At 68.6% G+C, this 93437-nt stretch carries 94 protein-coding genes and 2 pseudogenes (1 of these 96 only partly in view); 61 read left to right on the top strand and 35 right to left on the bottom strand.

Annotated features, from left to right (window positions below; translation table 11 throughout):
• From terL to B7Z76_RS06265, 29 genes are all read left to right on the top strand, one after another.
• Positions 1–1207, top strand: partial view of a phage terminase large subunit gene (terL, locus tag B7Z76_RS06125; protein WP_236656347.1) — the 3' portion only. The gene continues 119 nt to the left of window position 1, outside the view; only the last 1207 of its 1326 coding nucleotides appear in the window; its start codon lies beyond the left edge, outside the window; its stop codon occupies positions 1205–1207.
• A 4-nt stretch (positions 1208–1211) separates the two neighbouring features.
• On the top strand, positions 1212–2624 hold the full coding sequence (locus B7Z76_RS06130; RefSeq protein WP_174503587.1) for a phage portal protein: 1413 nt from the start codon (positions 1212–1214) through the stop codon (positions 2622–2624).
• A complete protein-coding gene (locus tag B7Z76_RS06135; protein WP_291342781.1) occupies positions 2621–3046 on the top strand; it encodes a hypothetical protein in 426 nt (141 codons plus the stop codon). Before B7Z76_RS06130 ends, B7Z76_RS06135 begins: the two co-directional genes overlap by 4 nt.
• Positions 3047–3211: 165 nt before the next feature.
• Positions 3212–4534: a DUF4043 domain-containing protein gene (locus tag B7Z76_RS06140; RefSeq protein WP_291342783.1), complete on the top strand. Its 1323-nt coding sequence runs from the start codon at positions 3212–3214 to the stop codon at positions 4532–4534.
• A gap of 13 nt (positions 4535–4547) precedes the next feature.
• Positions 4548–4856, top strand: coding sequence for a hypothetical protein (locus tag B7Z76_RS06145; protein WP_174503590.1), 309 nt, complete (start codon positions 4548–4550; stop codon positions 4854–4856).
• A 1-nt stretch (position 4857) separates the two neighbouring features.
• Positions 4858–5265 (top strand): hypothetical protein, encoded by a 408-nt coding sequence (locus B7Z76_RS06150; protein ID WP_174503591.1) that lies wholly within the window; start codon positions 4858–4860, stop codon positions 5263–5265.
• Positions 5266–5272: 7 nt separating this feature from the next.
• The gene (locus B7Z76_RS06155; RefSeq protein ID WP_291342787.1) at positions 5273–5917 is read left to right on the top strand and encodes a hypothetical protein; all 645 of its coding nucleotides are present in this window, start codon (positions 5273–5275) and stop codon (positions 5915–5917) included.
• Positions 5917–6762: a hypothetical protein gene (locus B7Z76_RS06160; RefSeq protein WP_174503593.1), complete on the top strand. Its 846-nt coding sequence runs from the start codon at positions 5917–5919 to the stop codon at positions 6760–6762. The genes B7Z76_RS06155 and B7Z76_RS06160 overlap by 1 nt, the downstream gene beginning before the upstream one ends.
• Positions 6763–6772: 10 nt before the next feature.
• Complete coding sequence (locus B7Z76_RS06165; RefSeq protein WP_174503594.1) at positions 6773–6910, top strand: hypothetical protein; 138 nt, start codon at positions 6773–6775, stop codon at positions 6908–6910.
• A 3-nt stretch (positions 6911–6913) separates the two neighbouring features.
• The gene (locus B7Z76_RS06170) at positions 6914–8470 is read left to right on the top strand and encodes a phage tail protein (RefSeq protein WP_174503595.1); all 1557 of its coding nucleotides are present in this window, start codon (positions 6914–6916) and stop codon (positions 8468–8470) included.
• An 8-nt stretch (positions 8471–8478) separates the two neighbouring features.
• A complete protein-coding gene (locus tag B7Z76_RS06175; protein ID WP_174503596.1) occupies positions 8479–8907 on the top strand; it encodes a hypothetical protein in 429 nt (142 codons plus the stop codon).
• On the top strand, positions 8904–9209 hold the full coding sequence (locus B7Z76_RS06180; protein ID WP_174503597.1) for a hypothetical protein: 306 nt from the start codon (positions 8904–8906) through the stop codon (positions 9207–9209). Before B7Z76_RS06175 ends, B7Z76_RS06180 begins: the two co-directional genes overlap by 4 nt.
• A gap of 151 nt (positions 9210–9360) precedes the next feature.
• Positions 9361–10242 (top strand): hypothetical protein, encoded by an 882-nt coding sequence (locus B7Z76_RS06185; protein WP_291342791.1) that lies wholly within the window; start codon positions 9361–9363, stop codon positions 10240–10242.
• A gap of 16 nt (positions 10243–10258) precedes the next feature.
• The gene (locus B7Z76_RS06190) at positions 10259–10945 is read left to right on the top strand and encodes a hypothetical protein (protein WP_174503599.1); all 687 of its coding nucleotides are present in this window, start codon (positions 10259–10261) and stop codon (positions 10943–10945) included.
• Positions 10942–11142 (top strand): hypothetical protein, encoded by a 201-nt coding sequence (locus tag B7Z76_RS06195; RefSeq protein WP_174503600.1) that lies wholly within the window; start codon positions 10942–10944, stop codon positions 11140–11142. Before B7Z76_RS06190 ends, B7Z76_RS06195 begins: the two co-directional genes overlap by 4 nt.
• Entirely contained in the window at positions 11135–12115 is a 981-nt protein-coding gene (locus B7Z76_RS06200) for a hypothetical protein (protein WP_236656348.1), read from the top strand. The genes B7Z76_RS06195 and B7Z76_RS06200 overlap by 8 nt, the downstream gene beginning before the upstream one ends.
• The gene (locus tag B7Z76_RS06205; protein ID WP_174503601.1) at positions 12112–12660 is read left to right on the top strand and encodes a phage baseplate assembly protein V; all 549 of its coding nucleotides are present in this window, start codon (positions 12112–12114) and stop codon (positions 12658–12660) included. The genes B7Z76_RS06200 and B7Z76_RS06205 overlap by 4 nt, the downstream gene beginning before the upstream one ends.
• Positions 12660–13028, top strand: coding sequence for a hypothetical protein (locus B7Z76_RS06210; protein ID WP_174503602.1), 369 nt, complete (start codon positions 12660–12662; stop codon positions 13026–13028). Before B7Z76_RS06205 ends, B7Z76_RS06210 begins: the two co-directional genes overlap by 1 nt.
• 18 nt (positions 13029–13046) lie before the next feature.
• Positions 13047–14171, top strand: coding sequence for a baseplate J/gp47 family protein (locus B7Z76_RS06215; RefSeq protein WP_291342795.1), 1125 nt, complete (start codon positions 13047–13049; stop codon positions 14169–14171).
• A gap of 3 nt (positions 14172–14174) precedes the next feature.
• Positions 14175–14852 (top strand): hypothetical protein, encoded by a 678-nt coding sequence (locus B7Z76_RS06220; protein WP_291342797.1) that lies wholly within the window; start codon positions 14175–14177, stop codon positions 14850–14852.
• Positions 14853–14946: 94 nt separating this feature from the next.
• Positions 14947–16200, top strand: a complete 1254-nt coding sequence (locus tag B7Z76_RS06225) for a glycine-rich domain-containing protein (protein WP_174503605.1) — start codon at positions 14947–14949, stop codon at positions 16198–16200.
• A gap of 16 nt (positions 16201–16216) precedes the next feature.
• Positions 16217–16708, top strand: a complete 492-nt coding sequence (locus B7Z76_RS06230; protein ID WP_174503606.1) for a hypothetical protein — start codon at positions 16217–16219, stop codon at positions 16706–16708.
• Between the two features lie 9 nt (positions 16709–16717).
• A complete protein-coding gene (locus B7Z76_RS06235) occupies positions 16718–19261 on the top strand; it encodes a right-handed parallel beta-helix repeat-containing protein (RefSeq protein WP_291342800.1) in 2544 nt (847 codons plus the stop codon).
• A gap of 27 nt (positions 19262–19288) precedes the next feature.
• Positions 19289–21172, top strand: a complete 1884-nt coding sequence (locus tag B7Z76_RS06240; RefSeq protein WP_291342802.1) for a collagen-like protein — start codon at positions 19289–19291, stop codon at positions 21170–21172.
• A gap of 2 nt (positions 21173–21174) precedes the next feature.
• Positions 21175–23313: a hypothetical protein gene (locus tag B7Z76_RS06245; RefSeq protein ID WP_291342803.1), complete on the top strand. Its 2139-nt coding sequence runs from the start codon at positions 21175–21177 to the stop codon at positions 23311–23313.
• 5 nt (positions 23314–23318) lie between these two features.
• A complete protein-coding gene (locus tag B7Z76_RS06250; protein WP_174503610.1) occupies positions 23319–23672 on the top strand; it encodes a hypothetical protein in 354 nt (117 codons plus the stop codon).
• A gap of 12 nt (positions 23673–23684) precedes the next feature.
• The gene (locus B7Z76_RS06255; RefSeq protein WP_174503611.1) at positions 23685–23924 is read left to right on the top strand and encodes a hypothetical protein; all 240 of its coding nucleotides are present in this window, start codon (positions 23685–23687) and stop codon (positions 23922–23924) included.
• Positions 23912–24307, top strand: coding sequence for a hypothetical protein (locus B7Z76_RS06260; protein ID WP_291342805.1), 396 nt, complete (start codon positions 23912–23914; stop codon positions 24305–24307). The genes B7Z76_RS06255 and B7Z76_RS06260 overlap by 13 nt, the downstream gene beginning before the upstream one ends.
• A 26-nt stretch (positions 24308–24333) precedes the next feature.
• Positions 24334–24624, top strand: a complete 291-nt coding sequence (locus tag B7Z76_RS06265) for a hypothetical protein (RefSeq protein WP_236656514.1) — start codon at positions 24334–24336, stop codon at positions 24622–24624.
• Here the strand turns inward: B7Z76_RS06265 and B7Z76_RS06270 are convergent.
• Genes B7Z76_RS06270 through B7Z76_RS06280 form a run of 3 tightly spaced genes read right to left on the bottom strand, consistent with a single transcriptional unit; the run spans position 24594 to position 28647 of the window.
• Positions 24594–26777: an RNA degradosome polyphosphate kinase gene (locus B7Z76_RS06270; protein ID WP_174503614.1), complete on the bottom strand. Its 2184-nt coding sequence runs from the start codon at positions 26775–26777 to the stop codon at positions 24594–24596. The genes B7Z76_RS06265 and B7Z76_RS06270 overlap by 31 nt on opposite strands.
• Before the next feature lie 30 nt (positions 26778–26807).
• On the bottom strand, positions 26808–27560 hold the full coding sequence (locus tag B7Z76_RS06275; protein ID WP_236656351.1) for a DnaA ATPase domain-containing protein: 753 nt from the start codon (positions 27558–27560) through the stop codon (positions 26808–26810).
• On the bottom strand, positions 27553–28647 hold the full coding sequence (locus tag B7Z76_RS06280; protein ID WP_174503615.1) for an AI-2E family transporter: 1095 nt from the start codon (positions 28645–28647) through the stop codon (positions 27553–27555). The genes B7Z76_RS06275 and B7Z76_RS06280 overlap by 8 nt, the downstream gene beginning before the upstream one ends.
• A 154-nt stretch (positions 28648–28801) precedes the next feature.
• On the opposite strand from B7Z76_RS06280, the gene purM reads away from it, so the two are divergent.
• From purM to B7Z76_RS06300, 4 genes are all read left to right on the top strand, one after another.
• Positions 28802–29872: a phosphoribosylformylglycinamidine cyclo-ligase gene (gene purM / locus B7Z76_RS06285; RefSeq protein WP_291342806.1), complete on the top strand. Its 1071-nt coding sequence runs from the start codon at positions 28802–28804 to the stop codon at positions 29870–29872.
• Complete coding sequence (purN, locus tag B7Z76_RS06290) at positions 29869–30489, top strand: phosphoribosylglycinamide formyltransferase (protein ID WP_174503617.1); 621 nt, start codon at positions 29869–29871, stop codon at positions 30487–30489. Before purM ends, purN begins: the two co-directional genes overlap by 4 nt.
• Before the next feature lie 135 nt (positions 30490–30624).
• Positions 30625–30789: a hypothetical protein gene (locus B7Z76_RS06295; RefSeq protein ID WP_291342809.1), complete on the top strand. Its 165-nt coding sequence runs from the start codon at positions 30625–30627 to the stop codon at positions 30787–30789.
• Positions 30790–30940: 151 nt separating this feature from the next.
• Complete coding sequence (locus B7Z76_RS06300; protein WP_291342888.1) at positions 30941–31765, top strand: EamA family transporter; 825 nt, start codon at positions 30941–30943, stop codon at positions 31763–31765.
• Between the two features lie 37 nt (positions 31766–31802).
• On the opposite strand, the pseudogene argF reads toward B7Z76_RS06300, so the two are convergent.
• Together argF and B7Z76_RS06310 are read right to left on the bottom strand one after the other, a co-directional pair.
• Positions 31803–32731: pseudogene (gene argF / locus B7Z76_RS06305) on the bottom strand (ornithine carbamoyltransferase).
• Entirely contained in the window at positions 32728–33924 is a 1197-nt protein-coding gene (locus B7Z76_RS06310) for an aspartate aminotransferase family protein (RefSeq protein WP_174503621.1), read from the bottom strand. Before B7Z76_RS06310 ends, argF begins: the two are co-directional and overlap by 4 nt.
• Positions 33925–34105: 181 nt before the next feature.
• On the opposite strand from B7Z76_RS06310, the gene B7Z76_RS06315 reads away from it, so the two are divergent.
• Positions 34106–35614 carry a Ppx/GppA family phosphatase gene (locus tag B7Z76_RS06315; protein ID WP_236656353.1) on the top strand — a complete coding sequence of 503 codons (1509 nt, stop codon included), beginning with the start codon at positions 34106–34108 and terminating at the stop codon, positions 35612–35614.
• Between the two features lie 46 nt (positions 35615–35660).
• Here B7Z76_RS06315 and B7Z76_RS06320 read toward each other — a convergent pair whose 3' ends face one another.
• Positions 35661–36203 (bottom strand): DUF2147 domain-containing protein, encoded by a 543-nt coding sequence (locus B7Z76_RS06320; RefSeq protein WP_174503622.1) that lies wholly within the window; start codon positions 36201–36203, stop codon positions 35661–35663.
• A 202-nt stretch (positions 36204–36405) separates the two neighbouring features.
• Between B7Z76_RS06320 and B7Z76_RS06325 the strand changes: the two genes are divergently transcribed.
• The 3 genes from B7Z76_RS06325 (at position 36406) to clpA (ending at position 40378) form a co-directional block, all read left to right on the top strand.
• On the top strand, positions 36406–37401 hold the full coding sequence (locus B7Z76_RS06325; protein WP_174503623.1) for a lipid A deacylase LpxR family protein: 996 nt from the start codon (positions 36406–36408) through the stop codon (positions 37399–37401).
• 99 nt (positions 37402–37500) lie between these two features.
• Positions 37501–37830 carry an ATP-dependent Clp protease adapter ClpS gene (gene clpS, locus B7Z76_RS06330; protein ID WP_174504852.1) on the top strand — a complete coding sequence of 110 codons (330 nt, stop codon included), beginning with the start codon at positions 37501–37503 and terminating at the stop codon, positions 37828–37830.
• Between the two features lie 220 nt (positions 37831–38050).
• On the top strand, positions 38051–40378 hold the full coding sequence (clpA, locus tag B7Z76_RS06335) for an ATP-dependent Clp protease ATP-binding subunit ClpA (RefSeq protein WP_174503624.1): 2328 nt from the start codon (positions 38051–38053) through the stop codon (positions 40376–40378).
• A gap of 135 nt (positions 40379–40513) precedes the next feature.
• Here the strand turns inward: clpA and B7Z76_RS06340 are convergent, their stop codons facing one another.
• From B7Z76_RS06340 to ykgO, 5 genes are all read right to left on the bottom strand, one after another.
• Entirely contained in the window at positions 40514–42295 is a 1782-nt protein-coding gene (locus B7Z76_RS06340; RefSeq protein ID WP_291342813.1) for a hypothetical protein, read from the bottom strand.
• A gap of 60 nt (positions 42296–42355) precedes the next feature.
• On the bottom strand, positions 42356–43672 hold the full coding sequence (gene glcF, locus B7Z76_RS06345; RefSeq protein ID WP_291342815.1) for a glycolate oxidase subunit GlcF: 1317 nt from the start codon (positions 43670–43672) through the stop codon (positions 42356–42358).
• A 39-nt stretch (positions 43673–43711) separates the two neighbouring features.
• On the bottom strand, positions 43712–44890 hold the full coding sequence (locus B7Z76_RS06350; RefSeq protein WP_291342817.1) for an FAD-binding protein: 1179 nt from the start codon (positions 44888–44890) through the stop codon (positions 43712–43714).
• A complete protein-coding gene (locus tag B7Z76_RS06355; protein WP_291342819.1) occupies positions 44887–46341 on the bottom strand; it encodes an FAD-linked oxidase C-terminal domain-containing protein in 1455 nt (484 codons plus the stop codon). The genes B7Z76_RS06350 and B7Z76_RS06355 overlap by 4 nt, the downstream gene beginning before the upstream one ends.
• Before the next feature lie 166 nt (positions 46342–46507).
• Positions 46508–46633: a type B 50S ribosomal protein L36 gene (gene ykgO / locus B7Z76_RS06360; protein ID WP_048863340.1), complete on the bottom strand. Its 126-nt coding sequence runs from the start codon at positions 46631–46633 to the stop codon at positions 46508–46510.
• Positions 46634–46777: 144 nt separating this feature from the next.
• On the opposite strand from ykgO, the gene B7Z76_RS06365 reads away from it, so the two are divergent.
• The 12 genes from B7Z76_RS06365 (at position 46778) to B7Z76_RS06420 (ending at position 56804) form a co-directional block, all read left to right on the top strand.
• A complete protein-coding gene (locus tag B7Z76_RS06365; protein WP_174503628.1) occupies positions 46778–47218 on the top strand; it encodes a hypothetical protein in 441 nt (146 codons plus the stop codon).
• Complete coding sequence (locus B7Z76_RS06370; protein ID WP_291342823.1) at positions 47215–48108, top strand: D-amino-acid transaminase; 894 nt, start codon at positions 47215–47217, stop codon at positions 48106–48108. Before B7Z76_RS06365 ends, B7Z76_RS06370 begins: the two co-directional genes overlap by 4 nt.
• A 9-nt stretch (positions 48109–48117) precedes the next feature.
• Entirely contained in the window at positions 48118–48858 is a 741-nt protein-coding gene (gene pyrH, locus B7Z76_RS06375; protein ID WP_174503630.1) for a UMP kinase, read from the top strand.
• A gap of 9 nt (positions 48859–48867) precedes the next feature.
• Positions 48868–49434 carry a ribosome recycling factor gene (gene frr, locus B7Z76_RS06380; RefSeq protein WP_291342825.1) on the top strand — a complete coding sequence of 189 codons (567 nt, stop codon included), beginning with the start codon at positions 48868–48870 and terminating at the stop codon, positions 49432–49434.
• A gap of 8 nt (positions 49435–49442) precedes the next feature.
• Positions 49443–50234, top strand: a complete 792-nt coding sequence (uppS, locus tag B7Z76_RS06385; protein WP_174503632.1) for a polyprenyl diphosphate synthase — start codon at positions 49443–49445, stop codon at positions 50232–50234.
• Positions 50231–50926, top strand: a complete 696-nt coding sequence (locus B7Z76_RS06390; protein ID WP_291342827.1) for a phosphatidate cytidylyltransferase — start codon at positions 50231–50233, stop codon at positions 50924–50926. Before uppS ends, B7Z76_RS06390 begins: the two co-directional genes overlap by 4 nt.
• Entirely contained in the window at positions 50917–52092 is a 1176-nt protein-coding gene (gene dxr, locus B7Z76_RS06395; protein WP_291342829.1) for a 1-deoxy-D-xylulose-5-phosphate reductoisomerase, read from the top strand. Before B7Z76_RS06390 ends, dxr begins: the two co-directional genes overlap by 10 nt.
• Positions 52093–52162: 70 nt before the next feature.
• Positions 52163–53224: an RIP metalloprotease RseP gene (gene rseP / locus B7Z76_RS06400; protein WP_291342831.1), complete on the top strand. Its 1062-nt coding sequence runs from the start codon at positions 52163–52165 to the stop codon at positions 53222–53224.
• A gap of 233 nt (positions 53225–53457) precedes the next feature.
• Entirely contained in the window at positions 53458–54477 is a 1020-nt protein-coding gene (gene ilvC / locus B7Z76_RS06405; protein WP_174503636.1) for a ketol-acid reductoisomerase, read from the top strand.
• Positions 54478–54577: 100 nt separating this feature from the next.
• Positions 54578–55510, top strand: a complete 933-nt coding sequence (gene cysK, locus B7Z76_RS06410) for a cysteine synthase A (protein WP_174503637.1) — start codon at positions 54578–54580, stop codon at positions 55508–55510.
• Positions 55507–56136, top strand: a complete 630-nt coding sequence (locus tag B7Z76_RS06415; protein ID WP_291342834.1) for a DedA family protein — start codon at positions 55507–55509, stop codon at positions 56134–56136. Before cysK ends, B7Z76_RS06415 begins: the two co-directional genes overlap by 4 nt.
• Positions 56136–56804, top strand: a complete 669-nt coding sequence (locus tag B7Z76_RS06420; protein WP_291342836.1) for a class II aldolase/adducin family protein — start codon at positions 56136–56138, stop codon at positions 56802–56804. The genes B7Z76_RS06415 and B7Z76_RS06420 overlap by 1 nt, the downstream gene beginning before the upstream one ends.
• A 50-nt stretch (positions 56805–56854) precedes the next feature.
• Here the strand turns inward: B7Z76_RS06420 and B7Z76_RS06425 are convergent, their stop codons facing one another.
• On the bottom strand, positions 56855–57478 hold the full coding sequence (locus tag B7Z76_RS06425; RefSeq protein ID WP_174503640.1) for a trimeric intracellular cation channel family protein: 624 nt from the start codon (positions 57476–57478) through the stop codon (positions 56855–56857).
• 83 nt (positions 57479–57561) lie between these two features.
• On the bottom strand, positions 57562–58365 hold the full coding sequence (locus tag B7Z76_RS06430; protein ID WP_291342838.1) for an IclR family transcriptional regulator: 804 nt from the start codon (positions 58363–58365) through the stop codon (positions 57562–57564).
• Positions 58366–58545: 180 nt separating this feature from the next.
• Between B7Z76_RS06430 and B7Z76_RS06435 the strand changes: the two genes are divergently transcribed.
• Positions 58546–59421 carry a MaoC family dehydratase gene (locus tag B7Z76_RS06435; protein ID WP_291342840.1) on the top strand — a complete coding sequence of 292 codons (876 nt, stop codon included), beginning with the start codon at positions 58546–58548 and terminating at the stop codon, positions 59419–59421.
• Positions 59422–59458: 37 nt separating this feature from the next.
• Positions 59459–60388 (top strand): SDR family oxidoreductase, encoded by a 930-nt coding sequence (locus B7Z76_RS06440; RefSeq protein WP_291342842.1) that lies wholly within the window; start codon positions 59459–59461, stop codon positions 60386–60388.
• A gap of 91 nt (positions 60389–60479) precedes the next feature.
• Here the strand turns inward: B7Z76_RS06440 and B7Z76_RS16395 are convergent, their stop codons facing one another.
• Positions 60480–60917, bottom strand: coding sequence for a gamma-glutamylcyclotransferase (locus tag B7Z76_RS16395; protein WP_408736369.1), 438 nt, complete (start codon positions 60915–60917; stop codon positions 60480–60482).
• A gap of 126 nt (positions 60918–61043) precedes the next feature.
• Positions 61044–61262 (bottom strand): annotated as a pseudogene (locus B7Z76_RS16400) (gamma-glutamylcyclotransferase family protein); the annotation flags it as partial.
• Between the two features lie 265 nt (positions 61263–61527).
• Between B7Z76_RS16400 and B7Z76_RS06450 the strand changes: the two are divergent.
• Positions 61528–61749, top strand: a complete 222-nt coding sequence (locus B7Z76_RS06450) for a hypothetical protein (protein ID WP_291342846.1) — start codon at positions 61528–61530, stop codon at positions 61747–61749.
• 115 nt (positions 61750–61864) lie between these two features.
• Here the strand turns inward: B7Z76_RS06450 and B7Z76_RS06455 are convergent, their stop codons facing one another.
• The 7 genes from B7Z76_RS06455 to B7Z76_RS06485 all read right to left on the bottom strand — a co-directional run bounded on the left by B7Z76_RS06455 (position 61865) and on the right by B7Z76_RS06485 (position 67477).
• Positions 61865–62179 (bottom strand): hypothetical protein, encoded by a 315-nt coding sequence (locus B7Z76_RS06455; RefSeq protein ID WP_174503646.1) that lies wholly within the window; start codon positions 62177–62179, stop codon positions 61865–61867.
• Entirely contained in the window at positions 62157–62771 is a 615-nt protein-coding gene (locus tag B7Z76_RS06460; RefSeq protein ID WP_174503647.1) for a hypothetical protein, read from the bottom strand. Before B7Z76_RS06460 ends, B7Z76_RS06455 begins: the two co-directional genes overlap by 23 nt.
• A 228-nt stretch (positions 62772–62999) precedes the next feature.
• Complete coding sequence (locus B7Z76_RS06465) at positions 63000–63746, bottom strand: C39 family peptidase (protein WP_291342848.1); 747 nt, start codon at positions 63744–63746, stop codon at positions 63000–63002.
• Between the two features lie 56 nt (positions 63747–63802).
• Positions 63803–64210: a hypothetical protein gene (locus B7Z76_RS06470; protein ID WP_174503649.1), complete on the bottom strand. Its 408-nt coding sequence runs from the start codon at positions 64208–64210 to the stop codon at positions 63803–63805.
• A gap of 96 nt (positions 64211–64306) precedes the next feature.
• Positions 64307–64918: a hypothetical protein gene (locus B7Z76_RS06475; protein ID WP_174503650.1), complete on the bottom strand. Its 612-nt coding sequence runs from the start codon at positions 64916–64918 to the stop codon at positions 64307–64309.
• Between the two features lie 239 nt (positions 64919–65157).
• Positions 65158–66546 carry a hypothetical protein gene (locus B7Z76_RS06480; RefSeq protein WP_174503651.1) on the bottom strand — a complete coding sequence of 463 codons (1389 nt, stop codon included), beginning with the start codon at positions 66544–66546 and terminating at the stop codon, positions 65158–65160.
• Entirely contained in the window at positions 66536–67477 is a 942-nt protein-coding gene (locus B7Z76_RS06485) for a sigma-54-dependent Fis family transcriptional regulator (protein ID WP_174503652.1), read from the bottom strand. Before B7Z76_RS06485 ends, B7Z76_RS06480 begins: the two co-directional genes overlap by 11 nt.
• A 418-nt stretch (positions 67478–67895) precedes the next feature.
• Between B7Z76_RS06485 and B7Z76_RS06490 the strand changes: the two genes are divergently transcribed.
• Positions 67896–69845, top strand: a complete 1950-nt coding sequence (locus B7Z76_RS06490) for a methyl-accepting chemotaxis protein (RefSeq protein ID WP_174503653.1) — start codon at positions 67896–67898, stop codon at positions 69843–69845.
• A gap of 90 nt (positions 69846–69935) precedes the next feature.
• Here B7Z76_RS06490 and B7Z76_RS06495 read toward each other — a convergent pair whose 3' ends face one another.
• The 12 genes from B7Z76_RS06495 to B7Z76_RS06550 form a co-directional block, all read right to left on the bottom strand.
• Positions 69936–70883: an SMP-30/gluconolactonase/LRE family protein gene (locus B7Z76_RS06495; RefSeq protein WP_324482134.1), complete on the bottom strand. Its 948-nt coding sequence runs from the start codon at positions 70881–70883 to the stop codon at positions 69936–69938.
• A 2-nt stretch (positions 70884–70885) separates the two neighbouring features.
• Positions 70886–71830 carry an ABC transporter permease gene (locus B7Z76_RS06500; RefSeq protein ID WP_174503655.1) on the bottom strand — a complete coding sequence of 315 codons (945 nt, stop codon included), beginning with the start codon at positions 71828–71830 and terminating at the stop codon, positions 70886–70888.
• Positions 71827–72819: an ABC transporter permease gene (locus B7Z76_RS06505; protein WP_174503656.1), complete on the bottom strand. Its 993-nt coding sequence runs from the start codon at positions 72817–72819 to the stop codon at positions 71827–71829. Before B7Z76_RS06505 ends, B7Z76_RS06500 begins: the two co-directional genes overlap by 4 nt.
• Positions 72809–74290, bottom strand: coding sequence for a sugar ABC transporter ATP-binding protein (locus B7Z76_RS06510; RefSeq protein ID WP_174503657.1), 1482 nt, complete (start codon positions 74288–74290; stop codon positions 72809–72811). The genes B7Z76_RS06505 and B7Z76_RS06510 overlap by 11 nt, the downstream gene beginning before the upstream one ends.
• A gap of 7 nt (positions 74291–74297) precedes the next feature.
• Positions 74298–75413, bottom strand: coding sequence for a sugar ABC transporter substrate-binding protein (locus tag B7Z76_RS06515; RefSeq protein ID WP_291342856.1), 1116 nt, complete (start codon positions 75411–75413; stop codon positions 74298–74300).
• 86 nt (positions 75414–75499) lie between these two features.
• Positions 75500–76414 (bottom strand): SMP-30/gluconolactonase/LRE family protein, encoded by a 915-nt coding sequence (locus B7Z76_RS06520; RefSeq protein ID WP_174503659.1) that lies wholly within the window; start codon positions 76412–76414, stop codon positions 75500–75502.
• 101 nt (positions 76415–76515) lie between these two features.
• Entirely contained in the window at positions 76516–77136 is a 621-nt protein-coding gene (locus B7Z76_RS06525) for a 2-dehydro-3-deoxy-6-phosphogalactonate aldolase (protein ID WP_291342858.1), read from the bottom strand.
• On the bottom strand, positions 77124–78032 hold the full coding sequence (locus B7Z76_RS06530) for a 2-dehydro-3-deoxygalactonokinase (RefSeq protein WP_291342860.1): 909 nt from the start codon (positions 78030–78032) through the stop codon (positions 77124–77126). Before B7Z76_RS06530 ends, B7Z76_RS06525 begins: the two co-directional genes overlap by 13 nt.
• Positions 78033–78087: 55 nt before the next feature.
• On the bottom strand, positions 78088–78861 hold the full coding sequence (locus tag B7Z76_RS06535) for an SDR family NAD(P)-dependent oxidoreductase (RefSeq protein ID WP_174503662.1): 774 nt from the start codon (positions 78859–78861) through the stop codon (positions 78088–78090).
• Positions 78862–78906: 45 nt separating this feature from the next.
• Positions 78907–79680, bottom strand: coding sequence for an ATP-binding cassette domain-containing protein (locus B7Z76_RS06540; protein WP_174503663.1), 774 nt, complete (start codon positions 79678–79680; stop codon positions 78907–78909).
• A complete protein-coding gene (locus B7Z76_RS06545; protein ID WP_174503664.1) occupies positions 79677–80651 on the bottom strand; it encodes an ABC transporter permease in 975 nt (324 codons plus the stop codon). The genes B7Z76_RS06540 and B7Z76_RS06545 overlap by 4 nt, the downstream gene beginning before the upstream one ends.
• Before the next feature lie 122 nt (positions 80652–80773).
• Positions 80774–81865, bottom strand: a complete 1092-nt coding sequence (locus tag B7Z76_RS06550) for a sugar ABC transporter substrate-binding protein (RefSeq protein WP_174503665.1) — start codon at positions 81863–81865, stop codon at positions 80774–80776.
• 214 nt (positions 81866–82079) lie between these two features.
• On the opposite strand from B7Z76_RS06550, the gene B7Z76_RS06555 reads away from it, so the two are divergent.
• The 8 genes from B7Z76_RS06555 to dhaM all read left to right on the top strand — a co-directional run bounded on the left by B7Z76_RS06555 (position 82080) and on the right by dhaM (position 91848).
• The gene (locus B7Z76_RS06555; protein ID WP_291342862.1) at positions 82080–82943 is read left to right on the top strand and encodes an SDR family NAD(P)-dependent oxidoreductase; all 864 of its coding nucleotides are present in this window, start codon (positions 82080–82082) and stop codon (positions 82941–82943) included.
• A gap of 465 nt (positions 82944–83408) precedes the next feature.
• Positions 83409–84449, top strand: coding sequence for a substrate-binding domain-containing protein (locus B7Z76_RS06560; protein ID WP_174503667.1), 1041 nt, complete (start codon positions 83409–83411; stop codon positions 84447–84449).
• A 91-nt stretch (positions 84450–84540) separates the two neighbouring features.
• Positions 84541–85623 carry an ABC transporter permease gene (locus tag B7Z76_RS06565; RefSeq protein WP_291342867.1) on the top strand — a complete coding sequence of 361 codons (1083 nt, stop codon included), beginning with the start codon at positions 84541–84543 and terminating at the stop codon, positions 85621–85623.
• Positions 85623–86402, top strand: a complete 780-nt coding sequence (locus B7Z76_RS06570; protein WP_174503669.1) for an ATP-binding cassette domain-containing protein — start codon at positions 85623–85625, stop codon at positions 86400–86402. Before B7Z76_RS06565 ends, B7Z76_RS06570 begins: the two co-directional genes overlap by 1 nt.
• A gap of 183 nt (positions 86403–86585) precedes the next feature.
• Complete coding sequence (locus tag B7Z76_RS06575; RefSeq protein ID WP_291342869.1) at positions 86586–87752, top strand: TDT family transporter; 1167 nt, start codon at positions 86586–86588, stop codon at positions 87750–87752.
• 192 nt (positions 87753–87944) lie between these two features.
• Positions 87945–88946: a dihydroxyacetone kinase subunit DhaK gene (gene dhaK, locus B7Z76_RS06580; protein ID WP_291342871.1), complete on the top strand. Its 1002-nt coding sequence runs from the start codon at positions 87945–87947 to the stop codon at positions 88944–88946.
• A 20-nt stretch (positions 88947–88966) separates the two neighbouring features.
• Positions 88967–89584, top strand: a complete 618-nt coding sequence (gene dhaL, locus B7Z76_RS06585; RefSeq protein WP_291342873.1) for a dihydroxyacetone kinase subunit DhaL — start codon at positions 88967–88969, stop codon at positions 89582–89584.
• Between the two features lie 20 nt (positions 89585–89604).
• Complete coding sequence (gene dhaM / locus B7Z76_RS06590; RefSeq protein WP_291342874.1) at positions 89605–91848, top strand: dihydroxyacetone kinase phosphoryl donor subunit DhaM; 2244 nt, start codon at positions 89605–89607, stop codon at positions 91846–91848.
• Between the two features lie 79 nt (positions 91849–91927).
• On the opposite strand, the gene B7Z76_RS06595 is transcribed toward dhaM, so the two are convergent.
• The coding region (locus B7Z76_RS06595; RefSeq protein ID WP_291342875.1) for a Hint domain-containing protein at positions 91928–93437 on the bottom strand (1510 nt) is incomplete at its 5' end.

The following is a 93437-nucleotide window of genomic DNA, read 5'->3' on the forward strand; positions in this document are numbered from 1 at the left end:
GGCCGCGAAATCGACCTACGCTTCGGTATTGTTTCCAGCATTCTGGTTCACCCGCCATGCGGAGAGCGAGGTGATCGCGGCGTGCCACACGGCGTCGCTCGCCGGGCATTTCGGCCGCCGCCTGCGCATGCTGATCAGCGAGCAGGGCGACGGGTTCGACCTGCGTCTCGATCCGGCCAATCGGGCGGCGGGGCGGTTTTCGCTGCAAGGTGGCGCACAATATTTCGCAGCCGGGGTGCGCGGGCCGATCACCGGGCGGCGGGCGGATCTGATCCTGATCGACGATCCGGTGAAATCCTGGGCCGAGGCGGACAGCCGGGCGGCGCGGGATGCGCTGTATGACTGGTATCGCGCCGAATTGCTCTCGCGGCTGAAGCCGGGCGGGCGGGTCGTGCTGGTGATGACCCGCTGGCATGAGGACGATCTCGCCGGGCGGCTGATGGCCCGGGATGGCGGCTGGACGGTGCTGCGGCTGCCCGCGCTGGCGGAGGCCGACGATCCGCTCGGACGGATGCCGGGCGAGGCGCTCTGGCCTGACTGGGAGGATGAGCACGAGATCGCGCGCCGGCGGGCGACGGTGGGCGAGCGCGTGTTCGCGGCACTCTACCAGCAGCGGCCGATGCGCGATGGCGGGACGCTGTTCGAGCTTGAGCGGATCGGCTTCGCCGATGCGGCGCCGTCGGTCCTGCGCGCCGTGCGCGCCTGGGACCTGGCGGCCACGGCGGCATCTGCCGGCGGCAACCCGGACTGGACCGTGGGGCTGAAGCTCGGACTGGTCGCCGATGGCACGCATGTCGTGCTCGATGTGGTGCGGGTGCGGGCGGGGCCGGCCGCGGTCGAGACCTTGCTGCGGGCGACCGCCGAGGCGGACGGGCCGGGCACAACGATCGCGCTGCCGCAGGACCCGGGGCAGGCTGGTGTGGCGCAGGTGGCGCATCTGCGGCGGGTGCTGGACGGGTTCACGGTGATTGCCAGCCCGGAATCCGGATCGAAACAGACGCGGGCCTTGCCGGCGGCGGCGCGGATCGGCGCCGGCAAGACGCGGGTGCTGCGCGCCGACTGGACCGATGCCTTCGTGGCCGAGCTGCGGATTTTTCCCAGCGGCGAGAAGGACGACCAGGTGGATGCGCTGGCGCGGGCCGAGGCGACGCTCGGGCAGGCGCCGGCGGCGGCGCGGATGACGAAGATTTCTGTGATGGGGCGCTGAATTCATGTTCGAGACGATCTGCCAGACGATTCCGGCCGATCCGCACCTCGCGCCGCGGGCGCGGCGGCTGGAGATCTATCACCGGGTGCTGGAGGGGACGATCTATGACGCGCTGCCCTATGCGTTCCAGGAGGAGCGCAACGGGGCGGGCGAGTATGTGCCGCTGCGGGCACGCCGGCCCTCGGTGCGGTACGGGCTGTGCCGGATCGTGGTGGAGGATTCGGTTTCGCTGCTGTTCAGTGCGGGGCATTTTCCCGCCGTCGAATGCGCGGAGCCTGCGATCGAGGCGCTGCTGGCCGACCTTCTGGGCGAGTGCCGGCTGAACGAGGTGATGATCGACGCGGCGCTGCGCGGTTCGGTGGGCTCGGTGGCGATTTTGCTCCGGGTGCTGAAGGGGCGGTTCTTCTGTTCGGTGATGGCGACGCAGTATCTCACGCCGCGATGGCGGGAGGATGCGCCGGACACGCTGGAACAGGTGACCGAGCTCTACAAGGTGCGGGGCGCGGAGCTGATCGGCCAGGGCTATGAGGGGATCGATCCGGCCCAGACCTACTGGTTCCAGCGGCGCTGGGATTCGGAGGCGGAGACCTGGTTCGAGCCGGTGCCGGTGGGTGCCGGACTGCCGGCCGCGCCGGATCGGGCGCGGAGCGTGCGGCATGGACTAGGCTTCGTGCCGATCGTTTGGATCCGCAACCTGCCGGGCGGCGAGGGGGTGGATGGCGCCTGCACCTTCAGCGCGGCGATCGAGACGTCCATCGAGATCGACTACCAGCTGTCGCAGGTGGGGCGCGGGCTGAAATATGCCTCCGATCCGACGCTGCTGATCAAGGAGCCGGCGACGACCGACCGCGAGATGGTCAAGGGCGCGGGGAATGCGCTGATCGTATCGGAAAAGGGCGATGCCAAGCTGCTGGAGATCGGCGGCACGGCCTCGGCCGCGGTGATCGACTACGTGCGCACGCTGCGCGAGTTCGCGCTGGAGAGCGTGCATGGCAACCGCGCCAGTGCCGACCGGCTGACGGCGCCGCAATCGGGCCGGGCGCTGGAGCTGATGAACCAGGGGCTGATCTGGCTCGCCGACAATCTGCGGATTGCCTATGGCGAGGGCGGCTTGCTGCCGCTGCTGCGGATGGCGTTGCGGGCGGCGGTGCGGTTCGACGTGAAGGTGATGGGCCGGACGGTGCCGCGGGTCGACCCCGACCTGCGGCTGAGCCTGCGCTGGCCGCGCTGGTATGCCGCCTCGGCCGATGACCGGCTGAAGGAGGCGCAGGCGATCGCGACGCTGGTCAATGTCGGCCAGATGTCGCGCGAGACGGCGGTGAAGAGTCTCGCCGCCAGTCATGTGATCGGGGATGCGGCGGCGGAACTCGCGCGCATCGCCGATGAGGGGGACCAACAGGAACGGAACGAGGCATGAGCGACGAATTCGCGGAGCACGAGGGGCTGCCGGACGAGCCGCCGGCGGCGCCGGAGGACTGGCAGGCTAGGGCGATGATGGCCGAGCAGGCGATGGAGGCGCTGCGGCGCGAACACGCCGAGCGGCTCAGGCGGGCGGAACTCAGGATCGAGGCGGTGAAGGCGGGCATGATCGATCTTGACGGGTTGCGACTGATCGATCCGGCGGCAATGGCGCCGGCCGAGGAGGGTGTGGCGCCGGATGCCGCTGCACTGATGGTGCAGCTGAGGCGGGACAAGCCCTGGCTGTTTGGCGCGTCGTCATCGTCATCGACGGCATCGGTGCCGCGGGCGGACCCGCCGCGGGCGCGCCACGCGACCGAGCTGAGCGAAGCCGAATGGCGCACGGCACGCGCCGAATTGCTGCGCCGCGCCGGCGGCTAGAGCATCATCCGATCGGAACGTGCTCTGTAGCATCATCCGATCGGATGGAGTGATCTGATCGGCGCGTGCTCCAAGCCGGCCGCACTCAAGAACTAACTCGTTGTCAGAAAACCGTGCTCCGCGCGCCGGAGTGCGGCGAATTGCGTTATCTAGAAGGAACACGACATGGGTATTTCCAATTTTCCCGCCTCGTTGCAGCCGATCATCCAGCAGGGCTTCCTCGAGCGCGAATTCGAGCAGGCACTGCGCTCGCGGCTGGGCTACCGGATGGTGGCCGATCGCGAGAGCTTCGCCGTCGGCATCGGCGAGACGCTGACCAAGACCCGCGCCGGGCTGAAGCCCTCGGTCACCACGCCGCTGGCCGCCGCGACGAATACCAATCTCGACAACGGGCTGACGCCGCAGGGCTGGGGTGTCGAGCAATATACCGTGACGCTGAATTTCTATGCGGCGACGCAGGATCTGAACATGGTGACCAGCCGGGTCGGCATCGCCTCGCAATTCCTGCAGAATGCCGCGACGAATGGCGAGCAGGCGGCCCGCAGCCTTGACGAGCTGGCGCGTAACGCGCTGTTCGCGCCCTATTTCGGCGGCAATACGCGGGTGAGCATCACGCTGGCGAGTGCCGCGCCGAGCATCGAGGTGGATGATATCCGTGGCTTCACCACGGTGTATGTCAACGGCGTGCAGACGGCGGTTTCGGGCAGTTATCCGCTGATGGTGACGGTCGGGGCGAATACGTATCTGCTCATCGGCGTGACGCCGGATGTCAACAACGCATCGTCGGCACCGGGCGGCATTTCGGGAACCCTGACGTTTTCCAACGATATCAGCGTGAGCGACGGCACCGCCGGCAATGCGGTGCGCGCGGCGACGGCGAGTGCGATCGTCAGGCCGCAGGGGGCGGCGACGTCCAGCGCGCTGCAGGCGACCAACACGCTGACCATGTCCGCCCTGCTCGATGCAGTGGCGACGCTGCGGCAGAACGCGGTGCCGGAAATCGATGGTGTGTATAATTGCTATCTCGATCCGGTTTCGGCGCGGCAGCTCTTCGCCGACCCGGATTTCCGGCAGCTGTTCCAGGGGGCGACATCGAGCAATGCGGTGTTCCGCCAGGGCATGGTCAACGATTTCCTCGGGTTGCGGTTCATCACCACGACCGAGGCCTATGTGCAGTCGCACCCCACGCTGGCGGGGCTGTATATCCGCCGGCCGATCGTCTGCGGCAAGGGCGCGCTGATCGAGGCGGATTTTGCCGGCATCGGCGCGGAGGATGTCGCGCCGAAGGACGCGCTGGTGAACATCATCGACGGTGTCTCCATGGTCACGCGCGAGCCGATCGACCGGCTGCAGCAGATCATCGCGCAGTCCTGGTACTGGATCGGCGGGTTCTGCGCGCCGTCCGACACCACGACGACGCCGAATACCGTCCCGACCGCGACCAATTCCAACTTCAAGCGCGCGGTGATGATCGAGCATATCGGCTGAGGAGGGGGCGAACATGTCAATCGGATCCTCGCTTCCCTTCAGGCCATCGGGCACTGCGGCGGTTGCGGCCTCGACCAGCGCGGCCTCGACCGCGCTTGCCGGCGGCGGGTCGAGCCTGCTCGTCTATAACGCTGCCGCCGCGGTCGCGTTCGTGCGGCTCGGCACCGCGGGGATGAGCCTGGCGAGCACGGCCGATACGCCGCTGCCGCCGGGCGGGCGGTTGCTGATCGATGCCGGGCGGCTGGTGAGCGAGGCGAGCGCCGTGCTCGCCTCCGGCACCGGCACGGTCTATTTCACCCGCGGCGACGGCTCGGTCTACTGACATGTCGGGCAGTGTTTCGAGCGCGCCCGGCACGCTGAGCGAGGCGCAGAAGGTCGATGTGCGGCGGTTCTGCGGCTATCCGGCCTATGGCGCCGGGGCGGCGGGAGTCCAGTCCTGGCGGTTCTTCCAGGCCTACGGCACGCTCGAATACCGGATGAACAACCTGGCGCCGGCGGAGGTGGCGGTGGTCGTGAACCATCTCGCCACCCTTGCCGCGCTGGAAGAGGCGATTCCGGAGGCGAGCGGCAATCTCGATACCGAGGCGGCGGCGGGCTGGCAGCACAATGCCAACGAGGTGCGCGACCGCACCGCGCTGTTCGACCAGTGGCGGCGGCGGTTGTGCGGGTTTCTCGGCCTGCCGCCGGGGCCGGCGCTCGGCTCGTCGGATGGCATCACCCTGATCGTTTGAGGTTTTCATGGATGGAACGCGGCTGGCGGACCGGATCGCCTTTAGCGGCGGCATGGCCGCACGCAAGGCGGGCTTGATCTGCGATGCCTACCGGCCGCGCGACGGGGCGTGCCCGATTGTCGCAGCGAACCGGCTGGTGCGGCTGGGCGTATTGGTGCTGCCGGTTTCGGGCTCGGTGCGCGGGCCGGCACCGCTCGGCCTGCCTTACCGGCAACTCGTGCTCGACCAGGCCTATGTGCGCGGCGGCGACTATGTCGTTGGACCCGCCGGGACGTTTCTGGTGGTCGGCAACGAACCGCCGGCGCCGGCGCTGGCGGCGCGCTGCAACGAGACGCTGTCGATCTGGCGGCCGGCGGCCCCGGCGGTGCCGGGGATCAATCCCTATGGGGCGGTTCTCGGCGCCGGGGCGCAGGGGGTGCTGGCCGGATTTCCGGCGGCGCTGCTGTCGGCGCGGGGCGGCAGGCATGGCGAGGCCGGGCTGCCGGATGATACGCGCGCGCCGGGATATGTCGCCGCGGTTGCGGCGGTGGACGGGCTTTCGCCGGAGGTCGCGGATATCGTGCGCGATGCGCGCGGGCGGCAGTTCGTGATCGACCAGGCGGAGCTGTTCGGCGGCGTCTGGCGGCTGGTGCTTTCGGCGAGCATCGTCTGATGGCGGGGCAGCAGGATGTCGAGAACGCGATCGTCTCGCTGATCGCGACCGCTTCCTATCCAGGGGGAACGGCGGCGGCATCGGCGATCGCGGGGCCGGACGGGATGGTGACGTGCCGGGTCTATCGCGGCATGCCGAACGCGCCGGCGCTGGAGGCGGATCTGGCGCGCGGCGCGATGCACGCGACCGTGTTTGCCGAGCCCTCGGGTGTGCGCAACGTGACGCGCTATCCGCGCGAATGGATCGAGGTGGCGCCGGTGCCGGCGACGCTGTCGGTCAGCGTCGCGGCGGGGGCGGCGACCTTCGCGGGGCAGTGTGCGGCGGGGCAGCTCGCCGGCATCGCCGTCGATGGCGCGATATTTCCCTATGCGGTGCAGGCGCGCGACACCCCGGCGAGCGTGGCCAGCAACCTCGCCGCCCTGCTGCGCGCGGCGGGATGGCTGGTGACTTACGCGGGGACGACGCTGAGCGTGCCGGCCGCGCGCGGGATGATCGCCCGCGTCGTGGCCGGGGGCGTCGCGCTGCGGGAGATCAAGCGCCAGGTGCAGCCGTTCCGAATTTCGCTGTGGTGCCCGGACCCGCTGACGCGGGATGCGGCGGCGGCGGTGATCGATCCCGCGCTGGCGGCGCCGCAGTTCATCGGCCTCGCCGATGGCGCGGCGGCACGGCTGCGCTTTGTCGGCGCCGAGACCACGGACAAGTCGATCGATGCCGGGCTGTACCGGCGGGACCTCATTTACGACGCCGAATATCCGACCACCGAGGCGATGACGACGCCGGCCATGCTGTTCGGGGTCGGCGGGATCGCGGCGGACGGCGCGTTCATCGCCGGCATGACCGGCTGAAGGAGAGACGATGAAGATCAAACTGGTGGTGGTGAAGCCGTTCGAGGGCTTCCGGCGGGGCGACACGATTGCCGACGAGGCGAAGATCGCCGCAGTGCTGGCGTCCGCCCAGGCCGGGTCGGTCGTGCGGGTCGTGGCGGAGGGCTGAGGCATGCCGATTTCGCAGGCAGGCGCGCTGAACACGACGGCGCTGATCGTTCCCGACCTCTATGTGCAGATCGTGCCGCCGCAGACGCTGCTGCTCAACGGCGTGCCGACGGATGTGCTCGGCGTGGTCGGCTCGGCATCCTGGGGGGCTACAGGCGAGCCGATGATCGTCGGCTCGATGGGCGAGTATGCCGCATCCTTCGGGCCGGTGATGGCGCGGCAATACGACATGGGCACGGCAGTGGCGGTGGCGGTGCAGCAGGGGGCGTCGAATTTCCGCTGCGTGCGGGTGAGCGACGGCACCGACACCGCGGCCTCGGTGTCCATTCTCGGCGCGCTGACGCTGACGGCGCTGTATACCGGATCGCTCGGCAATGCGATCACGGTGACGGTTTCGGCGGGGGCGGCGGCGAATAGCTGGCGGCTGACGGTGGCGCTGCCGGGGCGCACGCCGGAGGTGTTCGACAATATCGCCGGCATCGGGGCGGCGTTCTGGCAGGCGGCGGCGAATGCGGTCAATGCCGGAACGGGGCCGCTGCGCGGCGCTTCGGAGCTGGTGGTCGCGAGTGCCGGCACGTCGGCGTTTCCGCCGGTCGCCGGGATCTATCCGTTCTCGGCCGGCACGCCGGGCAGCGACGGCGCCAGCGGGCTCACCGCGGCGTCGCTGGTGGGGCAGGACACGCTGCCGCGGAGCGGGATGTATGCGCTGCGCGGGCAGGGCTGCGGGATCGCGGTGCTGGCCGATCTCGACGATACGACGCAGTGGAGCCCGACCGTTGCCTTCGGCCTCGAGGAAGGCTGCTACATGATCCTCGCCGGGCCACCGGGTGACACGATTGCCGGCGCCGTTGCGGCGAAACAGGCGGCGGGGATCGATTCCTATGCCGCCAAGGTGATGTTCGGCGACTGGATCTGGTGGTACGATCAGGCCAACGGATTGACTCGCCTGGTCTCGCCGCAGAGCTTTGCGGCCGGGCGGCTTGCCAATCTCTCGCCGGAGCAGAGCGCGCTGAACAAGCCGCTCTACGGCGTCGTCGGCAGCCAGAAATCGGGGCGCGCCGTAACGGGCACCACCAGCACCTATTCCTCGGCCGATCTTTCGGCGTTGATGTCGGCCGGGATCGACGTGATCGCCAATCCGCAGCCGGGCGGGGCGTTCTGGGGCGTGCGGGGCGGGTTCAACGCCTCGTCCGACAGTGCGACCAACGGCGATAACTATACCCGTATGACCAACTACATCGCCGCGACCCTGTCGGCGGGGATGGGCCAGTATGTCGGCCAGCTGGTGAACGAGACGCTGTTCCGCCGCATCCGCGGCACGCTGCTGGCCTTCCTGAACACCATGCTCGGCCAGGGCATGCTCGGGACCACCAACGGGGCCTTGCCCTTCGCCGTGGTGTGCGATGCGTCGAACAACCCGCCGGCCCGCACCGGGCTTGGCTATGTGCAGGCGGATGTGCAGGTGCAGTACCAGGCGATCAACGAGCGGTTCATCGTCAATGTCGAGGGCGGGCAGACCGTGCAGGTCAGCCAGCAGACCCTGCCCCAGGGCACGGTGTGAGGTAGCAGATGCCATATAACACGTTTACCGTTGGCAATGATTGCCAGATCGTCGTCATGGGTCCGTTCGGGCGGGTCGATCTTGCCCATGTGACCGGATTCGAGGTGAGCCAGGTGACGCAGAGCGTGCGCGTCGACCGGCTCGACGGGGTGCAGCTCGGCGCCGAACTGCCGAAGGGCTGGCAGGGAAGTTTCCTGCTCGATCGCGGCAGCTCGGCGACCGATGATTTCATGGCGCAGATCGAGCAGGCCTATCTGTCGGGGCAGGCGATTCCGCCGGGAACGCTCTATCAATATGTGAATGAAACTGACGGATCGACCTCGACCTACCAGTTCGACGGGGTCGTGTTCAAGCTCGGCTCGGCGGGCGTGTATCGCGGTGACATGCCGGTGGCGCAGAAGCTCGACTTCTTCGCCTCGACGCGCAGGCGCGTATGAGCGGGGCGGAGGTGGAGGACGCGCGCGGGCGGTTGCTCGCGCTGCGGCCGCTGACGATGCTCGATCGGCTGCGCCTGTTCAAGGCGCTCGGGCCGGAACTGTCGATGAACGAGGCGTATCTCGGCGTCGCCTCGCTGGCGGCGTCGGTCGGCGCGATCGATGGTGTGCCGCTGCCGTTTCCGGCGAGCGAGGCGGCGGTTGAAAACGCCGTGGAGCGGCTGGGCGAGGCGGGCATCGAGGCGGCGGCGGCGGCGTTGCAGCCGGAAGATGCCGGCACGGTGAGGGCGCTCGCGGGAAACTGAGCCGGCACCCCGCGCTGATCGACTGTCTCTACCTGGTCGGGCGCGGGGTGCCGTTCGAGGTGGCCTTCACGCTCGGCGAGGCGGAGCGGATCGCTTTCGTCGTCGCGTGCGGGGAGCTGGACGGGCTGACATTCGACTGGAAGGCGATGGCGTGGGTGCAGGAATGACATGGCGCGACGGTGCCGGGGCGCGGTTCGCCCGGCTTGGCCGGAGCGGGCTCGGGCGGATCGCGCCACGGCGGCTGCCGTCGGTGGCGCGGACGATGCGCCGCGCGGTGATGTCCGTGCTGCATGAGGCGCCGGGGGCGTTCCCGACAAATCGTCCTCGGGACGGTACGGCCGCGATGTTGCGGGGTGGGTGGCATCATGCCGCACGGCGTTCGACCGAACGGATGCGGCGCGCATGGCATGCGCGTCATCATTCCTCGCCGCGCGCCAGCCTGCGGGGCATGGCCCTGGCGGGGCAGCGTGTGGCGCATGGCTTGGGGCCGGAGATCCGGCCGGTGGGCGCGCGGCTGTCCACGCATCGGGTGTCGGCGGGATCGTCGGGGCGGCGGTTGATGCATGTCTTGGGGCCGGAGATCCGGCCGGCGGGTGTGCAACTGTCCGCGCATCGGGTTCCGGCGGGATGGTCGAGGCGGCCGGTGGCGCATGGTGTGCCGCTGGTCCGCAAGCCCCTGCGCGCAGGTAATCCAGGTATCGCGGCTGCGGCGGGCCGGAAGGTGGCGCCGCAAATGGTGCTGGGCCGTTCCGGGCTGAGCGCCTCGCATGGGGCGCGTGGGTCGGCCGCATCGTCGGCGCGGCCGGTAGCGCCGGTCGTGTCCGGGCGGGCGATCCGTTCCGAGGCGGCGGGGCTGGCTGCGGCTACGGCGCCGGCGCGGCCAGCGGCACGGTTCGCGGCGCCGGAGCGAATGGATCTCGGCCGCTGGCTCGGCGGGCTGTTCGGCGACGAGGCGCGGCGGCCGCCTTCGGGCGTGACCGGGTTCGACGCGCGCCTGTCGCCGGTGTTCCCGGGCCGCAAGCCGGGATTCTGAAAGCGGGAGGCGGAAGATGGCGGCTATCACGGTGACGCTGGGCGGCGTTGCCTTCCGGGATTTCGAGGTGCCGCAGACGATCGAGTTCGGCGGCAGCCAGCGGTTGGCGGTGCATGAACTGGTGGGCGGCGGCCGCGTGATCGACACGCTCGGGGCGGCGGCGGGGATCATCCGTTTCGCCGGCACCTTCTCCGGCCCCGATGCCGAGGCGCGGGCGCAGCTGCTCGATGTGGCGCGGCGGGCGGGGGCGACCCTGCCGCTGGCCTGGAGCGGCTTCGCCTTTGAGGTGGTGATCGCGGATTTTGTCGCGGTTTACGAAAAACCCTGGTGGATTCCGTTCTCGATCGAGCTGGTCGAGGCGCAGAACCTGGTGACGGCGGTGCCGGACGCGCTGGCGCAGGCGGGGCTCGACCTCGTCAGCGCCGGTGGCCTGGCCGGGCTGGCGGGGCTGTCGCTCGGCCCGGTCGCGGTGACGGCGCCCGGCAGCATCGCCACGGCGCAGGGGATTGTGGGCGGCGCGCTGCGTGCGGCGGAGACCGGTTTGGCGGCGGCTCAGGGCGGGTTCGGCGCGAGCGCAGGCGCCTCGGCGGCAACGCGGGCGTTGCAGGCGATGGGGACGGCGAGCCTGTCGCTCGCAGCGCTGGGCGGGGCAGCCGCCTATCTCGGCCGCGCCGCCGGCAACGCTTCATGGGGGGCGGCATGAGCGGGACAACGACGATCACGATCACGGTCGCGGGTGGCAATCTCTGTGAGATCGCGGCGCGGCATCTGGGCGATGCGACGCAGTGGATCCGCATCGCGCAGCTCAACGGGCTGTCCGACCCTGCGCTGGTCGGGCTGGTGACGCTGGTGCTGCCGCCGGTTGACCCGAATGCGGGTGGCGGGGTGCCGCGTGTCTGAGGCTGTGATGGTGCGGGCGATCGCCCCGTTCGCGACGCTCGACGGCGCACCGCTGCCGGGGCTGGAGCGGCTGGAAATTCGCCAGCCGGGCGCGTTCGAGGCGGCGTGTTTCTCCCTCGAATTCGCGCTCGGCGCGGTGCCGGGCGGCGCGGCCTGGTTCGCGGCGTTGCAGGGCGGGGTGGTGACCGCCGGCATCGGCAGCGGGACGGCGCTGGTCACCGGCCAGGTGGACAATGTCGCGATCCGGTTCGATCTCGGCGCCGCCATCCTGAGCGGCCGGGATCTGGCCGCGCGGCTGATCGATGCCGAGGTGGACCAGACCTTCTCGAACCTGACGGCCAGCGAGGTCGCGACGGCGTTTGCCGGCCAGGCGGGGCTTGCCGCGAACGTGGACGCGACGACGACGCGGATCGGCCAGTATTACGAGCTGGCGCACGCGCAGACCGGGCTCGGCCTGCATTCGCGGCACGCGACGCGGTGGGATCTGCTGGCCGCGCTGGCGGCGCGCGAACAGTTCGGCCTTTCGGTGACGGGGACGACGCTGAATTTCGCGCCGCCGCCGGCCGGCGCGCCGATGCTGCTGACCTATGGGCGGGACCTGCTGACGCTGGGTTGTGACAGCGCGCTGGCGCTGGCGAGCCCGAAAGTGACGGTGCGGAGCTGGAACCCGAAGAGCAAGGCGGCGTTCAATTCGAGCGCCGGCAGTTCCGGCGGGACGACGCTGATCCGTCCCAACCTGACCCAGGGCGAGGCAGAGCGGGTCGCGCAGGCGGCGCAGGCGGCGCTGGCCGCGCAGGCGGTGCGGTTGCAGGCGAGCATGCCGGGCGAGACGGCGATGATGCCGGGGACGGGGATCCTGCTGCAAGGGACGCAGACCGCGCTCGATGGCGCGTATGTGGTGCGGAGCGTGGAGCGGGTGATCGACGGGCGGATCGGGTTCTTGCAACATTTCGAGGCGATGCGGGCGGCATGATGGAGCATTTCTGGAACGCGGTGAAAGGCCGGGCGGCGGCGCTCGACGGGCTTTCGGCGCAGGCGCGGTTCGCGGTGGTCGCGAGCTTCGATCCGGCCGCCTACGCGGCGCGGGTGACGTTGCAGCCGGAGGGCGTGCTCTCGGGCTGGCTGCCGGTGCTGGCCGGATGGGTCGGCGCCGGCTGGGGTATGGCGGCGCCGCTGTCGCCGGGGGACCAGGTTCTGGTGCTCGGGCAGGAGGGCGATGCCGAACAGGCGGTGGTGCTCGGCCGGCTGTGGTCGGACCGCGATCCGGCGCCGCAGGCCGCGGTGGGCGAGCTGTGGCTCGTGCATCAGAGCGGCTCGTTCCTGCGGCTGCGCAATGACGGGACGATCGCGATGAAAGCCGGGACGGTTTCGATCGAGGGGGATCTGATGGTGAGCGGCGAGGTTTCGGACCGAAGCGGGACGCATGGCAGTCTCGACACGCTGCGGCAGGCTTATGACGGTCACACCCATCCCGATCCGCAGGGCGGGTCGACCGGCACGACTTCGGCGGTGGTGTGATGGCGGATCTCGCACTGACATTCGGCGGCGATCTCGCCTTTGGCAATGAAGGCGACCTCGCGCTGGCCGGGGCGGCGGCGCTGACCGAGCAGCGTGTGCTGCGGCGGCTGCTGACCAATCCCGGCGGGTATCTCTGGCAGCTTTCCTATGGCGCCGGGCTCGGCCAGTTCGTCGGCGCGGCGGGGCCGGCTGCTTCTGCCGGCGCGCTGGCGCGGGCGCAGCTGCGCCGCGAGGCGCGGGTGGCGAGCGCGCCGCCGCCGCAGATCACGGTCAGCCAGGGCAATCCGGGCGGGCTGACGATGACCATCGCCTATCAGGATGCCGCGACGGGACGGGCGCGCGTGCTGGCGCTGCCGGGTCCGGTCTGATCAGCACAGGGAATTCCGATGCAATTATCGCTGCAAAGCTTCACCGCCATGGTGGAGCAGATGGCTGCTGCCTTGCAGGGGGCGGCGAGCCAGGCGCTGGACCTGACCGTCGGGTCGGTCCTGCGGGCGCTGATCGAGGCGAATGCCTCCCTTGGCCTCTGGCTGCAATGGATGATCGTGCAGGTGCTGCTGACCACGCGGCTTTCCACCAGCACCGGGGCCGACTGCGACAGTTTCGGCGCGGATTTCGGCTTTGCCCGGCTGCCCGCGGTGGCAGGCGCCGGCAGTGTGACCTTCGCGCGGTTCGCACCCGTGCTATCGGCCTTCGTGCCGGTCGGCGCGACGGTGATGACGGCCGATGGCAGCCAGAGTTTCGCGGTGACGGCGGACCCGGCGAACCCGGGTTTTTCGGCGGCGCAAGGCGGATACACGCTGGCGGCGGGTGTCGCCTCCCTCGACCTGCCGGTGAGCGCGGTGCTGCCGGGGGCGGCCGGCAACGTCATGGCGGGGGCGATTTCGCTGCTGACCACGGCGATCGCCGGGATCGATACGGTGAGCAATGCGGCATCGATGGGCGGCGGTGTGGACGCGGAGACCGACGCCGCGTTCAAGGCGCGGTTCGACAATTATCTCTCCAGCCTCTCGCGCGCGACGTCCGGCGCCATCAAGGCGGCCGTGGCCGGGGTGCAGCAGGGGCTTTCGGTGACGATCAGTGAGAATGTCGACCAGACCGGGGCGGCCAGCATGGGCAATTTCATTGTCACGGTCGATGATGGAACCGGCCATCCGCCGGCATCCCTGCTGGCGACGCTGGGCCAGGCGGCGGATGCGGTGCGGCCGGTGGGCACGCGGTTCGCGGTGCAGGGGCCGAGAGTGGTGGCGGCGAACGTGTCGATGACGCTGGTGCTGGCGCCGGGGACGGTGCCGCAGACCGCGAGCGCTGCGGTGACGGACGCGATCGCGGCCTATATCGGCGGGCTCGCGGTGGGTGCCACGCTGCCTTACTCGAAACTGCTCCAGATTGCCTATGACGCGTCCGACGCGGTGGCGAACGTGACCGACGCCCTGCTGAACGGCGGCACGGCCGACCTGGTGCCGCCCGCGTTCGGTGTGGTGCGGGCCGGCACGATCGGCGTGAGCTGAGCCATGAGCGGTTCGGCAAATTCCCCCGGCAGCGCGGCCGACATGGCGGCGCGGCTGAAAATGGCGCTGCCGGCCGGCTGGTTCGCCGATGCGACGCCGGTGCTCGATCAGGTTCTCGGCGGGCTCGGCGCGCTCTGGGCGGCGCTGTATGCGCTGATCGGCACGGTGCGGCGGCAGACGCGGATCGCGACGGCCACCGGCCCGATGCTGGACATCGCCGCGCGTGACTATCTGGGCGGGCGCATCGTGCGGCGGGCGGGCGAGGCGGATGCCGCGTTCAGCGGGCGGATCCGCGCCAATCTGCTGACCCCGAAGGCGACGCGCGCGGCGCTCGCCGCCGCCATCACCGCCGAGACCGGGCGGGCGCCGGTGATTTTCGAGGCCGCCAACACCGGCGATACCGGCGGCTATGGCGCCGGCACGCTGGGGTATGGGGTGCGCGGCGGCTATGGCAGTCTCGCATTGCCCTACCAGTGTTTCGTGACGGCCTATCGGCCGTTCGTGGCCGGCAGCGGAGCCTCGGGCGGGTTCGGCTACGGGCCGGGCGGTTATTCGACCGCGCCGCTGGCCTGGAGCGATCTCGCCCAGGATGTGGGGCTGGCCACCGATGCCGACATCTATGCCGCCATCGCCCACGTGCTGCCCGTCAATGCCATCGCCTGGACGCGGTTGCTGAACTGACGGGCCAATATACCGCGCCTTTCCCTCCCTGCCGGCCGGACGCCGCCCTGATGCGGCGGGCGCCGTCGCGCGGCCTCATGACAAGGACATCTTCATGGACAGGACCATCGTCTATCCCGGGGCGATCCCGCTGGATACCGACATTCTGAACCTCAACCGCAACGTGATGGCCGCGATCGGCGCCCTTGGCGCGGCGGTGCTCGGCGGCGGCATGGTCGCCGACGGGCTGGCCTGCACGCCGAGCGTGCCGGCCTCGCTGACGGTGACGGTGGCGCCGGGGTCGATCACCCAGCTCGGGCCGGTCGATGCCAACAGCTATGGCAGCCTGCCGCAGGATATCGCCCAGCAGACGGTACGGATGGGGATCAATCTCGATCCGGTCACGTTCACGCTGGCCGCGCCGGCCAGTTCCGGCCAGTCGGTGAATTACCTGATCGAGGCGACGTTTTCGGAGATCGACGCCGATCCGGTGGTGCTGCCCTATGTGAACGCCGCCGATCCTTCGGTGCCGTATTCGGGGCCGGGCAATTCGGGCGGCGCACAGAACACGCAGCGGCTTCAGCGGGTGCAGCTCCAGGTCAAGCCGGGTGCGGCGGCGGCGGCGGGAACCCAGGCGACGCCGCCGGTCGATGCGGGATGGGTGGGGCTTTACGTCGTCACCGTCAATTACGGGCAGAGTGCCATTGCAGCGACGGATATCGTCACGCTGCCGCAGGCGCCGTTCCTGCCTTGCAAGCTGCCGCAACTGCGGCCGGGCTTCTCGCAGATGCAGGTGTTCGAGGGCTTGGGCAATTTCGTCGTGCCGCCGGGCGTGACGCAGGCGAAGGTCACGGTGGTCGGCGGTGGCGGCGGGGCGGGATATCACGCGACGATGCCGGGCGGCGGCGGCGGCGCGGGGGGCACGGCGATCGACATCGTCACCGGCCTCGTGCCCGGACAGGTGGTGCCGGTGACGGTGGGCGCGGGCGGTGCTGCGCCTAGCGCGCCGGCCAATGGCGGCACCGGCGGTGCATCGAGCTTCGGCAGCTACCTTTCGGCGACCGGCGGCGGCGGCGGCGAGGGGGGAACGGCCAGCCTGTTCGCCACCGCCGGGGGCGCTGGCGGCATCGGCCTGGGGGCGCGGATCGTGCAGGGCGGGGCGATGGGGGGTGACGGCATCGCCGTTGCCGGACGCGGCGGCGATGGCGGCGGGCCGGGAAGCGGCCGGGGCGCGAGCGGTCCGTTGCCGGGACTTCAGGCGACCGGCTTCGGCGGTGGCGGCGGCGGCGGCGGCGCCTCGGTCGGCGCAGCACCCACCAGCAGTCCGGGCGGCGCGGGCGCGCCCGGCATCGTCATTGTCGAATATTGAGCGGGGGTCCATCCTGATGAGCGCAAGCACGACACCGGCCAGCCGGATCTGGCAGGCGGCCTCGGCACGGCTGATCGAGATCGAGGGGTTCATTCCGACGCCGCGCGGGATCGCGCTGCTGCCGCCGCGGCCGCTGGCCTGGCCGGAAAAGGACCCTGGCGACATGCTGGATTACACGTTCGACGTGGCGCCCGCGCTGGCGGGCAGCCCCGGCGACGCGATCGCCACCGTCACGGCCACGGTGAACCCGGACAATCCGGGCGATCTCGCCCTCGCCTCGACCGCGATCGATGGCACGAGGGCGGTGCTTTGGCTCGCCGGAGGGCAGCCGGGCACGACCTATACGGTCACGGTTTCGATCACCACGCTGGCCGGTCGGAATCTGGCCCGGAGCATCGCGCTGCCGGTTGTGTCGCTGGCCTCGGTGCCGGCCCCGGCGAGCGCGATCACCACCCCGGACGGCGCGCCGATCACCAGCCCGTTCGGCCAGCCCATCACCGCGAACTGAGGAGGCGGCATGCCCACCATCGGACAATTGCCGGCGGCGAATTCGGTTTCGGACAGCGACGAACTGCCGCTCTACCAGGCCGGACAGACCGTGGCGGCAACGCGCGCGCAGTTCCTCGCCGGCATGCAGCAGCAGCTCGCCCTGCCACAGGGCACGCTGCTCGGCGGCATCGGGCCGGGAACGGCGGCGCCGGTGCCGATCACGATCGGCGCCAACCTGTCGCTCAGCGGCACCACCCTCGCGGCCACCGCCACACCGTTCGAGATCGCCGCACTGCCGGCGGGAGCGCCGCCGGGTAGCGGCGATTCCGTGCCGCTCGGCCAGGGCGGCGCGAATGTCGCGCTGAGTTATGGCGCCTTCATGGGCGGAATATCATCCGTGCAGGGCGTGCGGGCGGACGGGTTCGAGGCGGTCGCGGCGGGTGCGAGCGCGGTGCGCTCGATCGCCGCGCTGGCCGCCAACGCCGTCGCGATCGAGGATTTCGGTGCGAAGGGCGACGGGGCGACCGATGACGCGCCGGCGCTGCGCGCGGCACTTGCCGCGGGCAGCCCGGTGCGGTTCGGGCCGAAGACCTACCGGATCGACGGCGAATGCGACATCGGCGGCACTGCCGCGACACTGATCGGCGTGCCGGGGCAGACGGTGCTGACGCGCGGCGCGCAGAGTGTGGCCGGCACATCGAGCCAGGCGGCATGGATCAGCGTGAGTGCGGCGACCTTCATCGCCGATGGTATCATTTTCGACGCCAATGCCGCGATCACGGCGCAGAGCTGGGGCGTGGTGATCCAGGCCGGCTGCACGGCGTCGATCGTCACGCGCTCGCAGTTCCGCAATGCCAAGGCATCGATCTATGGCTGGGGCCTCGCGATCGCGCCCAGCGACCCGGCGGTGACGCAGCATCACGTGCATGACTGCGAATTCACCGCGAATGCCGTGGATGGGCTCTGGATCGCGGCGACCGACGCTGTCGCGGTGACGGGTTGCCGGGCGCACGACAACGCCCGCAACGGCATTTACGTCGACAGTCAGGACCCGACGCTGACGCTGAAGATCCGCGATGTGCAGGTGGTCGGCAACACGTGCTGGAACAACCAGACCGGCATCGTGGTCGGCAATTTCAACCAGACGAACCTTCAGCCGGGCACCTATGGCAATGCCAATCCGGACGTGCTCGGCGCGCTGGTCGCGCAGAATTGCGCGTTTGGCAACAGCAGCTACGGCATCTCGATTTCGGGGCGGAACATCCTGGTGAGCGGCAACCTGCTGGTCGATAACGGGCCGGCTGGCGGCGGGATGCTGGTGAATACCGGCTATTGCCGCGTCGCCGACAACATGATCACCAATGCGGGCGGCTTCGGGATCGATGCCGGCGGGTCGGTCTTTGTCGAGCTGTCCGGCAATTACTGCGACGGCCAGACGATCGGCATCGGCATCGGCGGTAGCCAGAACTGCACGGTGCGGGGCAATTTCATCCAGGATTGCACAACGGGAATCGAGGCGCTCAACGTCGAATCCGACGGGCGCGGGACCGATTTCGGCATCGCCTGCAACAATCTCGAGATTGCCGGGAACCGGATCAATTACGGTCCCGGCGGTTATGGCATCGTCCTGAAGGATGCGCCGCAGCTGGTGGTGGTGCGGGACAATATCGTCTCCTCCGGCACCGGGGGCGATCCGCTCAACGCGCTGCTGGCCTATACCGATTCGGTCGTGCTGCGGAACAACATCCTGAATTTCGCCGACAGTTTCGCGGTCAATCCGGTGGCATCGAACGGGCTGAACACGCTGGTCTATCCCGACCTGGTGGACCGGGTGACGGTGTCGCAAGGCACGGGGCAGGTGCAGTCGATCATCAGTGCCACGGCGCAGCGGAGCGCGGGGACGATCAGCTACATCAAGGTGACCAATGGCGGGTCGAACTACACGACCGCGACCGTCGCGATCAGCGGGACCGGCAGCGGGGCTGCGGCCGGCGCCTGGATCGCCAATGGCAGCGTCATCGGCGTCTATATCACCGCGGCCGGCAGCCTCTATGGCCCGGGTACGCAGGTGAGCATCAGCGGTGACGGCACGGGTGCGACGGCGAGCGTGCAGGTCGGGCTGCCGGTGCTCGAAGGCCGGCGGCTGGAGATCGAGTGTCTCGCGCCGGTGAGTTTCGCGTCTGCCGGCAGCGTGCCGGCGCAGGAAAACTGGACCGGCGCGAAGCTGACCGTGCCGGCGGGTGCGACGATCGAGTGGCGGGGGCATGCCGGGGCCTGGCAGGCGGCGCGGTTCATCCAGTCCGATTATCTGGCGCCGGCCGCCGATGGCAGCGTCACGCTCGGCAGCCAGGCCGGGGATGTGCGGCTCGAACCGGCGACGGGTGGCGCGGTCCGGCTGATCTCGCCGACCGAGCCGACCGGATGCGTGGCGCTGATCGGGCGGGGTTCGCCGCTCGGCGTGGTGAGCGCGCCGCCCGCATCGAGCTACCGCAACCTCGACGGCGGCGCCGGGGCAACCTTCTGGATCAAGCAAGCCGCGACCGACGCGACCGGCTGGATCGCGATCGCCTGAGGCAACGCGAGAGGACATTCCCGAACCATGACGACGATACCCCAACTGCCCACCGCAGCGAGCGTGGGGCCGACCGACCTGCTCGCTTTGTCGCAGAACAGCATGCTCTATGCCGCGAGCGTGCAGCAGGTGACCGCCGGGCTCCAGCACGAAATCAGCCTGCCGACCGGCGACCTGCTTGGGCGCAACAGCGCCGGGGCGGGAGCACCGGAGGCGGTGACGCCGGGGGCCGGGCTTGCGCTCGGTGCTGGCACGCTCGCGGCCACGGGCACCGATCATCTCGGCTTTGCGCTGCTCGGTGCGTTCTCGGCCACCGACGAGGTGGTGGTGAACGCCCAGGGCGCGCCGGGGCGGCTGCCGGTTACGGCCCTGCGCGGGCTGTTTGCCGCAGGGACCGGCCTTGCGATCGATGCCAATGGCACGCTGAGCGTCACGGCCAGCGCGATCGCGGGAGCGACCGGTCCGGCGGGGCCTGCCGGTGCTGCCGGTCCTGCGGGGCCGGCCGGTCCTGCCGGTTCGGGGTTGAATGCGCCGGGGGCGACGAATTCGGCCAGCACGATCGGCAGCGCCGATTTCGTCGCGATCTGGCAGAACGGCGCCAATGCCTGGCTCTCCTACGAGAAGCTGGTGGGCGGGCAGACGATCGATCAGCTGCCCGCGGCGGGGCCGGCGGCGGATTCCGACCTGCTGCTGGTCGCGCAGGGCGGCAACGCGCTGGCCAGCCAGAGCTTCGCGGCGATCTGGACCTATGCGGCGCAGAAGATCCCGACCATGCGCCGGCAGGTCGTCGAGCTGAACAGCAACACGGTGCTCGACGCGACGACGCATAACCAGAGGGTTCTGGTGGCGAGCCAGCCGATCACCCTGACCGCCAATTTCACCAACATGGGCAGCGGGTTCACCTGCCGGGTGATCAACCTCGCCGCGGGGCCGGTGACGATGGGCACCGGCATCACCTCCGGCACCGGGGTGGCCACGTTGCCGCCCGGCACCGCGGCGGAGCTGACGGCGCTGACCTATTCCGGCGGATCGCTGGTCTGGTGGGACGGGATCGCGTTGCCGACGCCGACCATCACGGTGAACGCGCCCGGCAGCCCGGCGGCCAATGCTCCCTTTACGGTCAGTGGCGGCCTGTTCGACGAAGCCCCGACCGCGCTCGACTATTCGACGGACGGGACGAACTGGACGGCGGTGGCATCGCCGATGATCGGCGCCGGGTCGTATTCCTTTCAGGTGCCTGGATTGCCGGCGGGCAGCTACACGATCGCGGTGCGCGACCATAATGCGACTGGCGTGGTCGGCCGGAGCGCGCCGTTTAGCGTGGCGACGGCGGCGGTCGCCCTCGCCGCGGTGCCGGCCAGCGCGAGTGCGGGCGGCACGATCGCGGTGAGCGGCACCGTGGCCCCGGCGGGGACGGCGGTGCAGGTCGGGCTTTCGGCGAGTGCTGCCACACCGCCTGCGAGCTTGGTCGCCGCGACGGTCAGTGGCGGCACCTGGTCGGCCACGCTGCCGGCGGGGAGTGCGGCGGGAACGGTCTATCTCTGGGCCGAGCAGACGGCGGACGCGGCGGTGACGGCGGTATCCGGCGCGATCACGGTGACGGCGGCGACGCCTGTCGTGACGTATACGATCAACCAGCCTGCGACCATCTCGGTTGCCGCCGGATCGGGCACGATGGCGCTGAACGGCGGCATCAGCCCGGCGCAGGCGATCGCGACCCAGGTGGCGTTCTCGACGTCCAATGCCGCGCCGCCATTGGGCGGCTGGCAGGCGGCCTCGCTCATCGACAATAACGGGCTCTGGGCGGTCTACGCGACGATCCCGGCAACGGCGGGGGCGTATTACGTCTGGGTCGAGACCGCGACGGGGCAGGCGGCTTCGGTGTCCGGCTTCACGATCACGGTGACCTGAGCATGAACCTGATTTCGGTACGCCCGGCCGCGCCGCTGCGCGAGGGAACGGGGCGGTTGTTCGCCCGCGCTCAAGGTGCGGGGTCGGTGCCGGCGGGAAGCGCCTTCGCCGGGCCGACGCCGGCCGCGATCGCCGGTCTGGCAGGTTGGTGGGATGCCGGCGCGCTCGGTGCCGTTCTCGATGCCAATGGCAATCCGCTCACCGCCTGGAACGCCCCTGCGGTGGCGCTGGCCGACAAGTCCGGTAACGGTGTGCCGCTGCTGCCCTTTCACATCGTGGCGGATACCGCGCCGGCGGCGATGCTGGCGGTGTCGCGGGTCAACGGGTTTCTCGGTGCGGTTGGCAGCCCGGACCCGGCGATCGCGCAATACGGGCCGACGCTCGATCCGGACTGGGGGCTTTCGCTCGCGCGGTTCGACCTCGGCAGCTTGTCGGCCTGGACGCTCTATCTCGTCTGGACCCGGCCGAACTGGCGGCAGGGCACGATCGAGGTCGACAATGCGCCGATCCCGCTGATCCATGCGATGGCGACGGGAATGACCATCATCGAGGCCGGCGGGCCGGGCGGCGGCGGGCTGACGCTGTTTCCCGGCACGGCGGCGAGTCGCGGCATCACCACGACGATCGAACGGCGGCACAGCCATGCGCTGATCCTGCGCCATACGCCGGGGACGGGCCTGGATGTGTGGCTCGACGGCACGCTGGTGGCGAGTGCTGCCGCAAATCCGCTGCCGGCGGCGGCGGCCGGCGATGTGCTGCTGTTCCACGACAATACGGTGCAGGGTTCGGCGCAGTGCTGGTTTCACGAGGCCGCCTGCTGGACCCGGGCGCTGGATGCAGCGGAGATCGCGACGCTGGTATCCGCCCAGGGGCGCTGGGTGCTGGGCGCGCGGCGGGGCGTCAACCTGCTGGTCATGGGCCAGTCGAACGCCGAGTGGTTCGTGCAGGCGGGCGGGGCGGAAGCGCTGGCGCGGGGTGTTGCGTGGTATCTCGGGGCGGCCGCGTGGGCGGCGACGTCGCTGCCGGCGGGGAATGTGGTCAGCCCGGCGCGGTATTCGATGATTGCGGGGCATCCGGTGTCCAACGCCTCGCCCCCGCTGTTCCCGCCCGGGACGGGGAATGGCACGTTCCTGACCAATCCCGGCGACGGGTCTTCGCCCGCGACCTGGGTGCTGGGGCCGGACGGGCAGGCGCTGTCGGCCTATCTGACCGGCGCGCAGGCGCTGGTCCCGGCGATGGACGAGGCGGATATCGCCTTCCTGCTCTGGCCGTGGAGCGAGCAGGACAGCACGATGCCTTACGCGAACAAGACGCTCTACAAGGAAAGTGTCAGCCGGCTCGCGGCGCTGACGCGGCAGATGCTGGGGCGGAGTGTTGCCTCGCTGCCGCTGCTGCTCTGGAGCGCCATTCCCTACGAGACCGACCAGGGTGTGCAGATGGTGCGCGAGAGCGTGCTCGACCTGTCGCTCGACCCGACACTGAACGCCGTGATCTTCGCGGCGCAGACGGCAGATTCCAACCCGCTGAACGCGGCGTGGAACCCGGCGACAGGGTTGTTCTCGGGTGGTGACCCGCAGCATCGGGACCAGCCGGACCTGTTGCGGTATGGGCGGATCGGGGCGCATGCGGCGGCGCGGGCAGCGCTGGCGATGGGGCTTTCGGATACGATTCCGGCATCCGCCGTGCCAGCAGGCGGGTTGCCGTTGGCGGGTGGCCCGTCGGTCGTGCATGCCTATCAGGCGGCGCCGGACCAGATCGTCCTGACCATCCGGCACGATGCCGGTACCGACATGAAGGTCGATCTGCAGGCGGTGAACGGCGCCGGATTCGCGGTGATGGATGGCGGCACCGTGGCAAACCCGGGGCCGATGATCCCGGCCATCGCGGCCGCGCGGGTCGATGCGACGCATGTGGCGGTGACGTTGCAGCGCGCGCCGGTGAACCCGGCTGCGTCGTGCCTGCTGTATTATCCGTATGGCAGTACGCAGATCGGCCGGGGCGATGCGGTCACGGACAATCTCGCCAGCCTTGCGCCGCCGGCCGGATGGTCGATGGCGGCGGATCTGGGGGGTGCCTTCGCCTTCGACATGCCGCTGCAGGCAACCGCCTACGGCGTTCCGCTTTCGACAACGCCGGGGTGAGCGTCATGGGTGAGGACACGATCGCGTTCCTGCGGGACGCGCTGGGGGATCTGCGCTCGGATGTCGGCATGCTTCAGGTCGAGATTGCCTCGGGACGGCGGGACATCGCCGCGATCGAGGCGCGGCATCTCGCGCTCGAGGCCTGGCGCAACCGCTTCGAGCTGCAGGTGACCGGCACGCAGGAGCGCTTCATCGACAGATCGGACGAGCTGGTGGAGGCCTTCGCGCAGTTTCGCTCGGAACTGGCGCGATTCCGCGGCGAACAGTCGGGCAGCCATCGGGTGATCATGGTGGTGATCGGCGTGATTTCGGCGGTGATCGGCAGTGTCGCCGATCACTGGCTGCGTTTCGGCGGCTGAAAGGACATTCGGATGCGACGTTTTCTGCTGGAGATCGTCTCAGATGCCGCGGGGCGGTCTGACGGGATGGCCCTGCTCTCGGTGCTGGGCGTGCTGAGCTACATTTTTCTTGGTGTGTTCGCCGTGGTGGTGCGGGGCCAGCGGTTCGAGCCCGATGCGTATGGCATGGGCCTCGGGTCGGCGATCGCCGCCGGTGCGTTCGGAATGGGGCTGAAGGCCAGGCTCGCCGGAGGTGCGCGATGCCAGCCGTGATGCTGTCGGCGCTCGGGCGGTTCGCGCCGTGGATTCTGGGCGGCCTGCTCCTCGCGGGGCTGCTGCTCTATGGCTGGCATCTCGAGGTCGCGCTGCGCGCGGCGCGGGTCGCGGTGCGCGACGGGCAGGGCACGATCGCGCGGCTGATGGCGACGAATGCGGAAAACCGCGTCGAACTCGCCCGGTTGCGCGCCGACGAGGCGGCCTGGCAGACCGCGCTGACGACGGCGGCGGCGGCGGATGCGCAAGGTGTTGCGCTTTCGCAGCAGATTTTGACGAGCGTGGCCGCCGCGCCGCCAAAACAGGATGGTCCTGTCGCCCCGGTGCTGGCGGGCGCGCTCTCGCAACTCGGGGCGGCGCAGGGTGCGGGGGCGAAGCCATGACAGGAGGTGGGTCACGGAGCGGGTTGATGCTCGCGGCCGCAGCACTGCTCGCCGGGTGTGCGGCCTCTCCGCCGCAGGTCGTCACGCGCATCAGGGTGGTGACGCCGCTGGTCCCGCCCGCACTTCTGTCGTGTCCGCCGGCGCCGGCGGTGCCGGTGGTGCAGCGCCAGTCCGCGGTGGCGACCTATGTCGCGCAGCTATGGGAGGCGGGCGAGATTTGTCGCAATCATCTGGCGGCGGTGGCCGGCGTTCTGCGCCAGCCGGGTGCCTTGCCGGCGCCGCAGCGTCAGTCGTCGGTCAGGAAGGTCTTGCGATAACGGACCTGGTCGCGCTGCTGCTGGGTGAGCGGGCCACGCAGCGCCGAGCCCCGGCCGGACAGCGAGGGGTTGGTCATGAAATATTCATGCGCGGAGACCGGCGCCTCGCCCGGCGTCACCCGCGACCAGGCGCCATCGGGGCCGAGCGTCCAGGAATCGACATTGTCGCGCAGGTCGACGGCCATGATCTGGTCGAGCACCTGGGCGTGGACCGTGGGATTGTGGATTGGCACGAAGGTTTCCACCCGCCAGTCCATGTTGCGGGCCATCCAGTCGGCGCTGGAGATGAAGACCTTGTTCTCGCGGTCGGGCATGCGCGAGCCGTTGGCGAAGACGGCGATGCGGGCGTGTTCGAGGAAGCGGCCGATGATCGACTTGACGCGGATGTTCTCCGACAGTCCGGGCACGCCGGGGCGGAGGCAGCAGATGCCGCGCACCACGCAGGAGACCGGCACGCCGGCGGCGGAGGCGCGGTAGAGATGGTCGATCAGCCGTTCGTCGACCAGCGAGTTCAGCTTGAGCCAGATGCCCGACGGGCGGCCGGCGCGCGCTGCCTCGATCTCGGCGTCGATCAGCGCGCCGATGGCGCGGCGGGTCGTGATCGGGCTGAAGACCAGCTGGTCCATCTGCTCGGGCCGGGCATAGCCGGTCATGTAGTTGAACAGGCGGGCAGCATCGCGCGTCAGTTGCAGGTCGCAGGTGAAGAAGGACAGGTCGGTGTAGATGCGCGCGGTGATCGGGTGGTAGTTGCCGGTGCCGAAATGCGCGTAGGACCGCATGGCGCTGCCCTCGCGCCGGACCACGAGCGAGAGCTTGGCGTGGGTCTTCAGCCCGAGGAAGCCGTAGACCACCTGCACGCCGGCGGCTTCGAGCGTGCGGGCGAGGCGGATATTCGCCTCCTCGTCGAAACGGGCGCGCAACTCCACCATCGCGGTGACGCTCTTGCCCGACTCGGCGGCCTCGATCAGCGCGCCGACGATCGGGGAGTCGCGGCTGGTGCGATACAGCGTCTGCTTGATGGCGACGACATTGGGATCGGAGGCGGCCTGGCGGAGGAACTGCACCACCACGTCGAAACTCTCGAACGGGTGATGGACGATGATGTCCTTGTTGCGGATCGCGGCGAAGCAGTCGCCGCCGAAATCGCGGATGCGCTCGGGGAAGCGCGGCGTGTAGACGGGAAACAGCAGCTCGGGCCGGTCGTCGACGATCATTTCCTTGAGATCGACCAGGCCAAGCATCCCTGCTTCGATGAAGAAGTGGTTTTCCGGCGCCTCCACCTCGTCGATCACGAGGCTGCGCAGGTCGTCCGGCATGTTGGCGGCGAGGGTCAGCTCGATCGCGGCACCGCGGCGGCGGCGCTTCAGCGCGGTTTCATAGGACTGGACCAGATCCTCCGCCTCTTCCTCGAACTCGACATCGGTATCGCGGCAGACGCGGAACAGGCCGGAACCGGCGAGGCGGAAGCCGTGGAACAGGCGGTCGAGGAAGAGGATCACCAGATCCTCGAGCTTGATGAAGCGGATCGTCGCCGGCGACGGGTCGGGCAGGCGGATGAAGCGCCGGATCTGCGCGGGCAGCGGGATCAGCGCCCGCATCACGCCGGAATCGTCCTGGCGGATCAGCTTGAGCGCAAGCACGAGGCCCATGTTCTGGACGAAGGGAAACGGGTGCGCGGGGTCGATCGCGAGCGGCGTCAGGACCGGGAAGACCCGCTCCATGAAATGCTGGTCGAGAAAGGCGCGGTCAGCCTCGTTCAGCTCGTGCGGGGCGATCACGGTCAGGCCGGCGCCCGCCAGCTCGGCCAGAACACTGCCGAGCACGCGCTGCTGGGTTTCCATCAGGGTCCGGGCGCAGCGGTTGATCTCGGCGAGCTGCTGGGTGGGCGTCAGCCCGTCCGAGGAGCGCAGGGCAACCCCGGCGCGGGCCTGGCCGATCAGCCCGGCGACGCGGACGGAGTAGAACTCGTCGAGATTGGAGGCGCTTATCGAGACGAAGCGCAGCCGTTCGAGCAGTGGGTAGCGCGGGTTTTCGGCGGCGGCGACGACCCGGGCGTTGAAGGCCAGCCACGACAACTCGCGGTTGATGAACCGTGGGGTGCCATCGGCCAGGGCCGGCTCAACGGTGATCTCGGGCAGGGTTTCCGCGTCCATGCCCGCACATTGCCATGAAAGCCCTGACAGCTAAAGCAAAGATGTGATGGCGGCAGCCGGCAGGTCCGGCGCGCGGACGGCGGGATCGGGATCGGCCGTCTCCTCGTCCGGGTCGGCCAGTTCGTCGATCAGTCGTTCGGCGAGGCGGCGCGAGGGGGCCGTGCCGAGTGCGAGGGCGTAGCGGTCGAGCCGGGCGATCGCCTCGCGCAGTACGGCGGGGCGGCGCGGCAGCCGGTTCAGCAGGAACTGGTGCAGCGCGGGCGGCAGGTTCATCTGCCGCGCCGCGGCGAGACGATGCAGCAGCGCGTCGAGCAGGGCCGGTTCGGCCGGCTCGATGCGGATGGTCAGGCTGGCGCGCAAACGACTCGCGAGATCCGGCGGCTCGATGGGCAGACGCGCGGGCGGTGTGCGGCAGGTCATCAGCACCGAAACGGCGTCCTGGGTGGCGCGTTCGAGTGTGGCGAACAGGGCGAGCGGGGCTGCCGCGGCGTCGATATCCTCGATCACCAGCGGCGCTTTCCCGGGGCTGGCGGGGGCGCGCAGGCGCGCGGCATCGAGCCGGAGCGCACCGGTGCGGGCGGCCCAGAGCCAGACGAGGTGGGATTTGCCGCTGCCGGCCTCGCCCCAGAGGACAAGCCGGCGGTTCACCCAGTTCTCCGGCGCGGCGAGGGCGGCGCGTGCCGCCGCGTTCGACGGCGCCTCGATGAAATCGGCCGCGGCGAAGCGCTCCGGCTCGTCGAACGGCAGCGCCATCTGCCGCGGCTCGTACCCCTCGCTACGCACCGTGCCGGGGCGGGTCGAGATAGAGCGGGCTCTGCAGGTAGTGGCGCAGCCAGAACCGCGTGAGCACGCCGAGGGTTGCGGTGACGGGAACGGCGAGCAGCACCCCGAGAAAGCCGAAGGTCTCGGCTCCGGCGAACAGGGCGAAGATCACCCAGACCGAGGACAGGCCAAGCCGGTCGCCGAGGAAGCGGGGGGCCACCACGTAGTCGTTGAGCAACTGGCCGACGACGAAGATCCCGCCCACGATCAGCACATGGTCGAGCCCGCTGAACTGGCCGAGCGCGAGCACGATGGAGGAGACCGCGCCGACGATCGTGCCGACATAGGGAATGAAGGAGAGCAGGCCGGCGGTCAGCCCGATGACAAGACCGAGATTGAGGCCGGCGAGCGTCAGGGTCAGCGCGTAGAACACGCCGAGAAACAGGCAGCATATCGCCTGGCCGCGCAGCCAGGCGTTGAGGATCCGGCTGATCTCGCGGGCGAGATTGCGGATCACGCTTTCATAGGAGCGGGGCAGCCAGGAATCGAGCCGTCCCATCACCAGCGGCCAGTCGCGCAGGAAATAGAAGGCGACGATCGGCGTGATCACCAGAAGGGTGAGGATGTTGAACAGCGCGAAGCCGGTGCCGAGCACCTGCCGCGCCGCCGACCCGGCGAAATTCACGATGGCGCCGGCCTCGTTGCTGACCAGCGATTGCAGCTTGTTCGAGACGAAGCCGGAGCCGAAGCGGGCCTGGATCAGGCTGATCTGGTGGGTGGTGAATTGTTGCAGCCCGGCGATCATGCCGGGCAGTTGCTGGGCGAGCAGGCTGATCTGGGCCGTGATCAGCGGGTAGAGCAGCAGCGCGCAGAGGCCGGCGCCGGCAATCATCGCGAGCAGCATGATGATCGCGCCGAGCGAGCGCGGCAGGCCGAGCCGGTTCAGGGCGGAGACCGCCGGGTCGAGGAAATAGGCAATGCCGGCGGCGGCCACGAAGGGCAGCAGGATCGCCGAGAACAGCCGCAGGAACAGGACGACGAGGATGATCCCCGCCACGATCCAGCCGAAGCGCTGCCAGCGGAAGCCGGCCTGGGGTTCGCCGGTCATGAGCGGCTGCGGCCGGCTGTGTTGCCTTGAGGCGCGCGCTGTGGTGATAACCGCGCCAACGCGATGGCCAGGGATGTCCTGGCGGGCGGGCGGGTGCCGCTGAGCAGTGTGGCCGAAGCTTTCATGAACCGAGATTAGCGCATCGGAGGCGGGCATGACCAGCAAGGACGGTTCGAACGGCGAAACCTATCGCGCCGCCGGGGTGGACATCGAGGCCGGCGATGCCCTGGTCGAGGCGATCAAGCCGCTGGCAAAGGCGACCGTGCGGGCGGGCGTGCTCGGCGGCATCGGCGGGTTCGGCGCCTTGTTCGATCCGCGCGCGGCGGGTTTCGCCGACCCGATCCTGGTTGCGACGACCGACGGGGTGGGGACCAAGCTCCGGCTGGCGATCGATACCGGCATCCACGACACCGTTGGCATCGACCTCGTGGCGATGTGCGTCAACGACCTCGTGGTGCAGGGGGCGGAGCCGCTGTTCTTCCTCGATTATTTCGCGACCGGGCGGCTCGACCCCGCGATTGCGGCGCGCGTCATCGCCGGCATCGCCGAGGGCTGCCGGCAGGTCGGCTGCGCCCTGACGGGGGGCGAGACGGCGGAAATGCCCGGCATGTATGGCGCGGGGGATTATGATCTCGCCGGCTTCGCGGTCGGCGCGGCGGAGCGCGGGCGCCTGCTGCCCGAGGGCGTGGCGCCCGGCGACATCCTGCTCGGCCTGTCCAGCACCGGCGTGCACTCGAACGGGTTTTCCCTCGTCCGCCGGATCATCGATGCTGCCGGGATCGGGCTCGACGCGCCCGCGCCCTTTGCGCCGGAGCAGACCCTCGGCGGGGCGCTGATGGCGCCGACGGCACTCTATGTCCAGCCGGTGCTGGCGCTGGCGCGGGCGGGGCTGCTCCGCGCCGCCGCCCATATCACCGGCGGCGGGCTGCCGGGCAATCTGCCGCGGGTGCTGCCCGATGGCACCGCGGCGGTGATCGACAGGGCATGGCCGGTGCCGCCGGTGTTCGGCTGGCTGGCGCGGACCGGGAATGTCGCCGCGGCGGAAATGCTGCGGGTGTTCAACTGCGGCATCGGCATGGTGCTGGTGATCCGCCCGGCCGACGAGGCTGCGGCGCTCGACCTGCTCGCCGGCGCGGGGGTCACCGCGCATCGTCTCGGCCAGATCACGGCCGGGACCGGGGCGCCGGAGGTGACGATCGGGCCGGCGGAGACGCTCTTCGCATGAAGCGCCGCGTCGGCATCCTCATTTCGGGCCGCGGCTCGAACATGGAGGCGCTGATCGCTGCGGCGGCCGCGGCCGAGTATCCCGCCGAGATCGCCATCGTGCTGTCGAACCGCGCGGCGGCACCCGGGCTCGAGGCCGCACGGCGCGCCGGCATTCCGGCCGCGGCGATCCCGGGGCGGGATTTCGGCGCCGATCGCGCGGCCCACGAGGCGGCGATCGATGCAGCACTCCGCGAGGCCGGATGCGAGCTGGTCTGCCTTGCCGGGTACATGCGGCTGTTGACGCCTTTTCTCGTCGGCCGCTGGGCCGGGCGGATGCTGAACATCCATCCCTCGCTGCTGCCCGCTTTTCCCGGGCTCGATACCCATGCCCGGGCGCTGGCCGCCGGCGTGCGGCTGCACGGCTGCACCGTGCATCTGGTGACCGAGACGATGGACGAGGGGCCCATCCTCGCGCAGGCGGCGGTGCCCGTGCTGCCCGGCGATACCGAGTCCGCACTGGCCGCCCGCGTACTCGCGCAGGAGCATGTTCTCTACCCGCTGGCGCTGCGGGACGTCATCCGCGGCACGACGGTTCCGGCCGATCCGGCGGCCCGGCTTCTCAACCCTTGCGTTTGATGTCGGGACGTTATAGCAACTTCCAATGTCACAAGGATGTGTAGCGACGTCGACCGCGCATCGTTTTCCGTGTGACCGGACAGGGCTTCGAATGGTCACGCAATGTGGCGACGGCAAGAAAGGTTCAAGGCAGGAATGATGGCTGACACGGAACACCCGAACAAGCTGCGGATCAGTCTGGAGCAGCTTGAAGAGTCCAGCCAGACGGGCTGGAACAGCTTTTCCCGGTTCATCACGGTCACCACGATCTGCGTGATCGTCACGGTTCTGCTGATCGCCGCCTTCACCGTCTGGAGCTGACGACCCGACAAGGCGGCCGGTTTCTTCTGGCGCGCCCGCCCGTGCCGTCATCTGCCTGACAGGTTCGGTTGTGAGTGAATCGACAGTTCTTAGCCCGCGCCATGCGTTGCTGGCCCTTGCCGTGGTCGCGGTGTGGGGCACCAATTTCGTCGTGATCCGCCTGGCGCTGGACCAGTTCCCGCCCTTTCTCCTTGCCGGTCTGCGCTTCGCCCTCGCTGCCGTTCCCGGTGTATTCTTCCTGAAGCGGCCACAAGTGAAGTGGTCGAATCTCGCGGCCTACGGGCTGCTCATCGGCGCTGGCCAGTTCGGCCTGCTGTTCTTCGCGATGGATGGGCGGATTTCGCCCGGCCTGGCCTCGCTGATGATCCAGACCCAGGTTTTCTTCACGATTTTCCTCTCGATGGCGCGGGTAGGCGAGCGGTTGCGGGGATTTCAGGTGGTCGCCTGCCTGCTCGCCGTGGTGGGTATCGGCGTCATCATGCTGCATCTGCATGGCGGCACCACGACCCTGTTCGGCCTGATGCTCGTCCTGCTCGCCGCCTCGTCATGGGCCGTGGGCAACATCGTCGCTCGCGAGAGCGGCGCGCGCGACGCCCTGGCCTATGTGGTGTGGTCGAGCCTGTTCGCGGCGCCGCCGCTGTTGCTGGTCGCGTTGCTGCGCCAGGGGCCGGCCGTGCTGCTGCACGCCATAACCCACGCAACGCCGGCCGGATGGGTCGCGGTGATCTGGCAGTCGGTCGGCAACAGCTGGTTCGGCTATGGCAGCTGGGCGTTCCTGCTTGCGCGCTATCCCTCCGCCACGGTCAGCCCGATGGCGTTGCTGGTGCCGGTGTTCGGGATGGCGGCGTCTGTCGTCTGGATTGGCGAGCCGATGCCGGGCTGGAAACTGGCCGCTGCCGGGCTGGTGATCGCAGGGCTTGCGATCAGCGTGTTCTATCCGCGCTGGCGGGCCGCACGGCAGGTCCGCCCAGCCTGAGCGTATCCAGCCTGAACCAGGCCGGCCTGATCCTGGATCAGGCCGCGCCGAACGCCCAGGCGAGAATCCCCTGCTGCGCGAAAAGCCGGTTTTCCGCCTCGTCGAAGACCACTCGATCACCCCGGCGCTGACCTCCTCGCCGCGATGGGCGGGCAGGCAATGCATGAAGATCGCATCCGCCGCAGCGCGGGCCATCAGCGCCTCGTCCACCCGATAGCCGGCGAGGATGGCGTGCCGGTTTTCCGCATCCTCGTCGCTCATGCTCACCCAGGTATCGGTGGTCACGCAACGCGCACCTTCGGCGGCTTCGGCCGGGCTGGCGGTGAGCAGGATGTCGGCGCCCTGCGCGCGCGCCCAGGCCAGGGCCTCCGCGTCCGGCGGGAGTTCCGCCGGGCAGGCGAGGCGCAGCTGGAAGCCGAACCGCGCCGACGCCTCGATCCAGCTCTTGGCCATGTTGTTGCCATCGCCGATCCAGGCGATGCGCTGGCCGGCGATCGCGCCGCGCTTCTCCTCGAATGTCATCACGTCCGCCATCACCTGGCAGGGGTGCGAGCGCTCGGTCAGCCCGTTGATCACCGGCACGCTGGCATGGGCGGCGAGTTCGCGCAGCTTTTCCTCGCGGTCGGTCCGCAGCATGATGCCGTCGACATAGCGCGAGAGCACGCGGGCGGTATCCGCCACCGTCTCGCCCCGGCCGATCTGCATTTCCTGCGACGACAGCATGATCACCTCGCCGCCGAGCCGGCGCATGCCGATCTCGAAACTGACGCGGGTGCGGGTGGAGGGCTTCTCGAAGATCAGCGCCAGCGCCCGCCCGGCGAGCGGCTGGCCGAGGGCGCGGCCGGCGCGCTTGAAGCGCGTTGCGGTATCGAGCATGTGGCGCAGCGTCGGGCCGTCGATCAGCGACAGGTCGAGGAAATGCCGCGGCGAAGAGGCGGACCGCCCGGTTTTGATCGCGGCGCTCATTGTGCGGCGTCCCGCGCGCTGGAGGGCGTGCAGCGCCGCGCCGCGGCGTCGAGCCGGGCCAGCGCCTCGTCCACCTCATCCTCCCGCACGATCAGCGGCGGCACCAGGCGCAGCACGTTGTCGCCGGCGGCGACCACCAGCAGGCCCTCGGCGAGGCAGGCGCCCTGCACCTCGCCATTCGGCACCACGCACACCAGACCCTGCATCAGCCCCTGGCCGCGCGCGCCGGAAAACACCTGCCCATGGCGCGCCGCCAATGCGTCGAGCCCGGTGCGCAGCCGCTCTCCGGCCCGCGCCACCGCATCGAGGAAGCCGGGCGCCAGAATTTCATCGAGCACGGCATTGCCGGCGGCGCAGGCGAGCGGGCTGCCGCCATAGGTCGTGCCATGGCTGCCCGGCACCAGGCTCGCGGCGACGCGTTCGCCCGCGAGCAGCGCGCCCAGCGGAAACCCGCCGGCGATGCCCTTCGCGGTGCTGACCGCATCGGGCGCGATTCCGGCCCATTCATGCGCGAAGAGCTTTCCGGTGCGGCCCATGCCGCACTGCACCTCGTCGAAGCCGAGCAGCAGGCCGAACTCGTCGGCCGCGGCGCGCAGGCCGCGCAGATACTCGGCCGTCGCCGGCCGGATGCCGCCCTCGCCCTGGATCGGCTCGACGAGAATGCCGGCGGTCTCGGGGGTTATCGCATCGCGCAGCGCGTTGAGATTGTTGAACGGCACATGGTCGAACCCGTCGACCGGCGGGCCGAACCCTTCGAGATACTTGGCGTTGCCGGTCGCGCTGATCATCGCCAGGGTGCGGCCGTGGAACGCGCCCTGCGCGCAGATGACGCGGTATCGCTCGGGTTTGCCCTCGCGCGCCATGGTCTTGCGGAAAGCCTTGACCAGCGCCTCGTTGGCCTCGGCGCCGGAATTGCAGAAGAACACGCTGTCGGCGAAGCTGGCCGCGACGAGGCGGGCGGCGAGCTGCTCGGCCTGCGGCACCCGATAGAGATTCGAGACGTGAATCACCTTCGCCGCCTGTTCGGCGATCGCCCTGGTCAGGCCGGGATGGCCGTGGCCGAGCGACGATGTCGCGATCCCGGCGCCGAAATCGAGGAATCGTCGGCCGTCATCGGCCATCAGCCAGGCGCCGTCGCCATGGCTGAACGACACGTCGATCCGGTTGTAATTCGGCATGAGGGCAGGGATCATGTCGTGGTCACTTTCTTTCGCAACCACGCTATTGTGCGAAGGCGGGCCGCCAAGTCAAACGCCTTGCGGCGATATCGGCGCATGAAACCCCTCGGGCGCGGCAGGGTTGCGCTTTACGGCGGGCTGCGCGGCGTCCCGGCCCCCTCTACCGCCCGCGCCCGCGCTGCGCTACGCAAGCGGCATGACGCGCATGTCTCACGAGACGGCATCGGACACTTCGCGCCGCCGCGCCGTGGTCGATCTCGGGTCGAATTCGGTCCGCCTGGTGGTTTTCCAGGGCGAATCCCGCAACCCGATGCAGATTTTCAACGAGAAGGCGGTGCTGCGCCTGGCCCGTGGCCTGATCCGCACCGGCCAGCTCGACGATTCGGCGATGGACGAGACGGTGATGGTCATGCGCCGCTACGGCGCCATCGCCCGTGCCATGGGAGCGGCGCCGTTCGAGGCGCTGGCCACGTCCGCCGTGCGCGACGCGGCCAATGGCGCGGCGTTCGTTGCCCGGCTCGAAGCTGAAATTCCGGGTCTCAGGGTCATCGTGCTGAGCGGCGAGGAAGAGGCGCGGCTCTCCGCCGAGGGGGTTCTATGCGGCATTCCGGGCGCGGATGGCATTCTGGCCGATCTGGGCGGCGGGTCGCTCGAACTGGTCCGTCTTTCCGAGGGACGGATCGGCCCGGCCGCGACGGTGCCGGTCGGGGTGATCCGCCTCGCCGAGCGGGCGCTCGAGGACCGGACAAGGGCGCGGGCGATCGTCGCGGATGAGCTGGCCAGCGTTCCGTTTCTCGGCGAGGGCGAAGGGGGCGACCTGTATGTGTCCGGCGGCGCGTTCCGGGCGCTGGCGCGCATCCATATCGCCCAGACCGGCTATCCGCTGGCGATGGTCCATCATTACACCGTCGGGCGGGACGAGGCGCGCGACCTGTCCGCCGTGATCGGCGATGCGAGCCGCAAGCTGATCGAGCGGATGCCCGGCGTGGCGCGCAAGCGGATCGAGGATCTGCCTTACGCGGCGCTCATCCTCCGCCGTCTGCTGCGGGCGACCGGGGCAAGCCGGGTCGTGTTCAGCGCCAATGGCCTGCGCGAGGGCTGGTTTCTGCGGCAATTGCCGGAGGCGATGCGCCAGCAGGATCCGCTGATCGCCGCCGGACGTGATCTTACAGTGGGGTTGCTGCGCGACCCGGCGCTGCCGGGGGCGCTGATCGCCTGGACCGCCACGCTGTTCCCCGGCGAGCCGGCCTCGCACCGGCGGCTGCGCGAGGCGGCGTGCTGGTTCTCCGATATCGGCAATCACGAGCATCCCGAATACCGCGCCGAGCAGGCTTTCCTGCGTGTCCTGCGGCAAACCGGCGTCGGGCTCGATCACCATGCCCGCGCCTTTCTCGCCCTCACCCTTGCCCTGCGCTACGAGGCGCCGGTGGAAAGCGCGTTCCTCGCGCCCTCGCGCGCCCTGCTCGACATGGCGACGGCCCGCCGCGCCGAAACCCTCGGGGCGGCGCTGCGCCTGGCCTATACGCTGTCGGCCGGCACCCCTGCCTTGCTCGCCGCGACACGCCTGGAGCGCGACCGCGATCGGCTGGTGCTGTGTCTCGATGCCAGCAGCGGGGTTTTTGCCGGCGATCCGATCGAGCGGCGGCTGGTCCGGCTGGGCTCGCTGGTCGGGCTGGAGACGGAAATCCGGGTGGCGAAGGCGTAAGCCTTTCCACTCCGTCACGATTTTCTGGTGCTGGTGCGACGCCGGATTATCGCGCCCCCGATGCGATCGCCGACCGGTCGAGCCGGCAGGACGCCGGCACCGTGCCGTGGAACGGCAGCCAGTGTCGCGTTTCGCCGAAGATCGGCAGGCCGACATAGCCGCGCAGCGCGAGCGATCCGGCATGGTCGACATGGAATTCGGCATGATACCGCGCGCCATTGTGCGGATTGATGATGCGTCCGCGCCAGATCTTGCCGCCGGGGCGCGCTGCCGAGGGGCGGATCAGTTCGAAGCCGCACTGGCTGCGGCCCTGCCAGTCCTTGGGCATCGGGCTGCCGTGATCGAGCACGATGCCGACGATGTGCCCGCACAGCGCGGCGCTGCCATGAGCCGCGCCGCCACAACGCGCGATCTTCACGACCGCACCGCCTTCGCCCGTCAGCCAGTCACCAACGGGTGAGGCGGCCTGCGCCGCGGGCGATGCGGCGGCGATGCCGGCGAAGATTGCGAGTGAAGCGACCGGCAGGCAGCACAGCCGCGACCGGCTTCGTAAAATCCGTCGTACAATATTCAGGGCTATTGAAATCATCGGTGATTGATATGGTGAGTGCACGACGCTTTTGCTCACAAACAGTTGTCATATGTCCCATGCAGCGGCCGTTGCCATTGCATGACCGGCTGTATCCCGTTTCCTGCACTTGACTTGCAATCGTCCTGCCTGAGACGATTTGGGTGAAGGCCCTCAATGCCGGACCGCATCCGCGGCCCGCACTCCACGCAGGATCAAGCAGATGAACCGAACCCTGGCCGTTCTTGCCATGTCCGCCTCGCTGTCCGCGCTGGCCCCGGCAACGTCCCGCGCGAGCGGTGCGTTTCCAGGCGGAATCTGGACGCTCCAGGACGAAAATGCCTCGATCAGCACCCAAGCCCTGACCGATCGCTATTATGTGAACGGCGTGCATCTCGGCTGGACCTCGAATGCGGGAGAGGTTCCCGGCGCGGTTGCCGCGTTCGGCCATGCGGTGCTCGGCCAGGGCCGGCAGCGGATCAGCATCAGCCTGACCCAGAAGATCTTCACCCCGGCGGCGACGACGCTGATCAACCCGCCGGCGAACGACGAACCCTATGCCGGCTCGTTGCTGGCAAGCTTCAGCCTGATCCAGGATACCGCCGGCAGCCGGACGATCATGGGCTTCGATACCGGCGTGTTCGGGCGCGATGCGGGTGCCGAGATCGTCCAGAATACCACCCATGCGATCATCGGCCAGGGGCGGACCCATGGCTGGGCCTATCAGCTGCCGAGCGAACCTGCTTTCGACCTGTTCGCCAGCCGCATCTGGCGGTTGCGGCTGACCGCGCCGGGCGCCGGGCTGCAGGCGGATGCGTTGCCGCAGCTTTCGGCCATGGCCGGCACGACCGAAATCTATGCGGAACCGGGCGTTGTCTTCCGTCTTGGCGAGGGGCTGGATGCCGATTTCGGGGCGCCGCTCATCAGCCCGGGGCCGTCCGGCGGCGATGCCTTCAGCACCCGGCATTTCGCGTGGTATGTCTTTGCCGGCGCGGGTGCCAAGCTGGTCGCCCATGACGAATATCTGCAGGGCACGCTCTATCAGACCAGCCGCTCGGTGCGGCCGAACCGTGTCGTCGGTTCCTTCGAGGCCGGCGTGGCGTTGATCTGGCGCGGCGTCCGCCTGACCTATACGCAGGTGTTCCAGACCGAGCGCTTTCATGGCCAGTCCGGCGGCATTCATGAATATGGTTCTCTGGCCGCAACGGTCCGTTTCTGAGGGGCGCGCCGCGAGAATCGGCGCCGGGCCGAAAATTTTCTCTTTCCCAGTGCCGGCACGTGTGAATAGGATGAGGTTGTGAAGTTCGAAGATACGTTCATGTCAGGCGCGGATCGCAAAGGCACCGGAAACGGGCTGGGCACCGGAGTGGCGACCAGGACACGCGCGAAAACGCGCAAGCCATCGCTGTACAAGGTGCTGATGCTCAATGACGACTACACGCCGATGGAATTCGTGGTGCACGTGCTGGAGCGGTTCTTCGGCAAGAGCCGCCAGGAGGCCGAGCGGATCATGCTGCATGTGCATCGTCGCGGGGTCGGCGTCTGCGGCGTGTTCACCTATGAGGTGGCCGAAACCAAGGTGACCCAGGTAATGGATCTCGCGCGCCAGAGCCAGCACCCCCTGCAATGCACGATCGAGAAGGAATAGCGCGGTTGAGGCCGGCATTCCGGGTCGCTTCTGCGGCATGGGCGTGTTGTCCGCAGTCACCATTGCGAAAGTTTTTCGGTCTATCATGTCAGTAGTGCGACAGGCCGGGCGGAGGGCCAGACTCTCTGGCCCGGCGATGTAAACGCGGTTTCGGCCGCATCGGGCTTGACCAGGGCCGCAAGTGCGGCCCGACGGAAGTCCGGCTTGGAGAGTTTCGGATATGCTGTCTCGCAACCTTGAACAGACGCTGCATCGTGCCCTTGGTTTCGCTGCGGAACGCCGGCACGAATACGCCACGCTGGAGCATCTCCTGCTGGGCCTGATCGACGACGCCGATGCGCTCACCGTCCTGCGCGCCTGCGGTGTCGACATCGAGAGGCTGCGCCGCGAAACAACCGAATTCCTCGACAAGGAACTGGCCGGTCTCGCCACCGACCGGGGCGGCGATCCGAAGCCGACCGCCGGGTTCCAGCGCGTCGTCCAGCGCGCCGCGATCCATGTGCAGTCCTCCGGGCGGGACGAGGTGACGGGCGCCAATGTGCTGGTTGCGCTGTTCTCGGAGCGCGAGAGCCATGCGGTGTATTTCCTGCAGGCGCAGGACATGACAAGGCTGGACGCGGTCAATTTCATCAGTCACGGCATTGCCAAGTCGCCGGGGCGCTCGGCGCCGCGCACGCCCTCGGGCAGTGCGGAATCGAGCGAGGCCGAGCCCGAGCAGAAGCCGAAGCGCGGTCAGGACGCGCTGTCGAATTACTGCGTCAATCTCAACAAGAAGGCGCAGGCCGGCAAGATCGACCCGCTGATCGGCCGCGATAGCGAGATCGAGCGGACGATCCAGATCCTCTGCCGTCGCTCGAAGAACAACCCGCTCTTCGTCGGCGATCCGGGCGTCGGCAAGACCGCCATCGCCGAGGGGCTGGCCAAGCGCATCGTCGATGGCGAGGTGCCCGAAGTGCTGGCCAAGGCGACGATCTATGCGCTCGACATGGGGGCGCTGCTGGCCGGCACCCGCTATCGCGGCGATTTCGAGGAGCGGCTGAAGGCCGTCGTCACCGAGCTTGAAAACACGCCCGGCGCCGTGCTGTTCATCGACGAGATCCACACCGTGATCGGCGCGGGTGCGACCTCGGGCGGTGCGATGGATGCCTCCAACCTGTTGAAACCCGCTTTGTCCTCGGGCGCGCTGCGTTGCATCGGCTCGACCACCTACAAGGAGTTCCGGTCCTATTTCGAGAAGGACCGGGCGCTGGTTCGCCGGTTCCAGAAGATCGATGTCAACGAGCCGACGATCGACGATGCGGTGAAAATCCTGCGCGGCCTGAAATCGACCTACGAGAAGCACCACAAGGTCCGCTACACCGAAGAGGCCATCCGTGCGTCCGTGGAGCTGTCGGCAAAATACATCCATGACCGCAAGCTGCCGGACAAGGCGATCGACGTGATCGACGAGGTCGGGGCGTCCCGCATGCTGCTGCCCGAGAACAAGCGGCGCAAGACGGTCACGTTGCGGGATATCGAGGAAATCGTCGCCAAGATCGCGCGGATCCCGCCCAAATCGGTTTCCGCCGACGACAAGGAAACGTTGCGCACACTGGAGCGCGATCTGAAATCGATGGTGTTCGGGCAGGATTCGGCGATCGAGGCGCTTTCCGCCGCGATCAAGCTGGCGCGCGCCGGCTTGCGCGACGCCGAGAAGCCGATCGGCTGCTACCTGTTTTCCGGCCCCACCGGCGTCGGCAAGACGGAAGTCGCCCGTCAGCTCGCCTCGACGCTGGGCATCGATCTGACCCGGTTCGACATGTCGGAATACATGGAACGCCACTCGATTTCCCGCCTGATCGGCGCGCCGCCGGGCTATGTCGGGTTCGACCAGGGCGGCCTGCTTACCGATGCGATCGACCAGCATCCGCATTGCGTCCTGCTGCTCGACGAGATCGAGAAGGCGCATCCGGACCTGTTCAACATCCTGCTGCAGGTGATGGACCACGGCAAACTGACCGATCACAACGGCAAGACGGTCGATTTCCGCAACGTCATCCTGATCATGACGACCAATGCGGGTGCGGCCGACATGGCCAAGACCGCGATCGGCTTCGGCCGGGAGGTGCGCATCGGCGAGGACGAGGAGGCGATCAAGCGGCTGTTCACCCCCGAATTCCGCAACCGTCTCGATGCGATCATCCCGTTCTCCGGGCTGACGCCGGAAATCGTTGCCCGTGTCGTCGAGAAGTTCGTGATGCAGCTGGAGGCGCAGCTCGCCGATCGCAATGTCACGATCGAGCTCTCCTCGGCGGCGAAGGAATTCCTCGCCGAACGCGGCTATGATCCGCTCTATGGCGCGCGGCCCCTGGCCCGCGTGATCCAGGAGGAAATCAAGAAGCCGCTCGCCGAAGAGTTGCTGTTCGGCCGCCTCGCCACCGGTGGCGCGGTGAAGGTGACGGTCCGTGACGGCGAACTTGCGTTCGACATCGCGGAAGCGCCGAAACCAGCCCTGCCGAAGCCGGACGGCGATCAGGAAGAGTCGGTGCCGCCGCAGGAGGTCGATTAGAGCACGTTCCAATCCATCAGGACCGGAAAGTTGTCCAAGACAACCGCCGAACCGACGGGCCCGGCATTTATCTGAAGATCCAACCCCTGAAACTCATTCCTGAGTTTCAGGGGTTGTTTATTGATCTCCCGGCCATCACGGTTTGGCCTGCTGTCGAATAAGGTACAGTTGATAGCCACCTGCCTGGCCCACACGCTTGAGCCACGGTGGAGGCGTGTTGGCCGCCAGCAGGTGCCAGAGCGCACCCTGCTTGGCGCCCGCGACAAGGGCGGAATCATTGCCCCGTGCGGCACAGAAGAGCACGAACGTCGCCTCGGTTGCCCGCACCGCCGTAGGTTCGGCCGCGCCCGCCGGCGTTCGCCAGGCGGCACGATCGCGCATGAACGCGCGGAGCCCGTGATGATAGAGCGAGCCCACGCCGATGGCCTCCGTGCGATAAATCAGTTCGGGAACAAGGCCTGGGTCGGTCAGCACGATCTGGCCTGCCGTTGGCGCCAGCAGGCGTGTGGCCGATTGCAGCGAGCAGTGGCCCGCCGGTTTCGCCGGGTCTGGCCGCAGCGCCGCAGCCGCCATGCCGGGGACATAGACAAGCACAACAGGCGCCCAGACCAGCCCCACCCGCAGCAGCGCGGCGCGGCTTGGACGGGCGGCGAAATGCCGTGAAATGTCGTCGAGCGCGAGGGGCGCCAGCGCGACGGCAAAGGCGGCAGGATATTGCTGGAAAATCATCATGCGCGCGGTCAGGCCGAGCGCCAGCGCAAGGCCAGCGATGAGTATCAGCCACAGCCCCGCAATGTCCGGCGCGTGCCGGCAGCGCCAGGCGCGATGCAGGGCATAGGCCAAGGCGAGCAATCCCGGCGCAAGGCGGCTTGCAGCCAGCGACAGCGTCGTGGCCGGCTGGTCTTCGATGATCCCGCCGAAGAAGGCGTGCATTTCCCGCACGGGGATCAGCGCATAGGGGCCAAGTGCGACGGTCGGGTAGGTTGCGAGCCATGCCGCGAATGCGGTCCCCGCGGCGGCGATGCCAAGGCCCATGCGCAAATTGCCGTGCACCTTGCGGTCGAGCCCGGCAAGGCAGATTCCGACGATCGAGACGGCGAGCCCCAGCATCGCATAAACGATCGACAGCCGGTCGATTTCCGGCGTCAGCCACCCGCCATGTGGCGGGTCGATCCAGAGCGCGACCCACAAGATCGCGGCGAAACCGGCGCCGAGACGGGCGAGCGTGGCGCCGAGCGGGCGGAACAGCCACGCATAGCCCAGTGCGCTATAGCCGAGCATGACGAAGGGCATCGTCTCCGGCATCAGCCAGATCGCAAGGCCGCCAAACATCCCGGCCGCCCAGCCCATCCGCCGGGCGCCGAGGCCGGCCCGCAGCGTGCAGCCGAGTGCAAGCGCGGTGAGGGCGACCTGCGCGATATGGTAATGCACCACGCCGAAGCCGTTGAAACTGCGAATGCCGGGCAAAAGCGGCGCGATGATCGCCGGTGCCCAGAGCCAGCGCCCTTCGGTCAGCGGCGCTGCGGCGAAACCGAGTGCTGCGGCCAGCAGGCCGGCCGAGAGCGGGCCGGTGGCGACCCCTGCGGCGAACAGCGCGCGGTGCCAGCCGAGCAGCGGCGCCAGCGGCGCGGCGAGTGCCATGATCCAGGCATCGAACAGCCGAGACCACTCGACCACCAGCAACTGTCCCGAATCGTCGCGCCGGACGACGTTGAGCAGGTGACCCGCATGAAGCCCCTGGCGGAGCCGGACCAGCCGCATGTAGCTGTCAGGGTCGATCAGCGTTCCGTGCAGAACGGCAGGGATGGTCGTGGCGGATGCAAGAACGGTAATAACGGCAGCCGCCAGCGCCATGCCCGCATAGGCGGACGCGGGTGGCGATTTTCGCTGGAATGCATAATCGGCCGAAGCGCGCATCTCCGGCATATGCCATGCCGGAGCCTAATACATGGTGAACGCGGCGCGGCCCGGCTGGTTTCAGCCGCCGGCGGCTTGCGGCAGCCGCGCCGGGCGCGGCCCGCCGGCCATCCAGTCGAGGAGTTCCACGGTGTGGATCGTCGGCAGGCCGTCGCCGGCAAGCTGGGTGAGGCAGCCGATATTGCCGGCGGCGATCAGGTCCGGCTTGAGCGCGTGCAGCGTGCCGAGCTTGCGGGCGCGCAGCTGCCCGGCCATTTCCGGTTGCAGGATGTTGTAGGTGCCGGCGGAACCGCAGCACAGATGCGGATCCTTCGGCTCGGCGATGCTGAAGCCGGCGCGCCGTAGCAGGGTTTTCGGCGCGTCGGTCACGCGCTGGCCGTGTTGCAGCGAGCAGGCCGCGTGATAGGCCACGGTGAGTGGTGCTGCCGGTGTCCGGCTCGGCTTGTAGTCGAGCCGGAGCAGAAGTTCGGTGATGTCGACCGCGAGTTCGGAAATCCGCGCCGCATCCTTGGCTTCCGGCGTGTCGCGGAGCAGGAAGCCGTAATCCTTCAGCACGGTGCCGCAGCCGGATGTATCGGTCACCACCGCGTCCAGCCCGCCGGTGCCGATTTCCCGCATCCAGGCGGCGACATTGGCACGGGCAAATCCAAGCGCCTCGTCATGCCGGCCGAGATGGTGGGTGAGGGCGCCGCAGCATCCTGCCCCGGCTGCAACGACGACCTCGACACCCATACGGTTGAGCAGGCGGATCGTTGCGTCGTGAATGCCGGGATCGAGCACCTGCTGCGCGCAGCCGGCCAGCAGGGCGACGCGCGCGCGCCGCTCGCCGGTCGCGGGGAATACGCCGGGCCGTTCGGTCGAACTCGGCGGCGGCAGTGTCGCCGGCGCGAGGTCGAGCATCGCGCGCAGCCGCCGCATCAGCATCCCCTCGCCACGCACCAGGAAGCGGCCGAGCCGCCCGAGCGATGCGGCGCGCAGCGCCATCCGGAGGCGGGCGGGATAGGGCATGATCGCGGCGAGCAGGCTGCGCAGCGCCCGGTCATGCGCCGGGCGCTCATAGGTTTCCTCGACCCGCGTGCGGGCATGGTCGATCAGGTGCATGTAGTCGACGCCGGAGGGGCAGGTCGTCATGCAGGACAGGCAGGACAGGCAGCGATCGAGATGGAAGGCGACCGGCTCGCTCGCCGGCGCGCCGGTCTCCAGCATGTCCTTGATCATGTAGATGCGGCCGCGCGGGCTGTCATCCTCGTCGCCGACGGTCACGAAGGTGGGGCAGGTCGCGGTGCAGAAGCCGCAATGCACGCAGGAGCGCAGAATCCGGTCGGCCACCGCGATGTCGGGATCGGCCAGCTGATCGGGCGTGAAATTGGTTTGCATGTGTCCTCGTCCTCGGGCGCGGGCGCCCGCTGCTCCTGCTCAGGCGGCGTGAAGCCGCCCGGGGTTGAGAATCCCGGCCGGGTCGAACGCGGCGGCGACGCGGCGGCGAATCGCGGCCATCGCCTCGGGCTCGCGTTGCAGCGCGTCGGGGTGATGACGCAGCGCGTCGGGCGCGCGCAGCAGCCACCATTCGCCGCCGGCGCGCCTCGTGGCGGAGGCGATCGCGGTATGGGCCGCCTCGGTCCCCGGTCCGCTCAGGAACGCGAGGCCGCCGCCCCAGTCGAGATATCCGTCGAGCCCGGCGCCGCGCGCCGCCTCGAGAACCGCGGGGCCGGCCGATGGCCGCACCGAGATGCGCCAGACCGCGTCCCCATCGCGCACGGCAAGCGGTGCTGCGTCGCGCACCGCGCGCCACAGCCCCAGGCTGGCCGAGGTGTCGAGCTGCTCGACCGTGCCGAACGCGCCCCAGATTTCGGCGAGGCGGCCGATCCGGTAATGAACCGAGTCGGTGAAATCCTCGATCCGCGCAATGGTGATCGCGCGCGCATGACCCAGCGCTGCGGCGGCACCTTCCGGCAAATGCGCGGCGCCGGTCACCGAGAAGGGCGAGCCGAGCGCCGCCGACAGCGCCTTGACGGCGGTTGCCGCATCAAGCCCGGCCAGCAGCACGGTGCCGGTTGCTTCGGGGGCGGGGAGCACTTTCAGCGTGATCTCGCTCATCACGCCGAGCGTGCCGTAGGAGCCGGTGAACAGCTTGCAGAGGTCGAGACCGGTGACGTTTTTCAGCACGCGCCCGCCGGAGCGGATCACCTCCGCCCGGCCGGTCACGGCGCGGATGCCCATCACATGGTCGCGCATCGCGCCCCAGGCGATCCGCCGCGGACCGGACAGGTTGGTCGCGATGATGCCGCCCACTGTCTGCGCCTCGGCGCCGAGAAAGGCGTAATGCGGCGGCTCGGCGATCAGGTGCTGGCCGGCTTCCGCAAGCTTCGCCTCGAGCGCGGCCAGGGTGGTGCCGGCGCGCGCGGAGACGATGAGTTCCTGCGGCGCATGCAGCGGAATCCCGGTGAGGTTGCGGGTGGAGAGCGTTTCCGCCGTCTGCACCGGACGGGCGAACCCGGCCTTCGAGCCGAGTCCCTCGATGGTCAGCGGAGTGCGTGACGCCGCCGCTGCCTCGATCGCCGCGACCAGCCCGGCTTCGTCGGAGGGAGCGATCATGCCGCGTGCGGCATCGGCGCCGTTTCCGTGCCCGGCTTGAGCGGAAACACCTTCGCCGTGTTCAGCAGCCAGCCGGCGTCGAAGGCGGTCTTGACGCGGCGCTGCTGGTCCAGCTCGGTTTCGGTGAACTGCACGCTCATTAGATCGCGCTTCTCGACGCCGACGCCATGCTCGCCGGTCAGGCAACCGCCGACCTCGACGCAGAGCTTGAGGATATCGGCGCCGAAAGCCTCGGCCTTGTGCATGCTCTCGGGATTGTTGGCGTCGAACATGATCAGCGGGTGCAGGTTGCCGTCGCCGGCGTGAAAGATGTTGGCGACGCCGAGCCCGTATTGCTCGCTCATCTCGCCGATGCGACGCAGCACCTCGGGCAGGGTGCTGGTGGGGATCGTGCCGTCCATGCAGAGATAGTCCGGGCTGATCCGCCCGATCGCGCCGAACGCGCCCTTGCGTCCCTTCCAGATCGCCGCCGATTCCTCGGCCGATTGCGAGACCTTGAGGCTGATCGGGTCGAACCGGGCGCAGATTTCCTTGATCCGCCCGAGCAGCGAATCCTGCTCCTCGACCGAGCCCTCGACCTCGATGATCAGCATCGCCTCCGCATCGAGCGGATAGCCGGCCTTGGCGAAGGCCTCGCAGGCATGGATCGCCGGACGGTCCATGAATTCCAGCGCCACGGGAATGATGCCGGAGCCGATGATCGCATCGACGCAGCGCCCGGCAATCTCGTTCGACTTGAACGCCGCGAGCATCGCCCTGGTGCCTTCTGGTGCGCGCAGCAGCCGCACGGTGATTTCGGTGGCGATGCCGAGCTGGCCCTCGCTGCCGATCACGATGCCCATCCAGTCATAGCCGGCGGTATCGAGATGCGCGCCGCCGAGTTCCAGGATTTCGCCCTCGATGGTGACCAGCTTGATGCCGAGCACGTTGTTCGCGGTCACGCCATATTTCAGGCAGTGCGCGCCGCCCGAATTCATGCCGATATTGCCGCCGATCATGCAGGCGAGCTGGCTGGAGGGGTCGGGGGCGTAGAAGAAGCCATCCGCCTCGACGGCCTTGGTGATGCCGAGATTGGTGACGCCGGCCTGCACCACCGCGTAACGGTCGGCGTAGTTCACGTCGAGAATGCGGTTCATCCGCATCATCCCGACCACCACGGCGTCGGCCAGCGGCAGGGCGCCGCCCGCGAGCGACGTGCCGGCCCCGCGCGGGACGACCCGCACCCCGTTCTGGTGGCAGAAGCGCAGCACCGCGGCGACCTGTTCGGTCGATTCCGGCAGGACGACGGCCAGCGGCATCTGCCGGTAGGCGGAGAGGCCATCGGTTTCATAGGGCTTGAGCCGGGATGGATCGGTGATCACGGCCCGTGCGGGCAGGAGAGCACGCAAGCCCTCATGCACGGCATCGCGCCGGGCGAGCACATCTGTCTTTGGCTGCGGCAAGGCTATCACGGCTTTACACTCCCCATCACCCACGCGTGAGATAATATCGCGGGGCCGAAACGGAAAGAGGGCATCCGCCGGCATGCACCGGAAGCACGAAACGAAATCACCCGGAGCCTTGCGGTCCGGGCGTCGTTACGCGCGCGGTGGGGCGCCGGCGGACCGGCGCAGCGGTTCAGCCCTGGCGGGCTTTCATCCGCGGGTTCTTCTTGTTGATCACGTAGACCCGGCCATGGCGGCGCACGACGCGGCAGTTCTTGTCGCGGACCTTGGCAGAGCGAAGTGAATTACGGACTTTCATGACACGGTTCTCGGGCTGTTCAGGATGTTGCAAGGGCTTATGGAAAGAGCCGCGCCCCCTGTCAACCGCCGCGGCGCAGATCCGCCCCGATTGACGCGGCGGCGGCCGGGTCGCATGGAACGGAAACCGGCAAGGAGTATGACGATGGCGGAGCGGATGCGGATTTCGGCCCAGCGGATCGGCTTGATGCTGACCGCCTTTCTGATGATCACGCTGATTGGCGTGTTCGCCACCTTTGCGGTGCCGATTCCGGCGATGCGCGGCGTTCTCGCCGAGCAGGCGATTGCCCGTGCCGCCGCCTCCGGCGATCCGGCGTCCATGGCCTCGGCCCTCGCCGCTGCCCGCCCGCTGCTGGGCGTGAGCGCGCGCAAGACGCTGGCAACCCTTGCCCCCGACCGCGCCGGGCTCGGCCGCGCCGCCGAACTCGTGGCGAAGGATGCAGGGCTGGGGAGCAATCTTGTCTCCTACCGGCTGCGGCTGCTGGTGATCATCATCGGCGTGCTGATGGCGCTGTTCGGCGTTGCCCTGCTCGGCATCGGCGAGAGCCGGCCCACCCCCACCATCATGAAGGCCCCTGAACCATGAGTCGCATTGCCTATGTCAACGGCCGCTACGTTCCCCAGCGCGACGCCGCGGTGAATGTCGAGGATCGTGGCTACCAGTTCGGCGACGGCGTCTATGAAGTGATCCACATCCATGACGGGCGCTTCGTCGATACCGGGCTGCATCTCGCCCGCCTCGCCCGCTCGCTGCGCGAACTCGCCATCGCGAAACCGATGGAGGATGCCGCCCTGCTCGCCGTGCTGCGCGAGGTGGTGCGCCGCAACCGCATCCGCGAGGGCATCGTCTACATGCAGGTGAGCCGCGGCGTCGCCCGGCGCGACCATGCCTTCCCGCGCGACGTGGCACCGGCGCTGGTCATCACCGCGCGGCACGGCGCAGCCTTCCCGCGCGATATCGACGCCTGGACCGGCACGGCCATCACCGTGCCGGACATCCGCTGGGGCCGGGTCGACATCAAGACCGTGAACCTGCTGCCCAACTGCCTCGCCAAGCAGAAGGCGCGCGAGGCCGGCGCCTACGAGGCGATCCTGGTCGACCGGGACGGCAATGTCACCGAAGGTTCGTCCACCACCGTCTGGGCGGTCGATGCCGGGGGAGTGCTGCGCACCCGCCATCTCGATCATCACATCCTGCCGGGCTGCACCCGCGCCGCGGTGATCGCGCTGATGGAGGCGGCCGGCATCCGCTTCGAGGAGCGCGGCCTGACCGAGGCGGAACTGCGCGCGGCGCGCGAGATTTTCCTGACCAGCGCCACCTCCTATGTGAAGCCGATGGTCCGGCTCGACGGCGCGGCGGTCGGCGACGGGGCGCCCGGCCCGGTGGCCCGCCGCCTGTTCGAGCTGTTCGCCCGCCATGCCGACGGTGCCGCGCACAACGCCTCCCGCCTTGCGTCTTTCAGCGGAATCGGATGAAACGCCCTCATGACCCCGCACGACCAGACTGACCACACGCGCTACCGGCGCGTTTTGCTCAAGGTTTCCGGCGAAGCCCTGATGGGCCATCGCGATTACGGCCTGGATACCGAAACGGTGGCAGCCATCGCCCAGGACATCGCCCATGTCGTTGCCATGCGCGTCGAGGTCTGCCTCGTGATCGGCGGCGGCAACATCTTCCGCGGCATTTCCGGCGCCGCCGGCGGGATGGACCGCGCCCAGGCGGACTATATGGGCATGCTCGCCACCGTGATGAACGCGCTCGCCATGCAGTCCGCACTCGAGAAGCGCGGCGTGGCGACGCGGGTGCAATCGGCCATCCCGATGTCCGCCGTCTGCGAGCCCTATATCCGCCGGCGCGCCGAGCGGCACATGGAAAAGGGCCGCGTAGTGATCTTCGCCGCCGGGACCGGCAATCCGTTCTTCACCACCGATACCGCCGCAGCGCTGCGCGCCGTCGAGATGAAGTGCGACGCGCTGCTCAAGGGCACCCAGGTCGATGGCGTCTACTCCGCCGATCCGCGCAAGGTGCCCGGCGCCGAGCGCTACGCCGAACTCACCTATCACGACGTTCTCGCCCGCGATCTTTCGGTGATGGATGCGGCCGCGATCAGCATCGCCCGCGAGAACGACCTGCCGATCATCGTCTTCAACATCCACGCGCCGGGCGCCTTCGCCAGCGTCATGCGGGGCGAGGGCAAGTTCACCCGCATCGTGGAACAGCGCTAGGAGCCCACCATGGACGCCGATCTCGACACCCTGCTCGCCGACCTGCAACGCCGGATGGACGGCGCGATGGAAACGCTGAAGCGCGAATTCTCCGGCCTGCGCACCGGCCGCGCCAACCCCGCCCTGCTCGATCCGGTCAAGGTCGAGGCCTACGGCACGCTGATGCCGCTCAACCAGGTGGCCACCGTGGCGGTGCCGGAAAGCCGCATGCTGACCGTTCAGGTCTGGGATCGCGGCATGGTGAACGCGACCGTCGCCGCCATCCGCGATTGCGGGCTCGGCCTCAACCCGCAGCCGGACGGGCAGATCATCCGCGTGCCGCTGCCGCTGCTGACCGAGGAGCGCCGCAACGAACTCGCCCGCGCCGCCGGCAAATATGCCGAGGGTGCGCGCGTCGCGGTGCGCGGCGTGCGCCGCGACGGAATGGAGACGATCAAGGGCTTCGAGAAGAAGCACCAGATCGGCGAGGACCAGGGCCGCGACTGGGCGGATCGCGTGCAGAAGCTGACGGACGCGACGATCAAGAAAATCGACGAACTGCTCGTCGAGAAGGAAAAGGACATCCGGCAGATCTGAGCCGCCCGATGTCCTCCCCCTCCCAGGGCGCGCGGCCAGCCCCGGTGCCGCGCCACATCGCCATCATCATGGATGGCAACGGGCGCTGGGCGGCGCGGCGCGGCCTGCCGCGCGCGGCAGGGCATCGCGAGGGTGTGCTGGCGGTCCGCCGTACCATCGAGGCGGCGATCGGCCACGGCGTCGAATGGCTGACCCTCTTCGCCTTTTCCTCGGAAAACTGGCGGCGCCCGATCGAGGAGGTCACGGATCTCACCTTCCTGCTCCGGCACTATCTGCGCTCTGAGCTGCGCGAACTCGGCGAGGCCGGCGTTCGCCTTCACGTCATCGGCGAGCGCGACCGCTTCGGGCCATCGCTGCAGGCCGAACTTGCGGAGGCCGAGGCACGCACCGAAGCCAACCGCAAGCTCAACCTCGTCATCGCCCTGTCCTATGGCGCCCGCGCCGAAATCGCCGGCGCCGCGCGCCGCATCGCCGCGGCGGTCGCGGCCGGCGCGCTCGACCCGGCGGCGATCGACGAGACCCTCTTCGCCACCCATCTCGCCACCGCCGGCATGCCCGACCCCGATCTCGTGATCCGCACCAGCGGCGAGCAGCGCCTCTCCAATTTCCTGCTCTGGCAGGCCGCCTACGCGGAATTCGTGTTCGACGAGGCGCTGTGGCCCGATTTCGGCGCGGCCAATCTCGGCCAGGCGATCGCGGAATATGCAAGGCGCGAGCGCCGCTTCGGCGCCCGTCCCGATCCCGCATCCCCGTCCGCGTCCCCGTCCGCATCCCCGTCCGCGGCTGGCGCGGACGGATGAGCGCGATCTCGCCGATGCCCTCGCCCGGCGGCACGCCCGGACGCTTCCACGATCTCGGCCTTCGCGCGGCCTCTGCCGCGGTGCTGGTGCCGGTGGCGCTCGGCGCGCTCAGCTGGGGCGGGCTGGTCTGGGCGGCGTTGCTGGTGCTGCTGTTCGCCGGGCTGATGCGCGAGTGGATCGGGCTTGGCCGCCACATCGTGCCGGCGGCACGGCCGCGCTTCCTGCTTGCGGGCGTCGTCTATGCCGCGGTGCCCGCCGCCGCACTGCTCTGGCTGCGCGACCGCCCGCACGGCCTTGCCGCCGTGCTGTTCCTGCTCGTCGTGGTGTGGATGACCGATATCGGCGCCTATGCCGCGGGTCGCCTCCTCGGCGGGCCCAGGCTCGCCCCGGCGATCTCGCCGGGCAAGACCGTGAGCGGCGCGATTGGCGGGCTTGCCGTCGGCGTGCTGGCCGGGTTGCTGGTTGCCCGCACGCCGGCTTCCATCCTGCCGGCGGCGGTGCTCAGCATCGTCTCCCAGGCCGGCGATCTCGCGGAAAGCGCGCTCAAGCGCCGTATCGGCGTCAAGGATTCCGGCCGGACGATTCCCGGCCATGGCGGCCTGTTCGACCGGCTCGACGGCGTTCTCGCCGCCGCACCGGTGGCGGCCGCGCTCGCATTGCTCGCCCAGGGAGGGGGATTGCCATGGCAGTGAAGACCGTCACCATTCTCGGCTCGACCGGCAGCGTCGGCACCCAGACCATCGACCTGCTACAGGCCGATCCGGCCAAATACCGGGTCCGCGCGCTGATCGCCGGGCGAAACGCCGCCCTGCTCGCGGCTCAGGCCCGCGCGCTGCGCGCCGAGATCGCCGTGATTGCCGACGAGAGCGCCTTTCCCGCCCTGCGCGATGCGCTGGCCGGCAGCGGCATCCGTGCCGAGGCCGGGCGCGCCGCCGTGATCGCCGCCGCCGCCGAGCCGGCGGACTGGACGATGGCCGCGATCACCGGCACCGCCGGCCTCGAACCCACTCTTGCCGCCACCCGCAACGGCGGCGCCATCGCCCTGGCCAACAAGGAGGCGCTGGTATCCGCCGGCGACGTGTTCCTCGCCGCGATCGCGGCCGCCGGCGCGACGCTGCTGCCGGTCGATTCCGAGCATAACGCCATTTTCCAGTCGCTGGCCGATGGCAACCGCGATGCCCTGGAAAAGATCATCCTCACCGCGTCCGGCGGGCCGTTCCGCGAGGCGAGCCTCGCGGAGATGGCCGAGGCCACGCCGGAGAGCGCGCTGAAGCATCCGGTCTGGTCGATGGGGGCGAAAATCTCGATCGATTCCGCCACCCTGTTCAACAAGGGGCTGGAAGTGATCGAGGCGGCGCGGATTTTCGCCCTCGCGCCGCACGAGATCGAGGTGCTGGTGCATCCGCAGTCGATCGTCCATGGCATGGTGTGCTACCGTGATGGCTCGGTTCTCGCCCAGATGGGGGCGCCGGACATGCGGATCCCGATTGCCCACGCGCTGGCCTGGCCGGCGCGGCTCGCCACCGCCTCGCCCCGGCTCGACCTTGCCGCAGCCGCCCGGCTCGATTTCCTGGCACCGGATCCGGTGCGGTTTCCCGCCCTTCGCCTCGCGCGCGAGGCGCTCGAAGCCGGGCAGGGCGCCTCGACCGTGCTCAACGCCGCCAATGAAATCGCCGTCGAGGCGTTCCTGCGCCGGCGCATCGGCTTTCTCGACATCGCCGCCGTCGTCGAACGGACCATGCAGCGCCTCGGCGCACCGCCGATCGGCGATCTCGCCGCGGTGCTCGCCCTCGATGCCGAGGCCCGCGCCGTGGCGGACGCGGAGCTGCGGACAAAGTCGGGAACCCGGGCGGCGTGACCCCCTGTCGCGGCGCCGGCGAAATCCCATATCGCAAAGTGCGTTCCGCGGCAGCAGACACGAAGGCGCCATGACCGATCTTCTCCGTTCCGTTCTCGGCTTCATCGTCGTTCTCGGCGTTCTGGTGACCGTGCATGAACTCGGTCATTACCTCGTCGCCCGCTGGCGGGGCGTGACGGTCGAGGTGTTCTCGCTCGGCTTCGGCCCGACCCTCGTCTCCCGCATCGATCGCCACGGCACGATCTGGAAGCTTTCCGCCATTCCGCTCGGCGGCTATGTGCGGATGCGCGGCTGGGCGGAGTTCGGCGCCGAATCCGGCGCTTCCGTCGATCCGGGAAGTTTCGGCGCCAAGCCGCTGGCGGCGCGGGCGGCGGTGGTGGCGGCGGGCCCGGTGGCGAATTTCCTGCTCGCGATCGTCCTGTTCAGCGCGATCTTCGCCACCTCCGGCGTGCCGACGGTGCTGCCCGTGGTCAGCAAGGTGCTGGCCGGCTCGCCCGCGCAGGCGGCGGGGCTGGTGAAGGGCGACCGGATCGTGAGCATGAACGGCGCGCCGATTTCGACGTTCGACCAGCTGAGCGCCGTGGTCGCCGCCCATCCCGGCGGCAGGATCGCGCTGAGCTACGAGCGCGGCGGCCAGACCCGCAGCCTCGATCTCTCGCTCGGCAGCGTGACAGCCGGCGGGCGGCAGATCGGCCGGCTCGGCATCGAGGGGGCCGATGTGCGGATGCGCCGTCTTTCGCCGCCGCGGGCGCTGCTCCGCGGGGTGGCGGTGACCTGGCAGGCGAGTATGACGACGCTGCACGGGCTCTGGCAGCTGGTCGATCATCAGAAGGGGCTCAACCAGCTCGGCGGCCCGGTCAGGATCGCGCAGATCTCCGGCCAGGCGGTGGCGCATGGCCTGACCGATCTCCTGAGTTTCATGGCGCTGCTCTCGGTCAATCTCGGCCTCATCAACCTCGTGCCGATCCCGGTGCTCGATGGTGGCCACCTGCTGTTCTACGCGGCCGAAGCCGCCGCCGGGCGGGCCCTGCCGCGGCGGGTGCAGGAAATCGCGCTGCAATTCGGCGCGGCGCTGCTGGTCTGCCTGATCGTTTTCGTGACCTGGCACGACATCGCCCATCTCGTCGGCTAGAGCATCACCCGATCGGATGGGGGGATCATCTGATCGGGGATAAAGATGCTCCAAGGGGCTCCGGGGCTCCGGGGGCGCCGGATAAATGCTGGCGGGGCCGGCGCGCGAGGCTGAAAATTGCGCCGCAAGCCGGTGTCACGCCTGCCATGTTGCGCCGGGGTGGTTGCCAAGCGGCGTGTTTTCCCTCATTCGATCCGCCGGACCGGTTACCCAGCGCCCGAGGGAGGCTTGAGATGCGCGTATATTACGACAGTGATGCCGATGTGAACCTGATCAAGGCGAAGAAGGTCGCCGTGGTCGGCTACGGCAGCCAGGGCCATGCCCATGCCCTGAACCTCAAGGAATCCGGGGTGAAGGAGCTTGTCGTAGCACTCCGCAAGGGCTCCGCCGCGGTGGCCAAGGCCGAGGCCGCCGGCCTTCGGGTGATGACCCCGGAAGAGGCAGCCGCCTGGGCCGACGTGGTGATGATCCTGACGCCGGATGAAGGCCAGGGCGACCTCTACCGCGACAGCCTGGCCGCGAATCTGCGCCCGGGTGCGGCGATTGCCTTCGCCCACGGCCTCAATATCCACTTCAACCTGATCGAGCCGCGCCCCGATATCGACGTGTTCATGATCGCGCCGAAGGGCCCCGGCCACACGGTGCGCAGCGAATACCAGCGCGGCGGCGGCGTGCCCTGCCTTGTCGCGGTGGCGCAGAACCCCTCCGGCAATGCGCTCGACATCGCGCTGTCCTACGCCTCGGCGGTTGGCGGCGGCCGTGCCGGCATCATCGAGACCACCTTCAAGGAAGAGTGCGAGACCGACCTGTTCGGCGAGCAGGCCGTGCTGTGCGGCGGCCTCGTCGAGCTGATCAAGGCCGGGTTCGAAACGCTGGTCGAGGCCGGCTACGCGCCGGAAATGGCCTATTTCGAGTGCCTCCACGAGGTGAAGCTGATCGTCGACCTCATCTATGAGGGCGGCATCGCCAACATGAACTACTCGATCTCGAACACCGCCGAATACGGCGAATACGTCACCGGCCCGCGGATGATCACGCCGGAGACGAAGGCCGAGATGAAGCGCGTGCTGGACGATATCCAGAAGGGCCGTTTCACCCGCGACTGGATGCTCGAGAACAAGGTGAACCAGACCAACTTCAAGGCGATGCGCCGCGCCAATGCCGCGCACCCGATCGAGGAGGTCGGCGAGAAGCTGCGCGCCATGATGCCCTGGATCAAGAAGGGCGCGCTGGTCGACAAGACCCGCAACTGATCGAGGGCGCGACCGGCTTTCGCGTCGCGCGCTTCTTCACTACAAGGATCCCCGGCCCGCTGCTGCGGCCGGGGATCTTTCGTTTCGAGGGAGGCAAAGCATGAAAATCGCCAAGGACGCCACCGAACTGGTCGGCAATACCCCGCTGGTCCGGATCAACCGCCTTGCCGCCGGCCTGCCCGGCACGGTTCTCGCCAAGCTCGAATTCTTCAATCCCGCCAATTCGGTGAAGGACCGCATCGGCGTCGCCATGATCGAGGCGGCCGAGCGCGCCGGCAAGCTGACCCCGGACAGCGTGATCGTCGAGCCGACCTCGGGCAATACCGGCATCGCCCTGGCCATGGTTTGCGCGGCCAAGGGCTATCGCTGCATCCTCACCATGCCCGATACGATGAGCAAGGAGCGCCGCGCGGTGCTGCGTGGCTACGGTGCCGAGGTGGTGCTGACGCCGGGCGCCGAGGGGATGGGCGGGGCGATCGCGAAGGCGCGCGAAATCGCCGCTTCCGGGCCCAATCACTTCATTCCCCAACAGTTCGAGAACCCGGCCAACCCCGAGATCCACCGCCGCACCACGGCCGAGGAAATCTGGCGCGACACCGATGGCGCGGCGGATATCCTGGTTGCCGGCGTCGGCACCGGCGGCACCATCACCGGCACCGGGCAGGCGCTGAAGGCGCGCAAGCCGTCGTTCCGCTGCGTCGCGGTCGAGCCGGATACCTCGCCGGTGCTCTCCGGCGGCGAGAAGGGTCCGCACATGATCCAGGGGATCGGCGCCGGTTTCGTGCCCGACATTCTGGACACCGGGGTTTACGACGAGGTGGTCCGCGTGACCAACGACCAGGCGCTGGAGATGGCCCGCCGGGCGGCGCGCGAGGAGGGCTTGCTCGTCGGCATTTCCTCGGGGGCGGCGCTGCATGCCGCGGTCGAGGTGGCGCGGCGGCCCGAAAGTGCCGGCAAGATGATCGTCGTCATCATTCCCTCCTATGGCGAGCGCTATCTCTCCACCGCCCTGTTCGCCGGGCTGGCCGATTGATCGCCGCTCTCGCGCATCTCATCACCGCGGTCATCTCTGCCCTCGGCTATGCCGGGGTCGCGGGGCTGATGGCGCTCGAATCCGCCTGCATTCCGCTGCCCTCCGAGATCATCCTGCCATTCTCCGGCTATCTGGTCTCGACCGGCCGGTTCGAACTGTGGCCGGTGGCGCTGGCCGGCGCGATCGGCTGCAATCTCGGCTCCACCCTCGCCTGGGCGGTGGGCTATGCCGGCGGGCGGCCGCTGGTGCAGCGCTGGGGGCGCTACATCCTGCTCGATGCCGGCGAACTCGCGCTGGTCGAGCGGTTTTTCGCGCGATACGGCGCGGTGACCGTGCTGGTCAGCCGGATGCTACCGATCGTGCGCACCTACATCGCCCTGCCGGCCGGCATCGCGCGGATGAATTTCTGGCGCTTCCAGCTCTATACCTTCATCGGCTCGCTGCCCTGGTGCCTCGGCCTCGCCTATGCCGGGCTCCGGCTCGGCCGCGCCTGGGACAGTTCGCCCCGGCTGCAATCCTTCATGCACGGCTTCACCGCGCTTACCGCGCTGGCGATCGTCGTCTTCATCGCCTGGTATGCGCGCAAGCTCTGGCGCAATCATCGCCCTTCGGCGCGCGCCGGCTGATGGGCGCGCCGGACGGGAGCGAGCTGGATAGCCGCCTTGCCCTGATCGCCGCCTGCCAGCAGATGAACGCGCTCGGCATCAACCAGGGCAATGCCGGCAATATCAGCGTCCGTCATGGCGATACCATGCTGATCTCGCCCTCCGCGACGCCCTATCACCTGATCGAGCCGGACATGGTCGCCGCCATGCCCGTCGCGGGTGAATACGGCGCCTGGCAGGGCACGCGGAAACCCTCGACCGAATGGCGCTTTCATCTCGACATCATGCGCGCCCGGCCCGAGGTGAACGCCATCGTTCATACCCATGCCACCTTCGCCACCACGCTGGCCATCGCCCGGCGCAATATCGAGGCCTGCCATTACATGATTGCGGCCTTCGGCGGTGCCGATGTGCGGTGCGCGCCCTATGCCACCTTCGGCACGAAGGCGCTTTCGGCGCATGCGCTGACCGCGCTGGACGGGCGGATGGGCTGCCTGCTCGCCAATCACGGCATGATCGTGCTGGGCGAAACCCTCGACCGGGCGATGTGGCGCGCGGTCGAGCTCGAAACCATCGCCCGGCAATATTATCACGCGCTGCTGCTCGGCAATCCGCATATCCTCAGCGCCGCCGAGATCGATGCGGCGATTGCCCAGTTCGCCTTCTATGGCCTGCACGACGACGCCTGATGACGTGCCCTTCCGGGCGTATCGGATGACCGCCGTGCCGCCCTGACGGGTTATCGCGCCGAGGGCAGGCGCCAGCCGCGATAGATCGCCATCATCCGCAGGAAGACGCAGAGCCCGACGCCGCTCCAGGCGGCAACCGGCTGGGCGATGTGGAGATAGGCGCCGGAGACCACCGCCAGCGCCCCGGCTAGGGCGGCCACGGCATAGATGTCGGCGAGCAGCACCGTGGGCACCCGCATGGTCAGGATGTCGCGCACCATGCCGCCGCCGATCGCGCTGACCATGCCGAGGATCGCCGCCATCGGCCAGTTGATCCCATGGTCCAGTGCCTTCCTGGTTCCCGCCACCGCGAACATGCCAAGCCCGATCGCGTCGAAAAACATCACCGGATGAGACAGGCGTGCGAAGACCCGGAAAAAGCTGAAGACGAACAACCCGCCCGCCAGCGCGATGGCGAGGTTGTGCCAGCTCGCGACCGATTCCGGCGGCACCGCGCCGATCATCACGTCGCGCAGGATGCCGCCGGAGACCGCGGTGACATAGGCGAGCACCATCACGCCGAACAGGTCCATCCGTTCCTGCACGCCGCGCGCCGCACCGCTCATCGCGAAGACCAGCGTGCCGGTCATGTCGAGCCCGGCAACGAGCGGATGCACGATTCCGACCGGGTTCATGCGCGGGGTTCCGGCATCGGGGCGGGGCTTTCGAACGGGGGAGAGATCACGGGCGGCACCGGCAAGAGAGAGGTGCTGCCGAGCTAGCCGGTTTCGCCTGCGGATGCCACAGGCAAGCCGGCCGCTGGAACCAGCGCAGCCCCGATCGTTGCCGCGACCCTGCCCAACTCGTCGCCGAGCCGTTCCAGCGCCGCCGGCTCATGCTGGCCCGCGATCGCGATGCCGCTCATGGCAAGACGCGGCCGCCCCGCGCGATCGACGATGGCGGCGCCTACGACATGCAGGCCGGCATAGGCGTTACCGGCATCGATCGCCCAGCCGCGTGAACGGGCCAGGGCCACCTCGCGGCAATATTGCGCGAAGTACGGCGGTGACTGCCAGCGGAGCCCGGCAAAGCGCCGCGCCAGCTCGTCCGGCTCCAGGTCGAGCGCCGCCGCGACGCAGCGCCCCGCAGCCCCGAGCAGCGCCGGCAGTCGCAGCCCGGGAGGGACGTCCACCCGCACCACGGCGCCGCCATGCGCGCGGTCGGCCGCCACGAGATGCCCATCCCCGGTCACCCGCCAGAGCACGAGCGGCACGCCATGTTTCCGCGCCAGCCGATCGAGATCCGGGTGGATGGCCTCCGCGAGCCCGAACCCGGCGAAACTGGCCGCGATTTCCGCAACTCCGAGGCCGAGCGCATAGGTTTTGGCAGTGGTGTCGAACGCGACAAACCGCAACCGCGTCAGGGTTCGCAGGATCGCGAAGCAGCTGCTGGGGCTGATCGTGGTCTCCCGGGCAATCGTCGCAACGCCGTGGGGCGTGGCCGATGCTGCCAGGTATCGCAGAATGCGGACGGCATGAACCACGGCGCCCACATCCCGCACTTCACGTTCGGTATTGATCATTCGCCATTCCGATTGTCATTCCTGACCCCGAATGCTATCCCGCCGATCTAACGCGAAGTGATTTACAATAGATGAATGTCAGGACGCATCCCTCAAGGGTCGCGGCATGTGGCGAAGGCGGGAACCGCCGTGGCGGCCCGGCGTGGACAGGGTGGGGTGCGGCCGGCTTCAGGAGGATGAGTGACAATCGATCCCGAAATTCTGTTGAATTTCCCGATCCCCGAAATTCGCCAGCGCATCACGGGCGGTGACGCCGCTTTCTACGCGCTCTCCGTCGGCATGGGGCAGGACCCGACCGATCCCCGCCAGCTGGCCTATGCCGATCCGCATCGCGGCCCGCGTGTCTTGCCATGGATGGCCCTCGTGCTCGGGCATCCCGGTTTCTGGCTGGCCGATCCGCGCACCGGGGTCGACGCCGTTCGCCTCGTGCATGGCGAACAGGCGCTCGAACAGCATCATCCCCTGCCGCCCGAGGGCGAAGTCATCGGGCGAACCCGGGTCACCCGGCTGGTGGACAAGGGAAAAGGCCGCGGCGCGCTGCTGTTTTCCGAGAAGCAGCTTCGCGATGCAGTCACCGGCACCCTCTATGCCACTGCCCGCAGCACCACTTTCCTGCGCGGCGATGGCGGCTTCGGCGGCGACCCCGGCCCGGTGCCGCCGCCGCCGCCGCCGCCGCTGCCATCCGGCGCGCCGGATGCGGTGGTCGACCTGCCGACCCGGCCGGAACAGGCCCTGTTCTACCGCCTCAACGGCGATGACAACCCGCTGCACGCCGATCCCGCGAAGGCCGCCGCCGCCGGCTTCGAGCGGCCGATCCTGCATGGGCTTTGCACGCTCGGCGTGGTGGCGCATGCCCTGCTGCGCGTTCTGGGCGATTATGACGAGGCAAGGTTCCGCGCGCTGTCGCTCCGCTTCACCGCGCCTGTCCTGCCGGGTGAGACGATCCGTACCGAAATCTGGCGCGACGGCGCTTTTCGTGCCCGCGTGGCCGGGCGCGACGTTGTGGTGGTCGATCATGGTCAAGCCCGCTTCGCGGCACCGGGACCGGCGGCATGATCCGGTCTCTCGGCCCGCGAAGCGTCGGTGGCGCGAGATGAGCGAGAGACCGCCGATGCTCGATGGCAAGGTCGCGATCGTGACGGGGGCGGGCAGCGGCATCGGGCGCGCTGTCGCGACCGGCATGGCCGCCGCGGGTGCGGCTGTGGTGATCGTGGATATCGGGGTTTCAGTCACCGGCGAGGGCGGCTCGCCGGTTCCCGCCGAGCAGACGCGGATGATCATCGAGGCGGGCGGCGGCCGCGCGGTGGTGTGTGGTGAAACCGTCAGCCGGTGGGATTCCGCCTGCCGCATCGTCGAGACCGCGCTCGACGCCTTCGGGCGGATCGACATCGTGGTGAACAATGCCGGCATCCTGCGCAACGCCGCCTTTGACGAGCTGATGCCGGAGGACTGGCTCTCGGTCATCGGCGTGCATCTCAACGGCAGTTTCCTTGTCAGCCGTGCCGCCGCCGCGCAGTTTCGCCGCCAGCAATCCGGCGTTTACGTGCACATGACCGCCGCCTCCGCCCTGATCGGCGGCGAAGCCCAGGCGAACTACGCCGCGGCGAAGCTCGGCATTGTCGGCCTGTCGCGCTCGATCGCGATCGACATGCGGCGCTACAATGTCCGCTCGAACTGCGTCGCCCCCTGCGCCTGGACCCGCATGACCCGCACCCCCCGCCCCGGCGCGGACGAGGCGGCGGAACAGCTCAGGATCTCCCGACTGCAGCAGATCGACCCCGACCGCAACGCACCGCTGGTGGTCTTTCTCGCCTCCGCCGGTTCAGGCGATGTCACGGGCCAGGTCTTCGCCGTCCGTCGCAACGAGATTTTCGTGATGGATCAGAGCCGCCCCGCCCGCTCGGTGCAGCGCGAGGGCGGCTGGACGCCGGAACTGATCCGCGATCATGCCTTCCCCGCCCTGCGCAACGCGATGACGCCGCTGGATCTCAGCGGCGACGTGTTCTGCTGGGACCCGGTCTGACCCGTTCCATCACCTCGCCGACCGCGCGACCGGCGCAGGAGAAGAGGGCGCGATCGGGAGTGGCGTCGTCACGCAGTCCGTTATCCTTCGTTCAGTATCGATTGCGCCATGAGCCGGACCGGATTCGAGGCAGATGGCCTGCCTGGCGGTCGCTCTGCACGTAGGCCCAGGCTGGCCGCCGGCCGCCGTCGACCTCGACCCACAGAACGGTTCGCCGATAGAACCCGTCGGTGCCGCAGTTGGGGTCAGCCCCCTCGATCATGTCGAGTTCCTTGAGCGTTTCGGGGAGATCCTCAGGCACCACATATTCGCCTTCGACCCGGCCCTCGCCCGTCGGAATGAGCGCCGGGAATGACCCGAGATCGACCAGCATCCCGGTTGCCGAGGCCGGACGAACCGCGCCCGTCAGGGCAGCGGCGCGCCGCTCTCCGCTCAGAAGCGTGCCGTAGACGAAAACGCCGCGGACAAGTGTCTGCGGATGGTGGCCCTGCGCAGCGCGTTCCAACGCCGACGTATCGAGGCCAAGCATCTGCCGGCCGCGGCGGCACACGCTCGCATAGGCCTCATCCGGCGGCACGAAGTCCTCCCGGAGCGGGCTGCACACAACGTAGGTGAACGCTGCGACCGCCGAGCCATCGGCGAGAATCGCAGTGCAATCCTGCCGGTGATAGAAGTTCGGCGCGCCCTCCTTCCGGTCCAGCGCGGCGAGCCCGTGTTCGGAGATCTCGAACAGACATCCATCGACGCAATGGCCCATGCGGGGGATCACATCCAGCACGCCGCATCCGCGCGACGGAGAGGAGACGTCGAAGGCCAGCTGGAAATCCGGCAGGAATGCGGGTGCAACGGGCTTGATGCAGGCGGGGTCCACCTCCCGTGCGCGGCACCAGCGTTCCCAGTCCGCAGCGTCGAGGTTTGAGCCGTAGGCGAAATACAGCGGATTTGACGCGCCGGTTCGAGTCCGGCGAACCGCATCAATCGTGGAGGATTGGCTCGACCAGGCGTCATTGCGGTCGGCCGTGTCCCGCGCGCGAGCCTCGTCGCCGGCAGCCTCGGGGGCGGTTGTGTCGTTCCGATTGGCGGAATGCCAAGCTGCCTCGGTGATCGGTGCGCCAATTATGGTCTGGTTGCTCTCTCGCATGACCAGAAGGAACCACAGATCTTCGATCCGTCAACAAAAAGATGGATTGGCGATGCGGTATCGTCCGCGCCTGACCGCCCGATGCCAGGGACTGGGACTGCGTGATGAAGGAGTCCGCCTGCATGACGTGTGCAAGACGCCACCATCCCTTGAAATGACGCAGAACAATCCGGCCCTGGCCGCGCTGGTCCGGGCAAGGCCGGTCGAGGTGATGATCTAGTTATCAACAAGATTGAGCACGACATCCGATCCATCAGGATCGGAACGTGCTCTATCATATTGATGAATAGAGCATCTTTATCCGATCAGATGATTCCATCTGATCGGATGATGCTCTAGCGGCTGTTGACCATCACCGTCACCTGGCCTGACGGCAGGCCGACATCGCCGGGCCGTGCCGCGAGTTCGTCCCATAACGTGACCCGCCCGCGATCCGGCAGCCGGATCGCGATGGGCGGTGCCACGAAGCCCTCGCCGGTGGTCCGGGCCAGTGCCGCATCCGGCAGGGCGATGAGGCGCAATCTGGCCAATTTCCCGTCCGGCGCCGTGGGTGCGGCCGCGTGCGCCGCTCCGGGTTGCCACAGCGCCGCGGCCAGCCCGGCCAGCAGCGCCGCGGTGCGGATCAGGCTAACGCATCGGGCGGTTCGCATCGGTCATCGCCTGTGAAATCATCATCGCGTGCGCCTGGGTGGAGAGCAGCGCCGGCATGCCGGTGGTGCCGACATCCACCGCAATCTGGTTGCGGATCAGCGTATTGCTGGCGGTGTTCGCAATCACCGTCGCCAGTCCGCCGGAGGTCAGGGTCGTCGCGATGCTGGCCCCCCCATATTGCGCGACGCTGGCGAGCAATGGCGGTCCGGCCGGTGGCGGGCTTGTCACTGCCGCCGGCGGAAGCTGGGGCAGGGCAGATGGGGTTGCGGGCGCGGCGCCGGCGATGACGCTGGCCAGTTGCGGCCCGCTTGCCCCGCCGAAGGTGAGCTGGATCTGCGGCACGGCGATGGTCGCGATCACCGTGCCGTTTACGCTGGTGACCTGCTGGTAGGCGAAATCCACCGTCAGAAGGGGTGTGACGTCGAACCCGCCACGGATCCCGGCGAGCCTGGCATCGCTCAGCTGCGCGCCGACCCTGCGGGCGAGGTCCGGCGTCCCGGCGGCGCTCGCCACCGCCGGATACCCTGCCAGCAGGACGCAGAGCAATCCGCCGCCGAGCAGCATCTGCTGGATGAGGGGAGGTCGTGTCATCGTCTGGCTCCTTTCAGGATCCGCCCGGCGCGCCGATCCTGCCGGATCGGCGATGGCGCTCTGTCTCGTTGATTGTCCCGTTGTCTTCGTCCGGTCGGAGGACTCCATATGACCGGGCGTGGCTCTAGAGCACTTTCCGATCCTTCCGGATCGGATGTAGTGCTTTATCTTGTTGATAAATAAAGCATCTTTATCCGATCAGATGATTCCATCTGATCGGATGATGCTCTAGAACCGGTTCGCGATCGGGATCGTCACCTCCTGCAGCCGGGCGAGGCCGAGCGCATAGCGCGCGATGTCGGTCGGGGCCGGCGGGCTGCCGCGCCACAGGCGCGGATCCTCGAAGCTGCGTTGCGCGCGCGCGGCCTCGCTCATGACGAGGAACGACACTCCGCTCCACTGGCGGCGAAACCGCGCCACGCTTTCCGAGCGCAACCCCACCGCCGGGTCCGACAGTAGCACCCGCCCCGCCACGATGCTGCGCAGCACGACGAAATGCCGATAGCCATGGTCGTTGATCAGCACGATCGCCGGCACATGCAGACCGGCCAGCCGCGAGAGCGGCGCGTCGAACCCGCCGGAGGGAATGCCCTGCCGCGCCAGATAGGTCTTCATGTCGAGCAGGGAGAAGCCGTATCGCTCGATCGCCTGGCGGTTGCCGTGCCGGATCATGCTGAGAAAGACCTGCCTCTCCGTCACCTTGCGGTGATAGCTGTAGGTCAGCAGGGTGGCGAGCGCGGCCGAGCCGCAGGAGAAATCATAGGCTTGGTGGATCGTCTGGGCGAACCGCATCGCCTGGAAACTCTCGACCGGCACGCGGACGCTGCCGGCCCCGAGGCTGAGCCCGTTGACCGGGATGCCGCCCGCCCGCGCCGGCCCGCCCGCGATGCAGGCCAGGCCGAACAGCGCCAGCAGCCCGCGCCGCCATGCGCTTGCGCCCGGAGGCTGTCTCTCGTGACTTGATATCCCGCTCATCGTCGTCCTTTCCGCCGGTCGCGCCGTCCCGGTTGTCCGCGGCGGCGCGGCGGCTTTCAGTGCAGCGTCACGTTGATGGTCATCGTGTTCTGGATCAGCGCGTTGTTGCCGCTGTTCTGGAAGACCGTGGTGATCCCGGCATTGCCGTTGACCGCGTTGCTGGCGCTGATCGGCCCGGTCACGCTGCCGCGCCCCACGCTGGCGCCGCTGACGGCGCCGCTGGTATTGGCGTCCTGGATCACGATCCCGCTGCCCCGCAGTTGGCCGAGGGCCGGGCCGTGCAATTCGCTGCCCTGCAACGCGCGACTCAGCGCCCGGTCCGCTGCGCTGGGGCCCGTTGTGCCGGCCACGGCCGGTCGCGCCGCGCCGGCGATCAGGGCCAGCGCCGCCAGGGCCAGCGCTTGCCCGATCCACAAGCTGCGCCGGCGCGCCATCCCGTTCGTCCGGTCATCAAGCCTGTCCATCGCCCTTTCTCCCGAAAGCCATGGCCCGGACGGGCCGGACCATGGCGGTTTCGTTCCGGACCGTTGCCGGTCCGGCCTGCGTGGTCGTCCGGCAGATCAGTGGAAGACGGAGGTGCTGCTGCTGCCCGAGACCACCGATGACAGCGAGACGGTATTCTGCTGCAGCGCGTTCACGCCCGCATTCACCTGCGCCGTCACGATGCCGGTGCCGTTCGCCACGTTGTTGAGCGAGGCGCCCATGGAGACCATCGGGCCTGACGCGCTCTTGCCGCCGCGCCCCTTCTTCCAGTTCATGTTGTTCGGCCCGCTCGCGTAGACGCCGGGGCCGCCATAGACCGTGCCGTTGGTGGTCGCGGTGGCGAGATGGTAGTTGGAGATCGTCTTGTAGTCGTTGGCGAAGTTCGACAGCGACGCGCTGATCGCGAGGCTGTTGTTGTTCGCCGCGACCCCGCCGCCTGCGGCCGCGGCCATGTTCGTCGTGTTGTTGGAGTTGGTGGTCGGCGTCGAGGTCCAGGATTGCGACGTGCTGGTGCTCGACGACGAGGCCGACGAGCGGCCGGCGGCGCTGGCATTGGTGCCCGGACCCTGCGAGCTTGCGCTCGGATGGCTGTTGGTCGTCGGCGGCGAGCTGCTGGGCGTCGTCGCATGGGCCACGGCGAGGCTGAGAACCAGGGCCGAGGCACTCGCGAGAACAAGGGAAATCCGCATGGGTCACTCCTGTGGTTCGGGTTGCGCGGGCCGGGTCGCACTGCGCCGCGGCTCCTGCAGATCCGGGGCGGAAGGGCTGTCCCGCTTCTGCATGAATGATGTTAAGCAACCGCCGTGCCAGTTCATTTTTATCGGTTAGATAATTGTTATATATAGCATTTTTCAACATCGCCCGGACCATCCCGGGTGTTCCATGAAACGCTTCAGCAAACGCTGGACACCGATACATGCGGCCCGCCTCAGAAGCGGACCGGCACATCGATCAGAACCTTGGCGACCGGCGCGTTCGGCCCCGCGCCGATGCCGACGCCGAGATTGATCGTGGTCGATTTCGAGAGCTGATAGCCGATGCCGAAATTGAAGGTGCCGAAATCGTAGGTCGAGCCCTTCACCGCCGCATGGTTGAATGTCGCACCGAACACGTGTTCCTGCTGGTAGCTGAGGGTGAACGTCGTTTCGTCATTGAGGGCGAAGCCGATGCCGAACGTCGCCGCCACCGCATCGCCGGGCTTTGCGTCTGCCGCCACCGCCGGGCCGCCGCCCGGATCCTGCACATGCACGGTGCTGCCGAAATTGTGGATGTAGAGGAGATTGGCGAACAGGATCCCCGGCGCGGTCGGGTAGAGCAGCGTGATGCTGGGTTCCAGCGCCGGAAATCCGGTTCCGGTCGGCACTTTCTTCTGGATGCCGGAAATGATGCCGCCATTCGGATCGGCGGTCGTGTAGACCGGGACCGAGAACGGGCTGGTGCCGGTCGCGGTCTTGTAGATCAGGTTCCCCACCACGATCGGCACGCCGCCGCCGCCTTGATTGAACTGGTAGCTGGCGCCGAACTGGATGTCGCCCAGGCTGGCCGCATGGGCGCTCGGCGCAAGCACGCCGACCGTGGTTCCCCCGCCGCTCTGCTGGAGGATCGATTGGGTGACGGTCTCCTGATACGCGTAGACGAAGGGAACCCTTGCGCTCAATTCCAGCCGGTCGGTCAGCCCGTAGCGCAGCGTCAGCGCCGGCGTCACCATGCTTTGCCGCACTCGCGCAAGCAGGAGCTGGCCGAAGGTGATGCCGGGCAGGATGGTGAACCCGTTCAGGCTCAGCTGGTCGTCGGCCGAATAGTCGTATTCGAGCGAGGGATCGATCACCAGCGTGCCGCTTGGCGTCAGCACGCCGCCGACGGATTGCAGCGGCGAGGTCTGCAGCACGCGAGCCTCCCGCCGTTCCGCCGGCTTCGTGCCGGTGATCGGTGCCGATGTCTGTTCGGGAGGAGGTGCTGCGGTGTCCGCAGCCGTTGCGTCGGTCGCGGCTGCCGCCTGGTCCTGTGCCGCGCTGGTCGGCCCTGGCCCGGCTGCGCGGAGCCGGCGCATGGCCTCGTCGAGCAGGGCGCCCTGGCGGTCGAGATCGGCGCGGGCGCGGTCGAGCTCGTGCCGCGTGTGGCGTAATCTTGCTTCGGCCCGGGCGACGCTGGCGCGCAGTCGTTCAAGTGCCGCGCCATTGCTCTGCGCGGGCGTGCTGTCTGCCGTAGTGCTCGCGGTTGTGCCGGTGCCTGGCTGTGCGGCGGCGGCGGGCAGTGCCAGTCCGGCGGCAAACAAGGCTGCCGCCACACGGCGCGGTCGTGTCGGTTCAAGTTTCATCGCTGGTGTCCTCCGTGTGGCCGGTCGCCGCCATGCGTTGCAGCGCGCGGTAGAGCGTTATGCGGGCGATGCCGAGTTCGCGGGCGGCGCGGGCGCGGTTCTGGCCGCAACGGGCGAGGGCGGCGCGCACCGCCTCGGGGTCGATCATCCCGTGCGGGCCGGTGGTCGCCCGCAGGCGCGGACTCTCGCGCGCGGCGGGCAAGGCGAGGTCCGCTTCCCCGATCGTTTGCCCGCTCGCCATCACCGCCGCCCGCCGCACCGTCGAGACGAGTTCGCGTACATTGCCCGGCCAGTCATGCCGGCAGAGCGCAGCCAGCGCCGCGGCCGAAAACCCGTCCACCGCCAGCCCCAGATCGCGCGCGGCGGCTCGCAGCACGACCATGGCGAGCAGTTCGATATCGCCATCCCGCGCGCGCAGCGGCGGTATCTCGAGTTGCAGTACATTCAGCCGGTAGAACAGGTCTTCGCGAAACCGGCCTTCGCCGATCGCCCGCCGCAGATCGACATGGGTGGCGGCGATGACGCGGGTGCGCACACTCACCGGCTCGCGCCCGCCGAGGCGGAAAATCTGCCCCTCCTGCAGGAACCGCAGCAGATGCCCCTGCAGGTCCATCGGCAGGTCGCCGATCTCGTCGAGAAAGAGCGAGCCGCCAGCCGCCATCTCGACGAGCCCGATCCGCCGCGCCGTGGCGCCGGTAAAGGCGCCCTTCTCGTAGCCGAACAGCTCCGAGGCGATCAGCCCGGCGGGCAGTGCTGCGCAGTTGATGGCGACGAACCGGCCGTCGCGGGCGTTCGAGCGGTCGTGGATGGCGCGGGCGGCGAGTTCCTTGCCGGTGCCGGTCTCCCCGGTGATCAGCACCGGTGCATCGACCGGGGCGAACCGGCGGATCAGCTCGAACAGCCGGCGCATCGACGCCGACTGCCCGACCATGACCCTTTCGGGACCGGGTCCAGGAGGGCGGCTGGCTGCGGAGCAAGGCCGGCGCGCGGGCGCGGACTCGACCGGTCGGAGAATATTTCCGTGCAGAGCGTTGTGTCGCATGGCCTCCCCACTGGGTGGATCGCGGGGGATGCTATCAACGATGATGCGTGAAAATATTGCAGAATGTATTAAAAATATTTCTTTAAAGCCATGTTGGACTTTATATAAGGTATTTATTTACACTATTGGGATATTTTCGGGGTGATTTGATTATCAAAAAGGCATCGTTCTTCTGAATATCATCCGGAAGGACGATCCGCCCGATGCGATCTCCGTTCTGGATATCCGCAGCCGATGCGACATCAGAACACTTTTTTTTAACTAAACTCTGTCATGCAGTCCGGGAAGGTTGATCCGGAGACATGTCGTGCTGAACAAGCTTTCAATCCGTCACCAGTTTGCCGCGCTCGGTGCGTTCGGCATCGCGATGACCCTGGTGGCCATCGCCCTCGGGCTGCTGGCGTCCTACCAGATCGAGATGCAGTCGCGGAAATCCGAAATCCGCGCGTTGGTGAGCGACGCCGTTCACATCACCAGCGGCTTCGTCGACATGGCGGAGAAGGGGACGATGCCGCAGCCGCAGGCGAAGTCGCTCGCGCTCAAGGCCCTCGGCGCCGCCCGCTTCGATCACGGGAATTATTATTTCGTCGATAGTGCGAAAGGGATCGGGCTGCAGCATGTCAACAAGGCGCTGATCGGTACCGATCGCTTCAATGCCAAGGACGTGTACGGCAACTACACCGATCGGGCGATGATCGACTCGATCCGTGCCGGCCATCCGGCTTTCGCCCATTATTTCATGCCGAAAGCGGGTTCGGCCAAGCCGCAGCCGAAGATTTCCTTGATGGGGCAGGTGCCTGGCTGGGGCTGGTACATCGGCACCGGCGCCTACGTCAACGACATCGATGCCCAGCTCTGGAAAGGCGTCTCCCGCTTCTCGATGCTTTTCCTGCCGCTCTTCGCGCTGTTCCTCTTGGCGATGTATCTGATGCAGCGCAACGTCAACAACACGCTGCACGCGATCACCTCGGTGATGACGCAGCTTTCCCGCGGCGAGTTCAACACATCCATCCCCTTTACCGACCGCAAGGACGAGATCGGCGGCATGGCGCGCGCGGTCGAGGTCTTCAAGTCCGCAGGGATCGAGAAGGCCCGGATCGAGGCCGAAGCTGCCCAGCTCGCCCGCACACGCGAAGCCGAGCGGCAGGAAGCCGAGGCCCGGCGCGAGGCAGCGGCACGGCAGCTCGCTCATGTGCTCGACTCCGTTGCCGGCGGTCTCGAGGAGCTTGCGGCCGGACATCTCACCTACCGGCTGACCGAGGCTTTCGGTGACGATTATGACCGTCTGCGCGACGATTTCAACGCGGCGCTGGAACGGTTGCAGGAGACGATGGGGGTTGTCGCGGCGAATGCCGGGGCGATCCGGTCGGGCGCCTCTGAAATTTCCGCGGCGGCGGACGATCTGTCCCGCCGTACCGAACAGCAGGCCGCCACACTCGAAGAAACCGCAGCCGCGCTCGAGGAAATCACCGTGACCGTGCGGCGGACCGCCGATGGGGCCGTGCATGCCCGAACTGTCGTCGGCGCGGCGCAGGGCGATGCAGAACGCGGCGGCGCCGTGGTGTCGCAGGCGGTCGCGGCGATGGGCGAGATCGAGGCATCGTCGAAGCAGATCGGCAGCATCATCGGGGTGATCGACGAGATTGCCTTCCAGACCAATCTGCTGGCGCTCAATGCCGGGGTCGAGGCTGCCCGGGCGGGCGATGCCGGGCGCGGCTTTGCCGTCGTTGCCTCCGAGGTTCGCGCGCTCGCGCAGCGCTCGGCGGATGCGGCAAAGGAAATCAAGACGCTGATCTCCGCCTCGAACCAGCAGGTTGTCGCGGGCGTCGACCTCGTCGGTCAGACCGGTCGGGCTCTTGAGCGCATCGTCGGGCAGATCGGCGAGATCAACGGCGTGGTGGCGGAAATCGCCGCATCCGCGCAGGAGCAGGCGACCGGGCTTGTCCAGGTGAACACGGCCGTCGGTCAGATGGACCAGACGACGCAGCAGAACGCGGCGATGGTCGAGGAGTCGACGGCGGCAAGTCACAGCCTGGCGCGGGAGGCTGAGCAGCTTTCCGGCCTGATGGCGCGGTTCGACCTCGGCGCGGTCGCGCACGAACCGGTCGCGCCGCGCCCGACGGCAAGCGCCCGGCCCGTTGCAAACCGGGCGGCTCCATCGCGCCCCGCACAGGCTGCCATCCGTCCCGCGAAGCCCGCGCCGCAACGGGAACCGCAGATGGAAGCCGCTGGCGAGGATAACTGGGAAGATTTCTGACCCTACCCTCTACGCTCGACCCCCCGGCGGGAGCCAGTCTCCCGCCGGTTTTTCATCGAGATCACCAGCCGGCGCCCATACGGCGGCGGATCACCCTCCGCGCACACCCTGGGTGTTGACGTAAAGCGCATACAGGCTCCGGCTCGCCGCCATGAACAGCCGGTTGCGATGCCTCCCGCCGAAGCAGACATTGGCGCAGCGCTCGGGCAGGGCGATGCGGCCGATCGGCGTTCCGCCGGGGTCGAACACCATCACCCCGTCCAGTTCGGCCTCGCCCATCCCCCAGCCGCACCAGAGATTGCCGTCGATATCGACGCGAAACCCATCCGGCGTGCCGCCGGGGCCGGCATCGATCAGTCGCCGATTGTTGGCGAGGCGGCTGTCATCCACCACATCGAACACATGGATTGCCCGGTGAGGCTCGGCCCGCGAGGCGACCACGTAGAGCCGGCTCTCGTCCGGCGAAAAGGCCAGCCCGTTCGGCCCCGCGATGTCGTCCGCAACCATCGAGACCGTGCCGCTCGCCGGGTCGATCCGGTAGATCGCGGGCTTCAGCTCCGCCTCCGCGCGGTGCCCTTCATACCATCCGGCAATGCCGAAGGGCGGGTCGGTGAACCAGATGCTGCCGTCGGATTTCACCACGACGTCGTTCGGCGAATTCAGCCTTCGCCCGCCGAACCCGTCCGCGAGCACCGTGATGCTCCCATCGATCTCGGTGCGGATCACGCGCCGCCCGCCATGTTCGCAGGTAATCAACCGCCCCTGGCGATCCCTCGTGTTGCCGTTGGCATGGCCCGCCGGCTGGCGGAACACGCTGACGCGTCCATCGGCTTCGTCCCAGCGCAGCATCCGGTCGTTCGGAATGTCGCTCCATAGCAGGAAGCGCCCGTCGCCGAACCAGACCGGCCCTTCCGCCCAGCGGCAGCCATCGGCGAGCCGCTCCACCGCCGCGTTGAACAGCCGGTAGCGTGCGAAGGCCTGGCTGAGCACATGGATCGCCGGGTCGGGATAGCGCTCGGCCGGCTGCCAGGAGGTGATCGTCATGTCTCCCGCCCATAAGCGAGCAGCAGCGCAAGGATGACGACGCCATAGGCAATGCTGCGCACGTAATCGGGCATCGAAAGCGCGAGCAGAACCGAGACCAGCACGGTCAGGCTCACCGCGCCGGCGGCGACGCCGAGATAATTGCCGCGACCGCCAAGGATGTTCACCCCGCCGATCACCACCGCGGCGATCGAGGTGAACAGGTAGGGGTCGCCGAGGCCGAGCGAGGCTTGCCCGCCAAAGCCCACCAGCATGATCCCGCCGAGTGCGGCGAACCCGCCGCACAGGGCATAGAGCAGGATCGTCATCCGCCGTGCGTCGATCCCGGCGAGGGTGGCGGCGAGCGGATTGGTGCCGAGCGCGTAGGTCGCCCGTCCGAACCGCGTCACCGCGAGCGCGCCGCTGACCAGCGCGGTCACGAACGCCCAGAGCCAGAGCGCATCGGGAATGCCGAGCAGGGTGCCATGCGCCAGCGTCTGGATCAGCGGCGGGGCGTAGGATGAGCAGGAGGAGCAGGTGAAACCGCCGCTCAGCCCGAGTGTCAGCCCCTCGACGATGCCGTTCGCCGCCAGCGTCATCACCACCGCCGGAATGCCGAAGACGGCGATGCCGATGCCATTCGCCACTCCCACCGCCACCCCCATGCCGATGGCCGCGGCGATCGCCTCCGGCGCGCCCGTGTTTTTGCCGAGCGAGGTGGTGGTGAGCAGGATCGCCGCGGCGTTCATCACCCAGGGCACCGAAAGGTCGATCCCGCCGATCAGGATGACGAAGCACTGTCCCGCCGCCACGATGCCGACGAACGAGGCGATTACCAGGATCGAGGCCACGCTGGGGCCGGACAGAAAGCCCGGATGCGCCGCCTCGCCAACCACGAAAAGCCCGATCGCCGCGATGATCGCATAAAGGATCCGCCGCGTATCGACGGAGAGAGCTCTCATTGCCGCCTCCTGATCGCGCCGCCGATGGCGCCGCCGAGCACGACCGCGACGATCAGGAACACTCCTTCGTAGAATGACTGATACAGCGGATTGACGTGGCTGAAGAACAGGATGTTGACGATCAGCGTGGTGATGAACGCACCGGCGATCGCGCCGGCCGCGGAACCGCGCCCGCCGAACAGAGAGACGCCACCAAGCACGACCGCGACGATGGAGGTCAGCGTGTAGCTGTTGCCGGTCGTCGCGTCGCCCGCCGTGGCCGAGGCGGCGAGAAACAGCCCCGCCGCGGCCGCCAGTGCGCCATCGAGCATGTAGGCGATGATCTTGGTGCGCAGCACGCGCACCCCGAGCGCGCGGGAAGAGGCCTCGTCATTGCCGATCGCGTAGAGATCCACACCGGTGCGCGAGCGCCGGAACGCCGCCCAGGCCAGTATCAGGAGCCCGATATAAACCAATGCCCAGGGCGCGTTCGGGTTGACCAGCAGGTTGGTGTAGGCCGGCGGGATCGCACCGCCCGGCGCTGGCAGCACGCGGATCGCCAGACCCTGGTAGATCGACAGTGTCGCCAGCGTCACCACGATCGGCTGCAACCGGCCGAATGCGACCAGCAGCCCGTTCACGAGGCCGCACGCCGCCCCTACCGCGAGAATGACGGCCGACCACAGCAGCGCGCCGCCGAGCGACTTGCCCATGGTCACCGCCGCCAGCGCGTTGGCGAGATCGACGACGCCGCCGACCGAGAGATCGATCCCGCGGGTAAGCACGACGAAGCTCTGGCCCACCGCGGCGAAGACCAGCGGGATCGCGTTGTTCACCGTCGAGGTCAGTTCGAAATTGCCCGGCAGCCGGTGCTGTTCGATGCTGTAGACCATCAGGAACCCGGCCACCGCCAGGGTGAGGATCGCGCCGGCGAGGATCAGGCCGATATTCTGCCCGATCGCGTGGCCGAGGCGGCTGCCGCGCGGCAGTGCTGCGGCGTCAGGCTGCATGGGGAATCTCCGTCTTGCCGCTCTCGCGCATCGCGGCGGCGACGATCGCCTCGGCGGACAGCGCGTCGGCCGGCAACTCGGCGACGAAGGCGCCCCGCCGCATCACCTTCACCCGATGACACAGATGGGCGAGTTCCTCCGCATCCGACGAATAGAACAGGATCGCGTAGCCCTCGCGGGCGAGGCCGGCGATCAGCTCGTAGATCTCGTGCTTGGTCGCGACATCGACGCCGCGGGTCACATCGTAGAGCAGCAGGATGCGCGAGCGCGTCAGCAGCCAGCGCCCGAGCAGCACCTTCTGCTGGTTGCCGCCGGACAGCGCGCCGACCGGCTGCTGCGCCGAGGGCGTGCGCACGGCAAGCCGGCGGATGCTCTCCGCCACCGTTGCGCGCTCGGCGCCGAGCCGCAGGATGCCGAGGCGCGAGAGCCGGCGCAGGATCGGCAGGGTGAAATTGTCCCGCACGGAAAGCGGCAGGAACAGCCCCTCGCTCTTGCGGTCTTCCGGCACCAGGGCGAGGCCGGCGCGGATCGCGTCCCAGGGCGCCGTGATGCGGACCGGCCGTCCCTCGCGCTCGATCCGCCCCTCGCGAAAGCCGGGGGCGCCGAACAGGCCGAAGAACAGGGCGCGATGACCATGCCCTGCGAGGCCGCCGATGCCGAGAATCTCGCCTGCGCGCAAATCGAGGTCGAGCGGCGCGGTTCCCTCCGCCCGCGCGCCGCGCAGCGAGAGCAGCACGGGGCCGGGGGGCTGCGCGCCGCGGGCGGGAAAGATCGTCTCCAGCGCCTGCCCGGTCATCAGCGTGATCGCCTCGTCCTCGCCGATCGAGGTGAAGGTGCCGACATCGGTGCCGTTGCGGAAAATGGTGATCTCGTCCGCGATGCTGGTGATCTCGCCCCAGCGGTGCGAGGTGAACACGATTGCCACGCCCGCGTCCCGCAGCGCGCGGATCTGGCCGAACAGCCAGGCCACCTCGCGCTCGACCAGCGCGGATGTCGCCTCGTCGAGCAGCAGGATCTGCGGGCGCGCCATGATCACCCGCGCGATCTCGATGATCTGCCGCTCGGCGAGCGATATGTCCGCCGCCAGCGCGCGCGGATCGATATGGGTGATGCCGAGCCCGGCGAGTTCGGCCTCGGCGATGCGCGGCATCGCGGCGCGGTCGATCAGGCCGAGCCGGCCGCGCGGCTCGCGGCCGAGCAGCAGGTTTTCCGCCACCGTCATGTAGGGCAGCAGCGTGAGTTCCTGGAACACGGTGCCGATGCGCAGGTCCGGCCCGCCGGTTTCCACGCTGCCCTCGTCGGCTGCGATGCGGCCGCCGAGGATCTTGATCAGGGTCGATTTGCCGGCGCCGTTCTCGCCGACCAGCGCGTGAACGCTGCCGCGCGCGACGGCGATCGAGGCCCTGGTGAGGGCCTTGACGCCGCCGAACGACTTGCTGACCCCGCGCGCCGCGATGGCGGGTGCGGTCATGGCCGGGTCAGGCCTTGGGCAGATGCACGGTCAGGGAACCGCCGCAGGGTGTGCCGTGCAGCGCGGCATCGACGCAGATCTTGAGCGTCGCGTGCGGTCCGCTGTCGGTGAAGTCGGTGAAGAAACTGTCCGGCATGTTGGGGAACACCGTCTCTCCCACCTTCACCGTGGCGTTGGTGACGAAGGGGAAGGGGATGGTGATGTCCTTGCGCGGATAGGATTTGTTGAGGATGCGCCGCGCGAGTTCCAGCGCGATCAGCACGAGGTAGGGCGGCTGGCCGACCGAAAGCCCCTCGACCTTGTGGCCCATATAGCCGGTCATGAACTTGCGGAAGCCGTTTTCCGCCTCGCCGGCGGTCGGCGGCAGCGGTCGTTTCGCGGCTATGAAGGCCTTGAGCACGCCATCCGTGCCGCCCTGGCACCAGATACCGTCGATCTTGGGCAGCGAGGGCAGCACCGAGGCGGTGTTCTTCTCTGCGGTGGAGGACGCCCAGTCGCCGGCGAAACGGCTGACGATCTTGATGCCGGGATATTTCTTCCAGATCTCTTCGGCGCCGCGGTTGCGGTCCTCGTTCACCCCGGTGCCGGCCACGCCCGTCACCATGATGACATTGCCCTTGCCGCCGATCTTCTTCGCCAGCCATTCGGCCAGGGTGGCGCCGAACTTCACCTGGTCGGTGTTCACCTTGATCGCGGTTGGCGTGGTGACGATGTTGTCGAACGAGACGACGAGAATGCCGCGCGCATGGGCCTGCTGGAGAATGCCGTTCAGCCCGGTCGGCGAGGCGGCGTCGACCAGGATGGCATCGACGCGCTCGGCGATCATGCCGGAAATCTGCTGGCTTTCCTGCGAGATGTTGTTGCCCGAGCTGAAATACGATCCGTCGATCTCGCTCTTGTACGGCTCCATCTGCAGCGCCGCCTTGAAGAGGTTGACCATCTCGATGCGCCACTCGTTGCCGATATACGAGTTCGACAGGGCGATCTTGAGCTTGCGGTTGTTCGCCAGCCCGAAGCGGGGCAGGGCGGCCAGCCCGAGCCCGCCGGCAAGCCCGGTGAGCAGCGTGCGGCGGGTCGCGCCGGTCAGGTCAAACACGCCGGAATCGGTTTGATCGAAATCCATCTTGTCCTCCCAGGATTTTGTTACATTCGGTTTATTATCGGTTTTATACAATCAATAAGGGGCGCTGACAATCAGAATCGTGCCCCTTACACCGTCTTGTTGCCCCGCACCGCGACATAGAGCGAATAGACCGAGCTGGTCGCGGTCATGAACAGGCGGTTGCGGTTCGGCCCACCGAAGACGAGGTTGCTGGTGGCTTCGGGCAGGTCGATCTTGCCGAGCGGGGTTGCATCCGGCGCGAAGACGGCGACGCCGTTGGCGGTGCCGCAGCTCGACCAGACATTGCCGTGCTCGTCGATGCGGAACCCGTCGGCGAACCCGTTCGCGATTTCGGTGAAGACCTTGCCCGGCCCGAGTCGCGCGCCGTCGATCACGTCATGCACCCGGATATGATGCGGGCCGTCCGCCCGGTGGGTGATGCCGGTATCGGCGATGTAGAGTTTCCGTTCGTCGGGGCTGAAGGCCAGCCCGTTGGGGCGCTCGTAATCGCTGGCGACCACGCTGAGCGCGCCGCTCGCCGGGTCGAACCGGTAGACGTTGCAGGCGCCGATCTCGCTTTCGGCGCGGTGGCCCTCGTAATCGCTCCAGATGCCGTAATCGGGGTCGGTGAACCAGATTGTCCCGTCGGATTTCACCACCACGTCGTTCGGCGAGTTCAGCCGCTTGCCCTCGAAGCGATCCACCAGGATCGTGACCGAGCCGTCATATTCGGTGCGGCTGACGCAGCGCCCGCCATGCTCGCAGCTGACCAGCCGCCCCTGCCGGTCGCGGGTATGGCCGTTGGTGTGCCGTGCCGGCGTGCGATAGACGTCGACCGTCCCGTTCGTCGTCCAGCGCAACATCCGGTCGTTGGGAATGTCGCTCCACAGCAGGCAGTTCTGCTCGCCGAACCAGACCGGGCCTTCCGCCCAGCGGCAGCCGGTGGCGATGGTCTCGATCGCCGCGTTGAACAGCAGCATCGAGCGGAATCGTTCATCATAGACGTGAAAAGCCTCGGACATGGCAGCGCCTCTCCCCCTCGTCGTTGTGGCCGGTCGATCCGGTCCTTGCCGTCAAACGATAAAAGGCAATCGGCGCAAAGGCCAGAGGTTTTGCAGCCGGATCAGCTTGCGAGCGCGGCAATGAAGCCGGCTGCCTTCATGCGCACGGCAGCGGCGTCGTCGCCCGGCCGGTAGAGTGCCGAGCCGATGCCGAAGCCGCCAGCACCCGCCTCTCGCCAGGGGGCAAGCGTGGTCGGCGTGATGCCGCCGATTGGCAGCACCGGCAGCGCTGGCGGCAGCACCGCGCGCAACGCCTTGAGCACCGCGGGACTTGCTGCTTCGGCGGGAAAGAGCTTCAGCCCGTCCGCCCCGGCGCCGATCAGCGCGAATGCCTCGGCCGGGGTGAAGAAGCCGGGCAGGGCGATCAGCCCGCGCCGCTTCGCCTCGGCCACGAGGGCGGGATCGGCGTGCGGCGTGACCATCAATTGCCCGCCCGCCCCGGCGAGGCGGGCGACATCCTCCACCGTCATGACCGTTCCGGCGCCGATCAGCGCCCGCGTGCCGAGCCCGCGGGCCAGGCGGGCGATGCTCTCGAACGGGTCGGGCGAGTTCAGCGGTACTTCGATGATCCGCAGCCCGGCGTCGACCAGCGCCTCGCCCAGCGCCATCACCTCGTCCGGCGCGACCCCGCGCAGGATCGCGACCAGTGGGAAGGCGTCGAGATGTTCCTTCAGTGTCGCCATGGGATCTCCGCTCCGAGCCGGGTAAGGCCGAGACAGGCGGCGTCGCCGGCGCCATCGTCATGTACGCGCGCCGCCCCGCCGCACAGCGCGATCGCATCGCGGTAGAGCGCGCAGAGCGCGGGATCGCCGATCAGCGTCACCTCCGCCGCCGCCGCCGCCGCCGGCCGCGCGCGACCAATCTCATGGCCGATCTCGTGGCCGATCAGCAGGCCGGACAGATAGGCGCGGGAGGCGGATTTCGACACGCCATCGCGCAAGACCCTGGTCCGCACGCCGAAGAGATGATGCAGCAGCCCGCCAGGCTGGCGCGCCCGCGCGACGCCGTCGGCGAAGGCGTCGGGCTCCGGCCCGCCCGCCTCGATCGTCTGCGCGAGGATCGTCGCCCCGCCCAGCGCGGCGAAGGCCTCGCCGGTCATGTAGGACCGGAACCCCTCGATCCGCCCGGCCCCGACGACCGCCCATTTGGAGTGGCTGCCCGGCAGGCAGACGAGCCGGCGCGCAGCGTCCCCGACCGCACCGGCGATCTGGGTTTCCTCGCCGCGCATCACCTCCGGAACGCCATCCCCGTCCCGCGTCGCGAGCCCCGGCAGGATCAGCACCTCGGCGCCCTCGAACGCCACCGGCCGGGCCGCGGCGGCGATCGCGCCGAACACCGCCGGGCAGTCGAGATACGGCACGTCCAGCCAGCCCTGGCGGCTGCCGGCCATCCCGGCGATCAGCACCCGCCGCTCGCCGCCCGCCAGCCAGTCCCCGGCAATCTCGCGCAGCACGTCGGCAAAGCCGCCCGGTTGCACGCTCAGCACGCCGCGATCGGCACGGCGGACGTCGCGGACCATGCCATCCTTCGCGATGCGGAAAGCGCGCAGCCGTGTCGTCCCCCAATCGAGGCCGATCATAGGTGGCCGATCATAGGTGGCCGATCATCGGGGGCCGGTCATCCGTCCGGGCCGCTCAGATCCAGCCGGCATCGACGAAGAAATTGTGGCTGGTCACCATCCGGCTGTCATCGGCGGCGAGCCAGAGCACCATCCGCGCAACATCGGCCGGCACCAGCTTCTGCTTGAGGCATTGCTGCTTCATCAGCGTCTCCTCGCCTTCCGGCGTGAGCCATTTCTCGATCTGCCGCTCGGTCATGATCCAGCCCGGCACCACGCAGTTCACGCGGATGTTGTCCGGCCCGAAATCCCGCGCGAGGCTGCGCGTCAGCGCCTCGATCCCGGCCTTGGCGGTGACGTAGGCCGGCATGCCGCCCTGGCCCTTGTGCCAGCTGCTGGAGCCGAAATTGACGATGGCGCCGCCGCCGGCGGCCTTCATCATCGGGATGATCGCCTGGGCGGTGAAGAACTGGTGGCGCAGGTTCACCTGCAGCCGGTCTTCCCAGTATTCCACCGTCACATCCATCGTCGGGTGGCGCTCGTCATGGGCGGCGTTGTTCACCAGCACGGTGAACGGGCCGACCGCCTTGGCGCCCTGTGCGATCGCGGCTTTCAGCGCGTCGATATCGCGCAGGTCGCACCTGATGAAATGCGGCGCGGCGTGGCCCTTCGCCGCCACCTGCTCGACCACGCGCTGGCCGCCCGCCTCGTCGATATCGACGAAGACGATGCGGCTGCCCTGCTCGGCGAAATGCTGCACGACGGAGGCGCCGATGCCGCCGCCGCCGCCGGTGATGAACACGGCCCGGTCCTTGAGGCTCGGATAGATTGCGTTGGCATGTGCGGTCATGATGTTCCCTTTTCCGTCCTGATGTTGTGCTGCCGGCGCCTTGCGTCAGCGCGCCCGTGCCGCGCGGTATTCACGCCGCACGATCTCCAGCAGCTCCTCGACCGATGTGTCGCGCGCCGCGCCCGAGAACGTCACCTCGCCATGCTGCATCAGCATGACGCGATCGGCAATCTCGAGCGTCTGGGCATAATTGTGCATGATCATGATGATCGAGATGTCGCCGCGGGCGCGCTGGCGCTGGATCAGGTCGATGATCAGCCCGGCCTCGCGCGCCCCCATCGCGGCGAGCGGCTCGTCGAGCAACAAAATCTTCGCCTCGGAATACACCGCGCGGGCGATGGCGATCGCCTGCCGCTGCCCGCCCGATAGCATCTCCACCTCCTCGTCGACCGAGGGAATGTTGACGCCGATATCCTCGAGCGCCTCCGCCGCGCGCCGGCGCATCGTCCGGTGGTCGAGCATGCCGAAGGGGTTCCTGAGCTCGCGGTTCAGGAACATGTTGTGATAGATCGGCAGCGTGTTCACCAGCGCGAGATCCTGGTAGACGCACTCGATCCCGAGTGCGCGCGCATGATCGACCGAGGCGAGGTCGACCGCCTCTCCCCGCACGTAAAGCTGGCCCGCGGTCGGCTTGTGAAAGCCGGTGATGATCTTCATCAGGGTCGACTTGCCGGCCCCGTTATCGCCGAGAATGCCCAGCACCTCGCCGCGCCTGACATGCAGCGACACGCCGGACAGCGCCGTCACCGCGCCGAACGACTTGACGATGTTCTCGGCCCGCAGCGCGTCCGGCGCCGTTTCGTTGACGGTGGCGCTCATCGCCGGCCTCCCTTGCGCATGCCCTGGACGCGGATGTTGGCGATCATCGCGATCAGGATGGCGCCGCCGATGATCATGTCGAAGGTGAAGGCGTTGATGCCGGCGAGGGTGAAGCCGTCCTGCAGCACGCCGAGCACGGTGGCGCCGAGCAGCCCGCCGATGATCGTGCCCGATCCGCCGGCGAGGCTGGTGCCGCCGATCACGCCGGAGGCGACGGCGAGGAACATGACGTTGGTGCCGCCGGCGAGCGGGTCGGTCGAGCCGATGCGGAAGGCCTCCAGAATGCCGGTCGCCCCGCCGAGCACGCTGGTCAGCACGAAATTGCCCACCTTGATCCTTGCCGCGTTGATGCCGGCCTCGGTCGCCCCGGTGAGGTTGCCGCCCACCGCGATGGTGTGCAGCCCCCAGCGCCGGTGGCGCAGCACCGCGTGCATCACCAGCACGATCAGCAGCGCCCAGAGAAACTCGCTGTAGCCGGACGCGCCGAAGATGTTGGCGATCGTCGCGCCACCCGGCGTGTTCACCGGATAGCCGCGCGAGATGGTGAGGGTGAAGCCGTTGATCAGGAACAGCGTGCCGAGCGTGGTGACGAAGGAGGGCACCCGCAGCAGCACGGTGATCCCGCCATTGATCAGCCCCACCACGGCGGAGACCAGCAGCGCGAGCGCGATGCCGACGAACAGGCCGAGACCCGCCTTCACGCTGAACGCCATGATGAACGGGGCAAGGGCAAAGACCTGGCCGACCGAGAGGTCGATTTCGCCGCAGATCAGCAGCATGATCTCGCCGCAGGCGATGATCGCGGCCGGGGCGATGAACTGCGACAAGGTCTGCAGGTTGGCGCCCGAGAGGAAATTGTCGTTGCTGATGGCGAAATAGCCGAACAGCAGGATGGCGACGACGAGAATGCTTGCTTCTCGCAGCGCGAACAGGCGCGAGCCGTGTCGGCGCAGACTGATGGGCTGGCTCATGCCGTTCCCCTGATCTCAGGCGCCGCCCCGCGCGGGGCGGCCTCGTTGGTGGAGGGCGGACGTCCGGCGGGTGGCCTGCCATGCCCCATCGGGGTGCGGCAGGCCGCCGCGCCGGCGCGGCTTCAGCCGGCGATCGGCCCGTGCCGGGGCACGATCTGCGGCTTGGCCGAGCTGCCCTCGTAGCGGGTGTGCGTGTCGAGATAGGGTTGCACCCCTCCCTTGGTCACGAATTTCAGGCCGGTGTTGATGTCCGCCGGGCCCGACAGGCCGCCGGAGGCGAGGAACGTGAACATCTCCATCACCGTGTAGAAGCCCTGCAGATAGGGCTGCTGGTCGATGGTGAAGTCGAGATCGCCGCTCTTGATGAGGTCGAGCGTCTTGGGAAGCATGTCGAAACCGCCGCCGTGCACGCCCTTCTTGGCGAGGCCGAACTGCTTCATCACCTCGCCGACACCCTGGGTCGAGCCGGCATCCACCGCGAACATGCCCTTCACGTGCTGGTGACCGAGATAATAGGCGCGGATCTTGGAGAGTTCCTCGTTCACCGTCGGGCCGGTCGCGATCTCGTGATAGGTGATGTTCTTGCCGAGTTTCTTGATCGCGGCCGCCGCACCGTCGATGCGCGGCTGGATGTTGAGCTGGCCGGGTGTGGCGATGAACAGCGCGACCTCGCCGGAGCCGACGAGCTGGACGATCTTCTCGCCCATCTGGTAGCCGGCGAGGAACAGGTCCTGGCCGATATAGGCGAGGCGCTTGTTGCCCGAGCCGGCAGGTGCGTCAGCATTGTAGGAAAACACCGGGATGCCGGCGGCGAGCGCGCGTTCGGTCGGCTTGTTGAACGCGGTCGGATCGACCAGCGGCACCGCGATCGCATCGGCCTTGCCGGCAATCGCCGCATCCATCGCGTTGACCATGTGCGCGACGTTCGAGGTCTGCGATCCGGTCCACTGCCATTCGCAGCCGAGCAGGCGGCAGGCGTCGTGGATGCCATACTGCGTCGGCACGAAGAACGGGTTGGTGGTGACGTGGTTGACGAACACGAACTTCCAGCGCTTGTGCGGCGGGAACGGGTCCTTGCCGGCGGCTTCCGCGGTGCGGGCACCGGCGGCGAGCATCGCGGCGGCGGCGCCGAGCGTCACGCCCTGGGCCACGGCGCGGCGCGGCAGGCGCGACGCAACGATATCGTCAACTTTGTCTTCTATCTTTTTTGTCATCGAGTTCCTCCCTGCGATGATTGTCATTTATATTTAGTTGACCCTCAATGAAAATGCAATCGAGGAAATCACGCGCCCTTGCCGGATCCGGTCTTTCGTGCTGCCATCTTCGATGTTGCGAATATAGATCGTTTCTTGCGGCGGCGCCGCGGGGCTGGTCGCAACGGCGGCGCGCCGCTAACCTCGCGTCGCAAGATCCTGTGAGGAGGCCGGCATGACCACGCCCCACGTCCAGTCACACGTCCAGTCACACGTCCAGCCACAAGTACAGTCACAAGTACAGTCACGCTCTGCCCGCTTCGTCGGCCGGCACGCGCTCGTCACCGGCGGGGCATCGGGGATCGGCCGGGCCATCGCCCGGCGGCTCGCTCAGGAGGGGGCCGCGATCACCTTCACCCATCTGCCGGGCGATGAAGCTGCCGCCGAAGCCCTGGATGAACTCCACGCCGCCGGGCCGGCCGCCCGCCATCACGCCGAGGCCGCGGATGTCGCCGACCGGGCCGCGATGGAGGCGGTTGCGGCGCGGGCCATCGGGCGCGCCGGCCATCTCTCGCTGCTGGTCAACAACGCCGGCATCCAGACCGAGCAGCCGAGCGACGCGCTCGACATGGACCGGTTCGAGCGCATCGTCGCCGTCGATCTGCTGGCCGTCGCCCATCTCTGCGGGCTGGTGATCGGCCACATGGCGGCGCAGGGGGGCGGTGCGATCCTCAACGTCTCCTCGGTTCACGAAATCGTGCCAAAGCCGGGCTTCCTCTCCTACTCGGTGGCGAAAGGCGGGCTTGGCAATCTCACCCGCACCCTGGCGCTGGAATTCGCGGCGCGCGGCGTGCGGGTCAACGCGGTGGGCCCCGGTGCGACGGTCACGCCGATGAACGCGGGCTGGACCGGCGATCCCGAGCGCCGCCGCATCGTCGAGGCGCATATCCCGATGGGGCGTCCGGCCGAGGCCGATGAAATCGCCGCCGTTGCTGCCTTCCTGCTCTCCGACGAGGCGAGTTACGTCACCGGCCAGACCCTCTTCGCCTGCGGTGGCCTGTCGCTGTTCGCCGATTTCGCACGGAACTGGTCCACCTGATCTCACCGCGTCACCGAAGCCATGGCCCGAGAGGTCAAGGAAACCTGAAAACGTTTTCCTCTTCGCAAGAGGGCTCATCCATCGACTTCTGACCGATGCGGCGTATCGGATCGCGATTGGCTTTGGAATTTTCGTGCGAGATAAAATTTTCGTTCCCGGGCAAGAAATTTCTTGCCCCTGCCGATCGTGCAAATTAAGAAAGTCATGAAAACGTTTTCTGGTCTTCAAACCGCCCATGCGCGGGCCAGCGAGCGAATAACAAGACTGAGGAGGAACGATGACGGCGCCCCGCGCCCAGCCGACCCGTATTCACGACCAGACGCCGGCGGCGGCCCCGAAGCCGCGCGCTTCGGCAGTGCGGCCGGATACCGGCCGATGACCATGCAGCGTCCGTGCCGTCCCGCGCCGCGGAACGCGCCCGGAGGCGCCAAGTCCAGACACCGTGTCGAGACCAAGGAGAACAACATGACCAACAGGAACAGCTTCACCCGCAAGGCGACGATCGCGCTGGCAGCGCTCGGCGCGGTCGCCGGGTTCGCCACCACCGCCCAGGCCGCGCCGATCCGCGCCTGCCTCATCACGAAAACCGACTCCAACCCCTATTTCGTCACCATGCGGAAGGGCGCGCTGGCCGAGGCGAAGAAGCTCGGCGTCGATCTCAAGACCTATGCCGGCAAGTATGACGGCGACAACCAGTCGCAAGTCGCCGCCATCGAGAGCTGCATCGCCGATGGCGCCAAGGGCATCCTGATCACCCCGTCCGACACCAAGGCGATCGTCCCCACCGTCGAGAAGGCGCGCAAGGCCGGGCTGCTGGTGATCGCGCTGGATACCGCGCTGAGCCCGACCAGCGCTGCCGACATGACGTTTGCCACCGACAATTTCGAGGCGGGCGAGCTGATCGGCCGCTGGGCGCGCAAGCATCTCGGCGCCAAGGCGAAGGACGCGAAGATCGCGATGCTTGATCTCTCGATCTCGCATCCCACCGTCGATGTCGAGCGCGATCACGGGTTCCTCGCCGGCTTCGGTGACAAGATCAAGGATCCGAACACGTTCAACGTGGCCGACCCGCGCATCGTCGGCCATGTCGAGACCGGCGGATCGGAAGAGGGCGGCCAGAAGGGCATGGAAACGCTGCTTGCCCGCAACCCGAACATCAACCTCGTCTACGCCATCAACGAGCCGGCAGCCTTCGGCGCCTACCAGGCGCTGAAATCGGTCGGCAAGGCCGGCAAGGTCACCATCGTCGCGATCGATGGCAGCTGCACCGGCGTCGCTGGCGTGAAGAAGGGCATCATCGCCGCCGACTCGCAGCAATATCCGCTCAAGATGGCGGCCCTTGGTGTGAAGGCGATCGTCACCTTCGCCAAGACGGGCAAGAAGCCGCAGGCCAGCGCCGGCAAGGATTTCTACAATACCGGCACCAACCTGATCACCGCCCATCCCGTTTCCGGTGTTCCCTCGATCACGCCGGCGAAGGGCGCCAAGATCTGCTGGGGCAGCTGATCCCCGGCACGACCGCGGGCGGTGCGTAACGCCGCCCCGTTTCCTTCGACTGCCGCGCCGGCGCGCCCGGCGCGGTCATGGAGCATATGCGATGTCGAGCAACGAGCGCACCGAGGTCACCTTCGAGGCCTCCATCGTCACTTCCGGCGCCGAGGCCGTGGCGGAGTTCAGCCACCCCAGGACGCCGCTCGAACGGTTGCAGCACCTGCTGCATGAAACGCCGTGGCTCGCGCCGCTGATCGTGCTGATCGTCTCGCTGCTCGGCTTCGGCATCCTGGTCGGCCATCGCTTCTTCACCGCCTATGCGCTGACGCTGATCCTCCAGCAGGTGACCATCACCGGCATCGTCGGCGTCGCCCAGGCGCTCGTCGTGCTCACGGCAGGGATCGATCTCTCGGTCGGCGCCATCATGGTGCTGTCCTCGGTGCTGATGGGACAGTGCGCCTTCGCCTACGGGCTGCCGGCGGGTGTGGCCATCCTCGCGGGCTTCGGCCTCGGCGCCGCCGCGGGCTGGTGCAATGGCGTGCTCGTCGCCCGCATGAAACTGCCGCCCTTCATCGTCACGCTCGGCACCTGGCAGATCGTGCTGGCGGCGAACTATCTCTATTCCGGCAACCAGACGATCGGCGCGGCGCAGATCTCAATGCAGGCGCCGCTGCTGCAATATCTCGGCAATACCTTCGTGATCGGCGGCGCGGGCGGCGCCACCTTCACCTATGGCGGCGTGCTGATGATCGGCCTTGTGCTGCTCTTTGCCTATGTGCTGCGGCATACCGCCTGGGGGCGGCACGTCTATGCCGTGGGCGACGATCCCGATGCCGCCGCACTGGCCGGGGTGAACGTGCGGCGGATGCTGATCGGCGTCTACACGCTCTCGGGCCTCGTCTGCGCCATCGCCGGCTGGGCGCTGATCGGCCGCATCGGCGCGATCTCGCCCAATTCCGGCCAGTTCGAGAACATCAACAGCATCACCGCGGTGGTGATCGGCGGCATCTCGCTGTTCGGCGGCCGCGGCTCGATCCTCGGCATGATCTTCGGCGCCATGATCGTCGGCGTCTTCACCCTCGGGCTCAACATGTATGGCACCGACCCGCAATGGACCTACCTGATGATCGGCGCGCTGATCATCGTCGCGGTCGCGGTGGACCAGTGGATCAGAAAGGCGGCGGTGTGATGGAACCCGTTCTCAAGGCGCGTGGCCTCATCAAGCGGTATGGCCGGGTCACGGCGCTCGACCATTGCGATTTCGACCTGCACCCCGGCGAGATCCTCGCCGTCATCGGCGACAACGGCGCCGGCAAGTCCTCGCTGATCAAGGCGCTCTCCGGCGCCATCCAGGTCGATGAGGGCGAGATCCATCTCGAGGGGAAGCCCGTGCGCTTCGCCTCGCCGATCGCCGCCCGCGCCGCCGGCATCGAGACGGTCTACCAGACGCTCGCCATGGCGCCGGGCCTGTCGATCGCCGACAACATGTTCATGGGCCGCGAACTGCGCAAGCCGGGCCTGCTCGGCAAGGTGTTTCGCAAGCTCGACCATGCCGAGATGCAGCGCATCGCCCGTCAGAAACTCTCCGATCTCGGGCTGATGACGATCCAGAACATCAACCAGGCGGTGGAAACCCTCTCCGGCGGCCAGCGCCAGGGTGTCGCCGTCGCCCGCGCCGCCGCCTTCGGCTCCAAGGTCATCATCCTCGACGAGCCGACCGCCGCCCTCGGCGTCAAGGAATCCCGCCGCGTGCTCGAACTCATTCTCGACGTGAAGGCCCGCGGCATCCCCATCATCCTGATCAGCCACAACATGCCGCATGTCTTCGAGGTGGCGGACCGCGTTCATATCCACCGCCTCGGCCGCCGGCTCTGCGTGATCGACCCGAAGACGCATTCGATGTCCGACGCCGTCGCCTACATGACCGGCGCGCGCACGCCGGATGCGGTGCTCGATCCGGCGGCCTGATCCGGCCCGGTTGCGTGGATGTCGGTTGCGTAGATGCCGGGATGAAGGGTTCGATCGTTCTGAAAAAACGATCAATTAGATCTAATCGTTCTGTATAGACGATGATATGGCGATGCCGCTATCACGGTGGCATCGCCGGATCGCGGACTTGCTGCCGCCCCGGCGCCCGACCCGGAGGCATTCATGATCACCCAGGATTTCGCCCGCTTCGCCCGCGCCCGCCTCGCCCGCACCCGTCACACCGGCCTGCTCGCCATCGTACGCCAGTTCACGCCGAACTGGTTCGCCGCGACGATGGGCACCGGCATTCTGGCGCTCGACCTCAACCAGCTGCCCGGCCTGCACCGTCCGGCGATGGCGCTCTGGCTGCTGAACATCGCACTGTTCGCGCTGTTCACCCTGCTCTACGCCGCGCGCTGGCTGCTCTACCCGCGTGAGGCCGCGCGGATCTTCGGCCACGCCGTAATGTCGATGTTCCTCGGCACCATCCCGATGGGTCTCGCGACCATCATCAACGGCTTCATCGCCTTCGGCCTCGCCCCGCTCGGGCCGGACGCGGTCGGCATCGCCACCGCCCTCTGGTGGGTGGATGCGGCGCTGTCGGTCGTCATCGGCATCGGCGTGCCCTTCCTGATGGTCATCCGCCAGACCCATGCGATCGAGACGATGACGGCGGTCTGGCTGCTGCCGGTGGTCGCGGCCGAGGTCGCGGCGGGGAGCGGCGCGCAGATCGTCCCGCATCTCGGCAACCCGCATCTGGCCCTGCTGGTCGATATCCTGTCCTACGCGCTCTGGGCCTACTCGGTGCCGGTCGCGCTCGGCATCGTCGCGGTGCTGCTGCTGCGCCTCGTGCTGCACCGGCTGCCGCATCGCGACATGGCGCCCTCGTCCTGGCTCACTCTGGGGCCGATCGGCACCGGCGCGCTCGGCCTGCTGCTGCTCGGCGCCGATGCGCAGGGCGCGCTCGCCCCGCTCGGCCTGCCGGGGCTCGCCGATGCGGCGCGCGGCATCGGGCTGATCGGCGGCGTCATCCTTTGGGGGTACGGCGTCTGGTGGCTCGCCTTCGCGGTGCTCGCAACGCTGCGCTACCTGCGCGCCGGCATCCCGTTCAATCTCGGCTGGTGGGGCTTCACCTTCCCGCTCGGCGTCTACACCGCCGCCACCTTCGCGCTGGCCGGGCAGACCCATCTCGCCGTCTTCCACATCGCCGCCGTGGCGATGACGGCGAGCCTCGCCACCCTCTGGGCGATCGTTGCGGCGATGACGCTGCGGGGGGCCGCAAGCCGCGCGCTCTTCGTCGCGCCCTGCCTGCTGGGCGCCGCCCTGGCGGACGATGCGCCGGCAGCCTGATCGCGGCTCTCTCGTGCGGACCGGGCGGCACCATGCCGTCCGGTCTGGCCAACCGGAAGCGGCTGCATTAACGTTTCCGTCGCGTTCCGTTGCTGACGGACGCGCCGGTCCCGCTTCCGGTTCGTCATCCGGCATCAGCCGGGACCCGCCCGCCGCGCCTTTCGAACAGAGTGCCAAAACGGGGAGGATCTCATGAAAAAATTCATCAACGCACCGGAAAACGTGGTCGCCGAAGCGCTGGCCGGCATGGCTGCCGCGCATCCCGATCTCATCCGCGTCCACACCGATCCCGATTTCATCACCCGCGCGGATGCGCCGGTGCGCGGCAAGGTGGCGCTGGTCTCCGGTGGCGGCTCCGGCCACGAGCCGATGCATGGCGGTTTCGTCGGCCGCGGCATGCTCGATGCCGCCTGCCCCGGCGCGGTCTTCACCAGCCCGACGCCGGACCAGATGCTCGCCGCCACCAAGGCGGTCGATGGCGGGGCCGGCGTGCTGCATATCGTGAAGAACTACACCGGCGACGTGCTGAACTTCGAAATGGCCGCCGACCTCGCGAAGGAGGAGGGGCTCGACGTCGCCGCCGTCGTGATCGATGACGATGTTGCCGTGCAGGACAGTCTCTATACCGCCGGCCGCCGCGGCGTCGGCGCCACGATCCTCGCCGAGAAGATCTGCGGCGGTGCCGCCGAGGCCGGCGCCGACCTCGCCAGCGTCGCTGCCCTTTGCCGCGAGGTGAACGGCGCCGCCCGCTCGATGGGCGTTGCGCTCAGTCCCTGCACCGTGCCGCATGCCGGCAAGCCGAGCTTCACCCTTGGCGAGGGCGAAATGGAATACGGCATCGGCATCCATGGCGAGCCCGGCCGCAAGCGCATCCCCATCGAACCGGCGGACCGCGTTGCCGAAATGCTGATGGAACCCATCCTCGCCGATCTGCCGTTCCGCCAGGGCGACAAGGTTCTGCTCTTCGTCAACGGCCTCGGCGGCACGCCGCTGGTCGAGCTCTACATCCTCTATCGCAAGGCCGCGGAGATCGCGCGCAGCCACGGGCTGACGGTCGCGCGCTCGCTGGTCGGTCCCTACATGACCAGCCTCGAGATGGCCGGCACCTCGATCACCCTGCTGCGCCTGACCGACGACATGATCCGTCACTGGGATGCGCCGGTGGTCACCCCGGCGCTGCGCTGGGGCGCCTGAGGCGGGCAGGGGGATTGCACATGGCCGACCAGCTCGACGTCCCACTGCTCACCGCCTGGCTCGGCCGCGTCGCCACCGCGATCGAGGCGCAGCAGGGCTATCTCTCCGATCTCGATGCCGCGATCGGCGATGGCGATCACGGCGCCAACCTCGCTCGCGGCTTCAAGGCGGTGATGGCGAAGCTCGGCACGCCCGCCGATCCGGCGGCGCTGTTCCGCAGCGTCGGCATGACGCTGATCGGCACCGTCGGCGGCGCCTCCGGCCCGCTCTACGGCACGCTCTTCGTCGAAATGGCCAAGGCCGCCGCCGGCCGCGCCACGCTCGACGCCCCCGGCTGGCACGGTGTGCTTGCCGCTGGCGTCGCCGGGGTCGTTGCCCGTGGCAAGGCTGCCCCTGGCGACAAGACGATGATCGACGCGCTCGCCCCCGCCGTCGCCGCTCTCGAAGGGGCGGCCAGCCTGCCCGAGGCGCTCGCCCGCGCGGCCGCGGCCGCGCGCGCAGGTGCCGAGGCCACCGCGCCGCTGGTCGCCCGCAAGGGCCGCGCCTCCTATCTCGGCGAACGCGCGATCGGCCATGTCGATCCGGGAGCGACCTCGTCGGCGATGCTGCTCGCCGCCCTCGCCGAAGCCGCCGGCTGAGCGGCCCGGCACGCCGCGCCATGGCGACAGGCCTCCTCCTCGTCTCCCACAGCGCGGCGCTGGCCCGCGCCACCGCCGAACTCGTCCGGCAGATGACCGGCGATCGCCTCGCCCTCGCGATCGCCGCCGGCGCCGGGCCGGATCATGCCGAACTCGGCACCGACCCGCTCGCCATCCTCGCCGCCTGCGAGGAGCTGGCCGGCTGCGAGGGAATCGTCGTGCTGATGGATCTCGGCAGCGCCGTGCTCAGCGCCGAAATGGCGCGCGACCTCGCGGACGATGCCCTGCGCGCCCGGCTTCACCTCGCCCCGGCGCCCTTCGTCGAGGGGGCGCTGGCCGCAGGCGTCGCCGCCGCCGCCGGGCAGGCCGCCGACCGCGTGGCCGCCGAGGCGATGGCTGGGCTCGCGCCGAAACAGGATGCGCTCGCCCCTCCCGAACAAGCCGCGCCGCCGCCAGCGGCCACGTTCACCCGCGAGGTGACGCTGGCCGATCCGAACGGGCTGCATCTGCGCCCCGCCGCGCGCTGCGTCGAAATTGCCGCCCGGTTCGATGCCACGCTGCACCTCCGCTACAATGGGCGCGTCGCTCCGCTCGACAGCCCGACCGCGCTGATGGCGCTCGGCGCGAAGGGGGATGCCGCGGTGACGATCGAGGCGTCCGGTCCCGAGGCCGAGCCCGCCGCCGCCGCCCTCGCCGCCATCCTCGCCGAGCGCCCGGCGGATTCTCACACCGAACCGGGTGCAATTGCGGCGCCCGGCGGAGTCGTGCCGATGTCCCCCGGCCGCGCCGCCGGCCCGGTCGTCGCCGTGTCCCGCGCCCTGTCGGCAGTGCCTGAAACCACGGTGACGGACCGCGCGGCGGCGCTTGCCCGGCTCGATGAAGCGCTGGCCGCCGCCCGCGCCGCGCTGGCCGGCAACCCGATCCTCGCCGCCCAGGCCGCCCTGCTCGCCGACCCGGCGCTGATCGGCCCCGCCCGCGCCGCGATCAAGAGCGACGGACGCCACGAGGCCGCCGCCTGGCGCGACGCCATCGCCGCCGCCGCCGCCAGCCACGAGGCGCTCGACGATCCCTATCTCCGCGCCCGCGCCCGCGACCTGCGCGAGGCCGGCGATGCCGTGCTCCGCGAGCTGCTCGGCGGCTTCGGTCTCGACCTGCCTGCCGCGCCCGCGATCATCGCGGTGGACGAGCTCACCGCCGCCGAGGCGGCGAGCCTGCCGCCCACCACCCTCGGCGTGCTCGACCGGCGCGGCGGCCCCACCAGCCACGCCGCGATCCTGCTGCGCGCCGCCGGCATTCCCGCGCTCGGCGGTGTCGTGCTCGACAAGCTGCCGACCCGCGTCGCCTTCGATGGCGCGACCGGCGAACTCGTCACCGAACCCGATGCCGCGACCGAAGCCCGTTACCGCGCCGCCGACCTCCTCGCGCCGGGCCCGGCCTCCGTCATCCTTCCCGACGGCGAGTCGCTCGAATTCTGGGCGAATGTCGCCGGCCCCGCCGATGCCGCCGCCGCCGCCCGCGCCGGCGCCTTCGGCATCGGCCTCGCCCGCACCGAAATGCTCTTCCTCGGCCGCGCCGACATGCCCGGCGAGGATGAGCAGGAAGCCCGTATCGCCGCGATGATCGCGCCGTTCCGCGGGCGTCCGGTCGTGGTCCGCCTGCTCGATGCCGGGGCGGACAAGCCGGTGCCCTTCCTCGCCCTGGCGGCGGAGGAAAACCCCGCCCTCGGCGTGCGCGGCGTGCGCGCGCTGCTCCGCCGGCCGGAATTCTGCGCCGCGCATCTGCGCGCTTTGCTGCGCGCCGGCGCCGGGCACGACCTGCGGATCATGGTCCCCATGGTCACCTTCGCCGCCGAGTTGCGCGCCATACGCGACGTGCTCACGGCCGCCGCGCGGGAGGTGGGGTGCGAACCGCCGCCGCTCGGCGCGATGATCGAGGTGCCCGCCGCCGCCCTCACCGTGCCGGAGTTGCTGGCGGTGAGCGATTTCTTTTCGATCGGCACCAACGATCTCACGCAATATGTCCTCGCCGCCGATCGCGGCCACAAGGATCTCCCCGGTTTCGCCGATGCCGGCCATCCGGCGGTCATCGGCCTCTGCGCCCAGGTCTGCCGCGACGCCGGCACGGCTCCGGTCTCGGTCTGCGGCGAAGCCGCTGGCGATCCGGCGACCGCCCGTCTCCTGGTCGAGGCTGGCATCCGCAAGCTCTCGATGGGTGCCGCCCGGCTAGGGGCGATCCGCGCGGCGTTTCCCGCCAACATATTCTGACGTCAGCTTACCCCAGGCCACGGCGCCGCCGCTCGGTCCGCCCCTTGCCCCGTATTTCCGGGCGAGGGGCCGGAACTGGTCAGGCCGTCAGCCTGGTCTCCGCCTGCTGCAGCACCGGATAGCGCAGACCGGCCTTGAGCGGCGTCACGGTCAGAACACGGCCTTTGAGCAGGCTCGCCGGTACTACCGCCGCCCCATCGGTCCAGCGGCCATCCGCTTCCACGCCGTGCCACCCTTGGGCCAGTGCCGGGTGATCGAGTGCCACCCGTTCGTCGCCCGCCCTCAAGGCGCCGATCTTGACGCCGAGCCGGCGGCGGTCGCGCGGGTCGGGCGTGACCTCGGCGGGAACCGCGCTGCGCGATGTGATGATCGCGGCGCCATCGGCGCGGTACTCGACCCGAAGCTGCGCGTCGTCCGTTGTTTCGAATCCTGCGCGATCGAGGATCTGCATCCGGACCTGCTCGACGATCGCGCCATGCTCGGCGAACGCGGCGCAGCTTGCCGCCTCGCGCAGCGGCTGTGCGAATTCCGGATGCAGGGCGATGGCGACACCGCCATTCTCGAAAGCCTGGCGGTTGCCGGTATCGAGGTAGCTTTCCGCCGGCATGTTCTCGGCCAGCAGGATCGCGTGCGACAGCAGTTCGACATGGTAATAGGTCACGCTGCGCCGTTCGATCTGCCGGATCGTCATGCCATTGACGAGCGCTTTCGCCGGGATCAGCGTATTGTTGAAATAAAAGGCGTGATCCGGCGAAACGACGAGGTCGCGCGCCGGCACGTTATCCGCAATCGCATGAGCGCCGATCAGCACCGGCTGCACCGCGTCGGGCCTGGCGTGGCGACCCGGCTCGATCGTGCGGTGTCCGATCCACACCACGGGTGCCGTCCCGCCGTCGTGCAGAAGGACGGAATCTCCCTTCGCCAGTGTCTCCACCGGGATTTCACCGCGCGTGGTCGCAATCCGGGTGCCCTCGGCAAAACAGGCATTCGAACCAAGCGATGACAAAGACGGTGTCACACTATCGAACGTAATTTCGCCAGTACTCTGACCTTGTATGTCATAGAATAAATTCTGCTGCGTATAGAGATTTACGTCAACATGTCTGATACCGCGGACAGCAAGGAATTCCAGTCCGTGTACATCGAGTCCCTGCGTATTGCCATTATATCCGCCGGGGCCGAAGCCGCCGCCGGACGTCGTGCCCGGGAAAATAGCGTTGTCGTAAATGACGCCGTGGCCCGCCTGAACTTGCCCGCTGTTTCCGACCATCCCGGTGATTGTGTTGCCTTCCCAGGTCCCGCTGATCGACAGGACGGGATATCCTTGGCCGGTAACGACACCGATGTTCAGGGGGTTCGTGATGGTGGCGATCGTTGTCGAGATCGTCACGTTGATCGTGTCTGTGTATGAACCGTCGGTAAAGGTGTATGTAAAAGTTTCCTGTCCGGACATAAGAAGCACCTCAAAAATTAAAGTTTTATGAGTATAAATATGACGTGCACCCCTGAATTGGCGCCATTTTTGGGTAGAGTCCGTTTCTCGAGGAGACGGACGAATGAAGCGGAGCAGGTTTTCGGACGAGCAGATT

Source organism: Acidiphilium sp. 20-67-58 (genome assembly GCF_002255515.1).
GTDB lineage: Bacteria > Pseudomonadota > Alphaproteobacteria > Acetobacterales > Acetobacteraceae > Acidiphilium.

Excerpts from the sequence above, each read along its gene's own strand:
- B7Z76_RS06130 (WP_174503587.1), top strand. The coding sequence starts at position 1,212 with ATGTTCGAGACGATCTGCCAGACGATTCCGGCCGATCCGCACCTCGCG.
- B7Z76_RS06135 (WP_291342781.1), top strand. The coding sequence starts at position 2,621 with ATGAGCGACGAATTCGCGGAGCACGAGGGGCTGCCGGACGAGCCGCCG.
- B7Z76_RS06140 (WP_291342783.1), top strand. The coding sequence starts at position 3,212 with ATGGGTATTTCCAATTTTCCCGCCTCGTTGCAGCCGATCATCCAGCAG.
- B7Z76_RS06145 (WP_174503590.1), top strand. The coding sequence starts at position 4,548 with ATGTCAATCGGATCCTCGCTTCCCTTCAGGCCATCGGGCACTGCGGCG.
- B7Z76_RS06150 (WP_174503591.1), top strand. The coding sequence starts at position 4,858 with ATGTCGGGCAGTGTTTCGAGCGCGCCCGGCACGCTGAGCGAGGCGCAG.
- B7Z76_RS06155 (WP_291342787.1), top strand. The coding sequence starts at position 5,273 with ATGGATGGAACGCGGCTGGCGGACCGGATCGCCTTTAGCGGCGGCATG.
- B7Z76_RS06160 (WP_174503593.1), top strand. The coding sequence starts at position 5,917 with ATGGCGGGGCAGCAGGATGTCGAGAACGCGATCGTCTCGCTGATCGCG.
- B7Z76_RS06165 (WP_174503594.1), top strand. The coding sequence starts at position 6,773 with ATGAAGATCAAACTGGTGGTGGTGAAGCCGTTCGAGGGCTTCCGGCGG.
- B7Z76_RS06170 (WP_174503595.1), top strand. The coding sequence starts at position 6,914 with ATGCCGATTTCGCAGGCAGGCGCGCTGAACACGACGGCGCTGATCGTT.
- B7Z76_RS06175 (WP_174503596.1), top strand. The coding sequence starts at position 8,479 with ATGCCATATAACACGTTTACCGTTGGCAATGATTGCCAGATCGTCGTC.
- B7Z76_RS06180 (WP_174503597.1), top strand. The coding sequence starts at position 8,904 with ATGAGCGGGGCGGAGGTGGAGGACGCGCGCGGGCGGTTGCTCGCGCTG.
- B7Z76_RS06190 (WP_174503599.1), top strand. The coding sequence starts at position 10,259 with ATGGCGGCTATCACGGTGACGCTGGGCGGCGTTGCCTTCCGGGATTTC.
- B7Z76_RS06195 (WP_174503600.1), top strand. The coding sequence starts at position 10,942 with ATGAGCGGGACAACGACGATCACGATCACGGTCGCGGGTGGCAATCTC.
- B7Z76_RS06205 (WP_174503601.1), top strand. The coding sequence starts at position 12,112 with ATGATGGAGCATTTCTGGAACGCGGTGAAAGGCCGGGCGGCGGCGCTC.
- B7Z76_RS06210 (WP_174503602.1), top strand. The coding sequence starts at position 12,660 with ATGGCGGATCTCGCACTGACATTCGGCGGCGATCTCGCCTTTGGCAAT.
- B7Z76_RS06215 (WP_291342795.1), top strand. The coding sequence starts at position 13,047 with ATGCAATTATCGCTGCAAAGCTTCACCGCCATGGTGGAGCAGATGGCT.
- B7Z76_RS06220 (WP_291342797.1), top strand. The coding sequence starts at position 14,175 with ATGAGCGGTTCGGCAAATTCCCCCGGCAGCGCGGCCGACATGGCGGCG.
- B7Z76_RS06225 (WP_174503605.1), top strand. The coding sequence starts at position 14,947 with ATGGACAGGACCATCGTCTATCCCGGGGCGATCCCGCTGGATACCGAC.
- B7Z76_RS06230 (WP_174503606.1), top strand. The coding sequence starts at position 16,217 with ATGAGCGCAAGCACGACACCGGCCAGCCGGATCTGGCAGGCGGCCTCG.
- B7Z76_RS06235 (WP_291342800.1), top strand. The coding sequence starts at position 16,718 with ATGCCCACCATCGGACAATTGCCGGCGGCGAATTCGGTTTCGGACAGC.
- B7Z76_RS06240 (WP_291342802.1), top strand. The coding sequence starts at position 19,289 with ATGACGACGATACCCCAACTGCCCACCGCAGCGAGCGTGGGGCCGACC.
- B7Z76_RS06245 (WP_291342803.1), top strand. The coding sequence starts at position 21,175 with ATGAACCTGATTTCGGTACGCCCGGCCGCGCCGCTGCGCGAGGGAACG.
- B7Z76_RS06250 (WP_174503610.1), top strand. The coding sequence starts at position 23,319 with ATGGGTGAGGACACGATCGCGTTCCTGCGGGACGCGCTGGGGGATCTG.
- B7Z76_RS06255 (WP_174503611.1), top strand. The coding sequence starts at position 23,685 with ATGCGACGTTTTCTGCTGGAGATCGTCTCAGATGCCGCGGGGCGGTCT.
- B7Z76_RS06260 (WP_291342805.1), top strand. The coding sequence starts at position 23,912 with ATGCCAGCCGTGATGCTGTCGGCGCTCGGGCGGTTCGCGCCGTGGATT.
- B7Z76_RS06265 (WP_236656514.1), top strand. The coding sequence starts at position 24,334 with ATGCTCGCGGCCGCAGCACTGCTCGCCGGGTGTGCGGCCTCTCCGCCG.
- B7Z76_RS06270 (WP_174503614.1), bottom strand. The coding sequence starts at position 26,777 with ATGGACGCGGAAACCCTGCCCGAGATCACCGTTGAGCCGGCCCTGGCC.
- B7Z76_RS06280 (WP_174503615.1), bottom strand. The coding sequence starts at position 28,647 with ATGACCGGCGAACCCCAGGCCGGCTTCCGCTGGCAGCGCTTCGGCTGG.
- purM (WP_291342806.1), top strand. The coding sequence starts at position 28,802 with ATGACCAGCAAGGACGGTTCGAACGGCGAAACCTATCGCGCCGCCGGG.
- purN (WP_174503617.1), top strand. The coding sequence starts at position 29,869 with ATGAAGCGCCGCGTCGGCATCCTCATTTCGGGCCGCGGCTCGAACATG.
- B7Z76_RS06295 (WP_291342809.1), top strand. The coding sequence starts at position 30,625 with ATGATGGCTGACACGGAACACCCGAACAAGCTGCGGATCAGTCTGGAG.
- B7Z76_RS06310 (WP_174503621.1), bottom strand. The coding sequence starts at position 33,924 with ATGATCCCTGCCCTCATGCCGAATTACAACCGGATCGACGTGTCGTTC.
- B7Z76_RS06315 (WP_236656353.1), top strand. The coding sequence starts at position 34,106 with ATGACGCGCATGTCTCACGAGACGGCATCGGACACTTCGCGCCGCCGC.
- B7Z76_RS06320 (WP_174503622.1), bottom strand. The coding sequence starts at position 36,203 with ATGATTTCAATAGCCCTGAATATTGTACGACGGATTTTACGAAGCCGG.
- B7Z76_RS06325 (WP_174503623.1), top strand. The coding sequence starts at position 36,406 with ATGAACCGAACCCTGGCCGTTCTTGCCATGTCCGCCTCGCTGTCCGCG.
- clpS (WP_174504852.1), top strand. The coding sequence starts at position 37,501 with ATGTCAGGCGCGGATCGCAAAGGCACCGGAAACGGGCTGGGCACCGGA.
- clpA (WP_174503624.1), top strand. The coding sequence starts at position 38,051 with ATGCTGTCTCGCAACCTTGAACAGACGCTGCATCGTGCCCTTGGTTTC.
- B7Z76_RS06340 (WP_291342813.1), bottom strand. The coding sequence starts at position 42,295 with ATGCGCGCTTCGGCCGATTATGCATTCCAGCGAAAATCGCCACCCGCG.
- glcF (WP_291342815.1), bottom strand. The coding sequence starts at position 43,672 with ATGCAAACCAATTTCACGCCCGATCAGCTGGCCGATCCCGACATCGCG.
- B7Z76_RS06350 (WP_291342817.1), bottom strand. The coding sequence starts at position 44,890 with ATGATCGCTCCCTCCGACGAAGCCGGGCTGGTCGCGGCGATCGAGGCA.
- ykgO (WP_048863340.1), bottom strand. The coding sequence starts at position 46,633 with ATGAAAGTCCGTAATTCACTTCGCTCTGCCAAGGTCCGCGACAAGAAC.
- B7Z76_RS06365 (WP_174503628.1), top strand. The coding sequence starts at position 46,778 with ATGGCGGAGCGGATGCGGATTTCGGCCCAGCGGATCGGCTTGATGCTG.
- B7Z76_RS06370 (WP_291342823.1), top strand. The coding sequence starts at position 47,215 with ATGAGTCGCATTGCCTATGTCAACGGCCGCTACGTTCCCCAGCGCGAC.
- pyrH (WP_174503630.1), top strand. The coding sequence starts at position 48,118 with ATGACCCCGCACGACCAGACTGACCACACGCGCTACCGGCGCGTTTTG.
- frr (WP_291342825.1), top strand. The coding sequence starts at position 48,868 with ATGGACGCCGATCTCGACACCCTGCTCGCCGACCTGCAACGCCGGATG.
- uppS (WP_174503632.1), top strand. The coding sequence starts at position 49,443 with ATGTCCTCCCCCTCCCAGGGCGCGCGGCCAGCCCCGGTGCCGCGCCAC.
- B7Z76_RS06390 (WP_291342827.1), top strand. The coding sequence starts at position 50,231 with ATGAGCGCGATCTCGCCGATGCCCTCGCCCGGCGGCACGCCCGGACGC.
- dxr (WP_291342829.1), top strand. The coding sequence starts at position 50,917 with ATGGCAGTGAAGACCGTCACCATTCTCGGCTCGACCGGCAGCGTCGGC.
- rseP (WP_291342831.1), top strand. The coding sequence starts at position 52,163 with ATGACCGATCTTCTCCGTTCCGTTCTCGGCTTCATCGTCGTTCTCGGC.
- ilvC (WP_174503636.1), top strand. The coding sequence starts at position 53,458 with ATGCGCGTATATTACGACAGTGATGCCGATGTGAACCTGATCAAGGCG.
- cysK (WP_174503637.1), top strand. The coding sequence starts at position 54,578 with ATGAAAATCGCCAAGGACGCCACCGAACTGGTCGGCAATACCCCGCTG.
- B7Z76_RS06420 (WP_291342836.1), top strand. The coding sequence starts at position 56,136 with ATGGGCGCGCCGGACGGGAGCGAGCTGGATAGCCGCCTTGCCCTGATC.
- B7Z76_RS06425 (WP_174503640.1), bottom strand. The coding sequence starts at position 57,478 with ATGAACCCGGTCGGAATCGTGCATCCGCTCGTTGCCGGGCTCGACATG.
- B7Z76_RS06430 (WP_291342838.1), bottom strand. The coding sequence starts at position 58,365 with ATGATCAATACCGAACGTGAAGTGCGGGATGTGGGCGCCGTGGTTCAT.
- B7Z76_RS06440 (WP_291342842.1), top strand. The coding sequence starts at position 59,459 with ATGAGCGAGAGACCGCCGATGCTCGATGGCAAGGTCGCGATCGTGACG.
- B7Z76_RS16395 (WP_408736369.1), bottom strand. The coding sequence starts at position 60,917 with ATGCTTGGCCTCGATACGTCGGCGTTGGAACGCGCTGCGCAGGGCCAC.
- B7Z76_RS06450 (WP_291342846.1), top strand. The coding sequence starts at position 61,528 with ATGACCAGAAGGAACCACAGATCTTCGATCCGTCAACAAAAAGATGGA.
- B7Z76_RS06455 (WP_174503646.1), bottom strand. The coding sequence starts at position 62,179 with ATGCGAACCGCCCGATGCGTTAGCCTGATCCGCACCGCGGCGCTGCTG.
- B7Z76_RS06460 (WP_174503647.1), bottom strand. The coding sequence starts at position 62,771 with ATGACACGACCTCCCCTCATCCAGCAGATGCTGCTCGGCGGCGGATTG.
- B7Z76_RS06465 (WP_291342848.1), bottom strand. The coding sequence starts at position 63,746 with ATGAGCGGGATATCAAGTCACGAGAGACAGCCTCCGGGCGCAAGCGCA.
- B7Z76_RS06470 (WP_174503649.1), bottom strand. The coding sequence starts at position 64,210 with ATGGACAGGCTTGATGACCGGACGAACGGGATGGCGCGCCGGCGCAGC.
- B7Z76_RS06475 (WP_174503650.1), bottom strand. The coding sequence starts at position 64,918 with ATGCGGATTTCCCTTGTTCTCGCGAGTGCCTCGGCCCTGGTTCTCAGC.
- B7Z76_RS06480 (WP_174503651.1), bottom strand. The coding sequence starts at position 66,546 with ATGAAACTTGAACCGACACGACCGCGCCGTGTGGCGGCAGCCTTGTTT.
- B7Z76_RS06485 (WP_174503652.1), bottom strand. The coding sequence starts at position 67,477 with ATGGTCGGGCAGTCGGCGTCGATGCGCCGGCTGTTCGAGCTGATCCGC.
- B7Z76_RS06500 (WP_174503655.1), bottom strand. The coding sequence starts at position 71,830 with ATGAGAGCTCTCTCCGTCGATACGCGGCGGATCCTTTATGCGATCATC.
- B7Z76_RS06505 (WP_174503656.1), bottom strand. The coding sequence starts at position 72,819 with ATGCAGCCTGACGCCGCAGCACTGCCGCGCGGCAGCCGCCTCGGCCAC.
- B7Z76_RS06510 (WP_174503657.1), bottom strand. The coding sequence starts at position 74,290 with ATGACCGCACCCGCCATCGCGGCGCGCGGGGTCAGCAAGTCGTTCGGC.
- B7Z76_RS06515 (WP_291342856.1), bottom strand. The coding sequence starts at position 75,413 with ATGGATTTCGATCAAACCGATTCCGGCGTGTTTGACCTGACCGGCGCG.
- B7Z76_RS06520 (WP_174503659.1), bottom strand. The coding sequence starts at position 76,414 with ATGTCCGAGGCTTTTCACGTCTATGATGAACGATTCCGCTCGATGCTG.
- B7Z76_RS06525 (WP_291342858.1), bottom strand. The coding sequence starts at position 77,136 with ATGGCGACACTGAAGGAACATCTCGACGCCTTCCCACTGGTCGCGATC.
- B7Z76_RS06530 (WP_291342860.1), bottom strand. The coding sequence starts at position 78,032 with ATGATCGGCCTCGATTGGGGGACGACACGGCTGCGCGCTTTCCGCATC.
- B7Z76_RS06535 (WP_174503662.1), bottom strand. The coding sequence starts at position 78,861 with ATGACCGCACATGCCAACGCAATCTATCCGAGCCTCAAGGACCGGGCC.
- B7Z76_RS06540 (WP_174503663.1), bottom strand. The coding sequence starts at position 79,680 with ATGAGCGCCACCGTCAACGAAACGGCGCCGGACGCGCTGCGGGCCGAG.
- B7Z76_RS06545 (WP_174503664.1), bottom strand. The coding sequence starts at position 80,651 with ATGAGCCAGCCCATCAGTCTGCGCCGACACGGCTCGCGCCTGTTCGCG.
- B7Z76_RS06550 (WP_174503665.1), bottom strand. The coding sequence starts at position 81,865 with ATGACAAAAAAGATAGAAGACAAAGTTGACGATATCGTTGCGTCGCGC.
- B7Z76_RS06555 (WP_291342862.1), top strand. The coding sequence starts at position 82,080 with ATGACCACGCCCCACGTCCAGTCACACGTCCAGTCACACGTCCAGCCA.
- B7Z76_RS06560 (WP_174503667.1), top strand. The coding sequence starts at position 83,409 with ATGACCAACAGGAACAGCTTCACCCGCAAGGCGACGATCGCGCTGGCA.
- B7Z76_RS06565 (WP_291342867.1), top strand. The coding sequence starts at position 84,541 with ATGTCGAGCAACGAGCGCACCGAGGTCACCTTCGAGGCCTCCATCGTC.
- B7Z76_RS06570 (WP_174503669.1), top strand. The coding sequence starts at position 85,623 with ATGGAACCCGTTCTCAAGGCGCGTGGCCTCATCAAGCGGTATGGCCGG.
- B7Z76_RS06575 (WP_291342869.1), top strand. The coding sequence starts at position 86,586 with ATGATCACCCAGGATTTCGCCCGCTTCGCCCGCGCCCGCCTCGCCCGC.
- dhaK (WP_291342871.1), top strand. The coding sequence starts at position 87,945 with ATGAAAAAATTCATCAACGCACCGGAAAACGTGGTCGCCGAAGCGCTG.
- dhaL (WP_291342873.1), top strand. The coding sequence starts at position 88,967 with ATGGCCGACCAGCTCGACGTCCCACTGCTCACCGCCTGGCTCGGCCGC.
- dhaM (WP_291342874.1), top strand. The coding sequence starts at position 89,605 with ATGGCGACAGGCCTCCTCCTCGTCTCCCACAGCGCGGCGCTGGCCCGC.